The organism is Ligilactobacillus salivarius (assembly GCF_035231985.1).
Classification (GTDB): Bacteria; Bacillota; Bacilli; order Lactobacillales; family Lactobacillaceae; genus Ligilactobacillus; species Ligilactobacillus salivarius.
In genome coordinates this window covers 788,530-903,872 of record NZ_CP117983.1, presented here as the reverse complement: position 1 = coordinate 903,872, position 115,343 = coordinate 788,530, and the positions used below count along the sequence as shown (strand labels likewise).

Genomic DNA, 115,343 nt, shown 5'->3' with positions numbered 1-115,343 from the left:
GTTGTAGCTTGCTTAGCTTCATTCAAGGCTGTTTGCTTAGCTGAAAGTTCATTTGTAGCTTGTTTTAGCTGTTGTGTATAATTTTGTGTGCCAGTGTTAATGCTGGAAGTATATGCAAAAACGTCTGACTTAGAGTTCATTTCAGGGTAATCTATAGTTACAGGGCCACTAGGACTAGCAACTTGGTAATGATATTCATCAGTCACTGGAATGATTTCGTAGAAAACACCTAGATACTTTTGGGTGCTATTTTTATCAATAGCAACTCCTGTTCCCATATATAAAGTTTTAATTGGAATATGAACATCGTTGTTATTGATATCTTTTGTTTTTAAATCAATATTACTCATTAAAAAGTTAACAGCATGTCCGTAAGCATCGTAATCTTCTACATTATCAGTAAATAACATATAGGTAATATCTTCATAGATGTTATCTTTGATTACTGCCATATTAACATAATTTTCATTATCGTAATCAGTATAATAATCTTCGTTGCCTTTAGTGCTACCTAAAGAAGATGTTTTACCATAGTAATCACTTGATTTATTTTCAGCAAAACTATCTAAACCATATTTTTGAGCGACAGGATTTAAGATACTTTTTCTATCATGACCACCCATGATTCCATCTTTAGCTCCGTACATATCAGCGACTTCTTTACCGATTGCCATGCTGGATTCATTCAAAGTAATCTTAGATAAGCCTAATTGTTCACGCACTTGGTTGATTAAACCTACGGCGAACTTGTTGATTTCTAGTTGTTGTTCTGGAGTAATGTTCTTTAAATCAACAGTTTCAGCAATGTCTTTAGCATTTGCTTTATATTCATTGATTGTCATACCATTCTTACCAACAGTGTTGTAGAAGTTTTCAGAAAAGCTTGTGTCACCCTTCTTAGCGTTGGCATAAGCTTGCTTAACCTTATCTACAGTGTAACCACTAGGTACTACGATAGTATTTACGCTACCCATTTGAGATTTGATGTCGTTGATTTCTTTTTGCTTTGCATCAAGGTCAGCTTGCACACTTGCTTGATTGTTTTTAGCAGAAGTTAAGTTTGCTTGAGCATCTTGGTTAGTCTTAACCGCATTAGCTAAAGTATTTTGAGCATTAGTTAATTCAGCTTGCTTGTCAGAAACTTGCTTAGCATTGTTAGCATCGTTAGCTTTAGCTTGATCTAGTGCTTTTTGTGCATTTGAGATAGCTTGATTATCGTTTGTAACAGCACTATTAGCTTGATTTAACTTGTTACTTAAATCAGTGGCATTAGTCTTATCAACTTCACTTTGAGCATTAGCAACAGTTTGCTTTTGCTTGTCAACGCTTGTTTGAGCTTGTGCTTGATTTGACTTAGCTTGATCTAATGCTTTTTGTGCTGTATCTAAGCTTTGTTTATTATCATTTACAACCTTAGTTTGATCTGTAATTTGAGCTTGTGTTTTTGATAAAGCATCAGCATTTGCTTGATCGTTAGCTTTAGCTTGGTCTAATGCTTTTTGTGCATCTGAGATAGCTTGAGTATCTTCTTTAATTGTCTTGTTAGTAGCATCAAGTTCTTTTTGTAAAGCGTCTGGATTAGCATTATCTAAGTCAGCTTGAACTTTATCTACATTAGCATTAGCTTCATTTACGTCACTTTGAGCTTTGTCTACGTTAGCATTAGCTTCGTTTACAGCTTGAGTGTCGTTATTAACGATTTGTGTTTGATCATTTACCTTGCTTTGAGCATCGTTAACTGCATTTTGTGCATTGTCAACGTTTGTTTCAGCGTTAGCTAAATTGTCATCGTAATTTTCATTTTGTTTATTTAAATTATCTAAGTTTTGACTAGCTTGATTTTGTTTATCAGTAGCTTGGTTAACTGCATTTTGTGCATCATTAACTTGAGCTTGATTATTAGCTAGGTCATTGTTAGCTTTATCAGCTTGACTTTGTGCTTGTGCTTGAGTTTGATTAGCACTATCCAAAGCTTGTTTAGTTGTATCTACATTGTTTTGTAACTGTTGTTTAGGTGTTACAGTTGTTTGAACTTTATCATTATTTTCTGTAGTTGGATTGTTTGTTACACTATCGGCCTTAGCGTTAACTGTTAATGCTGTAGCAGAAACAACTGCTGTGGCTGTAGCAATAGTTTTGATTGTCTTTTTCATTTTCTCTCACCCTGAATTAAATTTTTATTACTAACTACAAATTAATTCTACCTCCCTCGCTATATTTCCGTCAATATTTTTTGATATTTAAAAATATTGATAGCAATGGGTTTTGAACAAATAAAAAACTACCAGAATTGGATCTGATAGTTTGAAAATAATAATTAAGATTTCAATATTGACTTCTAGACATTATCAGCCTTTTTCTCTTGTTCTTGAGTAACAAATTCAGCTAACGCTTCTTTAGCTTCCTTATTTTGAGTTATTTTCGTTTCATAATCAGCTTGTGTTTTGTCATAATCTTTTTGTGCATCTACTTGATTTTTTTGAGCTTGGGTCAATTTAGTTTGAGCCTCAGTTAATACTTTTTTAGTATCAGCTAGCTCCTCATCATCGCCCACATAATTTCCAAACTGATCTTGTAACTCCTTCAATTTAGCCTGTTTATCTTGCACTGTTGCCTGAATCTTAATCAATTCCTTATTAGCCTTATCTAAAACCTTTTTGGCATGCGCTTTAACCTTTTTCTGTTCCGCTAATTCAGTTTGTGCTTTCTTCAAAGCCTCTTGTTTTGTAGATATTTCTTGTTTTGCTTTATCGTAATCGGCCTGTTTAGTTTTAATATCTACCTCTAATTTCGCTATGTTTTCCTTAGCTTTTTGTTCATTCTTTTGATCTTTAGCTAATTTAGTTTGTACCTTATCTAAGTCTTCTTTTGCTTGTGCTACTTTTTCTTTAAGTGATGTTAGTTTCTTTTTAGAAGTTTTAAAAACTTTTTTGGCACTAGTTTGCTTCTCTTCAGCATTTGCTAGTTCCTTTTTTAACTTGCTTTTATCTTCCTTAGCGCTAGCTAGAATAGCTTTCTTTACCTGGTAATTAACTTTAGCATCATTCAAAGCTTTATCTGCTTTATCATAGTCGGCTTGCTTTGCTGTTAAATCAGTATTCAAGCTATCCAATTCTTTTTGTGCATTTTTAGCTACTTCTTGATTAACAGTTACCTTGATTTGAGTATTAGCCAAAGCTTTATTTGTTTTATCTAAGTTACGCTTTGCTGTACCTAGGTCTTTTTTCTTATCATCTAAGATTTTTTTAGCTTGTTGTTTGGTTGATTTAGTACTAACTAATATACTTTGCGTATCATTAGTAGCAGTAACTGTTTTAAGTGCCATTTGTTTAGGTTGTAAATCAACATATAAACTAGTTAATTGTACTCGTAAATTAGATGTATCATCTGATGTAGTTTCACTCTTATTTTCTTGAACTTCATTTACATCAGAAGTTTCCCCAGCACTTACCATGCTAGTTGAATCATGAGTCTGATTTTCTTTAGACATACTTATATTAGCTTGGGTAAGTTGCTTATTATTAGCTACTTTTGAAGTCTCAACTTCGGTTACATTGTTACTATCAGTTGAAAGCACCTCAGCTTGAACACTTTGACTCCTAGCACTTGTCAAAATAATTCCAGCTAATATTGCCGCTGCAAAAATTTCTTTTCTCAAATTTTCCACTCCATTAAATACTTTTTTACTGCTATTCACAAGCTAATTTTACCTTTTCCTTTACATTTACGTCAATATTTTTCCATATTTTAATTATTCTTTGACCAAATAAAAAATCCTCTTAGTTCTCTAACTAATAGGATTATTAACTATTCTTCTTTACTAATTTCATAATAGATTTTCTCTTTTTAGCTATAGCTTTTTCTACTTCATCTGCTGGCAGTTCCATCACCGGTTCAAATTCATATTTGACCACTAAGTTTCTCCCTTCAAAGTGATAGCCTAATATTGCTTTAATTTGAACCCAAATTCCAGTCTCTTGATCGTAGATATATTCACCAACAACTGATATTTTTCTAAATTCTTCTGGTTCATAGGTTATTTCAGCTTGTGTTGTTATATAATCAGCAGACAAATCAGGTGTCCGATATTGCTGCCCTAAACAATCACTCATCGTCATTAGTTCCCCATTTTCACGATTGATCATCACGCGAACAGCCAAAACATTCAAAATAATAAACATTGATCCACGATAGTTAACAACATCCCCAACCTTAACCACTTCGTTTTTCTTTTTTCTTAATCTAATTTTTTCAATCAATTTAACTCCACCTTTGTAGATGAAAAGCTCTGGTGATGTACCAACCAGAGCCTTTACGTAGTTGAGGTATATGGGATGATTTGGTGCACCAATTATCTTCCCAGTTTCTATTATATCACATAAAAAAAGAGCTGAGAACGAACATCTAGCTCTTTTATAAATTATTTTCAAATTTATTCGAATGATTGATTAGTATAAACCACTAATTTTTCCATTTTCATCAACATCCATGCCATCTGCAGCCGGAACTTTAGGTAAACCTGGCATAGTTAAGATATTTCCTGTTAATGCTACAAGGAATTGTGCGCCTAATTTTGGTACAAATTCACGTACATGAATCTTGAATCCTTTTGGAGCACCTAAAACTTTAGCATTGTCAGACAATGAATATTGTGTCTTAGCCATACATACAGGTAGGTGGTTCCAACCTAATTTTTCAAATTGTCTTAATTGACGCTTAGCTTTAGCACTGAATTCAACACCATCGCCACCGTAAATTTCAGTAACAATCTTGTTGATCTTTTCTTCAACAGAATCATCGCTATTGTAAAGTCTTGTAAATTCTTGATCATTATCACAAGATTCAATAACAGCTTTAGCTAATTCTGTAGCACCTTCTCCACCTTTAGCCCAAACATCAGCAACAATTGCTTTAGTATCATTTTGTTCACAAAGTTCAACAATCTTAGCTAATTCAGCATCAGTATCTTGAGTGAATTTATTAATTGCCACTACAACAGGAACATTGTAACGTTTCATACTTTGGATATGTTTTTTCAAGTTTGCAAAACCTTGTTCAACTGCAGCAACATTTTCTTCATCTAAATTATCCTTAGCTACTCCACCATTCATCTTCAAAGCACGAGCAGTTGCCACAATTACGATTGTATCAGGTGTTTTTCCTAACACTGGAGTTTTAATATCAAGGAATTTTTCAGCACCTAAGTCAGCACCGAATCCTGCTTCTGTAATTGTGTAATCAGCTAAATTCAAAGCTGTTTGAGTAGCAAGAACACTATTACATCCATGTGCAATATTAGCAAATGGTCCACCATGCACGATTGCAGGAGTATGTGCTAGTGTTTGAACCAAGTTTGGCTTGCAAGCATCCTTTAATAACAATGTAATAGCACCTGTAACCCCGAGTTGATCTACAGTTACTGGTTCTTTATCAAAATTATATCCTATAACAATTTGACCGATACGTTTCTTTAAATCAGAAATATCTTTAGAAAGACATAGAATAGCCATTAATTCTGAAGCTACAGTGATATCGAATCCATCTTCTCTTGGAATACCTTGAGTAGCTCCACCTAAGCCGATTACTACATGACGTAATGCACGATCATTAATATCTAATACACGTTTCCAAATAACACGTCTTTGATCGATATTTAATTTATTTCCTTGGTAAATATGATTGTCAATCAAAGCTGCTAAAGTATTATTAGCAGTTGTTAATGCATGCATATCCCCTGTAAAATGAAGGTTTATATCTTCCATTGGAACGACTTGAGAATATCCACCACCAGTAGCTCCACCTTTCATTCCCATAACAGGTCCTAATGATGGTTCACGTAAAGCAATCATTACCTTTTTGTTTAATAAACTAAATGCATCGCCCAAACCAACTGTTACAGTAGATTTACCTTCACCCGCTGGAGTAGGGTTAATTGCAGTAACTAAAACCAACTTTCTTTTTGTTTGTTCACGTGTAGAAAGAGGTAAGCTGATTTTTGCTTTATACTTACCGTATTGTTCTATTTCATCAGCAGTTAATCCCACCTTTTGAGCAACTTCAGTTATTGGTAACATTTCACTTTTTTGTGCTATTTCAATATCTTTCAATTTCTGATTCCTCCTTCAAATAATAATTAAAGTATATACTATAATTAAGATTTTGTCATTGGTTTTTGCTAAAATATATTTTTTAACAAATGAAAATAGGTATATAACGAATTATATACCTATTTAGTCATATTATTATACGCGTTTTCTGCAACCTCCTTTGAAACTATTAATCTGTAATCTCGATACTTGGTTTTGATAAACAAGCCATATTTTCTTATTTCAATCTCTTTAATATCTACTTTCTTTATTTTAAAGTTATTAAAAGGTATCACCGCCCTAAAGCTGAGCTCTGTATCACTTAATTCTACCTTTCGTAAAAGCACTTGTATTAACGCTACTAATACAAATATAATAAAAGTAATAACAGTCCAAATTTGAAAGACTGTAATTTCTAACCATAGTAATAAAGAAAATAACAAAATCATTAATGTAAATGACCAACAAGATATTGATACAGGAATATCTGGTTGATAAAAATATTTCTTATTCATAAAACACACCTCGAGGATTGATAATAATGTTAAAAATATATACAGACGCTGCTACAAACCAAAAGAATCATACTTTCGCTGCAGGAATCTTAATTGTTAAGAACCAGCAACAAACTCAATTAAAATATGAAATTTCTGCCACTGATAACCACGAAGCAGAATTTATTGCCGCTATTCATGGTTTTAACTATCTTATTGAAAATTTTCCAGATGAAGATCTAGTCTTTTTCTATTCTGACAGCAAGATTTTAATTGATAGTCTTGAAAAACAATATAGTAAAAGTTATTCTCAAACTCTAACAGATCTATTGGCACTTCAAGAAAATTTTCCAATTGTCATAAATAACTGGATTTCTGATAAAGAAAATGCTGGTGCTCATACACTTGCTATTCAAGCTTTACATGAGCATTAATTTCTTATCTTCTTTCCCCAATATTGGAAGAAATCTGTACGTAAGGAACCATTGTATAATTTTCTACGTTTAGTAGCTTTTGTTCCATAAAATTGTTCAAATTGTAAGTCACTTGTCAAAATGTACTTACTCCAAGATGTTAATGGTTGGTATAGCTTACCCATTTGTTGATATAGTTGGTGTACATGCTCTTTATCACTCAAACGCTCACCATATGGCGGATTAGCTACAATAACACCATTGATCTTATCTGTTTTGAAGTCTTTTACTGCCATTTGTTTGAAGTTAACTATATCTTGGACTCCAGCCTGAACAGCATTTTCTTTAGCAATTTCAATCATACTTCCATCAATATCATATCCAGATATATCTAAATCAATATCTTTCTTGATTGCTGCTTGTGCTTGTTCTCTTGCTTGTTTAATAATGTCTTTATCAACCCAATCCCAGTTTTCAAAGGCAAAATTACGTTTCAAACCAGGTGCAATATTGCATCCAATCAAAGCAGCTTCAATTGGAATTGTTCCAGAACCACATACTGGATCTACAAATGGCATTTCAGGATACCAGCGAGCTAATAGAACTAATGCAGCTGCCATATTTTCTTTTAGAGGGGCTCCACCTTTATTTACTCTGTATCCACGTTTAAATAAACTGCTACCGGTAGTATCCAATGTAATTAAGACCTTATCCTTATTAATAGCAACTTCAATTGGATACAATGCCCCTGTTTCAGGTAACTTAGTTCTTCTATGATAGACAGTATTCATTTTAGTAACAATTGCTTTTTTAGTTATTGCTTGAACACTTGGTACATTATGTAAAGTAGATTTTTGAGACTTACCAGCTACTGGAAATTCAGCATCTAAAGGTAGAAAATCTTCCCAGTTTAAACTTTCAACACCTTGGAATAGCTCTTCAAAAGTTTTAGCTGTAAATTCGCCAACTACAATCTTTATTCTATCTGCTGTTCTTAACCATAGATTTGTTTTAGCTATATCAGCTACATCGCCATCAAATCTAACTCGACCATTTTCAACATTCACTTTATAACCTAAATGCTTTAGTTCGTTACCAACGATACTTTCTATACCTGCAGCACATGTTGCAATTAATTTAAAGTTCATAATTTATTCCTTTCAATTTACATTTATCTAAAATAAAAAAGCTAGGATAGAAGTTACCTAATATCCTAGCCACCCTGATATGTAAATCTCTATAAGCCACGTTCTGTACGTCATCTAATTCAGGAAAATTAGAATCGGTGGTAATCATCTATCTCCGAGTTAAAAACTCGCCCCCATGATTAGTTCATTTCCGTCATGAAGCGCCCCTACCAAAGTTTGGGTTACCTGCTCGCAGGGTTTACCGCGTTCCACTAATACAGTTTCCTATATTACTTCGTCACTGTGGCACTTTTCAAGACTACTCAAGCATAGCCGAAACCTTAGCTCTTTTGTCTGCCGTCACTACTAAAAGCAGTGCCTTGCCTTATTTTTTCAGCAAGTACGATCACTACAGGCATCTCAGCCTGTGCAAGCTTGGACTTTCCTCAGCCTATATACATAGACCGCGATTACCAGAAATTTACATATATAAATTATTAATTAAAATCGATTTCCACGATTTACATCATCGTTAAGCTGTGCACCAAAAACATGTCGTTCCAAATTGGATAGGCGTTTAAGAATATCCATATTTGTAGATGCATTAGAAGCAGGTCTAGCAGTTGTTCCTGTTTTACCTACTGCAACTTGCTTAGTTAATTCGTCTACCTTTTTCAATAAACGATCATTTTCCATTTGTAAACGTTGATTTTCTTTTGCATAAGTTTCATAATCTTGAATAACATCATCCAAGAACTCATCAACTTCAATTGAATCGTACCCACGCATTTTTTGTTTAAAATGTTTATTAACAATGTCTTTAGGTGTAAGATTTACATTTTCCATTAAAATGCACCTCATCTACTTAGTAAACTCAACTCATAACAGTTTTTATCATACCATACATTAATAAAAATGCAACCACTTTTCAGTTGATTGCACTTTATTTTACATAAATTTTAGAATTAATAACCTTTTTCAAATGTTGTATTATTTGCAACTTGGTTAATTGAATCCTTATTACCTTGTTGTTGTGCCTTTTGCATTACATCGTTTGCATTAACACTGTCCCAAGGAGTATCACCAAAGCCACCAACTTTTAAGTTGTTTCCATCTGCACTATAAGCAAATAGCAACTTACCGTCAGTACCACTTACAGCGTTATAATTACCCATATTATGAACAGTTAATGAATTAGCATCATTACCCATATAGTAAGCAGCCAAAGCAGCAATTTGAGCAGGTGTTAGTTGTTCATTTACTTCTTGTACCTTTTGGCTAGATTCTGTTGCTACACTTGGAGCTACTGCATTTTCTGCAACATTAGTATTACCAGTAGCAACACTACTGCTTTCTTTTGCCACAGAACTATTTGCACTTGCAACTTGGCTAGTAGCAGTTTGAACATTTGAATTTGTATTTACGTTATTGTTATTATTGCTGTCTACAGAAGAACTTTCTGCTACTACACTACTTTCATCAACTGCTTTAGCAGTAATTTTCTTTTCTTTTTTGCTAGTAGAACTACTCTTAACTTCTGTTTTTACGTTACTTGAATGACTAGTTGTATTAGGAGCACTACTTGTATTACTACATCCCACTAATACCATTGCACTTAACATTGTGATACCTAAATAAATTACTTTTTTCATAGCTCATCCCTCGATTCTGTATATTACGATTGTTAATAATTGGATAAATTCTAATAAATATCTTACAAGTATATTGTAACTCATTTATCTACATAATGAAACCTTTTTGTAATATTTATTTTATAAAAGTAATGTAAACCCTTTAATATTACAGTAATTAAAAGATCGATTAGCGTTAATTATATTAATTACACTAATCGATCTTTATTTTACAAGTTAAATAGTTTCTGACTAAGTTCTAATTCTCCCTTAGTATTTCTGGAATTTTCAAACTTCACAGAACCCTTTTCTGTCTTATCACTTAGTAAGTTACTCTTTTCCAATAAATGCTTAGTTTCTCTAGCTGCACCTTCTCCACCATCAACAATAAATGTATCATCGCCCATAATCTTTTGAATTACCTTTTTGGCAAATGGAAAATGTGTGCAGCCAAGCACAATGGAATCTGAATCTTTATAAGGACTTAATAATTTTTGTAAATATGTTTCTAATTCAGGAGAATCCACATCACCTGATTCAATAAACTCTACTAAATCTGGTGCAGGAATTTTTCGAATATCTGCCTTTGTAACATATTTATTCATCAAGTCATTAAATTTCTTTTCTTTTAATGTTAGTGGTGTTGCCATAACACCTACTTTAGAATCTTTTTTATGTTCTACTGCTGGCTTTAGAGCTGGCTCTAGTCCAACGATAATTAAATCCGGATATGCTGCTCTCAATTCCTTAATTGCCGCACTCGTAGCAGTATTACATGCCACAACAATTGCTTTACAATTATATGATAGCAAATGCTCTACTTTCTCAAATGATAATTTTTGGACTTCTTCTACCGTCTTAATACCATAAGGTGCATTAGCAGAATCACCAAAGAATATATAATCTTCATTCGGCATTATTTTAACTAATTCACGTAATACCGAAATTCCTCCCATACCAGAGTCAAAAACTCCAATAGGGGCATCTTTTTTATTAGTCATTATTAACTACCTTCCTAGAAAAAAGTTCTAGTTAATTTTAGCACACTCTGGCTAAATTACATAGATGTATTACTTTCTAGATTTAACGTAATCTTTTATTCTTTTAACGGCTTCCACTAAATTTTCCATACTTGCAGCATAGCTCATTCTTACATATCCTTCTCCACCTGGTCCAAAAGATACACCTGGAATAAGTGCTACTTTAGCTTCTTTAGCCAAATCTCTAACAAAATCCCATGAGTTTTGAGGACAGTTAGCTGGAATTTTAGCAAAAATATAAAATGCTCCATCTGGGCTTGCAATTTCAAAGCCTACTTCTTGTAATTCTTCTATAATGAAATCTCTACGTTTCAAATATTCTTCCTTCATAGGCACTGCATCATCATAACCATTTGTAACAGCTTCTAATGCTGCATATTGTGCATTAGTAGTAGGTGCTGTTACCATATATTGATGAGATTTTACTACTTGATCAATAAAATCTTGAGGTCCCAAGATGAAACCAATTCTCCAGCCTGTCATCGCATGAGACTTGGATAATCCACTAATTAAAATTACATTATCAGGGATTATTTCAGCTAAAGAAACGTGTTTGCCTGTATATGTTAATTCAGCATAAATTTCATCGCTTAATACCCAAATATCATTTTCTTTAATTACTTCTGCTAGTTCTTCTAACTGTTCTCTATTGTATGTAACACCTGTTGGATTAGAAGGATAGTTCAAAACAAGGCATTTAATATTTTTGTCCTTATTATCTGCAATAACCTTGCGTAATTTATCGGCAGTCAAGACAAAATTATCTTCACTTGTATCCATTAAAATATAATTACCATGATTTAAATTACTAATTGGTAAATATAGTGGAAAAATAGGTGTTGGTACTAACACAGTATCATCTGGATTTAAAATAGCTTGTAAACTTGCATTAATAGCTTCAGTTGCGCCAACTGTAGTAACAACTTGTGTCCCACTGTAATTCAAATTATATTTTTCATTAAAATACTTAGCTGTTTCTTCTCTTAATTCCATAAAACCAGCATTAGGAGTATAGTGAGATTTATTATCCTCAATTGCCTTAATTGCAGCTTTTTTTACATGTTCAGGCGTATTAAAATCTGGTTCTCCTAATGTTAACTTAATAATTCCCGGAATTCCACTTACATCTGAATCAAATTGACGGATATCTGATACAGCAATTTTCTCAACTTCTCTATTAAAACTTCTTGACAATTAAATCACCTAACTTTATAGAATTATTAGAAAAATTATACCATAATTACAAACTATTTTTAATTAGCAACTATGATTTCTGTTTTATCTGTAAACATTGCTCTTTGTTCTGGAGTAAGAGCCTTATCTGTAATAAACATTGAAATCTTGTCTAGTGGGCAAATTCTGTAATAAGACTTATTTACAAATTTTTGATGTTCAGCAACTAAAATTACTTTTCTAGCTCTACTTACTGCCAAACCAACAATCTCTGCATCGCCTTGATCTAACAAATAAGCACCATTTTTATCAATACCAGATGCTGCAATAAATGCTGTATCAAATGCAATATCATGCAATTCTTGCATTGCAAGATTAGAATAGAAATATCTATTTTCGTGATTTAAAGTACCACTCAAAACCTTAACTGTTACCTTACTGTTCTCAGCCAATGCAATACAATTGTCTAAAGAGTGAGTTACAATGGCTACTGGCATATTAATACTTTGACATGTCCTTAATAAAATAGTAGATGAATCTACAAAGTATACATGATGTGGCTTAAAATATTTTCCTGCTTCCATTGCGATTTTTGTTTTAGATTTAGTAAAACGTGATAATCTACTTTGGTAATTAGGCACACTGCGTCCAAAATCTAGAGGTAAAATTCCCCCATGAGTTCGTTTAACTTCTCCCTTTTTAGTCAGTAACACTATATCTCGTCTAGCTGTATCTTGTGAAACCCCAAATTCGGTCATGATGTCTCTAGTTGAGAGTTCTTGTCTTTCTTCTAAAAGTTGTTTTATCAACTCTATTCTTTTTTCTTGGCTCAACTTCATCGCTCCATTCAATTTATTTCAATATAATTATAACTCTATATTTAAGTAATTTAAACCCTTACAATAAGGATATATCTTTATTTGCAATTAATTTATTTTAATAAAAAATACCTTATAGCTATTAGCTCTCTAACCAATAACTACAAGGTACTTTAAAAAATATATTTTATCTAATTTAATTAAAATGCAGCTTCCAATGGAGGAACAACTTGTTTCTTACGTGAAACTACGCCTGGTAAGTCCATCTTGTCGTCTTCCAACTTCTTATCGAATGCTTTTTCAACTACATCTTTAGGTTCACCTACTACTAATAAACGTGTATTTGAATCTAAAATATTTGTTACCATTAATAAGAATAAGTCGTAGCCTTCTTCTGCATTTTGCTTTTCAATTGCTGCACGCAAAGCAGCTTCTCTAGCAAATACTTCATCTAAGTCAACTGTGTTAACTTGGTCTACACGTACTGTCTTACCACCCATTTCAAATGACTTAGCATCTGCAGAAATTAATTCTTCTTCTGTTTTACTTGAAAGGTTTGTTCCAGCTTTTAACATTTCCAAACCATATTCTTCATAGTTTACACCTGCAATTTCAGCTAATTCTTTCACAGCAGCAACATCTTCATCAGTTGTTGTTGGTGATTTTAATAATAATGTATCAGAAATGATAGCTGATAACATTAAACCAGCTAATTTAGCAGGAACTTCTACATTATTTGCTTTGAATTCTTTGTAAATTACAGTACTTGAGCATCCCAATGGTTCTGCATGGTAGTACAATGGTGCAGCTGTTTCAAAGTTTGCAATACGGTGATGATCTATAACGTGTGTTACAGTTAATTCTTTAATATCATCAACACTTTGTTGTGCTTCGTTATGATCAACTAACATTACAGCTTCTACTTCATTTTTTGCTGTTGTAATTACACGTGGATATTCTTCCTTGAAGTAATCCAACACAAATTTTGTTTCTTCATTAGGTGTGCCTAAAGCAACTGCTTCAGTATCAGCACCTAATTTATTTTGTAAATATGAGTATGCTTTAGCTGCTACAATAGCATCTGTATCTGGATTCTTGTGTCCAAAAACTAATTCTTTCATGAATAAAGAACTCCTTGTTACTTAATTATTTTTTGTTAATCTTTGTTAACCTACTAATATAATCTTCTTCTCGTAGATAATTGTCAATCTCTTTTAAGAAATTAGAAATTCTTGGTATTTGATCTTTTCCTTTTCTAAAGACAAATGACAAATCAAATCTAATGCCTGGTTCCAATAATGCTTGCTTCATAATACCATCTTGATTATGTGCTACTACAAATGACATTGGCAAAGCAGTACATACACCAGTTTGAGCTGCAAAATTAAAAATTTGACCTGGTGTTGCAAAGTAAGAAACACTATTTGGTGCATCTAACATTGCATTTTTATAGGCTTCACTTATGCTTTCATTTAGATAATATTCAGGTGGATATGTAACCCATGGATGTTGTAACGTATCTTTTAGATTAATTTTCTTTTGTTTAATCTTATTATCGTTATGTAAAAAGATTAAATCTTCTTGGCAAATACGTTTAGATTCATAAGGTTTCCAATTTTTAATACTTTCATCAGGCAAATACATAACTGCCAAATCAATTGTATTATTTTCTAATCTTTCCCAAATTTCCTTACGTGTAAGCATATGTGTTGTTAACTTAATACCATTATGTTCACGATAATAAGCTGTAGCAAACTGACTAATAACACTGTCTTCAATTGAAGCTAAAATACCTATATTAATTTCGCCTTGTGTTGCACTTGTTGACATTTGTATCTCATCAGTAGCCTGGTTCAATGTTTCATAAATTTGATGTGTAGCATCCAACATTGTGTAACCCGCATCAGAGAGATGTAATTTCTTACCTACTGAGTAAAATAATGGTGCACCTACTGCTCTTTCTAACTTTTTAATTTGTTGAGTAAGTGCTGGTTGGGTAATCCCTAATATCTGAGCTGCTTGTGTGTAACTCATTGTCTCAGCAAGTTGCAAGAAATAACTCAATGTTTTAGAAGAAAAAATATTCTCTTGTTTTGTTTTCATATCATTATCCTTTCGCAAATCCATACGGGACTTATCAACATATAATTTAATACCTATCCTTATTATACATTAAAATATAAAAAAATATAGTCCATTATTTGCGAATTTGATAATTATTTTAACCAATTTTCAGGATCTTTTCTCCATGCATGCAAGATTTCTTTTTGTTTTTCTTCAATGTAGTCATTTTCTTCTGCAACTTCAATTAGTTCTGTATAATTTGTCAATGTAGCATATGATAAATTATATGCCTTAAAGTTATCATCTAATTTACCTAATTGATAACTGAAAATACCACATACTCCCAATACAGCTGCACCTTCGTTTTTAGCTGCATCAACTGCTTTTAACACACTTCCACCTGTTGATAATAAATCGTCAATTAACACTACTTTTTGACCTTCAGCTAAAACACCTTCTATTTGCTTCCCACGTCCATGATCCTTTGGCTTAGAACGTACATAAATCATAGGTAAATTTAATTCTTCAGCAATCCATGCAGCATGAGGAATACCAGCAGTTGCAGTTCCTGCAATAACTTCTGTTTCTGGATATTTTTCTCTAATAATATCAGCAATTCCTTTAGCAATTCTCTTTCTTACTTCTGGATAGCTAATCGTTAATCTGTTATCACAATAGATTGGAGATTTAATTCCACTTGCCCATGTAAAAGGTTCTTCTGGTGATAAAGTTACAGCCTTAATACTTAATAAATCTTTTGCTACTTGTTTCATTATTTTTCCCTCCATAATTTTGTAACTAATCTATAACTATCTAAAGGATTTTCAGCTTTAGTAATTGCACGTCCTACAACAATACCACTTGAATGATTACGTGCAGCAGCATCTGGTGTCATTACACGCTTTTGATCACCAACATCGCCACCTGCCAATCTAATTCCTGGAGTTATTCTCAAGAAATCATCGCCTGTTAACTTATAGATCATATCAGATTCTTCTGCTGAACAAACAACTCCATCTAGACCAGATTTTTGAGCAATCTTAGCATAGTTTTTTACACTTTCTTTAAGTGAGATTGATAATTTTTGTTCATTCTTTACCATTTCTTCATCAGTAGAAGTTAATTGTGTAATACCTAATATCTTAGTATTAGTATCACCGTTAGATCCATCTAACAATCCTTCTTTAGCAGCAATTAACATTTCACTACCACCAGAAATATGAACTGTTGTAAGTTTGACACCAAGTTTTCCGATAACTTTCATTGCTTGCTTAACAGTATTTGGAATATCATGTAATTTCAAATCCAAAAATACATCATGTCCTTCACTGATTAATTCTTTAACCATATCAGAACCTTCACTATAAAAAAGTTCCATCCCCACTTTTACAAATAACTTTTCGTCTTCAGGAAACTTTTTCAAAAATTCAAAAGTTTTCTCTTTATCCGGAAAATCCAAAGCTATTACTGGTCTATCGTATTTCATAATTTTCCTCCTGTATAATTCCATTCTGTTATTTTTATATTCAAATTGTTTAATTCAGATTTTAAATCCTCAGATAATTCTTCTGGTTTTTTCAGACATAGAGTTTCAGGATTACATTTTCTTGTAATTTCAGCTATAACTTCATATGATAACGGTTCAAAGAAAGTTGTAATTGGCAAAGATAGACTAAAAGCCAATGTATCTGGAGAATTTGAAATTAAACTTACGTCTAATCCAGAATTTGCTAATATCAATAGTTGCTGATTATTGGCAAAACTTCGATTGGATAAGCTTTCAATTCCATCAATTAGTAAAATATCTGCTTTACTTTTCTCCAACTCATCCTCTTCTTCGTATATTGCATAAAAGTATGACACATTAGCATCTAGCGTACCTGCGACTCCATCTATCTTCTTATATGTTGGTCTTATCGCCAAATCATTGCGTATTTGTTCTACTTTATCTACCTGAATATTCCATAATTTAGCTAACATTTTATCACTGATTCCAAGTTCCTTTGCTTGTCGAATGCTTTTCTCACTTGGTTCAACATTTTTTATATTTTCTATGAAATCAATTAATTTGTATATTGTATATAAGAACTGTGCATCAATCTTGGTTAACTCACTAATTTCATCAATTGTATATCCACGTCTAAAAGCTTCTGCAATTATGAATAAACGATTTGCTTGAGGGTGAACTAAGTTTTCTTCTAATTGAAAATCATCAATATTCAAAAACTGGGTTAGCATACTATCAATTTTTTCGTTAGTCATTGACTCAATAGCTTTCATTAGTGCACTTTCCAATGATCTACCGAAAGCAACTATTTGTCCCTTTGCCTGTCTTCTAGTCCCTAACCTCTTAGCTTGACCTTTGGACCAATTTGGAACCTTAACGGCTAAATAATCCATTATTGGTTCACTAGCAGCTGTAAGATTTGAAAATCCAGTTCTTCTAATTGCATCTAGGCGTATTCCAAGTGAAATTTTAGTAATAATATCAGCTAATGGATATGCTGTAATCGCAGAGATCAGAACCGAAGATCTATTAAAAGATGGATTCATTTCTAATATGTAATACGTATCTCTCAATGAATCAAACGCTATTCGAATATTGCAACTTCCAACTATATTAAACATTCTTGCTAATCGCAATGAAACAGTTCGAAGTTTCTGAAATTCCTGATCATCTAATGTTTGAATCGGTGCTACTACCATTGAGTCAGCTGAATGTATCCCAACAGCGTCAATATTTTCAAATGCCCCAACCAAAATACAGTTATCATAACTATCCCTGACAACCTCTAATTCTAATTCCTTATACCCAGTTACACTTGCTTCTATCAGACAATTACTTATTGGCGATTCTTCAAATGCTCGATTTACATTAACTATTAGTTCTCTTCTATTGTTACACAAATCTCCACCAGGTTTATTAGTCGTTGCTGAAGCTCTGACAATTACTGGATAATTATATTCACTAGCAAAGTCGATTGCTTCTTCTATATTTGTTATTTTCTTAGAGATTGGCGTTGGAATTCTTTCTTCATTAAGTAAGTTACTAAATTTTTCTCTATCAAACATACTACTTAATGATGCTAAATCTGTTCCCAAAATTTTTACATTTAGAGCGCTTAGTAAACCATCCTTTGCTAGCTTTATACATGCATTTATTCCTGTTTGCCCACCAAAAATCGGAATAATGGCATCTGGTCTAGTTTTAGTAACTATGTCTGCTAAATTATCAGCTGTCATTTTCATACTATAGAATTCATCTAATAGCTCTGACATCTGACTTTCATTAATTCTAGGAGCAACTAGAATTGGTTTATATCCTTGTTTGCTTAGTGTATAAATTGCACTTAAAGCCCCACTATTATATGAGCCTAAGACAATAATTTTTTTATTTTGACTCTCTAATAGCATTTATCTTATCCTTCCTTATGTCAATTAAATGCATAAAATCATAGAATACATCTGTTCCATCACTAGGACCTGGAGCTCCTTCTGGTTCAAATTGAACAGAAAAAGTTGGATATTTTCGATGCTTAATACCTTCAATCCACCCACTATTTAAATCTTTGTGAGTTACAATTAAGTTATCTTTAGGTAATGAACTTTCATCGACTATGTAACTATGATTTTGTGCAACTGTTATAATTCTGCCAGTTGCAATTTCAATAACCGGAAAATTCAATCCTCGATGTGCACGTGGTAATTCCTTTACTTTAGCTCCATTTGCAATAGCCAATAATTGATGTCCTAATCCTATTGCAAATGTCGGATAATTAGCCTGAATTTGTCTAATTGTTTCAAATGAATCTTCTAAAGTATATGGGTTTCCAGGTCCATTGGATAATAGCACACCATCCGGACAAAGATTTTTAATTTCTTGAAATGTCGCAGTGTATGGAACAATAATTGTATTGCAATTCATACGTGATAATTGACGCAATACACTATGTTTTACCCCATAATCAACTAAGACTATATTTCTTCCGGTATCAGGATTAGGATATGGTTTACTAGTAGAAACCATATCTACTAATTGGTCAGTTAATACAGTTGCATGTAATTGATCAAAAGCATGTTCTAGATCGTTTTCAGCGTCAATAATACTTCCTTTCATTATTCCATTATGTTTTGACAAAATTCTTACTAATTTTCGTGTATCAATACCATAAATTCCAGGAATATCTTGATTCTTTAAGTAATCTGAAAATGACTGCGGACTCGACACATTCATGCTATCAGTGTATGTATGACAAACGACACCTTTACAGACTGGTTGCAATGATTCTAAATCATCAATGTTTGTCCCATATGTTCCCAGTACAGGTGTCGTAAAAACAATTATTTGATTTGCATACGTTGGGGATGTGACAACCTTTTGATAACCAGTCATTGCAGTGGTTAATACCACCTCACCAGTTGAATTTATTTGTGAACCAAAACCTTCTCCTAAAAATGTACTACCATCTTCTAGAATAAGTAATCGTTTCAAAAGCCTCACTCCCAACATGATATTATTCACAACTATTATTATAGCGTATCGATAAAAAAGGTTAAATATCCATTCTTATCTTTTTCTCATGTTCAGCTTCACTAGCTGCTTTCTTTGGTAAAATTAAGTTTAAAACAATTCCAAAGATTGTTGATAAAGCAATACTTGTAAGTTGGAAATTACCTAACTTCAAATAAGTACCACCAATTCCGACAACCAAGATAACAGCTGTAATAATCAAATTTCTTTTTGCTTCAAAGTTTATTTTATTATCAACTAAAATTCGTAATCCATTTGCAGCAATCATACCGAATAATAGGAATGAAATACCACCAATTACAGGAGTTGGAATAGATTGAATCAAAGCAGCAATTTTACCACAGAAACTGAATAAAATAGCGAAGAAAGCAGCTCCTGCAAGCACCCAAACACTATGAATCTTTGTCATAGCTAACACACCAATGTTTTCGCCGTAAGATGTTGTTGGAGGACCACCAACAAAACCAGCAATTACACTAGATAAACCGTCACCTAACAATGTACGGTGTAATCCTGGATTCTTGAAGAAATTACGCTTAGTTAATTTATTCAAAACCATAACGTGTCCCATGTGCTCAGTCATAGTAACAAAGGCAATTGGTGCCATTCCAATGATTGCTCCTGGATACCACTTAAAGTCATAATTAACAAACATTACGTCAAATGCAGGTAGAGAGAACCATTTTGCTGCTGCCACACCAGATAAATCAACAATTCCCATGAAAACAGCGAAAATGTAACCTACAATTATACCTAAAAGTACCGGAATCATACTTGAAAATCCACGTAAGAACATGTTAAAGATAATTGTTGCAACTAAAGTGAAAATTGCTACTCCAAAGTATTTAAGATCATAATGGTTATTATTGAACATTGCATCGTTAGCTGCAGTTGTAGCTAATGATAATCCAATAACTATAACGATAGGACCTACAACAACTGGTGGTAAAACCTTGTCTACCCATTGTGAACCAAATTTTCCTATGATCAAGGAAACAATAACATAAACTAAACCTGCTGCAATTGCACCTTGACCTACTGCAGGATATCCTTCAGATTTCATCAAAGCCTGCATTGTCATAATAAAGGCAAAACTTGATCCTAAGTATGCCGGAATCTTAGCTCTTGTACAAAGAATATATACCAAAGTACCTACCCCTGAACTAAACAAAGCGATACTTGGATTCATACCAATTAATAAAGGTACTAAAACAGTTGAACCAAACATTGTAAATAAATGTTGGACTGATAGAAGTAACCACTGAGGAAAAGTTGGTTTATCTTGAACGTCAAGAATTGCCTCAGGGTTTCTGAATTTCTCGTTTTTCATGATTAAATTAGCCTCATATCTTTATTTTATAGTTTCTTTAATTCGATTCCATCTTTTCCATCAACTTCGTCTACATAAACTGCTACTTGTTCATCCATAGCAGTTGGAATATTCTTACCAACAAAATCTGCTCTAATTGGTAATTCACGATGTCCTCTATCTACTAATACAGCTAAATTGATCTTCTTAGGTCTACCAATATCCATTAAAGCATCTAAAGCAGCTCTAATTGTTCTTCCTGTAAATAACACATCATCGACCAAAATTACATGTTTATCTTTAATATCAAAACCTAAGTCTGCTTCATTTACTACTGGATCTTGTGCTAGTGATGCATCATGTCTGTCATCACGGTAAAGTGTAATATCTAATTGTCCAACAGGAACTTCAGCATTTTCCAATTGTTTCAATCTATCAGCTATTCTTTGTGCTAGATAAACACCTCTTGTCTTGATCCCTACTAGAACTAAATCATCAATTCCTTTATTTTTTTCAATGATTTCATAAGTCATTCTAGTTAGCGCACGCTTCATCGCCATTGAATCATAAATTTGTTTTGCCATTAAAATCATCCTCCTTAAATATTCGAGCCATTAACTATTGCTTAGCTGAAAAAATAAAAGGACTAGAACAAATTAGTCCTAGTCCGCGTATTAATTTCATTTTTATATTAATATACACTATAAGCTTAAATAAGCATTATACCTTTTCAGCCTCACGGGACTAGTTTAAAGGACTCTATTCTTCTTAAACTAAGATACTGTAAAAGCTACCGTTTGTCAAGCGATTCTAATAGCTTTTTGAAGTTTTCTGGTAGTGGTGCTGTGAATTCTAAGTATTCATTTGTTCTTGGATGAATAAAGCCTAGTTTCTCAGCATGTAAAAATTGGCCACTATTTCCTAATGTCTTTCTTGGACCATACAATTGATCTCCAACTAAAGGATGCCCTATATATTTCATATGAACTCTAATCTGATGTGTTCGTCCAGTTTCTAAGACACATTTAACTAAAGTATAATCTCCATAACGTTTCAAAACTTCAAAGTGGGTTACTGCATTTCTTCCATCCTTAACTACTGCTTGTTTCTTACGATCAACTTTACTTCTTCCTAACGGTGCATCAATAGTACCACTATCTTCTTTGATATTTCCGTGAACTAAAGCTACATACTCACGTGTATTAGTCTTATCTTTTAATTGCTTCGCTAAGCTTTGATGTGCCATATCATTTTTAGCGACCATCAATAATCCTGAAGTATCCTTATCTATTCTATGAACAATACCTGGACGATAAGTACCGTTAATAGTAGATAATGGTGAATGGTATAGTAATGCATTTACTAGAGTATGTTCAAAATGTCCAGGAGATGGATGCACAACCATTCCTTGAGGCTTATTTACAACAATTACATCATCATCTTCATAAACAATATCTAACGGAATATTTTCAGGTTCTAAAGATAATTTCTTTACTTCTGGCTTATCAAAAGTTATTTCATCGCCTAAATTGACTTTATAATTAGCTTTTTTCACATCTCCATTTACCTTGATATTTCCATCGTCAATCATCTTTTTTAATTGAGATCGAGTATAATCTGTAAAAATATTAGTAACAACTTTATCTAATCTACCAGTCTTATCTGCTAATACTTTATAATCACTCATCTTTTTCATCCTTTATTAACGCTATTATTACTATAATTACACCAAACGTTAGACACATATCTGCTACATTAAAAATTGGAAAATTCATAAATAATGTTTCAAACATATCAACAACGTAACCTAAACGAATTCTATCAATAAAATTGCCCAACGTACCAGCAATTAATAATGAAATTGCCAACATATATAAATTATCATTTTTCAATTTCCAGAAGAAATATCCCATCAAACCTAGAGCAACTATTGTAATGACTGTAAAGAACCATTGTTGTCCACTTAGAACACTCCAAGCAGCTCCATCATTTCTAACATTTGTTAAAGCTAAAACATTAGATAAAATTACTTGGCTGGTTCCTAATTTAATATTTGCAGAAATCCAGAACTTTAGACCCTGGTCTGCAATAATCAAAATAATAATCATCGGCATATATAACCACATTGTAGATTACACCTTTCCTATCAAAAATGAGTCATATAACCTCTAAGTAATATGACTCAAGTTAATTTACTTCAATATATCCGATAAACTGTATACCAATCTATCTGCATTATAATCTTGATGAAGTAGCTTATCCGGATCAAATAGAATTCCCGACATTCCAGCATTATGGCCTGCTGCGATATCAAGTTCTCTATCTCCAACCATCACTGATTCTTCAACTTTTAAATTATACTTACTAACCAAGTATAACAAAGATTCTGGATCTGGCTTACGAGCAAAATCATTATCTGCAGTTACAAAATCATCAAAATAAGACCAAAGATTATCTCTTTTTAAAATATTCAAGGCACTACTGTCACGATGTGTTAATAGAAAGTTTCTACCACCATTTTCTTTTATCTTACGACAAACATCTGCAGCACCATCAAAGAGACGCATTTTATCTTGATATTGTTCTTCAAAAGAATGATACATTTGACGTAGCTTTGGTATGTCTAGATTTTTGCCATATAACTTAAAAGCTTTTCTAACAGAAGCTTCGCGCATAATTTTATAGACTTCTTTACTATCTAACTCTATTTCTTGAGTTTTCAAAGTTTCTACAAATGCTCGAACCATACCAGGATAGCTGTTGTATAAAGTTCCATCAAAATCCCAAAAATAATTCTTATACTCCATACTCTTATTCCTCATCAGTATCATACATAATTGTTACAGGTCCATCATTAACTAATGATACCTGCATATCAGCTCCAAAAATTCCAGTTTCAACTTGTACGCCTGATTCGCGTAACTTTTCGTTAAACTTATCATAATTCTTGCTAGCTATATCTGGATTTTGGGCTCTTGTAAAGCTAGGTCGGTTTCCTTTACGAGTTTGTGCATATAAAGTAAATTGCGAAATAGACAAAATACTACCTGATACTTGCTGTAAGTTTAAATTCATCTTATCATCAGCATCACTAAATATTCTAGCGTTTAAAACTTTTCTTGCTAAATATTCAATTTCCTTATCGCCATCATTTTCAGTAAAACCTACTAATAACAATAATCCTTGTCCGATTTCACCATTTACGTTTCCATCTATTTCAACCGATGCTTGCTTTACTCTTTGCAATAATACTCTCATTTAAACAACACCCTCTAATGTATTGGACGTTTAACCATATAAACATCCGGAATATTCTTTATTCTATCAATAATTCTTTGGAGATGTTCCTTATCTTTAACACCAATCGTAGCAGAAATATTTGCCATCTTATTATGATCAATTCGTCCATTTACAGAATTCAGACTCTTAGTGTTATTGTTGATTGCTTGAAGTATATCATTTAACAAGCCATCTCTATTATATCCTTGAACTTCTAAATCAGCATTATAGTAAGCTCTATCGTCAGGTAAGATATTCCAAGAAACATCTATTAATCTAGTTCCTTGGCTTTCGGCCGCTTTCACATTAGGACATTCAACTCGATGAACAGAAACTCCACGACCCTTAGTAATATATCCAACAATATCATCACCTGGAACTGGATTACAACAATGACTTAATCTAACAAGTAAATTATCAATACCTTCAATTAAGATACCACTTTCTTGCTTAGGCTTCTTATTTTCCTTTGTATCATTATTAATTTCTTGATGATTTTCCAATAATGCCTTTTCTTCTTGGCGTTTTCTATCATCGTCGGCTTTCTTTCTAAGATCTGCTGTTAAAATATTAACAATTCCAACTGGTGCAGTATCACCAGAACCAATGGAAGCATACAAATCGTCGGCTTTCTTAAATTGCTTTTTCTCTAAGCATTTAGCCATATTATCATTTAAAACATCTTTAGCATTATATCCTGCATTGGTTAATTCTTGAATTAGTATTTCTCTACCTTTTTCAATATTTTCTTCACGATCGCGTTTCTTGAAAAAGTGTTTAATTTTATTTCTAGCCTTGCTTGTGTGTACTAAATCTAACCAGTCTTGACTAGGACCTGCAGAATTTTGTGAAGTTAAAATGTCTACAATATCCCCGTTCTTCAATTGATAGTCAAGAGGTCGAATCTTACCATTGACCTTTGCTCCAGTTGTATGAGCACCAATTTCAGTATGGATACTATATGCCATATCCAATGGGCCTGAGCCTTTTGGTAATTCAAACACATCACCTTTAGGAGTAAAGACATAAACTCGATCACTAAACAAGTCACCTTTAACACTTTCCATAAATTCAGAAGCATCGTTTGACTCTTTTTGTAATTCTAGAATTTCTTTAAACAAGTTCAATTTCGTTCCAGTAGTTGTTTGAGGAACTGCATCTTTACGTCCTTCTTTATATGCCCAATGTGCAGCAATACCATATTCAGCCACGCGATGCATTTCTTCAGTTCTTATTTGAACTTCAAAAGGTCTACCATTAGGGCCGATGACTGTTGTATGCAAAGATTGATACATATTAGCTTTAGGCATAGCAATATAGTCTTTAAAACGACCTGGCATTGGTTTCCAACGAGTATGGATAGCTCCTAAAACTGCATAACAATCTTTAATGCTCTTTACAATTACACGTACTGCAGAAAGATCATATATTTGACTGAATTGCTTATGTTGATCTCTCATCTTTCGGTAAATTGAATATATGTGCTTAGGTCTACCATATATATCATATTCAATATTCAATTCTGCGATTGCTTTCTTAATTTCAACAATCACTTCATCAATATAATGAACTCTTTCTTCACGTTTAGAGTTCATCAAATGTACAATACGATAATATTGTTGAGGATTTAGATAACGCAAAGACATATCTTGTAATTCCCATTTAATTGTACTAATACCTAATCTATCAGCTAATGGAGCATAAATTTCAAGGGTTTCATTTGCTATTCTTCTTTGCTTATCTGGTCTTAAATGACTCAAAGTTCGCATATTATGTAACCTGTCAGCTAGTTTGACAATAATTACACGTAAATCTTTAGACATCGCCAACAATAATTTACGATGATTTTCAGCTAACTGTTCTTGATGAGATTTATATCTTATTTTACTTAACTTTGTTACACCATCTACAATAACTTCTACATCTTTTCCAAATAATTCACCAATATCTCCTAGTGTAACCTTTGTGTCTTCAACAACATCGTGTAAGAAACCAGCACTAACAGTTTCTGGATCCATTTTTAAGTTTGCTAAAATTCCGGCAACTTGAATTGGATGGATTATATAAGGTTCACCAGATTTTCTAACTTGCTCACTATGAACATAAGTGGCAAATTCACACGCTTTTTCAACAAATTTAACATGATTTTCATTCATGTACCCTTTGCACATATCAATTACATCTTGAGCTGACCAAATTGTTTCTTTTTTCATAAATCTCACCTCAACACCCAATAATTTTTTCAACTAATCTCAACTTAACTCCAAAGCAAATGATAAACTTGCTAAAAAATATAATGGTGCAGTTTCTGCTCGCATAATTCTTGGACCTAAACCAGCTAAAATAAAACTATTTGCTTCTAAAAATTCTATCTCTTTTGGAGAAATTCCACCTTCAGGACCAAAAATAGCAATGATATTGCTAGGTTTCTTATTTAAAATCTTAAACAAGTTTCCACTTTCACCTTTTTTAGCTGATTCTTCATATGCAACAATTCTAGCATCATTTTTTTCAAAATCTATATCTTTCAACTTTTCTACAAAAGTTACTTCAGGAATTTTCGTCCTATGAGACTGTTCAGCTGCACTTCTTGCAATTTTTTGTAACCTTTGTACTTTCTTGCTACTTCTTTTTTTATCCCATTTTGCAACAGAATAATCACCTACAAAAAAGATAAATTTAGTAGCACCCATTTCAGTACCCTTTTGTACTATCCAATCAGCTTTATCATTTTTAGATATTCCACAAGCGATAGTAACATCTGCTGGAAGTTCTACATCTGACGGAATAACTTCGACTGAAGTCGCTTTTGCTTTTCCATCTTCAATTTTTGTAATTTCCATCTTATGAACAACTTCTACATCATCAACTAATTCAAAAATATCTCCAACTTTCATTCTCAAAACCTTAATTGCATGTTTATAAATTTCCGGTGTGAGTTGATATTCAGTTGTAATCTTAGAATCAGCAAAATATCGTTGCATTAAATATCCCCCTTAACTGGTTTATGTGCAATAATTGAGTACCAATCTTTTTTATTCAAAATTTCATCTACAACAAAACCATTTTGTTCTAATTCTGTTAAGATTAATTCTTTCTTATCATTTATAATACCAGATGTAATGAAGATACCACCATCTTTAAGATTTGACTTAGCTTGAGGAATTAATGGAACTATAATTTCTGCTAGAATATTAGCTACTATTAAATCTACATTCTTATGTACACCTTCTAATAAATTATTAGGTTTAACTTCAATATTATTGCTAATTGGATTTAGTGCAAAATTTTCTTTAGCAGCTGTGACAGCATTATCATCAATATCATAAGCATATACCTTATCAACACCAAAATGTCTTGCTGCTATACTTAAGACACCAGATCCTGTTCCTACATCAATCATACTCTCATTACCTCGTACAGATGTTTCCAATGCCTGTAAAGCCAGTTGAGTAGTAGGATGTGTACCTGTTCCAAATGCTCTACCTGGATCTAGCCTTATTAAGATCTCATCTTCTTGTTCTTTTTGATATTCTTCCCAGCTTGGTACAATTGTTAGATACTTAGTCAATCTAACCGGATGATAATATTTCTTCCATAAATCTATCCAAGCATCATCTTGTAAATTAGTCAATGACACTTTGGCTTCTCCTGGATTCAGACCAAAGTTATTTAATTTCTTTATCTTTTCTTCTAATTCTGGAATTAATTCAACTAAGCCTAATTTACTAGGAAAATAAGTAATTACCTTTACTTTTTCTAAACCTTCACTATCATCAATTTGAACGCCACCAGCACCATTTTCCATTAATATGTTAACTACTGCGTCAATTGCTTCATTAGTTGTAGTTACACTTAACTCGTTCCATTCCAACGTCAGCTCATCCTTTCTAAAACTTAGGGTATTTAATCCTATTATTTGGATTAGGTAAACTTAGCATATTTGAATCAATAATCTTTTTATACTCATCTTCAGACCAGACCAATTCAAAAATTTCTTTTTCATCATCTGTTAGGAAATCTAATAAATCTGACTCACCATTATCCAATACTATTTGTAAATATGATACAAAGGCTTTTGCTTCTGCTAAAGACCAACCATTCTTACCATCATAAGGCAAACATACCAAATAGTCATCTGCATCAAAATTTTTCTCACGATTTTTATCATAGATTAATATTTCATCTACAAAAGTAACTACTGGCTCAGTTGACTCCACACCTAAAGTATCAGTTAATAAAGCTGCCTCTTTATTTTCAGCATAAAAAGTTAGTTCTATTTCAAATTGTCTATCTTTCTTATTCCAATTAACGAATATATCACCGTCAAAATCTAGTGTTTTCACTGTTTCTTTTAAGAAAGAATTTAAATCCGCTGCTTCTACCAATTTTACTTCCCCCATACCCTATTTATATTTACTTTCTATAATACATTATAATATTATCATTATCCAACTTTTATTGTATTATTCGTATTTTACTAAGCTTTATCTCTATATTTTTCTTATTTTTACTATTAATTTTCGTTTTTAAATTTTAATTTCCCTTATTTTCCTTACAAAACCTGTAATTAAGCATAGTATTATGAAGTATAAAAATGATATAATATAACAATAAAACGAATATTAACATAATAAATATTTAAGGAGTCTTATTTATGGCTGAATATAAAATGATTTTAGATTTAGATACCGGTATTGATGATGCACTAGCAATCGCATATGCTTTAGCAACACCTGAAAGTGATTTAATTGGTATTGTTGGATCATACGGAAATATCTTAGTTGAACAAGGTGTACAAAATAGTTTAGATTTACTTGAAATGTTGGGACATACTGAAATTCCTGTTTATCAAGGACTATCTCATTCATCAACTACTGATCATTTCGATGTTATGCCAATTAGTGCTCAAATCCACGGTAAAAATGGTATTGGAGAAGTTGAAATTCCTACTGCTAAAAGAAAAGTTGAAACTATGAATGGTCCTAACTTCTTTATTGAAGCAGCTCACAAATATGGTAAAAAACTTTTAATTGTTCCAACTGGTCCATTAACTAATCTAGCAGCAGCTATCAAAAAGGATCCTGAAATTATTAATTTAGTTGGTCGCGTAACACTCATGGGTGGTGCTTTAACAGTTCCTGGTAATGTTAACCCTGTTACTGAAGCTAACATTAATCAAGATCCTGAAGCAGCAGATTTTGTATTTAGAAGTGGTATTCCTCTTACTATGGTTGGTTTAGACGTTACAACTCGTACCTTATTAACTACAAGAGAAACTCAAAAATGGCGTGACTTAGGTACATTTGCTGGTCAAAAATATGCTGATATCGTCGACTACTACATTGACGCATATAAAGTAACAAGTCCACACCTTGGTGGTTGTGCTCTTCATGATCCTTTAGCTGTAGGTGTAGCCGTCGAACCATCTTTAGTTACAACACTTGCTTTAGATATGAAGGTTGATACTGAAGGCCCTTATGCAGGAAGAACAATTGGGGATGAAACTAAAGTAAACAACCCAAATCCTATAAGTAAAGCCGCAATTGGCGTTAACAAAGATAAGTTTTTAGATGAATTCATGGAAAAATTAACTAAATTATTTGTAGAAGCTAATTAATAAACTTATTAAGGAGGGCTAGACTTGGTATTTCTCGGCTTAGCTTTATACATTTTTTGGCTCTTAATAACACTGCTAAAAATTAATAGTTTGGCTCAGACTCCTACATTTTCATATCAGGTAGCTTTTTTTGGAAGTTTGTCTTGGTATAAAAATGCTAGAAACATTATTTTATTAGTATCATTTTGTATATTAATTTATTTTGCTTCTTTACAATTTATTTATTTTTTATTTCTATTTTCTAGTTTATTCTTTTTAGTACTATTCATACATAACATTCAAAGAAGTATCGGTACTGTAAAAGAAAATTTAATTCTAATGTCACTTAGTATTTTGGTCAGTGTTATTTCTTGCTGGATACTTTCCTTACTATAAGAAAAGTGATAAAGCCCAAAGTGTATCAATTAAGATATACTTGGGCTTTATTTTTTCTATATAAGATAAAAATCATAGCCATCTATTCAAAATCGATAGAGGCTATGATTTTCATAATTCTTTACTTGTTATTATTTAACATCAATAATTTTTACTTGCATAGTTCCACCTGGTGTGTCGATGGATACTACATCGCCTAACTTGTGTCCAATTAAACCACTTGCAATTGGAGATTCGTTTGAAATTTTACCTTCAAATGGATCTGCTTCTGCAGCACCTACGATTTGATATGTTTCTGGTTCATCATCATCTTCTTGGAATGTAACTGTCTTACCTACTGCAACTTCATTTTCATCAATTGACTTATTGTCAATAATTTCTGCATGGTTTAGCATATTTTGAATTTCTTTAATTCTAGCTTCCATAAATGCTTGTTCATCTTTTGCAGATTCATATTCTGAGTTTTCAGATAAGTCACCGAATGAACGAGCTATCTTAATACGTTCAATAATTTCTGCACGTTTAGTAGTACGTAATTCTTCTAATTCTTGTTCTAATTTTTCTTTACCTTCTAAAGTCATAGGAAATGTTTTTTCTGCCATTTTATTCACCTCAAAATTATTTTTCTCGTTTTCTTAAAATATCTCTAACTTTAGTAACTAACAAGTCAATAGCAACTTGGTTTTCTCCACCTTCAGGGACAATAATATCAGCATAACGCTTAGTTGGTTCGATAAATTGATGGTACATTGGTTTTACAGTTGATTTATATTGATCAATAACTGATTGCAATGAGCGACCACGTTCTTCGATATCTCTTTGAATACGTCTGATAATACGGATATCGTCGTCAGTATCTACAAAAATTTTAATATCCATCAAGTCTCTCAAAGCCGGATCATTCAATACTAGAATACCTTCTAGAATGATTACTTCCTTAGGCTCAACCTTTTCAACCTCTGAACTTCTAGTATGCTCTGTATAATCATAAATAGGTTTTTCAATGGTTTTCCAATCTAATAAATCTTTTAATTGCTTAACCAACAACTCAGTATCAAATGCATTAGGATGATCGTAGTTTGTCTTTATGCGTTCTTCAAAAGGCATGTCACTTTGATCATTATAGTAAGAATCTTCTTGTAACATCAATAATGAGTGACCATGTAGTTGTTCAAAAATTGCTCGACTAACAGTTGTCTTACCAGAACCTGATCCACCTGTTACACCTATTATTACTGGTTTATTTTCCCTATTTGCCATTATTGTTCTCTCCCTCTACTAATTAATTTTCATATCCATTTGCTTTTTGCAACTTTTTAACATTCTTTTGATGTTCAGCATATGTCTTAGAGAAATATACTTTCTTTGTCTTAATATTCGCTACGAAATATAAATATCCTTTGTCTTTATCAACAGGGTTTAAAACAGCCTTTACAGAATCAATACTTGGATTATTAAATGGTCCTGGGCCTAATCCCTTATTTTTATAGAGATTATATGGAGAATCAACTTCTAAATCATCGTATGATACAGTTGATTTACTGTTATTTAAAGCATAATGGATAGCTACATCAGATTGTAACGGCATATCTTGTTCTAAACGATTTTCAAATACTCCGGCAATTTTACCTCTATCATCAGCACTACCATATTCTTTTTCTACTAGCGATGCCAATGTTAAAACTTGTTGAACTGAATATTTTGATTTTGAAATTTTATCAAAATATGGTTTCATTTCCATATTAGTCTTAGCTACCATTTGTTCAACTACTGCTTTCAAATTATCATGCTTTCCAACTGTATATGTTGCGGGATACAAATATCCTTCCAACTTATATTTTGTATCTTTAGCATCAACAGCAGAAGATAGCAATTGCGGATATTTGTTCTTTAACTCATTCAAAAAGTTTGCATTATTCATTAGCTTTAGAAAATCTTGCTTTTTAAACTTAGTATTCTTTTGAACTACATCAGCAACTTGATCTATGCTAGCACCTTCTTTAATTAGAATTGTACCATTAGAATGGGGATTACTTTGACCACCTTGTTGTAATTTCTTTGCAATTTCATCCAAAGTCATTGACGGACTTAATTGATAATATCCAGCTTTGAAATTACCTACTTTGTTAGTCTTTACATAATAATCAAAAACAATACCACTCTTAATAATATTATTTTTCTCTAAAATATCTCCAATTTGCTTATTGGAACTTCCTATTGGAATTTTCACTTCTACTTTTTTAGTACTATTAGCATTCAATGGTTGTAAAGAAGAATGAATATACTGATATCCCATCACTCCCATCAAAACTACTAATACCACTAAAATTCCAACAATCCATGAAATAATTTTACCAGCTATTCCACGTTGCTTTTTCAATTTTTCAGAACGGCTTGGATAATTCGTATTATCATTTTTCAAGGTTTTTCCTCCTTAGACTATACAGTCTTACTTAATGATTATACTAAAATTAATACGTTTTTTCATCTATATTTAGAATTTTGTCTTATTATTAAACTCTCAAAAAATGTCGTCAAATCTATTCTTGATTCAACGACACTCTGTACTTAATCTTAACGAATTACAGCTTTATAATTTTCTTGTAATTTATTAACTACTTTATCAAATGCTTTATTTACTTCATCATCCGTTAATGTACGTTCTTTATTTTCGAAAGTTAAAGTATAAGCTAAAGACTTGAATCCTAAGTCAATCTTTTCACCAGCATAAACATCAAAGATATTTACAGATGCTAAGTTAGCCCCGCCATTTTCTTTGATTGTTTTAATGATATCACTGTTTTGAATATCTTCAGCAACTAGTAAAGCAATATCACGCTTAATTGCAGGGAATTTAGATACTGGTTTATAAACTTCAGGATCTTTAGAAAGTTCCATAACTTTTTGTAAGTCTAATTCAAATACATAAACTCTATCTAAATTGTATTCTTTAGCTAAAGTTGGATGAACTTCACCAACAAATCCAATAAATTCACCATCAATATAAATATTTGCTGTACGTCCTGGATGCATTTCCTCATGTTCTGCCGTAGCTGTATAAACAACTCTAGAACCTACTCCTACTTTATCCAATAGATTTTGAACAATTCCTTTAATTACATAGAAGTCAACCGGACGTTTCTTATCATGCCAAGTTGCATCTTCAATTAATCCAGTCATAGCTGCAGCAACATGTTCCACTTCTCTTGGTCGTTCTGAATCTTCATCTCTGAAGAATACTCTTCCTTGTTCGTAGAGAGCTACATTTTCAACTTTTCTAGCCTTATTGTATGAAACATCATCTAATAATCCAGAAATTAGGTTCATTCGAACTGTTGTATGATCAGAACTCATTGGGAAATCTAATTCTGTTGACTTCATTGCTGGTTCAAAAGCAAATCTCTCAGCCTTAACTTTAGTTGTAAGCCCATAAGAAATAGCTTGTGTTAATCCAGAAGCCTCAAGAATTGCGCGTGTATTACGAATTACTTGTTGTTCGTAAGTATAGTGTCCTGGAGTAGTTGGACCTACTGGTAAAGTAGCTGGAATATTGTCATAACCATAAATACGTGCTACTTCTTCTATTAAATCTGCAGGAATGCTAATATCCCATCTAAATGGAGGCACATTTACAACAAATTCGCCAGCATTTTCTTCAACCTTAAATCCTAAACGTTCAAAAATATCTGTCACATCTGCAACTGATAAATCTGTTCCTAAGACATTATTTATTTTTTCTAATGAAATTTCTACCGTAGTATCTTGAACATCTATATCTTGTTCTTGCGCAATTCCAGTAGCTACCTTACCATCGCCTAATTCCGCAATCAAATTAGCAGCATAATCTAATGCTTCTTCGATTGTTCCACGATTAATCCCTCTTTCAAAACGCATTGATGCTTCGGAATGAAGATTTTCGCGACGAGAAGTTTTTCTGATGCTTGATGAATCAAACATTGCAGATTCAAGTACTACGGTTGTAGTATTGTCATCAACTTCTGTATTAGCTCCACCCATCACACCAGCTAAAGCAATTGGATCCTTACCGTTAGTAATAACAATATCTCCAGATTGTAATTCACGTTCTTGATCGTCTAGAGTTGTGATTTTTTCTCCTTGCTCAGCTAATCTTACTACTAATTCTTTTGAATTAATCTTGTTGTAATCAAAAGAATGAAGTGGTTGACCATAATCCATCAAAATGTAGTTAGTAACATCAACGACATTATTAATAGGTCTTACACCAGCATTCCATAAGCGTTTTTGTAACCACATAGGACTAGGTTTAACAGTAACATTATCAATAACTCGTAGTTTATAAGCTGGAGCTAATTCTTTATCTGCCTTTACTGACAAATAGTCTTCAATATGTAATCCATCATCTTCGTTAACAGTTCCCATTGGTAAAGTTAATTCTCTACCATAAACAGCAGCTACATCTCGTGCAACTCCACGCATACTTAACATATCACCACGATTAGGTGTTACGTCAACGTCAATTATATCTTCGTCCATTCCTAGATAATTATATACGGGTTCCCCAGGAACAGCAGATTCTGGTAATACGTAAATTCCGTCAGCATATTCTTTAGGAACAACACTTTCTGAAAAGCCAATTTCTTGTAAAGCACAAATCATACCATTAGATACTTGACCTCTCATTTTACCGCGCTTAATTTTAACATTCCCGGCAATTCTTGCACCTGAAAGTGCTACGATAACTTTTTGATTAGCAGTAATATTAGGAGCTCCACATATAATTTGAATTGGTTCATCTTCACCTACATCAACTTGACAAATATTTAAGTGATCGGAATCTGGATGCTTTACAACTTCTAAAGTTTTACCGACAACAATCTTTTTTAATCCTTCTTCAAGTCTGTATGTTTCATCCACTTCAACTGCTGTTCTTTCAATTTTTTCAGCTAATTCTTCAACAGCTAAATCATCTACTTTTACATAATCGTTTAACCATTTTGTAGAAACTTTCATTTTATACTATCCCTTCTGTGAAAATTGACTTAAGAAACGAACATCATTTAGATAGAACTCTCTGATATCGTCTACACCATATTTCAACATTGCAAATCTATCTGGTCCTAAACCGAATGCAAATCCGCCATAAACATTGGAATCTACTCCTGCCATTTCCAATACGTTAGGATGTACCATTCCAGCACCTAGAACTTCGATCCATCCAGTGTATTTACATACAGAACAACCTTTACCATTACACTTAAAACATGAAACATCAATTTCAGCAGATGGTTCTGTAAATGGGAAATAACTTGGACGCATTCTGATTTCTCTATCTTCACCGAAAATAGTACGTGCAATTAATTGCAAAGTACCCTTTAAATCAGCCATAGTAATATGCTTATCTATAACAAGTCCTTCTACTTGATGGAATTGATGAGAATGAGTTGCATCGTCAGTATCTCTACGGTAAACCTTACCTGGAGAAATCATTTTAAGTGGTCCCTTGCTAAAGTCATGTTTTTCCATTGTACGAGCTTGGACAGGAGATGTTTGAGTTCTCATTAAAATCTTTTCAGTAATATAGAAAGTATCTTGCATATCACGTGCTGGATGATCTTGAGGTAAGTTAAGCATTTCAAAGTTATAATGATCTTCTTCTACTTCAGGACCATCAACAACTTGAAATCCCATTCCCAAGAATAATTTTTCTATTTGATCAATTATTTGTGTAATAATATGTGTGTTACCTGTAGTTACTGGCACACCTGGTAAAGTTACATCAATTGTTTCTTTTTCCAGTTTTTTAGCCATTTTTATAACTTCAATTTCATCTTTCTTATCAGCCAATGCTTGAGTCAATTCATCTCTGATTGCATTGGCAAATTGTCCCACTTTTGGACGTTCCTCTGCACTCAAATCACGCATTCCACGTAAAACTTCAGTGATTGGACCTTTCTTACCTAACAAACTTACACGAATGTCATTAATTTTCTTTAAGTCTTTTGCTTCTTTTATTTCCGCTAATCCTTGTTCTTTTAGCTCAGCAAGCTTTTCTTTAAGATTCATTGCTATGTTCCTTTCTTTGACTTTTTCAAATAAAAAAGCCTCATCCCTACCAAAAGGGACGAGGCTCGCGGTACCACCCTTGTTTTGTTATACAAAATTGTACAACAACACTCTAATATGCCTTTAACGTAGCATCAACGTTCTATCTTTCAACTTAAATCGTATTCTGATAGCGATTCCGGAAGTGAACTTCAGATAAAAAATATTGAAATTATCTCACCAAAACTAATTTCTCTCTTAAAATATTACCTTATCTTACTCTTTTCCATCTACATCTTTAATATTATGCTTTTTAGTTTAAACTATATTACTGATTTTAGTCAAGGGCTTATCAATGAAATAAAATTAGCTATTAGCACAATCTTCGACAGAATACCATTTATCAGACCATTTATGAATATCAGACATAATTTCTTTCAAGTCTTCACCTTGAGAAGTCAATCTATATAAGACACGTGTACTACCTGGTTGTGCCATTCTTTCTACTAAACCTTCGTCTTCAAGTTCTTTTAGTCTTTCTACCATCACTCTGTCACTACATTTATCAACGCTATCAGCTAAATTTCTGAATCTTTGAGGGCCTTTTTCCAATAAAACTTCAATAATCAAACCGTTCCATTTTCTTCCCAAGATTCCAAAAGTCTTTGTAAATTTAGGACAAAGTGTGTATTTATTTTCAGTATCCACTGGCATAAAGTTCACTCCTTTCAAATATATTTTTGGATCAATACTTTACTAGTCAAATCTAATTTGTTACTAGAAGTAAATAAATCTAACAAAATAACCTTTGCATTATAGCAAAGGCCACTAATACTGCCCTAAGGACATTTTACACTATTTACTTACTTTTTCAAAGTCAAACGCTGTACTATTTTTTCTTCCTCTAAATAGTTTCTCAACTTTTTGTACTAAGTGCTCTGAATATTCCGTTGTAGCAGAATACTTATCTACAATAGTTACAATATAACCTTCTTTATACTTTGGAGGGCACAATGTAGCTCCCCACATGTGTTTAATAATAATATCTTTTTCTAAATCACTTAATTTTGTTAATTTTTCTGCATTTCTAACTGCTATTCTAGGATGAATCCAAGCATGTGTACCACGATCAAATTTTGTAGTTCTCCAATCATAATAGAACAAATCATGTAATAACCCTGCACGAGCTACAGCTTTAGCATTCCAACCTAATGTCTTAGCAATTCGATAACTTACATAAGAAACAGTTATCACATGCTCTAAACGAGTAGAAAAATGATGTTGGGTATAATTAGCAAGTTTTTGAACTTCTTTAGTTTCCAACAAGCTCCCGACATAACTCATATATTCTTCATCATTACGCCAAATATTATCTTTCATATAGTATCGTTACCTCACTAATTATCTATTCGTACTCTACTACTAGATAATAATACAGATTTTTTATGAAAAATCAATAATTCTTAGCACACCTTAACACTTTTTTATTTATTTCTTCAAAGCAAACATTAATATGCCTGCAGCCACCGCTACATTTAGTGATTCAGCATTAGTTATTGGAATATACAAATTAATTGAAGTCACCTCTAGAATTTCTTTACTTATTCCATTTCCTTCGTTTCCCATAACTAAAGCAAAATCAGTATGTTGTCCGACATTAGTATACTCTCTAGCATGTTCGTTAAGTTCACTTCCAAAAACAGGAACCTTCATATCTTTAAAATGTCTAATCCAACCAGAGAGATTATCATTAATAACTTTAATATGAAATTGACTCCCTTGCATTGCTCTTACGACTTTAGGATTATACAAATCTGCCGACCCTTCTCCTAAGATTACTCCAGAGAAACCAGCAGCATCTGCAGTACGTACCATTGTTCCAATATTTCCTGGATCCTGAACACTATCTAACATTAACCAAGCACCTACGTCCTTTTGAGGATATGTGATCTTTTCTTCTTCAATAGATACAATTCCAAAAATTCCTTGTGGCGTTTGAGTTTCTGAAATACTTTTCGAAACTTCCTCGGAAATCATAATCACCTTAGTTTCATCTGGGATTTCTATTTCATTTAGATGCTCAAATTTAGAAGTTATTAACAATTCTTCAACTTTCTTATTTGCTTTTAGTGCTTCTTTCACTAAATGTAAACCATCAAGAATATACTTATTCTGTTTTTTTCTTCCCTTTTTAGTATTTAATTTCTTCCATTCTTTTACTCTACTATTACTTGTTGATGTTATTTCCAATTATTTACACATCCTCTAATATATTTGTCTATTAGATTATAGAATGAATCAATATTGTCGACAAGGTTGTTAAGTTGAAATATTCTAAAAATTATCGTATCATTATCACAATTAATTAATACTAAGGAGTTTTGATGATGCAATTATACAGATTAGTTATTGATGGAGCTTTAGTATCTGACGAAAGCGACGAATACATTTATATAATTCATATTTCGTATCCATCATATGCATACTTACCTGATCAAAACATGCCTTCGATTCCTGCAAAGTCACCAGCTTTACAAACTATCATTAGTCCTGTCCAGTTTAAAATTGAAAATGGTGATTTTTCAGAATTTTTCGTTTACTTAAATATTATTCCTAATAGTTTAATACCTAGACCTCGTTTTAAATTAGACCTATTAAAAAATTCGGATAGTTATTCAATCACTAAACATGAAATGAAATTTTATAACAATCCTGATTTCGTTGAGAAGTACGGCCGTCCTCGTTATGATGTCAATCCAATTCCTATCAATTACGACGTTTCATTGGCAGAAATTTTACCTGAACTAGAACATGGCGACTTTTTAGGAAATTATATTAGTATTCGTTGGGAATTAGTTTCTCATAGAAATTAGCTTTTGGCCAGAGAGTATATTCCACCGATAGCTGCAATAAAAATAAGCCCAAGTAACCATATATGTGAAACTAGCCATACGAAAAGTGCAATACAGAATATCCAATAAAATAATTTCCCTGCAACTTTTAAAATCTTCCATGCTATCCATATACCAAATATTAAAAATAGAATTCCCATGTATAAACACCTCTTTGAGAAGATTATATCATTTTATTTTTGACTTTATTGATAATTTTTCTTAAATATTCACTTATCATTTTTTTGTATGTTTTATCATATACTAACTTCAGATAAATCAACTTATAAACAAAGCTATAAAATTTAGAACAACTGATTCTGTGTATCGTCAGTTGTTCTTTTTTATTACCTTAAATTTAACTTGGAAAATAAAAAACCTTTCTGTCAGAAGAACAGAAAGGAGAAATTTTACGGTGACTAGCCGTATTTTTTTTGAAGATAACTAATCTTCAATCGAGATGTATTACCTTGATTCCCTTAGTAGTAACGTTAGGATTGACTATCCTAATAAACATTATATCTGACATTATTTCAGATAAGATTAAGAACCGTCATAAGCGGAAGCATTAATCTTTGACGAATTGATCCAGATAGTAAAAGTAGATGTGGTAGCAAGCGACCCAACATCTGCTTTTTTTATTTTACTAAAATCACCTAACTAAATGGATAGGTGCTATCAAGACAGTCATCAATACTGCAAACATATTATACCACCCTATCATAAACTTTTTAAAGTGTAACGAATTGTAACAGATTGGGTCGACTCAACTATCTGTTATAACCTACTAAACTTTCATATTTTTACAATAACTTTGATTTTTAATTGATACCAACACGATAACGTGTTATCATACAAGTGTTGAGAAGTGGTAACAACAATACCTTACAGACCTCGACACAAAAAAGTTCCAAAGAAACATAGGTAACCACTTAGAAAGTAATTACAATGAAAAAGCTAAACAACTTTTTTAGATATTATTACTTTTGTTAATTTGGTAATTATATTTATTTTCAATTTATTAATGTAGTTAGGAGTGAAAACATGATTAATTTAAATAGCAAAGATATAATGACTGCTCAAGAAGCAGCTAAAATTTGGAATAAAAATGAAGCTTATGTTAGAACTGCCCTTAGACAAAACCCAGACAAATTTCCAGAAGGTTCAGTTAAAAGATTTGGAAAAGTGATATTAGTAACTACTCAAGGTATGGAAGCTGTAACAGGTATTAAGGATCCAAGAAAGGATGATTAGATGAATAAACAAGATAAATATTTTAAATGGATAATTTATGCAATATTTGCAACTATATTTTTAAAGTTAATTAATATACTATTCTTTGAATGATCGTCGTAAACAGTTAGGTTCTTAAATCTAGGGAGTTATTATTGTAGTTAGCATATTTAAAAAAGGTAAAGGATACATGATTAAGGGTATCTTGGTACGATGAACATAAATATGAAAATAAGACTGGTTTTAAAAGAACTAAGAAAATCAATAAACCTAGTTTCCACTTCCATAGTCTATGACATACTTATGTCGCTTACCTTTTATCAAAAAATATTGACTTGTATATTATATCTAAACGTTTAGGACATTCAGATATTTCTACAACATCTAGAGTATACTCTTATTTAATTGATGAATATAAAAATCGTGCTGATAATCAAATATCTAAATTTATCTCAAGTTTATATAATAATTCTAATGAATTTTACACTGATAATAAGAAAAATTATCTTTAAAATATGAATAATTTTGTTAATAACAAATAATATATTGTTCAAAATGGAAGTGCACCAAAAGTACTCCAAAGAATTAAAAACATACTAAAACATATGAAAACTCAGAAACAAAAAATCACCTATAAACGTTGATATAATAACGTTTATAGGTGATTTTAAAATTATTTAAACTATAACATATTGTTTATAAAAAGGAGAGTACAGGATTTGAACCTGCGCACCAATATAAATCGGCTCGCCGGATTTCGAGTCCGGTGCATTACCACTCTGCCAACTCTCCGTAACAGAGTTAGTATAACAAAAAATAGTTATATAAGCAATACTTACCCGATTATTTAGTGTTATAAGTAATGATATAAATACTAAAAATAATTTATTCCATAAAATCATAAGGTGTTATATCATCCATACCTATCATTGCATCAACTTTGTTATTAACAATAATATCCATGGTCAATATACCATCATTATAAATAAACGGTTCATCCTGTTCTTCAACAATGGAATCTTGTTCTTTGTCATTATTCACGGCAACTTCTTCATTATCAGTTTTTTCTACTGGTTTTTCTTCTACTCCGAATTCCATTCTTATACGTTTCAATAATCCAGTCTTTCTGTTAAGAGAGATAATCTCTGCACTTTGTCTAAATGAAGAAATATTTCCTAAAAGAACTAATTTTTGCTTAGCTCTAGTTATTCCTGTATATAACAAGTTTCTAGCAAACATTCTTTGATATTGTGGCAACATTGCTAATACTACAATTGGAAACTCACTACCTTGGGATTTATGGATGGACATACAGTAAGCTAACGTCAAATTAATCCAATCCTTTTTATCAAAAGTTACTTCATTTCCATCGAAATCTGCTATTATCTGTTCACCCTTTTTATCTTTTTTAGTTTTAGGTATATTTATTCCCATAATCTTTCCAATATCACCATTGAAGACATTATTTTCAGGATCATTTACCAAATGAAGAACTCTATCTCCAATTCTAAATATTTGCTCATTGAAAGTAACTTCTTTTTGTCGAGGTTTAGCTGGATTCAATAATTCTTGTAAAATAGTATTTAACCTATTAATTCCTGCATTACCACGATACATTGGAGCTAATACTTGAATATCATCTTTACTATTTCCCTTATTCAAGGCAGCTTTTACCACTTGCTCAACAGCAGAAGTTAATTGGCTAGCTTCACATGGAATAAATGCTCTGTCAGATTGTGCTTTAGTGAAGTCTACCGGCAGTTCTCCATTTTTTATTGAATGTGCCAAATTAATTATTGAGGAACCTTCACCTTGTCTATAGATTTTCGTTAACTCTTTTTTAGGTAAGGTATCACTAACTAATAAATCAGAAAATACTTGTCCTGGTTGTACTGACGGAAGCTGATTTCTATCTCCCACAAAAATAACTTGCATATGACTAGGAATACTATTTAACAATAAATCCATGATAAGTGTATCTACCATGGATGTTTCATCGACAATTAACAATGCACCTTCAAGTTCTTGAATATCTTCAGGCAACTTATCATCATGCGCATTTATTCCCAACATTCTATGAATTGTAGAAGCTGGTAATCCCGTCGATTCTGCCATTCTTTTAGCAGCTCGTCCTGTTGGTGCAGCTAACAATATTGGAAATGGATTATCTTTATCGTACTTACCAATATCTAAATCTATGTCGTTTAATAAAGCATATACTGCAACAATTCCATTAATAATTGTTGTCTTACCAGTACCTGGACCACCTGTTAACAGAAAAACTGGTGATTTAATTGCATCTTTTATCGCCCTTTTTTGTTCACTATCATAATCTATTCCCAATTGATCCTCAGCTTTTATTAAGAGTTTATCTAATAACGCATCATTATTTGGTAAATCACTGTTGCCCGATCTCAATAGTCGATATAAATTCTCTGCTATATTCCACTCAGCATTGAAAAAGGTCCTACTGTATACTTTATTATCATCAGACTTAATTTTATCTTCTTCAGCAAGCTTTATTAACTGATCTGCAACTAATTGTGGATCGATTGCTTCATTGCGATTACTTTCAAGAAGCTTTAATGTTTCAGTTACTAAGGGTTTTAACTCAACATAAGTATCTCCTGTAGCATAAGTTAAATCATACAATGATTGGAAAATAGCTCCTCGAATTCTACCAGGAGAATCACTAGCAAAGCCAAATTGTTGTGCAATTTGATCTGCTTTAGTAAAGCTAATTCCGTCAATATCTACGGATAACCTGTATGGATCTTCATGGATTATTTCCAAGGTACTATTTGTATAGTTATTATAAATCCTTCCAGCCATTGTACTAGTAAAACCTAAACTATTAAGTTCAATTATGATTTTATCAATTCCATAATTTTCCTTTAAAACTTTTTTTATACTATCCTTTTGCTTTTCAGATAATCCAAGTTCTTCTAATTTATCCATATCATTGTTTAAAACGTCAATAGCATCTACACCTAATTTTTTTACTATTTTTTCAGCTGTCTTTTTACCTATACCAACAAACTCATCACTCGAAAGATATGCAATTACACCATCTTTTGTAGAAGGTAATTCTATTTGGTAACTTTCAGCTTGGAATTGTTTTCCATAACGTTGATGCTCTACAACATTTCCCTCAAATCGATATAAAGAATCTGTTTGAATATTAGCAAAACTTCCAGTCACAGTTATTCTCTGATCATCCCAGTCGAAATTAGTTTCTTTAATCAAGACTTGTAGAACTTTATAAAAACTATCGGAAGCCTCGAAGTAGACAGCATTTACTGTTCCTATAAGATACTTACCATTATCTTCTTGGTCAAAAAGATCTAATTCCTCACTCATCAGACTTTCCTTTCTTTTGCGTCATTAAGAAACGTTGAACATCTGCCAAACGTTGTTGCATTTTTTTGTAATATTCATTATCCAAATTCTTAACTCGATCAAAATACTTACCTGCTTCTCCTGACAAGCTAAGTTCTATTACTCCTAATTGGAATAATACTTCTACATTATCTTTGTCATATTCTAAAGCTTTTAAATAGTATTTTTTTGCATTAGTCAAATCACCTGTAGCCATAAAACATGATGCTAATAAAGAAATCGCATCTACATTATGTTTTGTATTTTCAGAAACTGTTAATGCATACATCATAGCTTGAGGATAATTTTCTTGGGCATAATATGCCTGTGCCATCATTAACATTGAATCTTGTTTTAACTTTTCAGATTGAACTTTCTTAAACTCCACTATAGCTTTATCATACATCGAATTAGTATAGTATACATTTCCCAATCCATAATGCATAAGTGAAGATTTTTCTTTGCCATTAGCAAATATATTCAATGCTTTCTTAAATAGTTCTTCTGCTTGTTCAGCAGAATGAGCATCATTAAGAGCCACCCCTAAATTATAATATGCCTGTGCATCATAAGGATTATTATCTATTTTCTGTATAAGATCTTTAATTAATTCTTCAGCCTTATTTTTAATGTTTTTATCCACTATTTCACCACCACTTTATACTACATCAGTTGCATCTAAGTCTCTCTTTAGATAATCAGTTTTATTCCATACTAAGCATTTGAATTTTTGGTTGTCATCTACAGTTTGTAAAATCGTTGTACTTGTATTAGCCAATCCACCTTTTGCACGAATCTTTTCTAATGGTATTCCCTGGAGATAACGAATTTCAGCACATAAAGCCGCACCATGACTAACAATCAAAATATCATCATTAGGATATCTTTTAACTATATCTCTAATTTTCGGAGTCATTCTTGCAAATAATTCAGGAAACGATTCACCCTCTATTGTTGTTGGATCATACTTATCAGGATGATTTCTAAAAGCATCTAATTCAGCTGGATATTTTTCTGCTACTTCAGTAAATTTCATACCTTCCATTTTACCTAAATTAAACTCAGAAAATGCAGCATCTGCTTCTAAACGTACGTTATAAGGTAGGTTTTCTTTTATTTTTTGAGCAGTTACTAATGCTCTTTTTATTGGACTAGAGTATATTTTTGCAAAACGATATGTCTTTAAATACTCTGATAATTGTTTTATTTCTTCTAAACTTTGAGGTAATAATGGCGAATCTCCATGTGCCCCTTGGTATCTACCTTCTAAATTCCATTCTGTTTTTCCATGGCGTACAAAAAAAAGTCTTGTCATACTAACCTCACCTTTATTTTTAATAATTAAAATAACTTCAAAATAATAATAAAAACTAATTCAAGTTTACTCGTATTCTCCATAATCTACAAGTAAGTTATTGATTTTAATATATAAAAAACAGTTGAAGCAAATCCAACTGTTCTGTAGTTAACTATCTACACTATTTCCTTTCGAGTATACAAAATTCCTCCTAATAGCATCGCCAATATCCCTATACCAGTTAAAATAGCAAATGACATCAAATCAAATTTTTCCATTGGCATTTTAGCAAGTACGTTGAATAACGAAGTATGCGTCATCCACTTAGGCAAATCAAGTAGTACAGCAAAGTATATTATACAAAAACTATACCCTAATAATCCATAAACTAACCAACCAACAAATATAGGCAAACTCAAGCTTAGTAACATTAGTCCAACAAATAAACAAACTAATGGCCATTGATTTAATGATGCTTTAATACAATAATAAATTTTCCATTATTAGCCTGCATTGATGAAGTAGCTGCTATCCCTAAACAAAATCCATTTATTAGTATAGCTAAAGTCCCGAAAAATAAAGCTAAAATCAAACTAGAATGGTAAACTTTCAACCTACTTACTCGCTGCACTAAAAGATAACCTAACCGTTCTTTATTTGTCTCAAACTGCACTTTATGAACAACTACTAGTGGCATCACTAAACCAATTGCTGTCGTTACCACCATAATTAAAGAAGTAAATGAATTAATCAATGTTGTAGAATTATTAGCAAACATTTGACTAATTAATTTATTACTGCTGACAAATGTATCAATATCTCCATAAATTGAACCATACATTATTGCAATTACACCATCAGCTAGTAACCAAGAAATAATAGTAGATCTATTTAAGTAAAAGAAAAATCTTAGTGGTGTAGCTAGCCATTTACTAGCTTTAGTTTTACCCTTTTTTGGAGCAATTGTACTAGATCCTAAATCTCGTGAACTTTCAAGCACCAAACCAATACTAAATACAACTAAAGTTAATAAGAATAATCCTATCAAGTAATACCAATTATTTTGATAAAAAGGATGACCTAAATAAGTCCAAGCTAGTGGATTAAACTTAGATAATGTCAAATTACTAACATCAGTACCTGCTCTAAGTACATATAATATTCCCACTATACTAAAGAAAATTCCACGTGCTTGTGAGCTTGTAGCAAAGATTTGAGCACAAAGATAAGCTATTGATGCACCTAACAAACTAGCTGATCTTAATGAACATGCAAAATACAAACTACCTTTAAGATCTATAGAACTAACATTGTAAGATACTAAAATTCCACTAACTAAAATAATTGTTAAAACTGTATGTAAAAGTACCAATAAATTTATTGCCATACTAGAGGCTTGCGAACCAATATGCAACGAATTCAATATTTCTAATTGCCCGTTTTCTTCCATATACTCAAACGATGGTTAACGGCTTTTCCCAACCTGAAATATATCAACAAGCCCTCCCTTTTACTAAAGAATGGACTGAAGTACTGTTAAAAGGCATCGCTCCAAATCCTAATATAATTATGAAAGATAAATAAAAATTACCCAGGCTTTAAAAATCTGAGTAATTTTTATTTATATTAATTTATATTTTTCTCTGACATTTTTCTTAGATAGCTCCATATCTGACTTCTATATCTTCTAAGTAAAAATAATAATACGAGATAAGTTACTAAGCATAACCCTATCCAAAATGGATTTTGTGAAATAAATGCCGCAAATACCACTGCATTTAATGGTCTGGCCATTAAATTAAAACTTGTAATCAAAACTACACCAGTTGGAATTGTAGCACCATAATTTGATACTGCTTCTGTATAAACTGAACCTAACCAACTTGATGCATATAATCCTAAACTAAACCAAATAATTCCATTTGCAATTATTTTTAAGATATTACCTCTAGTTATTGCAACTATTGACTCAACCATGAAAGGTAAAGCTATTAAATCTACTACTGGTAATGTCCTATTACCTGGTAATACAAATGCTAGTAGTACCATAATTGGAATCAATATCATCCCAGATATTATAGTAGCTGGTTCTCCATAACCTACACCATCATCAATACCTAAGAACCATCTCTTAGGGTGTGTTTTCTCTTTCATTTCCTCTTTTTGTCTACTATCAATCGCATCAGCCAAAGGAATAAATGCTTTAGCGAAAACGTCTGTAATTAATGGAAAGATTGTCATAACGGCAGCAAGTTGAATTGCAAACTTTAATATCTCTCCCCAAGCATCTATATCCGTTAAATTGTTTAAATTACCTAAAATTCCTATAATTATTCCTAATATTACCCCTAAACTCGTTGGCTCCCCAAACACTCCTAATCTATCCTTGAAAACTTTCGGAGTTAACTTCACCTTATTAAATCCCAACAAGTTCCATAAAGGATCCAGCAAAATTGCAGGAATAGTCTGTTCTATGTTATGCAATGAAGCTACTGTTGCATTCTTTATTTCAAAATATTCCGACCATCTATCAGCTTGAATTTCTGCAATTACCAAAGTATACAGTAACATGAAAAAAGATAGGATTAATGATAACCAAAAATTGTGAGTTACATAGTAAGCTAAAGTTCCCCAAATCATAAATCCAAAATTATTCCATAAATTAGATGCCATAAAAACCTTAGTGATGCCCAACGCAAAAATAATTAATTCAAAAATTAAGCCAAATACAAAGAAAGTTATTCCTACAGATGAGCCAAAACTTGCTAAAGAGCCAGCTTGCCACCCTATATCGACTACTGGTAACTTAATTCCAGTATTATTGACCATTTGCCTTACAATCTTGGTTACAATTGGTGTGAATTCAGCAATAACCCAGTTGAACCCTGTTAAGCCAACACCTGCATAAAAAGCACTCATTATAGCTTTGGAAAATTTAACATGTAAAAATAGAGCAATAATGAAAATTATTATTGGTACTATGATGCTGGCACCAAAAATAGTGAAAAAATTATTCAATGTTTCTAACATTTGCTTTTGTCACCCTCTTTTTATTAAATAAATTACAGTAACCAAATTCTTTTATATTATATATGATATTAATACAATAAAAAAGCCATTAGACTTATCATCTAATAGCTTAATAAATTAATCGAAATTTAAATTTTTAAATTTCTTGATCCTATCAATGGCTCTCTCCGAAATTTTCAAATTACGTTCTTGTTTATTTCTAATTCTCTCTTGTAATTTTGGTACAATTCCAAAGTTTGCATTAATAGGTTGGAAATTCTTCACAGAGGCATGTGTAATATAGTGAGCCATTGCTCCCATCATCGTTTCTTCAGGAAAAATAACTGGATCTTTTCCTTGAGCAATTCTAGCAGCATTCAAGCCTGCATATAATCCACTAGCAGCACTTTCAACATAACCTTCTACACCTGTCATTTGACCAGCGAAGAACAAATCTGAGCGTTTCTTTGTTTGATATGTTGCTTGCATAACTTCTGGAGAACATAAGAATGTGTTGCGATGCATTACACCATATCTTACAAAACGTGCATTTTCTAAACCTGGAATCATAGAAAATACCCTCTTTTGTTCGCCCCATTTCAAATGAGTTTGGAAACCAACAATATTGTATAGATCTCCAGCAGCGTTATCTTGACGCAATTGAACTACTGCAAAAGGTTCTTTTCCTGTTCGTGGATCTTCTAATCCAACTGGCTTTAAAGGACCATACAACATCGTTTGTGCACCACGAGAAGCAATTTCTTCAATTGGCATACATCCTTCAAAGAATTTATCGTCTTCGAAGTCATGTAATTCTGCTGTTTCTGCTTTAATTAACTCATTGTAAAAATTATAAAATTCATCCTTAGTCATAGGTGCATTTAGATAAGCAGCTTCGCCCTTATCATAACGAGACTTCAAATAAACTTTATCCATATCTAAAGAAGATTTTTCTAAAATAGGAGCAGCAGCATCGAAGAAGAACAATCCATCGCTACCAGTAAATTTAGTAATATCCTTAGCTAAAGCATCAGATGTAAGTGGACCTGTAGCAATTACAGTTAATCCCTCTGGTATTTCATCAATTTCTTCATTTATAATCTCAACATTTGGATGATTGTGTAACTTTTCTGTTACTTCTTTCGAAAAAGTTTCACGGTCAACAGCAAGCGCACCACCAGCTGGTACAGAATGCTTGTCTGCAGACTCCATAATAATAGAATTGAAAGTTCGCATTTCTTCTTTAAGCAAACCAGCAGCATTGGTTAAACGATTTGCTCTTAAAGAATTGGTACATACTAATTCTGCGAAATTTTCAGTATGATGTGCTGGAGTTAATTTTTGTGGTCTCATTTCATATAATCTTACCTTAACTCCTTGATTTGCAATTTGCCATGCAGCTTCACTTCCTGCAAGACCAGCACCGATAACATTTACACTTGCTGTCATATTTTCATCTCCTTAATGCCTTTTAATTATTTTGAATTGCTTCTTCATAATCACAATTACTACATTTAACTTGCATACCCTTCTTAGTTTTCTTTTCTACTAAGTAATGCCTGCATTTTGGACAATCACGTCCAATTGGTTTATCCCAAGAAACAAAGTCACAATCTGGGTACAATGAGCAACCATAGAAGACTCTATTTTTCTTAGATTTGCGTTCGATAATTTGACCTTTATGACATTTAGGGCAAACTACACCTATTTCCTTAACTATCGCCTTAGTATTTCGACAATCTGGGAAACGACTGCAGGCATAGAATTTACCATAACGACCTAATTTAATGACCATTGGAGCCCCACAGATTTCACAATCAATTCCTGCTGGCTCATCTTTGATCTTAATCTTATCCATCTTTACTTGAGCATTGTCAACTTCCTTAGAGAAAGGTTGATAGAATTCGTCTATAATTCTAACCCATTCTTCTTTTCCTTCTTCAACATCATCTAATTGATCTTCCAAGTGAGCTGTAAAATCAACATTTAAAATATCAGGGAAACATTCTTCAATCATGGAATTAACAATTTCACCTAGTTCAGTTGGTTCAAACTTACGTGAGACTAACTTCACGTAATAACGCTTTTGAATTGTACTTAAAGTAGGTGCATAAGTAGATGGTCGACCTACACCATTTTCTTCTAAAGTACGAATTAAAGTAGCTTCAGAATAGCGAGCTGGTGGTAAAGTAAAATGTTGATTTGGTTGATTTTGAACCATGTCAACCTCATCGCCAACCTTCAATTCTGGCAATAAGTTATCTTTACTTGTTGCTGCTTTATATACCTTAATAAATCCAGGAAATTTCATCTTAGAACCATTTGCACGATATTGAACTCCATTTTGTTCTATATCTACACGCATAGTATCAAAAACAGCCGGTGTCATCTGACTTGCCACGAATCTTGACCAAATTAATGTATATAATTTCAATTGATCCTTATCTAAATATTTAGCCATCTTTTCAGGTGTACGTTCAACTGATGATGGTCGAATAGCTTCGTGAGCATCCTGTGCATTTTCAGATAATTTACCTTGACGTGGTTTAGAAGCAGCATATTCTTCACCATAATTTTCATGTAAAAAGACAGCTGCTTCATGCTTAGCAACACTCGAAATTCGAGTAGAGTCAGTACGCATGTAAGTAATTAAACCTACAGCTCCACCTCGTCCAATATTAATACCTTCATATAATTGTTGTGCAACCATCATTGTTTTTTGAGTTCTAAACTTCAAATTATTGTTAGCAGTTTGTTGCATTGTTGAAGTTGTAAAAGGTAATGGTGGCATTCTTTTACGTTCTTTTTGTTCAATATTGATAACGTTGAAAGGTTTATCTTTATCAATCTTTCCAATGACCTCTTTAACATCTTTTTCGTTAGATAACTTTTTCTTCTTGTTATCTACACCCCAGAAGTCAGCTTCAAATTTAGTTCTACCTTTTTTAAACTTAGCATCAATTGTCCAATATTCTTCAGGTTTAAAGTCTCGAATTTCTTTTTCACGTTGGATAATTAAGTTTAATGCTATTGATTGTACACGTCCAGCAGAAAGACCCTTCTTTATCTTTGACCATAATAATGGTGAGATCGAGTAACCTACAAGCCTATCTAACACACGTCTAGCTTGTTGTGCATCTACCAAATTCATATCAATTGAACGTGGTGATTTAAATGCATTCTTTACAGCATCCTTGGTTATTTCATTAAACACAACGCGATTTTTATCTTCTGGGTTCAATCCTAAAAGATATGATAAATGCCAAGCAATAGCTTCTCCTTCACGGTCCGGATCGGCTGCTAGATAAACATGGCTTGCTTTTTTTGCTTCTTTTCTAAGTTCTTTTATAACATCGCCTTTACCACGAATAGAGATATAATGTGGTTCATATCCATTCTCAACATCAATCCCCATCTTACTTTTAGGTAAATCTCGAATATGACCTAAACTAGCCATAACTTTATAATTTGACCCTAAATACTTTTCAATTGTTTTCGCTTTGGAAGGCGATTCTACTATTACTAAATTTTTCTTTCGTGTTCTTTTCGTTGTCTTTTTCTTTGGTTTCTGAGTAGTAGGCATTAACCCAGCTCCTTTGTCATTAATTAACTTATTCAAAATTTTTTAACCAAGATAACTTTAACATTACTAAGCTAAAATGTCATCTTTAAAATTAAGCTCATACTTCCTCTGCTTAAAAATTCAAATATTATCCTATACTAGATATTCAAATTATGCAAGCGGAATTATTTCAGAAACCATATCCTAGCTATATTTTAAATTCCTCTAAAATATCCTTTGCTTCTAAAATTGGTTTGGCTCCTTCCGAAATTAATTCATTACATCCTTTTGATAATATTGAGTTAATATTTCCCGGAACTGCTAAGACATTTCGATTTTCTTGTAATGCCATATTAGCAGTTATTAAGCTGCCACTTTGTCTTCTAGCTTCAACAACTAGTAATGATTGGCATAACCCTGAAATTATCCTATTTCGAGCTGGAAAATGAAAACGTAAAGGCTTTTGTCCCAATGCATATTCACTTAAAACTATCCCTTCCTTTTCCATATTGGCTTGTAGCTCAAAATTTTCGCGTGGATATGTCCTATCTAGCCCTGTTCCTATGACACCTATCGTTTTTCCTTTCTCTGATAATGTTATCTTATGTGCCAGACTATCTATTCCCTTCGCTAAACCACTAACTGTTGCAATACCTTCACCTAAAACATCTGGTAGTAACTTTTTTAATACTTCTTTCGCATATGGTGAATGCTTTCTTGCTCCAACAATCGCTAATGTAGGAGCATTCAAAAGTGAAAAATTTCCATTATAAAAAAATACTAGCGGTGGATTATATATTTCTTTTAATAAAACTGGGTAATCTTCATCAAAAATTGTACATATTCCACCATAATTTTTATTTTCTTCTACTTCTTTAGTTAAACCATCACTAAGAAAATAAGCCATATACTTTCCAATTTTCTTTTCACTAAGTTTCAATAGTTTGATAAATTCTTCTTCTGTAGGTAATTTTTGTATTTCATTCATAAAATATGCTACGTTTTTTACCGAACCACCATAGTATTGACTACAAATATGTGCTCTTATTAAAAAATCTCTTAATTCCATAAAAAAACCTCATTTCTGCTACAATCTATCTAATAAGATACGTAGAAATAAGGTTTTCTTTGTATTATTTTAATAAGATTTTTTTGACTGGTTCAAAACTTTGTCTGTGAATTGGAGTAACTCCTTTATTTTCAAGGCCCTCCAAATGTTGTTTAGTTCCATAACCATCATTCTTTTCAAAACCATATCCTGGATAAATACGTGCGTAAAATTGCATCAAATGATCTCTGGTAACTTTAGCAACAATGCTTGCGGCAGCAACAGATGCACTTTTAGCATCGCCCTTTATTAACCGTAATTGAGGAATTTTTGTATCAATTGTCATTGCATCAACAATTATTTTTTGTGGTGTAATGTTTAAACTTTCTATCGCTTGTTTCATTGCTAAACGTGTAGCTTCATAGATATTTACTTCATCAATTAAATTATTATCAGATAAGCCTACACTTACAGCAACTGCTTTTTCTAATATTTTTTTATATAATTCTTCTCGCTTTTTTTCACTTAATTGCTTTGAATCGTTAACTTCAAAAACATCAAAATCATGTGGTAAAATAACCGCTGCAGTTACAACGGGACCTGCTAACGGACCTCGACCAACTTCATCCACACCAGCGATATATTCGATACCCTTATCCCATAAATCACGCTCAATTTTCAATCTATTTTGAAATTCTAATTTTTCATTTTCAATTTTCTTTAATCTTTTTTCATAAGATTTAATTGCTAATTGAACGCCTTTACGCTCATCTAACTTCAATTCTGCTAATTGCTCACTCGAAATTTCTTCAGTTAGCATCTTTTTTATTTGAGCTATTGTTAACTTTTCCATTTACTTCCTCTAATTTTCCGGACTAGCATCTACTGGCGTCTTATCCAAAGTATATCTGCCCAATTTACCCTTACGAATTTCAAAAATTAATCTTTCGCTAGCTCTATCATAGTCTTCTTTAAATCCCATGTTTCTTGTAATAGCTAATAAAGTTTCAACAGTTGTATCTTCTATTTCTGATTGTGTTAATCTATATCTTTGAGCAAGCGCATCTGGATTTGTATGGATAAAATGTTCTACCGCATATAAAGCAACATCATCTTTTGCATATAATGTATCTTTTATGGCACCAGTTAATGCTAATTTTTTCCCTACTAAAGGATCCTCAAATTTAGGCCATAATATTCCTGGTGTATCTAATAATTGTAAATCTTTTCCAGCTTTAAGCCATTGTTGAGCCTTAGTAACCCCTGGACGATTACCAGTTTGTGCAACATTCTTTTTTACTAGGTGATTTAATAAAGTTGACTTGCCAACATTAGGAATCCCAATACACATCGCACGTAATTTTTGGTTTTGAATTCCCTTTTCTTTTCTGCTTTGAAGCTTATCTGCAAGAATTTCCTTAATCTTCTTTTCAATTATCTTCAAATTACCACTGTTACTATTAACAGCTATTGCAGGTTGTCCCATACTTTCATAATAGTTAATCCATTTTTTTGTTTCAGCAGGATCAGCTAAATCCATTTTAGTTAATACAATAATACTAGGTTTATCTTGTAAAACTTCAGCTAATTGTGGATTACGCGATGATTCTGGTAGTCGTGCATCTACCAATTCAAGTACGATATCTACAGATTTTAAGTTTTCTTTTACCTGACGTAAAGCTTTCGCCATATGTCCAGGAAACCATTGTATAATCGCCATTATATATCATGTCCTTTCATTAAAATACTAGTCTAATTCATATTAACATACTTTTTCTCTAACTCATAAATTCTTCATACTTAATCCAAGCATTATCAAAAATTACCATACTTGGTAAATATGTTCCATTCAATTCCAAATATTGCGATAATAAATCATAGTCATCTGCTTGTTTTGGAAAGCTTTGATCATAAAATGCATTATTAGCAAATTGTGCAATTTCATCTGTACTATCTGGATTTCTTTCAGTCATTAGAAATTGATAAAAACTTTGTCTCTTACTCATAAAAATACCTCTCATTTCAACGGAACTTTTACATTAAATTTAAATTCATCATTCACCAAGTCCAACTTAGTACCCTTAACTAAAATATCTTGTTTCTTAGTTAATTGATTTAAATCTAAAGTTATAGTTTTTGCTTTTGGATCAATAATCGCCACTTTCCCTAAGTCGTAATTATTTTTCACATATTTCAATATAAATCCAGCTGGAGCGTTTAATGAACCAATGGCCACTGATTTAACTTTTAATAAAATATTTCCATTCTTATCTAAGGTAGGTTTTGTATATAATGTAAATGACACATTTTTCCCTAAAATCTTAGTTGTTCCCATCATGATTGCAGATTTATCTACCAAAAAACGATATTTGATCTTACCTTTTTTCTGATTTTTTCGTAGATAATAATTGATTGTTGCATTAGCTTGTTTCTTATCCAATGTAACATCAACACTTGTATACTTTTGCTTAGAATTCTTATCTGAAACTTTAGCTATATTAGTTTGCTCTTTTGTTTGTGAAGTTACTTTTGTTGCAAGATAACAACCACTTATAAATAAAATTCCCACTAATACAAAAAAAGCCCATTTCCAATAATTTACTTTTTTCTCTTCCATTCTATTATTTCACCAACCATGTATTTTTATGTCTATTCATTTCATCAAATAACTTATTTGTCATATACTTATATCCTTTTAAATTAGGATGAAAATGATCATCTTCAGATAAATAGTCATTCTTTTCTTTTGTATTTGATAAAATATTTTCTAATTGTTTACCTGATTTTTTATCTAAATCTGTTTCTGATTTTTTCACCAAATCTTCTTTAGGTAAATTTACATATTGCCCCATTGAAAGTTGTCTATTTATATCAATAAAATATACTTTGTTTTCTTCCAATGTAACTTGTCTAGCAATTTTGTTCCATTTATTAGTATAATCTTGCATCTGCGTAATATTAGGAAAATATACGTAAAATGGATTATATACACTAAACAAAAATATTGGTGCTTTCTTGTTTAAACTTCTAACTTTTCCTATTAAATTTTGTAAATTACTTTGATAATTCTTTGCCGATTTTTCTACAACTGGTTGCATCTTATCATCTGCCATTGAAGAAAAATTTTTCTCCATAACTTGCATTAGATCATTACCACCAACTGTCATTGTAATCACATTAGCATTCTTGATATCTTTTTGAATATTCTTCTTGGTTAAAAGTCTCGCTAATATTTGATCACTTCTATCCCCAGTCTTACCATAATTTTTGGTAATCACGTCTATAGATTCTTTCTTTTCTATTTTTTCTTTAATAAGATGTATATATCCACCTTTATTTGTTTGGTCACCAACTCCGTACGTTAAAGAATCACCTAATCCCACAAGCTTAATTTTAGAAACTTTCACAGCTTTAACATTTTCTCTAGTACTCTTTATCTGAACTTTATTACTTTTGCTTATATTTTTCTTGCTATTAATGGTAGTTAAAGTAATAACTCCGATTAAAATTGCAACCAATGACCCTAACAATACTATTTTTTTATAATTCATTTTTATTACCTCTAGAAACTAAAATATCTATGTTACAATGAAAGATACATACATCGTAAATTATAACAAAATTTTATAGGTGATACTAATGCAAAATTTTAATAATAAACATCCTTTAATTACTATAATTAGCAGCTCTGTTCTTTTAGGTCTTTCTTTAATTTCTTCGATAATATTGTTGATTATCGATTTGATTAAGTTCTCTAAAACTACTAATTATGCAATGATTACAGCTTTATCACTCATACTAGCTTCACTTTTTATTTACTCATCACTTGAAATTATTAGTATATCTCTTAAATTAACCAGAGTTACTAAAGTTATGGATATAATTTCATCATGTTTACTCTATTTGTACGTAACTACTGTCTACATAGCCACATTTATCGGTTTCCACTTATCTACTCTTGGTTGGATCGGATTTGGATTAAGCCTAGCCCTACTAATATTCAATGTTCTATTTACTTGTTTATGTTATCATCAACAAAAAATACTTTTTTCAGTTACTAATATATTATTTTTTATATATAGTTTACTTTCCTTACTTAATCTGAAAATTAGTACTTTATCAACTATACTATCCATAATAGTTCTAATTTTATTCACTTTAATTATCATTATACGCCAATTTGAATATACCAAACTTTTAGAAACAGTCTTGTTCACTATCGCTACTACCTTGTATCTATTGAGTTTATTAATCTTTTAATTGCAAAAACGTCAATAAAACTTGAAATTAACTAAAAATCGAGGTCTGAATTTAAAAAACAAAAAAAGATGAGTACTAAAAATTGTTATACTCATCTTTCTTTATTTCTATTAGAAATTATTTTCTTTCGTATTCCAAAAATATATAAGGATATATGTTCTTTTCGTCTGCCTTGCCGATTTTTTGGGAAATAAGTTTAAACTCATCATAATTAATAGTAGGCATAACCGTATCACCATCAAACTCACTTAGTATTTCGGTTTTATATAATTTATCTACTTTATTAAGAAGTAGTTTAAATAACATCGCTCCACCAATAACACTGACTTCTTGGGATTGATTTTCATCTAACCAAGAAGTTAATTCATCAATTGAATTCAAAATTTTTACTTGAGAATTATCTTTATACTTTTCTTTTAAAGTAGTATCATGTGTTAATACTACATGTTTACGCCCCGGTAATAGACCAGGAAAACTATCAAATGTTTTTTTCCCCATTACCATCGGATGACCCATTGTAACCTTTTTAAAATGTGCTAAATCGGCTGGCAGTCTCCAAGGTAGATGTCCTTTATACCCTATCTGATGTTTTTGATCTTCTGCCCATACAAATGAAATCATAGTTGACACCTCATAACTTTAAACAGCAACTGGCGCTTTAATCGCCGAATGTGAACGATAATTCTTTACTTTAATATCTTTCATTTCAAAATCCATAATATTTTTCTTTTCTGGATTTAACCACAATTTTGGTGCATCATAAGGGCTTCTTTCCAACTGTTCATTAACCTGATCTAAATGATTTAAATAAATATGTGCGTCACCAAGAGTATGCACAAATTCTCCCACTTCAAGTCCAGTTTCTCTAGCAATCATATGTGTTAATAATGCATAGCTTGCTATATTAAAAGGTACACCTAAAAATACATCAGCAGATCGTTGATATAATTGACAGCTTAATTTTCCGTCATTCACGTAAAATTGGAACAATGTATGACAAGGTGGTAAAGCACTTAATGGGACATCTTCTGGATTCCATGCTGTTACAATCATGCGACGTGAGTCTGGATTATTTTTAATAGTCTCAATAACATCTTTTATTTGATCTATAGTTTCACCATTTCTTGTTTGCCAATGACGCCATTGTGCACCGTATACATCTCCCAAATTGCCAAATTTATTAGCAAATTCTTGATCTTCAACAATTTTCTGACAGAACTTTTTCTTTTCATCTTGATAAACCTTATTAAAGTTATCATCCTCTTGGGCTCTTAAACCAAAATTAGTCATATCTGGTCCATGATATTCATCACTTTGAACCCAATTCTTAAATGCCCATTCATCCCAAATATGATTATTATGTTCCAATAAGAATCTAATGTTAGTATCTCCTCTTAAAAACCATAACAATTCACTCTTTATTAAGCCGAATGGAACTTTTTTAGTCGTTAATAATGGGAAACCTTCTGCTAAATTAAATCTCATTTGATAACCAAAGAGACTCTTTGTCCCTGTTCCAGTTCTATCGCTCTTTTTATGCCCTTTTTCTAAAATATCACGAATTAACTGTAAATACGGTTCTTCTACTATAGACATCGGTGTTCTCCTTCCTATTAATCAACATACTGACTAAGTTCGTCCCAACGTTGAACTTTTTCCATAATGTCTTCATCTAATTCATCAATTTGTTGCTGTAAACTTGCTAATTTAGTATAATCAGCTCCATCAACATGTTGCATTTCTTCTTCTAAACTTGTTTTATCATTTTCAAGCTTGTCGATTTCTGATTCTAATTTTTCATATTCCATCTTTTCAGCGTAAGTTAACTTAGTTTTCTTCTTAACTTTGTCTTCTGCACTATCTGTCTTTTCTATTTTTGTTGCAGATACTTGTTTTTTAGTCTTAACTGCCTCATTCTCGGCATTTTTCAGATAATCTGTAAACATTCCGACATAATGCTTGATTTTTGCATTTCCTTCAAAGATATATAATGAATCAGCTACTTTATCAAGAAAATATCTGTCATGTGATACGGTGATAACAGTTCCGTTAAAGTTATCTAAATAATCTTCCAAAACTGTTAATGTTCCTATATCTAAATCGTTAGTTGGTTCATCCAATAATAAAACATTAGGTTGAGACATCAGTAATTTCAAAAGATATAAGCGTCTCTTTTCACCGCCAGAAAGTTTTCGAATCAACGTTCCGTGCATAAATCTTGGAAATAGAAATTGTTCTAATAATTGAGTTGTGCTAATTCGCTCACCATCTTTATTTACAATATTTTGACCAACTTCGTTTAAATAACTAATAATTCTTTTATCTTCAGGGATCTCTTCTGTCTGTTGTCGATAATAAGCCATCTTTACAGTTTCACCGATTGTCAAAATACCTGAATCTAATGGCAATTCACCTGATAAAGCATTTAAAAAACTAGATTTCCCGGCACCATTAACGCCTGTAATACCGATTCTGTCTCCAGCTTGGATTAACAAATTGAAATCTTCAATTATTTTATGATTTCCAATTGTTAAACTTGCATCTTTTAATTCTAATACTTTCTTTCCCAGTCTTTGTTGTCCTAAATTAATATCAACATTTTCGTCAACTTGGACTTTATTTAAATTGCTTTTTAATTCATTAAATTTATTAATTCTAGCTTGTTGCTTAGTAGTACGTGCTTTAGCACCTGTTCTCATCCAAGCTAATTCTTTTTTATATAATTGTTGTTGTTTATGTTCTTGAACAAGTTCTCTTTCAACTCGTTCAGCTTTTTGTCTAACAAAATCTTGATAGTTTCCAGTATATGAATATAAACTACCAAATGACAATTCCATTATTTCAGTAGCTATCTGATCTAAGAAATATCTATCATGTGTAACTACTAATAATGCTCCTTTATAGTTAGCAAGATATTGTTCTAACCATTCAATAGAATCAAAATCCAAATGATTAGTTGGTTCGTCTAGTATCAACAAATCAGGCGCTTGAATCAATACTTGAGCTAATCCTACACGCTTCCTTTGTCCACCAGATAACTCTTCTATTTTTTGCGTTAAATCCTCTATGTGTAATTGAGTTAGAATTGTCTTAACATCACTATCAGCTGTCCATGCATCTTCTTGATTCATTTTTTCTTCAGCTTTAATGTAACGTTGTTCAGCTTTTTTATCATCTGGATGTGCTCCATATTCAGTTAGAGCTTCTTCATAATCTCTAATTGTTTGAAATACAGGAGCTGCTCCAGTAAAAATAGCTTCCATAATTGTACTGTTTTGTGGAAATTCAGGTGCTTGTTTTAAGTAACTTATGCGATAATCATTTGGTTTTATTAAATTTCCAGAATCTGCTGAATCAATTCCAGTTAATACATTCAATAGTGTTGTTTTTCCAGAACCATTTGTTCCAATTAAGCCAATTCTATCATGTTCATTTATTAAAAAGTTTAAATCCTTGAATAGCGTTTTTTCGCCATATGTCTTGGTTAAACTTTCTACACGTAAAGTTTGCAAACTACTCACACTTTCTCTTCTAATAGTTTCTTTGCATTTTCTATTAATATCTCTTTGTCATTAATAATATTTCCAAAAACTATTTCTTTTTCAAGTTTATTTAAAATTTCACCCATTATTTTTCCAGGTTTGATCCCTGCCTCTTGCACAAGATCCTTACCATTAACTTTCATTTCTTTTCTAGATTTAATCGGTAATTTGTCATAATTAATTTTGAGCTCACTATCATCCATGCCGAATCCTCGTATCTTTGCAATTTGGTTAGCTGTTAAAAGGATTTCTAATCCATTTTGATAATATGTCTCAATATCTAACTTATTATCTCTTATTTTTTGGACACATAAACTAGCCGCAATAACATATTTAATAATGTTATTGGAGCTCTTCCAAGAACGTAATAAGTTGCTTATATCAGTATCTTTTAACTTAAAAGCATCAGATAATAATGTCCAACATTCTTCCTCTGTATTTAATTTAAAGTCTGAAAATTCTAATATAGACTTTAATTCAGCATATTTATCTGCAAATAATGGACAATATTTATATAACTCTGTATCTAAAAATTCTTGTAGTCCTTGTTTAGGATTCTTACCTAAGAGAAGTTTAACCCATTCTACATGAATTCTTTCAATTGCAATTTTTTCAAGTAAATGGGAATTTTTCTTAATAGCATTGAAGGTATCTAGTTCTACTTTGAAATCTAATTGACTACCAAATCTGACAGCACGCATCATACGTAATGCATCTTCATGGAATCGTTCTTCTGGATTTCCAACGGCTCTTATAATGCCATTTTTCAAATCTTTTAATCCATCGAATAAATCTATGATTTTACCCTTATCATCCATCGCAAGAGCATTGATTGTTAAATCTCTTCGTTTTAAATCTTCTTCTAAAGAGCGCACAAACTCAACCTTATCAGGTCTTCGATAGTCTTGATAAGTTGATTCTGTTCGAAAAGTAGTAATTTCATATCCAGTACCGTGGTCTAAAACCATCACCGTACCATGTTCTACACCTGTATCAACAGTCTTACTAAATATTTGTTTAATCTCCTCAGGATAGGCACTTGAAGCAATATCAACATCATGAATTGGTAGACCAAGTAAAGTATCACGAACACTACCACCAACAAAGTATGCTTCAAATCCAGCTTCTCTAATTTTCTCTAAAATAGGTAATGCTTTTTTAAACTCATCTGGTATATTTTCTACAATCATAATAAGTTCTCCAAACCTACCATCAATTCATTATAATCACCAATTTTTTCTACAGCTAAAGCTACACCTGTCATAAATGATTCTCTATCAAATGAATCTTGTCTAATTGTTAAAGCTTCTCCCTTGCTACCAAAGAGAACTTGTTCATGAGCTACATATCCAGGTAATCTAACAGAATGAATATGCATTCCTTCATAATTAGCACCTCTAGCTCCATCTAAACTTTCAGTTTCTTCTGGATTACCTTGTTGATGTTCTTCACGAACTTCAGCAATTAATTTTGCAGTATTAATAGCAGTACCACTTGGTGCATCCAACTTATTATCATGGTGCATTTCAATAATTTCTACATCAGGCATATATTTTGCAGCTTGTTTTGCAAATTGCATTAATAAAACCGCTGAAATACCAAAGTTAGGTGCAATCAATCCACCAATACCGTTCTTTGCAGCAATTTCTTTTAATTCAACAATTTGTTCATCCTTAAGTCCAGTTGTACCCACAACAACTGAAATTTTATTTTCTAGTGCGAACTTAACATTTTGATAAACAGCACTTGGAATTGTAAAATCTATCCATACATCAATATCATTAACTGGGATTTGTTCATAATCTGTATATACAGGCACATCCAAGTCTGCAAATTCAGCAACTTCATTAACATTCTTTTCAGTAACTATGGGATTATAAACACCTGCAAGCTTAAATTTATCATTGTTTGCTACCATATGGATTGTTTTATTTCCCATACTTCCTTTGAATCCAGCAACTAAAACATTTATCATAAAAAAGTCCTCCCATGCATTATATTAATATCAATTATACAATACTCATCGTATTTATTAAAATACTGACTATCTAATAGTTATAAATAATATTATATCTTTGAAATTCATGATAGTATAGAACTATAAATACTATCTATAAAAAAGTGAACTTATATAAGGGGTGAATAATTAATGACTTATCAAAATGAAAAAATTAGTCTTAAAGATTTAATTTTTATTACTATCGGTTGTTCTTTATACGCTTTTGGCTTAGTTACTGTAAATATTGCCAATAACCTTGCCGAAGGTGGAGCAACAGGTATTACCTTAATTATTAGATATTGGCTACATATCGATCCTGCATATTCAATTATTTTACTTAACATTCCTTTAATTTGGATTGGTTATCGTTATCTAGGAAAGAAAGCTTTAATATATACTATCTACGGAACTACCATGTTATCAATTTGGACTTGGCTTTGGCAAAGGATTCCTATTAATATCAATATTCATCACGACTTGTTCCTTGCTGGTGTTTTAGCTGGTTTAATTGGTGGTACTGGTTCTGGATTGGTTTATCGTTTTGGAGGAACTACTGGTGGTACCGATATAGTTGCACGTATTTTTGAAAAGAAACGTGGCATTGTTATGGGGAAAACATTACTTGCCTTAGATGTTATCGTTTTAACTTGTTCTTTAAGTTATCTAGACTTACGCCAAATGATGTACACTTTACTTGGTTCATATGTTTTTGCCCAAGTTGTTAACTTCATTCAAGAAGGTGCCTATGCTGCACGAGGGGTTATTATTATAACTAATCATCCAACAGAGATTGCTAATGATATAATTCAGAAAATGGAACGTGGTGTCAGCTATCTTAAAATTGAAGGTGCTTTTTCTGGACAAGAACGAAAAGCATTATACTGTGTCGTTAGTCCTAATGAACTAAATACATTAAAAGGATACATCAATCATCATGATAGTGAGGCATTTGTCTCTATTTTTGAAGTTTCTGAGGCAATGGGCGACGGATTTAGTTTTAATACCCCAAGTCGTTCACTATTGAAGTACATTAAAAAGGGAGGATAAATTTTTGAGTTTTCCTTATGAAAAGAGATTTATCTTGTATTTGCGTAATGAACGTTTTCTAGAAGAAAATACCATTGCTGATTTAACTCGTGATATCACACGTTTCTTTAATTATCTTAGACAAAATAATCCAAATTACCGTGATTCACTAAAAGTTTCATCAATTTCTAGCAATGATATTAAAGAGTATTTAAACACCTTATCAATAACTAATAATATTAAAAATACTACTTATAATAAGATGCTTACCCATATTAATACCTACTTTAAATTTTTATTTATTAATAATTTATCACCTGTTTTGCCTACTCTATCTATTAAAGGAAGAAAACGTACTGTAAATAAAGCTACTGATCTAGCTTGGACTGAAAAGTTAGCTGAATATTTAGTTGATGATAATCTGAGCCTTTATACTCGTATGACTCTCTTATTGATATCACATTTCTATACAATAAAAGAGATTTTACAAAGAGACTTTTATCAGGAACTAAATCAGATAGAATTTACAGATTTTGAGTATGAATTTATCAATTTATTTAATGAGGAGATTATAAACCTTCAGCAACGACAACATACTCACGATATCTTTTTGAAAAAGAGATTGGATATTGTTTCACCCCAATTAACTTTACCTGGATTACACAAATATTTAAAGAAGGACCAAAAGAGTATCGATATCAAGTTATCTCCTCGTGAACTATATCAAAATGCCGTATGTTATTTTATTCTAAATAATCAAAATTTAAGCGATACACAACTTATTCAGCAATTAAGATTAGAAGATCTTACATCATTAAATTATTATCGCCAAAAATCTTATAGTACAACCGAATAACTAAAAATGACAAGATTTTTCAAATTAAATCTTGTCATTTTTATATGCATGTATAATTCAATTAATGATCTACAAAATATTTTATTTTCTATCAGAATCAGCTTTAAAATATTTACCTATACCAACTATAACATTATTAATTCCTATTAAAATTAAACAAACTGCCCATAATTTTTTAACCCTTACTCTATGAGCATATAATTTATTTTTTATGTATTTTTTCATTGTAAACAGTCCTCCCCTTTATATATCGCTTTCATTATATCATATTATAAAAACATAAAAAAACTACCACAAATAATAATGTGGTAGTAAATCGAGTAATTATTAATTTAATAATTCTTTTACGGTTGCATTGACTAACTTTCCGTCAGCCTTTCCTTTGAGTTTTGGCATTACTGCTCCCATGACTTTACCAAAATCAGCTTTGGACGTTGCTCCAACTTGGTCAATCGTTTCTTGAACAATGGTCTTCACTTCATCTTCACTAAGTTGCTCTGGTAAATAGCTTTCAACAACCTTTATTTCATTCTTAAGATTTTGAACAGCTTCATCACGGCCAGCATTCTTAAATTCTTCAAGAGAATCCTTACGTTGCTTTAACTCTCGAGATAACACAGCTATTTCTTCATCTGAAGATAAGTCATGTCCAACCTCAATTTGCTCGTTCACAACTGCAGCTTTTAACATACGGATAGTGCCAAGTTTGACCTTATCTTTTGCTTTCATAGCTGCAATCATATCTTTTTGCAATGACTCTAATAAGCTCACTACATCAAGCCTCCTAAATTAGAAACGACGCTTGTTTTTACGTTTACGAGCTGCTTCGGATTTCTTCTTACGCTTTACACTTGGCTTCTCGTAGAATTCGCGTTTCCGATATTCTTGCAAAGTACCTGTTTTTGAAACGGAACGTTTGAAGCGACGAAGAGCGTCATCAAGAGATTCGTTTTTACGAACGACTGTTTTTGACATGTGTGTTTCCCTCCCTCCGAGCTTAAATGTAACCGTCTTAAATAGCAAAAGTACATATTTCAACAGTTCTTTTCTATTGTAACTAATGCTTTATCTAGTGTCAATAATATATCAATAAATAATTTGTAATTTCTTGACATATTATTCTTTACTTAGCTAATAATACATTAATTCTTCATTCCATATGGAAATAATATCTATTTAAATGTATAATTAATTACATGTAAAACGCTTTTATAGGAGTGATAATATGTCTGATTCTATTACTAATATTTTTGTTATCTCTGATTCAGTTGGCGAAACTGGTCTTAGTTTAATTACTGCAGGTACCGTTCAATTTCCTAATAGTAAATTTAACATTCGCCGTTTTCCACTAACAAAAACTATTTCCTTACTTCAAGGTATTTTGAATAAGGCAAAAAGAGAAAATGCCATTATTTTACATACTTTTGTTAATCCTGAATTATCTGACTATGTTAATAATTTTGGTAAAGAAAATAACTTGCATGTTATTGATGCTCTAACTGGTGTGGTCCAAACTTTAGCCGAGATAACTGGAGAAAAGCCTTTAAATGCAGCTGGATTAAAGCACAAACTCAATCCAGACTATTTCAAGCGTATTGAAGCTCTTGAATTTGCAGTTACCTATGATGATGGTAAAGATCCATCTGGTTTCCTTAAAGCAGATATTGTACTTTTAGGTGTTTCCAGAACATCTAAAACACCTTTATCACTATATCTTGCTAACCAAGGATATAAGGTTGCCAATCTTCCATTAGTTCCTAAAACTCAAATTCCTAAAGAAATTTATCAAGTTGATAAAAAACGTATCTTCGGTTTGACTAATAATCCTGAAGTTTTAAACAATATTAGACGTCAACGCATGATTTCTTATGGTCTAGATCCAGATACTGTTTATTCAAATATGGATAATATTAATCAAGAATTAGAATTTGCAACTAATCTATATAAAGAATTAGGATGCTTACAAATTAATGTAGCAACTAAGTCTATTGAAGAAACAGCAACCCTTATTATTGAAAGTCTTGATAGTGAAGATTAAGCAATCTAAAGCATAATTCCGATGTATTATCGATATTATGCTTTTTTTGTATATCAAAAAGAACCTTGTAATTTTTGATTTCCAATAATTACAAGGTTCCTTCTTACTTATCTTTCTTATTCACTCTTACTGTCATAACCGCATTAAACATATCTACCACACCAATAATAAGAATCAAAATCGTTAGTAAAAGATATTTTCTTTCAAAAATAAAAAGATTGAAAAATGATAAAATAAAACAAAAAATAGATACCCAAAAGTTAAATTGTTTAATTAAATCTTTAAACATCGCTACCTCCTATTTCTTCTTCTATTTTTTAAAATTGCATAATTCAACGTAAAAATTCCAAAAACTGCCCAAAATATTGCTGTTATAAAAGCTTCAAAAACTCCTACAAATAAACAGAAAAAGGCACATACGAACGAAATTATTGCAACCCAAAATGTTCCTTCTTCAAATAGACTCTTTCTATTCATAAATTAACATCCCTTCTAATATAAATAGAATAACTTATATGTTATTGAATTTACCATTTTTAAATATAGATTTTGTTTACTTCTTTCACTGAGATATTTATTTCTTTTCCAATTTGGAAAATTTGTATCAATATAACTTTTTATTTCAGATAATAATTCTCTTTTTAATTTCCTATCTTTTTGCTTTAAAACTTTTCTAATCAATACATTTCCCAGTAAATTCCTAGTGAATCTATATTCCATCTCATCTTTATAACATGTTACTTTATGTACCCGATAATATTTAATTATATCATTGTATATCCAAAAAATATCTCTAATTCTTGTAGATTCATTATAAGAAATCGAATTACTTCTTTGTACATAATGAACTCCTATATGATCATCTACAGCTATTTCCTCTATATTTTGTAAATTAGCAACCATCTTGAAAAAGAAGTCCTGATCCTCATATAATCGTCCAACTGGAAATTTAAAATCCAATGTATCTAGCCATGACTTTTTATAAATTTTATTCCAAGCCACTACTCTACCTTTTACTAAGTATTCATTTAATGAATTATATTTTTTCACTACATCTTTTACTTTTTTATCTGGGAATTCCCAAAGAAAATTACTTTCAATAATTTTCTTTCGACCATTTTCCGATAAATTATACATTCTCTCAAACATTTGACTTTCAACGTAATCATCGGAGTCAATAAAAGCAATATACTCTCCTGATGCATACTGTAAACCAAAGTTTCTTGCATCAGACAACCCACCATTTTCTTTAGTAACTAATAATACATTAGAATAATTTTCTTCATAATCTTCAGCAATTTTATGAGAATTATCAGTACTTCCATCATTTACTAAAATAATTTCTATATCTTCTAGTGTTTGATTCACTAAGCTATCTAAGGATCTTTTTAAATATTTTTCTACATTATAAATTGGCACAATTATACTAATTTTCGTCATTTTTTCTCCTTATAACTTTTTTAATTCTTCTAGAAATCGCCCAAAATATTCTGAACACTAAATTTACATATCTCCCTAATTTTTCACCAAATATAGCATTATTCTTCCTAATTATTTCAATATGTTTTAAATTAGTTTTAGACTGCCATGATGCACTATAATGGTGGATGCTATGCGTATTATCAGTTGTAGCTATCTTTCCTGTCAAAAAATTCATTGGTGAAAAATATTCCATTGGATAAATTGAAATACCGTTATCCAATTTTTGAAATTCATTTTTCTTCTTGAACCCTTTTTTTAAAAAATAGTTTGTCGCATATATTGGAATAGAAATCAAATTAAGACTCCCATCCTCATTAATAAACTTTATTTTATCGTATTCATGAAGTAGGTTACCGATATCATTATTATTTTTTTCAGCTCCAAATGCTAAACCTGGATTGATAAAATATCCATTCTCATTACTTTCAATACCCATAAATATTTTATTTTCCAATAAATCGTCAAAGTTCTTAATAACTTCCACATCTGTATCTAAATATATTCCACCATATTTGTATACTACATCATATCCGACATAATCAGACACAAACCCCCACTTACCTTTTTCGAAAGCTTGTTTCATATACTCATTTTTTGTATAATCATAATTACTTTCATTCCAACATTTTATTTCGTAATCAGGACATTTTTCTTTCCATGTATCAATATAATCTTGAAGTTCTTTGGGCAGAGGATTTCCGCCAAACCAACAATAGTGAATAACTTTAGGTATCATTGATCTATCACCCCTAATTCTGTAATAGCTTTCTTTATATAGAATCCCGATCGAAGTTTATGAGCTATCTTTATAGTATTGGATTTAATCTCTTGATATTCTTCTCTAGTCATTTTATCTAAAATTGGTTTAATTTGTGATAAATTATCAACTACTATACCCAATTTATTTCTATCAACAAATTCAGCTAATGCTGCCTCTCGCCATATAATGATAGGCATACCTGAACTTAAATATAAAGAAGTTTTATGTGGATTATTATATTTAAGATATTCACCATATACACCACTACATTCTTTACTGCTGTCTCCATCCCATATCAAGCCAAAACTTTGAGTTAGCAATTCTTTAGCTAATTCATCAGGTGGTAATGATCCTCTATATTCAATATGTTTACTTATTAAAGCTGGAGAAAAGTTAGGCCCAAATAATGTCAATTTAAAATCTGGCTCATATTCTTTTAGAAATGCAGCTTTATTCAAATTACCTGCATAACAAACACTTTTATCAAAAATATTATTTTCTTGTAGAGGAATATTATTATCATAATCAAAAATTTCTAAATCAACAATTGGTACCTCTACTCCATTATTTCTTAGCCAATCAATCATTTTTTTGTTATGAGCAATTACACCATCAGACATATTTAACAAATCCAGCTCAAAATTATTTCCACCATTTTTAAATCGTAATGACTCTAAATCATGGATTAAGATGTATACCTTTTGAGAATTTTTCTTTAAATTCCTCATTATCGCCTTATTAGTACGCTCATTAAGTGCTGGATACTGAAAAATAGCATTCTCATATCTTCCTTTTAATATAAAGGGTATATCAAATAAACTCTGTCTATAACTAACTAACTCTGCACGTCTTCCACCATAAAAATAGAAGTCTTGTATCTTAAAATCATAAATTTTTAAAAAATTTTCAACGTCTATCTTTGCCTTGGGGCCAGCTTCGTTTTGACTCTTATTATACATAGAAACAATTATGTTATTCATACATAACCTACCTCAATCTTAATATCTACTAAAAAGAGTAGGAAATGGAAACCATCCCTACTCCTCTTTTTTACATACTTGGTTCATAAAATCTTCCTAATATATGTACATTTTCAGCAATGCTGACAAATGCCTTAGGATCTGACTCACGCATGGCTTCTTTTAAGTCAAACATTTCATAACGAGAAATTACAGTTAATAATACTGTCTTTCTATCATGCTGATATGCCCCCTCAGCATCATGAATAATTGTAATTCCTCTTCTCATATGATGTTGAATAGTCTTAACTACAAGATCTGGTTTATTAGTAACTATCATCACTTGCATTTTTTGTTGACGAGTATAAACCATATCCATTACTTGAGCATTAATAAAAATTCCCAAAGCTGAATAAAAGGCATGTGGCCAACCAAAAACGAAACCAGCAGCTATAATTATAAACATATTAAAAACCAAGTTTACTGTACCAACTGATTTTCCAGTACGTTTACGCACAGTTAAACTAATAATATCTAATCCACCAGTTGAAATACCATTTTTTAATGCTAATCCTGTTCCAAAGCCATTAATAGCAGCACCAAAAATTGCACAAATAATGGGATCATTGGTCAAAGTAACTGGCTGAATAACTTTCATCATAATACTAGAAAAAACAACTGCCAAAATTGTAAAAATTGTAAATTTATGGCTAATTTGGAACCATGCTAATATAAACAAAGGTAAGTTCAACACAAATAACATTAGAGCTGTCGACAAATGAATTCCACTTGAAGCAGTTAATGTAGAAATCAACTGAGCTAACCCCGTAATACCTGAAGAATAAATCTTACCAGGATCCCAAAAGAAATTTAATGCAATTGATACCAAAATACCATAAATAAAAGCCATTGATGCTTTTGCAAAATACTGGTGTCTCTTCCACACCTTTTGCAACTCATCCATAATCTATAATTCCTCTCTTTTTATTAATTCCAATGCTGATTACGAAATTGTTCCCTACCGCCCATTTCTTCTAAAGCATATCTTTCCGGATTTTTCTTGTAGAAATCCTGATGATATTCTTCTGCCTCATAGAAGGGTTTAGCATTTTCAATTTGTGTTACGATTGGCTTATCAAATTCTCCACTTTCAGCTAAGGCTTTCTTTGATTCTTCAGCAATTTTACGTTGCTCTTCATCATGAACAAAAATTACAGGGCGATAACTATCCCCTCTATCTTGAAATTGCCCCATTGCATCAGTCGGATCTGTTTGGCGCCAATAGATATTCACTAATTCTGCATAGGAAATGATTTCAGGATCAAAAACTATTTTTACAGCTTCTGTATGACCTGTTGTATGAGAACATACTTGCTCATAAGTTGGATTTTCAACAAAGCCCCCTGTATATCCTGAACGAACACTAATAATCCCCGGCATCTTATCAAACGGCTCTACCATACACCAGAAACATCCACCTGCAAAAATAGCAGTATCTTTACTCATATAAGTCACCTCGTTCATTAAACTCATTAGATTGATTATATCATGTTTTCTAATATTATTTTATCCTTTTTTGCCCTTCTTGACAGATTTCCAATAATGGACAAGTTTCACATTTAGGGGCTCTCGCCATACATTGATAGCGTCCCCAGAAAATCATTCGATGATGAGATTTTATCCAATCTTCTTTAGGAACCTTTGACATTAATATTCTTTCAGTCTCCCTAACTGTAGCATCTTCTGGAACTATTGCTAAACGCTTAGAAATTCTATGTACATGTGTGTCAACTGCAAAAGCAGGAACACCAAATCTCTCAGCTAATACAACATCCGCCGTCTTTCTTCCAACACCAGATAAGGACATCAACTCCTTATGTGTTTTAGGCACAACAGAATTAAAATTCTCCACTAGCATTTTCGAGCATTCTACTAAATATTTGGCTTTATTTTTATAAAGACCGATAGTCTTAATATATTTAGCAACTTCTTTTGGATCAGCCTTAGCCATATCTATCGGATATTTGTACCTATCAAACAATGCTGGGGTGATTTTGTTTACCGCTTTATCTGTGGTTTGTGCACTCAAGATAACAGCTAATAAAAAATGATAATCACTATCAGCTATTAATGAAGTTGTCGCATTTGGAAACATTTTTCCCATTTCTTGTAGCGCATATTGTGTTTCTTTACTATCTAACATATAATCTCCCCCACTTAATCCAACCACTTTGTCAATGGTATTTTAGGTTTGTTCTCTTTATTTTTATTATTGTCGCTTATTGTATTAATGTTTTCTTTCCTTTTTTCTCTAGCTTTCTTTAAATTTTCTACATCTACCTTAGATCTAATTCCTTGTTTTTCCCAACTGAGTAAAATCCTGTCAATATATTTTAAATTATATGCCTGACTTAAAACAGCTTCCCTCAAAGCAAGTAATATTAGGTCTGTTTTATATTTATCTTCTTCTATCCAATCATTTATCATTTCTAATTCTATTGGAGATAAATCCCTACCAAATTCTACTTGGAAAGCATTAAATATTTTTTGTCTATCTTTTTCTGCCGATACATTTAATAGTTCTTTTTTTTCTTCATCTATCAATGAATCTAGTTTTTGGTATAAGAAATCAAAACTATAACTGTCAGTTTTTTGTCCTTGTTGATTTACAATTGTTTCAATCTTCAGTATTTTTTTCTCTATTAAATTGTGTAATTGTGTATATACATCATTAACAGATATTTGCAAACTTTTAGCTATATTTTCTAGTTCAGGAAATGTTTCCCCTTTTTGAAGATAACTATTAAGTTGTAAGTACAAAATAAATTCCGTATCAGTCATTCCTAATTTCTTATAGTTTTTCAATACAAGGTTTGAAATTACCGTATTTCCTTGACGTAGAAACTCTCTTAATGTACTGTCCAATTTTTTATCACCCGTTTCTTAATTCACTACCTTGATTTAAACATATATTACTATTAAAAAGCAATTTAAAAAGGCCGATGAAAATTCATCAGACCTCTTCAAAATAAATTATGGATAAATCCTATTCAATAATCTTGGGAATGGAATTGCTTCACGAATATGATCTTCACCTGTAATCCAAGTTACAGCACGTTCTAATCCTAAACCAAAACCAGAATGTGGAACACTACCATATCTACGCAAGTCTAAATACCATTCATAATCCTTTACATCTAGGCCAGCTTTAATAATTTGTTCTTCTAAATACTTTGGATCTGTAGCACGTTCAGATCCACCAATGATTTCACCGTATCCTTCAGGTGCTAACATATCAGCACAAATTACTACATCATCACGAGTTGGATGTGGTTTCATGTAGAATGGCTTAATGGCTTTTGGATAGTTCATAACAAAAACTGGTTTACTAAAATGTTCAGCTAAATATGTTTCTTCAGGAGAACCGAAATCTTCTCCCCATTTTACATCTGGGAATTTACCAGATTGTTGCAATAATTCAATTGCTTCATCATAAGAAATACGTGGGTATGGTAATTCCGTATATCTCTTAAGAACTTCTGTATCTCTACCTAAGATTTGTAGAGGATATTGACAGTTATCTAAAACGCTTTGTACTAAATATGCAACATAACGTTCTTGAATTTCTAGACTTTCCTCTTGATGCATGAATGCCATTTCAGGTTCAATCATCCAAAATTCAATCAAATGGCGACGTGTCTTAGATTTTTCAGCACGGAAAGTAGGACCAAATGAAAATACTTTTCCATAAGCCATTGCTCCAGCTTCTTCATATAACTGTCCAGATTGTGATAGATATGCATCTCTGTCAAAATATTCTGTATGGAACAATTCAGTTGTTCCCTCTGGTGCACTACCAGTCAAAATAGGTGCATCTAATTTAATGAAACCTTCTTTGTTGAAGAATTCATAAGTTGCACGAATCATTTCATTACGAATTTGCATAATAGCAAATTGTTTCTTAGAACGTAGCCATAAATGGCGATGGTCCATCAAAAAGTCTGTACCATGTTCTTTGGGTGTAATAGGATATTCATTACTTTCACCAACAACTTCTATTTCTTCAATTTCGATTTCATATCCGAAATGTGAACGTTTATCTTCATGAATGACACCTGTAACATACAAACTAGTCTCTTGCTTTACTTCCTTAGCAAGAGCAAATGTTTCCTCACTAACAGCATTTTTCACAACTACTCCTTGGAAATATGCTGATCCATCACGTAATTGTAAAAAAGCAATTTTCCCACTGGAACGTTTATTAGTAAGCCATACACCTATTTTTACTTTTTCGTTAACATGGTGTTTAGCATCAATAATACTAATCGTCTTCACTAATATAACCTCCTATTTTCTTTCTTCAACAAACATTTTAATGCGCTTTACCGCTTCTTCAAGATCATCTAAACTTGCAGCATAACTTATTCTAATGTAATCAGACATTCCAAATGCAACTCCTGGAACCACAGCAACATGTACCTTCTCTAATAAAAATTCTGCAAATTCAGAGACATTACTACAACCTACAAACTCTGCCGCTTTAGCAACATTAGGAAATAGATAGAAAGCTCCTTGAGGTTTTGAATCAAACACAAATCCCGGAATTCCTTTAAGTTCTTCATAGATCTTATTTAATCTTTCTTCATAAGCCTCTCGCATAGTTGACACACTACTTTGATCACCATTTAAAGCCTCTAAAGCTGCATATTGGCTAACTGCTGTCAAATTACTTGTAGAGTGTCCAGCTACTGCAGCAATCTTTTTAATAAACTCTGCATCAGCTACCGCATACCCAACTCTCCAGCCTGTCATCGCATAAGATTTAGATAATCCACTTACTAAAATTGTCTGTTTTCTAATATCATCGCTTAAATCCATTAATGATACGAACCGAGTACTATTATAAACCAACTTTCCATACATGTCATCACAAATTATAACTATGTCATTCTTTACAGCCCAATTTCCAATTTCTTCCAATTCTTCTTTTGTATATACTAAACCGGATGGATTTTGTGGTGAATTTAAGATCATCGCTACTGTTTTGTCTGTTCTAGCACTTTCTAAATCTGATGCTGTTACTTTTAGTCCCTTACTTGGTTTAACAAATACAGGTTTTCCATCCGATAATTTAATTTGCTCACCATAACTTACCCAGTATGGGAGTGGAATAATCACTTCATCTCCCTGATTTAGCAAGCATTGTGCTATAGCATATAAAGCAAATTTCCCACCAGTTGTAACAGCAACATTATCACTCGTAAAGTTAGTATTGTAATCTTTGTTAGTAACCTCTGCTACTTTTTCTCTCAATTCCTTAATACCTAATACAGGAGTATATGAATCTGCTTTCCCATTATTAATTGCAGCAATAGCAGCATCTCTTATATTCTTAGGTGTTTGGAAATCAGGTTCTCCTACCGTTAAATTAATTACATCAATTCCTTCAGCACGCATTGCATTAGCTCTAGTTGATAGTGCAAGCGTTGCAGATGGTTGTATATTTTTAGCTCTTTGTGAAATTTGCATAGATAACTGCCTCCAAATTATATGTTTTGAATGGATTTTATGATCTTTCCAGTTTTAAAACTTATCAAATCATAACAAATATTATTTTGATTATTCAAATATGTTACTTCCCAAACAGGTTTGTTATTTACCAATCCTAAGGAAGTTTTTACTATCTTTTTAGGATTTCTTTCTACCTTAACGATATTCTTAGCTTTATTTACAGAAATCCCCTTATCTTGTGCATATATATTTACTTTTTTGCCATTTTGAGAAGTAATAACATATACCTCTTGACCACGCTTATTTGTACCATAAATAGTGTAATAAGTCTGTTTTCTATTAAACACATAAAAGTCTTCAACTTTTCTTACGTTACCATATTTCTTAGCCACCAAATAAGCTTCTTTTTTTGCTTGAGCTTGCGGGCTTTGAGCTTTTGCGTAACCTAAAATTATTAAAAGAACAATAATAATAATTGTGCTCCAAAAATAAAATTTCTTATTTATCTTTGAATCATGTTTTCTTCTCAATTTTCTCACCAAAATTTCTATTTGATTCTATACTATTAAATCATTAGTATCTGAGCAATATTATACAATAAAAAAAGCAAACTTTAAAATTCAAAATTAATAAAATATGTGTAAAAAGCTCATATTTCCCCCTTATTCACCAAAAAATGAAGTAATTTCTTTTAGTAAATCATCAATTTTTAAACTTTTAAGAGTAACTCCATCTGGAAACGAACTAATAAATTTTTCCCCATAGTTTTTATTGGCAATTCTTGAATCAAGTAATACAAATATTCCTTTATCTTTAGGCGTTCTTATTAATCTTCCCCACCCTTGTTGCAATCTTAAAATTGCCTCTGGTAAAGCTAAATTATAAAATGAATTAATCCCTTTCTTCTCTAATTTTCTATACCTAGCTTTATTAAGGACAGTATCTGGAGACTGGAACGGCAATCGTGTGACTATTACCATCTCTAAATTATTTTCAGGTAAATCAATACCTTCCCAAAAAGCGCCTGCTCCTAATAAAATTTTTCCTTCTCCTAGCATAAATCTCTTTTTAATTTTTTCTACACTACCAGTTATACCTTGCGCTAAAATCTCACGTTTACTTCCAATTTTCTTAACTAACTTAGGATAAACTGATTCAATTATTTCTAATGAATTAAATAATATCATTGTCTGTCTATTATTATTCAGCAATATTTTCTCTAAATCACGAGATAAATACTCTATGTATTCTTTTTTTGAAATCGACGTTATATCCGGAGTATCTTTTAAAATGTAGGCTCTAGTTTGTTTGCTATAATCAAAAATATTATCGTATTTCTTAATCTTAACCTGACCATTAAGATCTAATTGTCTAAACATGTAACCCCTAGTTTCTTTCATAGCTAGATTTGCACCTACCAGCAAAACTGTAGAAAATTTTTGATATACCTTATTATTTAAGAAGTTCTCACCATCTAACATGATAAAATTCAAACGTAAATGTCCATTTTCTTGTTTATATGGATATGTCAACCAGATAAACTCTGTTTCCAATTCATCTTCCAATCTATTTAAATCTAGATATGACCAACTTTTCATTTCGTTTAATAAAAGATTAAGTAACTTTTGATAATCATTTATTAACTGAATTTCATCCAATCCTAATCTCCCAGTAACAATGGCCATGCTATACTTTTGAGAAAATTTATTTTGAAGCCTTTTTAAATTTCTTAAAGCTTTCTCAATTTTTTTGAATATAAATAAATTTGCCTTAATCATTCCTCTAAGATTCAAAGGTTTTATTGGAACTTCAACATATACATCTGATGCTTTGTTCATATTTGAATTAAGATAAGTCATAAAAATTTCTCTTAGATTCATTATTTCATAGTCTATAGTTTGAATTGGTCTTATTAACTCAGTATATTGTGCTTTAGTAATAAAATTTATCTCTACCAAGTCTCTAAATGAAAAAGATAATTGTGATTCCATTTTTACTAGTAATGAATCAGAAATTATTTTTATTTGATCAAAATCTATTATTTTTCTGTTTTCTTTAAGCAAATTATCATTCAGGTGCTGTGCTTCATCAACTATTAATACTGTGTCATTTCCACCTAATTTATCAACATGACTTAATAAATAAGCATGATTTGTAATAATTATATTCGCATGTCTTCTCAAAATTTCTTGCCGCTTTAAAAAGTCTACTGAATAAAATGCACTTTTTTTATTCAGTCCTCTTATCCCATGATGCTCTATTTGTGCAAAAATTGTATCTTGCATACTCAATAAGTTAAGTTCTTCCATATCGCCAGTTGAAGTTTCCATAAGCCAAACTAATAAAGTCATCTGTATTTGAGTAGCCTTTTTTGACTGAGGAATAGATAAACTTTGGTAGAATTTATCTATATCAATATAATGCTGGCTTCCCTTTAAATTCACAATATTCAAATTAAAAGGAATAACTTCTTTTAACATTGATATATCCTTATCTATTAACTGATTTTGTAAAGTTGTAGTAGCAGTACTTATTACAACTTTTTCTTCAGTAGCTTTATATGCAATAGGCATTAGATAGCCTAATGTTTTGCCAATCCCAGTTGCAGCATCATATACATATTTTTTTGATCTTTTTTCATTCAAGTCATTATTAATATCATCCATCATTTTTATTTGACTAGAACGCCATTCCAAGACTTCAGAAAAAAGATTTTGCTTTTCATCCTTTGTCTCAGGATATTCTTGTTTTGATATTTTTTCGTCTATGAGTTTAGGCCTTTTTAAGACAATATCTTCTACAACCATTAAATCATTAGGTAACTTCTCTTCTCTATCCTTTTTATTAAGGTATACTTCATTAAAAAATTTACCTGTTTGAGCAATTAAAGAATCTCCCATTTTCGCTAATCTTTGCAATAGAATTAAGGGAAAAGTTTCAATTCTCTTTTTTAAATTAATTAATAATTCAGCTGTTGCTTTAGTATCACTATCCGCTTTATGAGGATGTATATGAGAAAGTTGTAGATACTTACTAATATCTATTAACCTATATGAGACTAATGTTGGATAAATTATTTGTGTCAGTTGAACTGTATCCATCATTGGTAATTCCAATTCTGGGTACCCAGCTCTTTCCAATTCAGAACTCAAAAAACTATAATCAAAGTTCACGTTATGCGCTACAAAAGTTGTATTCTGCAACATCGCATAAATTGTTCCTGCAACTTCATCGAAATATGGCGCGTACCGTACATCTTTATCTTTTATTCCTGTAAGTTTCTTTACTTCAACTGGAATAGGCATTCCTGGATTTATTAAGGTAGAAAAATGATTTACAATTTTATTTGATTGTACAAAATCACAGCTAAATTGAATTATTTTATCGCTACCATCTTGTTTAGGACCTGTAGTTTCTAAATCAACCACTGCATATATTCTTTCTTTTATCATTAATCTCACCTTCATTGCTAAAAATTCTCAATCAACTTAATCTTAGCATAATTTCCTATTACCAGTATACATACTTTACTGTTCCAAGTACTTTTTACAGATACCTACTCCCTATTTCTTTATCTAAATTTAAAAATATTCTTTTAAAAATCCCTAGCTATATTATTGTTTATATCATTAATAACATGTATAATTACACTGTTTGTACTACTTATAGAGGTATATAAAAATTCGAAGGGAGAAGAGTGATTTGCATATATTTCATGATGCTAAGGGTTCTAGTCATGCAAAAATTATTTTAATTGGTGAACATGCTGTCGTATATGGTCATCCAGCAATCGCTCTGCCATTAAAAACCGTAACCGCAACTGCAAGTATTAAAGTTATACCATCATCAAGTGAACAAACTATTACAAGTTCTTACTATGATGGTTCAGTTGATGATATGCCTAAAAATATGCTCGGTATTAAGAAACTAATTTTAAAATTAGTTTCTGACTTACGTATAGAAAATGGATTTGAGTTACATTTATCCAGTCAATTACCCGCAGAAAGAGGTATGGGATCCTCAGCTGCCGTTGCGATTTCTATTATTCGTTGTTTTTACAACGCTACCGATACTAGAATTAATCATAAAAAACTATTATCATACGCTGATATTGCTGAAAAAGTTACTCATAACAATCCTAGCGGTTTAGATGCTACAACTAGTGCTAGCGATAATCCTATCTGGTTAATTCGTAATAAAGAAATTACACCTATTCCAATTAACCTGGATGCTTATCTACTAATTAGTGATAGTGGTATTAAAGGTCAAACAAGTGAAGCAATAAAAATTGTTAAAGATCAACTTAATACAGACGAAATATCAACTTCATCAAAGTTAGCTGCATTAGATAGATTAGCACAAACCACTAGAGATCAACTGGCTAATAATGATATAGTAGGACTCGGAAAAACATTTACTTTAGCCCAAAAAGATTTGATTTCTTTAGGTGTCAGCACTCCTAAATTAGATAATCTTATTAATATAGCACTTAAAAACGGTTCACTAGGCAGTAAACTTACTGGTGGTGGTCGTGGTGGATGTTTTATCAGTTTATTGAAGACAAAAAAAGAGGCAGAAGTACTTGCTAAAATTTTAAATCAACACGGGGTTACTAAAAATTGGATAGAGCCCCTATCGAATCTTTAGGAGGAATTTATCGTGTCCAATCATTCCACTGCACGAGCACACACAAATATTGCATTAATTAAATATTGGGGAAAAAAAGATACAGAGTTTATTCTACCTATGAATAATTCTTTATCACTAACTTTGGATCATTTCTATACTGATACTTCAGTTACTTTTGATTCAAGTTATACTAAAGATACTTTTATTCTGAATGGAAAAGAAATTCCTAACGAAAATGTGCATAAATTTTTGAATATCGTTCGAGAAAAAGCTGGTATTTCAGAATTCGCCAAGGTTAACTCAACTAATCATGTTCCTACAACTGCTGGATTAGCATCTTCCGCTTCTGCTTTTGCTGCATTAGCTGCTGCTGCAAGTAAAGCTAGTGGTATGAATTTATCTCGTCGCGATTTATCTCGTTTAGCTAGACGTGGATCGGGATCAGCTACTCGCTCTATTTATGGTGGTTTTGTTGAATGGCAAGCAGGTGATAATGATCTAAATTCTTATGCTGTTCCATTTATTGAAAATGTGTCTTGGGACATAAAAATGATTGCAGTTGTTATAAATAGTAAACCAAAAAAAATAACTTCGCGTGCTGGTATGCAAACTGTTGTTAATACTTCTCCTTATTATAATTCTTGGATAAAAGAGGCTAACCGCTCTATTCCATTGATGAAAGAAGCTATTAGCAAACAAGATTTTACCACTATGGGTGAATTAGCCGAAGAAAATGCTATGAAGATGCATGCTTTAAATTTAAGCGCTCATCCACATTTTAGTTATTTTTCTCCTGAAAGTATTCAAGTTATGAATCTTGTAGAAGAATTACGTTCAATGGGAGTTGAATGTTATTACACCATGGATGCTGGTCCAAATGTTAAAATTATTTGTCTAGGAAAAGATACTGCTAGTATCACTTCCTTTTTACAAAAAAATCTTCCTAACACTGAAGTTTTAGTTTCTTCAGCGGGACCAGGTGTACAATATCTTGATTAATTTACAAAGAAAGGTTATGATGTTTTGATTTCTGTCAAAGCTCCAGGAAAATTATACATTGCTGGTGAATATGCTGTTGTTGAAACTGGACAACCAGCTATTCTAGTGGCTTTAGATCAATTTGTATATGTAAATTTAGAAAAGAGTAATGATTTAGGGTCAATCATTTCTAAACAATATAAAGAAAACTCTTTATATTGGAAACGAGAAGGTAATCAAATTATTTTTGATAATCGAGACAATCCATTTCATTATATTTTATCTGCTATTAATTTAGTCGAAGAATATGCCCAAAGTCTAGGTAAAAAAATGGAATTCTATCATCTAAAAATTGATAGTGAATTAGATAGTCCTGATGGAAAGAAATATGGACTTGGTTCTTCTGCTGCGGTCACTGTAGCAACTATTAAAGCTCTATCTGAATTTTATGAACTAAATTTATCAAAAGAGCATCTTTTCAAACTAGCTTCCATTGCTCATTTAAATGTTCAAGGAAACGGTTCTTTAGGGGATATCGCTGCTAGTGTCTACGGTGGTTGGATAGCTTATCATTCTTTCGATAAAGAATGGCTTAAAGTCGCTCAAAGATCCTACACAATTTCCGAACTTTTAGATTTAAATTGGCCTAATTTGAAAGTTACTCAATTGACTCCACCTGATAACTTAAATCTTCTAATAGGTTGGACTGGATCTCCTGCATCAACTTCACATCTAGTAGATGCAGTTGCTCTTCATAAGGCTAATAATCAAAATAAATACAATCATTTTTTAGAAAATAGTTGGAAATGTATCGATACAATGATTACTGGTTTTAAGGAAAATTCTCTATCCAAAATTCAAGAATCATTAATATATAATCGTGAATTACTCCGAAATTTAGCTAGTTTGAGTTCTGTAGAAATCGAAACTCCCCTACTAACTAAACTTATCACTTCTGCAGAAAAATTTGGTGGAGCAGCAAAAACTTCTGGTGCTGGTGGAGGAGATTGTGGTATTGTTCTAATTGATAAATCTATGAATGTTGAGCCATTATTTACTTATTGGAAAGAAAATGGAATAGTCCCATTATCATTGCACGTTTATCAAGATTAATTACAGGAGATTATTATGAAAATTCATCAACATCGCAAAAATGAACATCTTTCTTTAGCTGAAAAATTTTTTAAAACTCAATCATCTAATCAGTTAGATGAAGTTCAATTAATTTATAGTAACTTACCTGAGTTAAATTTATCAGATATAGATATAAGAAGTACGCTAGTTGGTAAAGATATTCCTGTCCCCTTTTTTATTAACGCAATTACTGGAGGAAGTCCACAAACTGATGATATAAACTATAAATTAGCAACTGTTGCTGCTAAAGCAAATATACCTATGGCCTGTGGCTCTCAAAGTATTGCTTTAAAATATCCTAGTTTATCACCAAATTTCAGTAAAATAAGGCAACTAAATCCAAATGGCTTTTTGTTAGGTAACCTTGGAGCCGGCCATTCTTACTCAAACTTCAATGTTGCTCAACAAATGATTGATGCTAATGCAATGGAACTGCATCTTAATGTTTCTCAAGAATTAGTCATGCCTGAAGGCGATACTGAATTTATGTGGAAAGATAATATTCGTGAAATAGTTAATAATTCATCATTTCCTTTACTTGTTAAGGGTGTTGGACAAGGATTAACTCCTATAACTATTAAAGAATTAGCTGATATTGGTGTTAAGTATATCGATCTTTCTGGCAAGGGTGGTACTAATTTTATAGAAATTGAAAATCGTCGCCGTAAACAAAAAGAATTAGCATTTTTGCAAGATATTGGTATGACTACTGCTCAATCCTTAGTAGCTGCTAAACTTGTAGATGAAGACATTTCTTTCACTGCCTCTGGCGGAATTAGAAATTCTCTTGATATAGTAAAATGTTTAGTTTTAGGAGCTGACAATGTTGGTATTTCTGGCCTATTTTTACATATTTTATTACGTCAAGGAACTGAGAGTTTAATTGAATATATAACTAATTTAAAAGTTGAAATTAAAAAAATTATGTTGATGCTAGGTTGTAAAACTATTGACGACTTACATAAATTACCAGTAATTTTAAGCTCTGAGTTATTAGTTTTTAAAAAGCAAATGACTGAGTTATTAAAAAATAAAGGTTGGGATTAAAAATCTCAACCTTTATTTTTTATACGCATATTTTGTCAAAAATAATTGAAACAACAATTCTGGATTCTGACTACTTGTTTTTAACTTTTCTTCTATTTCGGCCAAACCTAAGTAAGCAGATTTCAAACTATTATTGCTAAATTTACGAGCATTCTGCATAGCTAATTTCACTCTAAAGGGATGAACTTTTAAAGTTGAGGCAATACTTCCTTGATCATAACTATGCTTCTGTAATATTTTAACTTGTAAAAGTAATCTAAATTGTCCAATTAAGATCGCATTTATTTTTATTGGCTCTTCTTTTTGTTCTAAAAGTTCATGATATAATTCAAATGCTTCTTTTATCTTTTTATCACGAACAAAATCTACCAAGTCAAAAACATTTTGTTCCAGCGATTTTGTAACTAATCCATCTACCTCACTAATTGTAATCTTTTTAGTATTAACAGTTGCTATTATTAGTTTAGAAAGTTCATTCATTATTTTAGAGAAATTAGCATTGGTTAATTGAATTAATCTGTCTATTGCTCTTTTTTCAATTATAACTTTTTTCTCATCACAATATTTTATAAGATATTGTCTTATCTCAGATTCATTCAATGAGGAAGTATTCACTATTTCAGCTTTTGACTTTAACTCTTTAACTACTTTCTTACGTGAATCTAACTTCTCATAACTTGCTAATACTACTAACAAAGTATCTGGAGAAGGATTTTGCAAATATCCTATCAATTCATTTACATCTTGTTCGATAGAATGCTTCTTTGTATCCCCTGTTAAAAAATATGGATGAGTAATAATCACCAATCTTTTTTCACTAAAAAAAGGAGCAGAAATTGCATCTGCTATTGCGGTTGCAATCGAAGTAGTTTCCATATCATAAATTGCGGCATTAAATTCCCTATCACTTTCAGGAATATAGTTCCAAAATAATTCTTTAACTTTATTATTAAGATATGTATCTTCCCCTAAAACTAAATAAACATTTTTTAGACTATTATTTTCTATTTCTTTGCGCAACTCATCTACTTTCACTTTTCTATCTCACTTTCTAATTAATATTTTTCCATATTTAGTACTCATAAAAAATTTGTCTTTAGACACATTTACTACTTTTATCATTCCCTTATCGGAAGTCATTAAATACGGAATACCATTTGCATTTAATGTCCTCAATGTTTCAATATTAGGATGTCCATACCTATTATTAAGACCTACCGAAATAATAGCATATTGAGGTTTTAAAATTTTTACAAATTGATCTGCAGTTGATGTTTTACTCCCGTGGTGTCCTACTTTTAAAATATCACACCGTAAATCAGGGTACTTTTCTATTACTTTTATTTCATTTTCTTGATCTAAATCACCCGTAATTAAAAAAATTAGCCTGCCCATAGTATATTTTAGAACTATAGAATCTTCATTTTTCCCTTTTCCTTCAACAAATGGATGTAAAATATCTATTCTTTCTTTAGAAAGATCACTAGTATCAGTAATAGGCTCTACCACTTTATCATTACAGATATTCGATTCATTCAATCTTTTATTAAAACTTGATAATTTCTCCATTCCTAAAGGAACCAAAATTTTTTTGATCTTTATTTTTTGACTAATACTTGGAAAATTACCAACATGATCTGCATCTTGATGTGTTAAATAAAGCTTATCTATCGAATTAATTCCTTTACTTAACAGATAATTGACTATAACCCTTTCGCCACTAGTCTGGCTTACCCTACTTCTCCATTTTTCATGCTTAAAACTAACTTTCCCACCTGTATCTACTAAAATTACTTGATTATTATTTTTTTCTCTGATTAGAGTAGCATCACCTTGCCCGATGTCAAAGTAAACTAATTCGTCTTTATTTCGATGTATTTGACTATATGAAAAAATATATACCAATACTTGTAGATAAATAATTACATTTTTTCTCCTGCTAACTTCTAAACAGATCATAAGTGATAGCAATAGTATAACTACCGTTAGATACGGTTTCCCAAAAGTTATCATAGGTGAACTATCTGCTAATTTCTCAAAGAAGATCGAAATTAAAAACAAAATAGTATTACTAATTTTTGAGAAGACATTTAATAGTACTCCTATTATTGTAAATGGTAGAATTATATATTCAAAAATTGGAATAATGCATATAGATAGAAAAGTAGTTAGTACATTCCATTGATATGTATGCCATAACATTAATGGTATACTATATCCACTCATCTTTATACCAATCTTTATGCTATTTTCTTCCTCATTTAGAATTAAAACTAACGTCAACAAATAGCTTAACTGCATCCCCATAGTAAATAATATCATTGGTGAATATAATAGGTTTATAATTATCGTCAATGACCATGAAGTTAATTTATCTATCTTTATTGATAAAAAATATCTACTAAATATAGGTATCCATACCATAAATACTGCACGTATAATACTTGATGAAGAACCTGCTAAAATCATATATATGGGAAGACAAATGATCAACCACATATCTACCGTCTCTGCTGTTATCCGTAGTATTTGTGCTAATTTTTGCAGAATTCTCACTAAATAAAAAACATGCATTCCTGATAAACTAAAAAGATATAACAAGCCTAATTCTTTGATACTACTATTTACATCATCAAATCTATCATCCCTATACCCTACTATTAAGGCTGTTGAATATCCTCGTAAATACTTAGGAAATAATTGTAGATAACATATTATACTTTTTCTTAAATCATGTAATTTACATAAAAGTTTATATTTAGAGGGAACTTTATTATTTTCTAAACTTATATGTTTAACAGTTAACCCATTATATATCTTTTTACTTTGACAAAATTTTTTATAATCAAATTCATTTTCATTAGTAGGAGGAGAAATTCCTTTAATTTTTCCTGTTACAGTATATACATCACTATTTATTTGTTTTTTTAAATAATTTTGCTCTGCTTTAGATTTTAAATAATAATAAGTACATATCTGTTGTTTTCCTTCTAACCATCTTCCTGTTAATGTCAGTAAATCTCCGTTAACTTTTATATTATCTGCATATACCAAAATATGCTGGTTTTTAACACTTAATTCTTGTTTTATTTCTCTACTTTTACTACATTGATAGTAATTAAAAATATATGTTATACATCCTAGGCACCATATTAAACAAATGTTTACTATACAAATACTTTTAGTACATAAAATCCTCAAACAAATTAAACATAGTACCACTATAAAAATATAATTGAATTCAAAAAATAGTAATTCAATAACCACTAAAAGAATTGCACAGAAAAAAATAACAATCCTGTACAATAATTTTTATTCCTAATTTTCTGCAATATTTATTGAAACTGTATTTAAATACTTAGGTTCAACTTTAACTTGTTCAACTGCTACTTTTTTTCGTTTCAATAATCTTATCGCATAATCGTCATTATGATAATTACGCATATAATATATTTTCTTTATACCTGCTTGTAACAATGATTTAGTACATTGTAAACAAGGAAAATCTGTAACATAAATTTCTGCCCCATCTGTTGGAATTCCAAATTTTGAACATTGTAATACTGCATTCATTTCTGCGTGAATTGTTCGTAAACAGTGTCCATCAACAACGTAACAACCTACGTCAATGCAATGATCATCACCAGAAACAGCTCCGTTGTATCCTCCAGCAATTACACGCTTATCCCTAACTAAAATTGCTCCAACTGATAATCTTTCGCATGTTGATCTTAATGAAAGCAATACTGCTTGTAACATAAAATACTGATTCCAAGGTATTCTTTTATCGGTCATAAAATTCACCATCCAAATATGTTTTTATTTAGTATAACATAGTTTAAACTGTTAATTTATCTGAGATTGCAGCAAATGTTTTATCTCCTATACCGGAAACATTCTTTAGTTCATCAATTGTTTTAAATTTGCCGTGCTCATCGCGATATGAAATAATCAGCTCAGCTTTCTTGTCTCCTATTCCATTCAATTGTGTTAACTGTTCTTTAGTAGCAGTATTAAGATTTATTTTATTGTTATCTTCGGTTTCCTCGGTTGTATTGCTATTACTTGTATCACTACTCATAGTGTTTTCCGATTGCAATTCTATAATTACATCACCAGTATAGTTTTCTCCTTGCTTGGGCACATAAATCATCATTTGATCACTTAATTTATGTGCATAATTAAGCTTACTAACATCCGCATTATTTTCTAATCCTCCAGCTTGTTGAATAATATAAGCTAGTCTTTGATTTGGTTTTGCTTTATACAGACCTGGATGTTTAACAGCTCCTTTAATATCTACAAATATTTCCTTCCTAGCTACACTAGATTTAACTTGCGGCACAGATGTAGAAACTTTACTTATTTGAGATGTACTGCTACTAGATATTTCAAAAGTATCACTATCTGAGTGTCTAGTAGGTAAAACAAAAATTAGTGTTACAATTATTGCTATTACAATGGTTACTATTTGCCATTTATTATTTTCTAGAAACTCTTGAAGTTTTTCTTTTATCTCTTCTTTCATCACTTATTCCTTTCTTAAGTTCCCTCTAAGATTAATAAATACGCAAAAAAAAATTTTTTTCAAAAAAATACAAAAAAACAAGCCTCCATCGAGACTTGTTTAAAATATAAATTACATTTCATTAGGAGCTTTTACACCTAATAAACGTAAGGATTCTTTTAATGTAGTAGCAACACTTTGTACTAATGCTAATCTTGCATTCTTTTCAGCATCATCATTCAAAATTCTAGAATGTGCATAGTATTTATTAAATGCTTTCGCTAAATGAATTGCATATTTTGCAACAACAGAAGGTTCATATTCACTAACAGCTTTCTTTACTGTTTCAGGGAAAGCAGCTAATAAACGTAATGTTTGCCATGCTTCTGGATCACTAATTTCTAAGTTATCAGAATCTAACTCTAAATTGCCTGCTTTACGTAATATACTCATGGCACGAGCATGTGAGTATTGTACGTATGGTCCAGTTTCTCCTTCAAAACGAACAACTTCATCTAAGTTAAAGTCGAAACTGTTAATTCTTTCATTCTTCAAATCATGGAAGACAACAGCACCTACACCTACTGCTTCTGCCACTTCTTCCTTGTCAGCAAGGTTTGGATTCTTTTCTTCGATTTGCTTATTAGCTAATTTAACAGCATCATCTAAAACTTCTTCTAATAAAATTACACGTCCAGAACGAGTAGATAACTTCTTACCACCGGATGTAATCAATCCAAATGGAATATGATGAATATCATCTGACCAATCGTATCCCATTTCTTTTAAAACAGCTTTCAATTGCTTAAAATGGTTAGTTTGTTCTTGACCTACTACGTATAATGATTGTACGAAATCATATGTACGGTAACGATATAATGCAGCAGCTAAATCACGAGTAATATATAGTGTTGCTCCGTCTGTTTTTCTAATTAAAGCAGGGTTTAAATCGTATTTTTCTAAATCTACAATTTCTGCCCCTTGACTTTCTTTTAATAATCCCTTTTCTTGAAGCAAGTCTGTAATTTCATCCATTTTATCATTATAGAATGCTTCACCATTATATGAATCAAAAGTAATATTTAAGCGATCATATACTTCAGTAAATTTCTTTAGAGATTCTTCACGGAACCATTTCCAAAGTTTAAGTGCTTCTTCATCACCATCTTCTAACTTTTTAAACCATTCACGTGCTTCTTCATCCAATTCAGGATTATTAACATCTTCTTCATGGAAACGAACATAATACTTCAATAAATTATTGATTGGGTCAGCTTTAACTTCTTCTTCACTTCCCCATAGTTTATATGCAACAATTAATTTACCAAATTGTGTTCCCCAGTCACCTAGATGATCTATTTTTATTGGCTTATAATTTACTTTTTCAAGTAATAATGCTAAAGAATTACCGATAACTGTAGAACGTAGATGTCCCATTGACATTGGCTTTGCAATATTAGGTGAAGACATATCAATAGGAACATTTCCACCATGACCTAAATCTTGGTTACCATAAGCAGAACCTTCAGATAAAACTTCAGATAATATATCTTTACTGAATTCTTTTTTATCTAAAAAGAAATTTACATATGGTCCTACTGCTTCTACCTTTTCAAATCCTGTTTGATCAATCTTTTCAACCAATTCACTAGCTATCATTTGTGGTGCTTTACGTAATACTTTTGATAATACAAAAGCAGGAAATGCATAATCCCCTAAATTAAGTGTCTTAGGTTTTTCTATCTTAGCTAAAATATCTTCTTGTGATAATTTTCCATCAACAGCTTGTTCAATAACTTGAGCAACTTTAACTTTATAATCCATGTTGTCCTCCCATATAAAAATAAAAAAACTCCTGCATAATAATATGCAAGAGACGAGAAATTCCCGCGGTACCACTCTACTTGATTAGTAATCCACTCAAAAAATATTAAATTGTTATTCTAAGAAACGCGATTCATTTACTTCCATTATCCAACTCACACCAACTTGGACTCGCTTAGAACTTTCATAAACTACTAATTTCTATCATAGAATAGTCAAAACCACAGGGAAAACTCATTCTCTGTTATAAATCATAATAAACTACTGAAGACATGATAACAAAACTTAATCTATAGGTCAATCTATCTATGATTTTTTTATTTATTTCTTGAAATTTACTGAAGTTTAATTTAATATGTAAGAAAATTTTCTATTTTTGGAGGTTCCACATGAGCTACTCGATCCTATTATTTGATATTGATGATACCTTATTGGATTTTCATGCTACTGAAAATCGAGCTCTAGAATTACTTTTTGAAAAGCATGGAATTAAATTAACTGATACTGTAAAAGATAATTATGTAAAATTTAATCAAAGTCTATGGAAAAAATTAGAATTGGGAGAAATTAGTAGACAAGAACTCATGACTAATCGTTTTACTACTTTCTTTAAAAAGGAATTTAATCTTAATATCGATGGACTTAGTTTGAATAGAGAATACTTAGAGTTCTTATCAACTGGTACTGATACTATTCCTGGAGCAAAAGATTTACTTTCTACTTTAAAAAAATCTGGGCATAAATTATACGTCGTTACAAACGGTATAGATTTTGTTCAAGAACGTCGTTTACGCAACACCGGATTCAATTCGTTTTTTGATGATATCTTTATTTCTCAAAAAATTGGCTATCAAAAACCAGATGCTAGATTTTTTAAGAACGTATTTAATGAGCTATCTGAATTCAATCCTGATGATACGCTTATTATTGGTGACTCACTTACATCTGACATTCAAGGTGGGCACAATGCTAACATAGACTCTATTTGGTACAATCCTAAATCATCTCCTATTGATAAGAAAATTACCCCTACTTATCAAGTAAATAAATTACAGGATATTTTACAAATTGTTGGTTAATTGTCTTGCATATTCAAATAAAATTTGCTAATATTCTTAGGATAATTAGTAATATAAGGAGATTTTTATGGAAACTAAGTTTGAAATTGGCGATCGCGTTAAATGTAAAAAATTTGCTTCTTTAACTCATGACTTTATCGGTACAATTGAAAAAATTTATGAAAATTCTGCAATGGTTACAATTGTAGAACATGATAAAGCAGACTCTGTTGTAGTAACTGATTTTCATAATCGTGCTGTAGTTCGCCTTTCTGATATGAAAAAAGTAGCAGCTTAATATATACTGACATTGATAAATTTTTATGTTATACTTATCAATGTCTTGCGGGTATAGTTTAGTGGTAAAACTTCAGCTTCCCAAGCTGGTGTCGCGAGTTCGATTCTCGTTACCCGCTTATTGATTTATCAAGTCTTTGACGCATTACTAGTAATAAGTATTGTACATTAGGGTCCGAAAGGGTGTCCGAAAAAATTTTATATAACTTTGATTTTTCTTTTCTATAATCATTTTACATTAGGTAAAAATAATAAATTTAATAAGTACAAAAATAAGCTCATCCAATCCTTTTAAGGACTAGATGAGCTTTATTATTTATTCAAATTTCCCCCAGCTACTTGTACGTTTGCCACCAGAACTTTCTCCAGTTGGCAAGTAACCGTATTGTCCATTTCCACGAGGTTGTCTGATCCATACATATCCACCGGAATGGCAGAAAGCATCATACTTAACAACTGAACCTTTTGGAAGAACACCAATTTTAGCAGACTTAGTTGTGGCTCCCCAGCGTAAAACTATCCCTTCGGTAACAGTGATGGTAAATTTTCCATCTTCTTTGTACCAAACATCACCTAGATTGTCAGTCCAAGAATCATAAGTAACTGCTTGTGGCTTTGGTTTAGGTGTATTTACAACTGATTCAGAATTTGTCGTAACATGACGCTCTGTATAGAATCCAGAGAAATCATAAGACATATCAACTTTAACTCCATTAACTGTCCAACTAGAACTAAATTGCCATGTACCAACGTTATTAACTCCTGGTTGAGATACACCATAGTTGGCCACCCATTTATTCTTGGCCAAGATTATATCAGGATTTAATGTTCCATTCCAAAACCAAGATGCCATACTATAGTAATCAACATTAGGATAGCCACAATCTTTTACATATTGTAAGAATGCATTAGTTTTAGCATTCAAATTTGGTGTGATTTCACTGGCTTCTAAATCAACCGCCATAACACTATCTGTACCAATTCCCATACGTTTAGCAGTTGTAACAAAGAAATCAGCTTCATTTTTAGCGTCTTGAATGCTTGTATAACGTGCAAAGTGATATGCATTTACTAATAATCCCGCTTTACGTGCGTTAATGATTTGGTTTTGAGCTTTTGGATTGATATAGGCTGTTCCATCTGCACTACCTTCTGTTAATTTAACGATCACTGCTTTAACTCCTTGAGATGCTAAAGCTTTAAAGAAACCTAAATCTTCTGGTTGAAAACTAGCAACATCTGCAACTAAATTTACCATGTTATTTGTCCTCCTTATGTCCTTTATACTTTCCTGTGAGCTTATCAAAATCAGCAGGATTATAATCATCTTGAGCTTTGGCCAAGTATCTTTTAGCCACACTATCAACGATACGACGTATCCACACTACATTAATATGCATAGCTTGTAGATTTTCTAAAATAGAAACTAAATACTGATATCCCCAAGCAATAGTTATCAACTGTGCAAAATAGTTTAAATCGATTGAAATAAAAAAAGGATAGATTGATAATACCAAGTACACTGTCAAAATGTGCTTGGCAATACCATACCATCCTTTTGTGCTATTAGTCATATCTGGTGTATGTTTTGCTTTTTGGCCTTTAATAATACCGGTCAAAATATCTGTTAGTACTAGCCATACAAAAGCAACAATAATTGGATTATCAATCATCTCTATTGTATGGCTATATAGTTGTTCGTGAAATAAAATCTCTATCATCTCCTTTGAATATGTGAAAATAATCGTTGTATCACGACTAACTCCACGCTTTATTTCCCAGCTTTCGCCTTTTCCCATTCGCGTTTATAATAATCTTGTGATACAAGCATTATATTTTTTTGAACCGTTGTATCATATAATATGTTATCAAATCTACTTTTATCTTTTATATTATTCCATATAGTTACTATAGATGACACCCATCTACCACAATCTTCTATACAATTTACAAATTGACTATTATCGTCATTAGAACTTAATTGTAATAATAACTTATTAATTATTAATTGTATTTCCTGATTTAATTTTGACAATTCATCTTCCTTAAAAGAAATCTCTTTTTCCTTTCCATTTTCTTTTAAATATACCAACTCTTTTAATTTAAACAAACATTTATCACAATCTAGTATCAACTTTGCTATATTATTTCTATGTTCTTTTATCCACTCTATCCTAGCCTTGGAAACTGTATTATAATAGTTATTTTTATGAGTTGAATATATATTATAGATAAAAGTTCCTAAACCTACTATTGCAGTTATAGATACCCATTGAAAACCTTTATCAGTGACAAATAATATTTTAAAAAAAGAAATAATAGGTCTTATGAATATAACTATATTTATTAAAATAATACTCCAAATTATACCTACACAATATACATGCTTTTGCAAATATCTAATTATTGTAGGAATTCTATAATTTGGATAATTTTTATAATTACTTTCTTTTATTTCTTCTACTGTATATAATTTAAACTCATTATTCATCCAATTCTCTCCTCCAAAAATAGAATTAACTCAAAAATTATACTCTATTTTCAGAAGAAATTCTACCTCCCACCCACCGCTAAATTAAAGTAATTCTTTTATGAAATCTGAAATCATTGGTGCTATCCTTTTGTGACCATTAGTATTAAGATGTGTTCTGTCTGTTGAGCTAGTACCATGGTAGAATTCAGAAATAAAATTGTTATCCCACGGTCTTAATGTTGAATTATGATATAAATCTAGTACTGGCACTGAAGTGCCTTACAATTGTTAGACAAAGTCTAGTGATTGTGAGGTGCTTTTTTCGTATGACTAAATATACTCAAAAATTCAAATTAGATCTTATTCAGGAATACCTAGATACTGGCTGTTCACAACGATGGATAGAAAATAAGTATTCTTTACCAAAGGATACCTTAAAAAAATGGTGGACTGTATACAATTTAAAAGGACCCGAAGGGTTGAAATTACGACATTTCAAACGTAAATTTACTGTTGATTTTAAACTTCGTGTGATAAACTACTACCTAAATAATGATGTTTCAATGTCCAAAGTGGCAGCTTCCCATAATCTTTTGTGTTCACAGATATCTATCTGGTTGAAGTTGTTTATGGAAGGTGGATCTGAGGCCTTGAAACCCAAGAAGAAAGGTAGGCCAAGTAAGATGTCAAAAATGACAAAGAAGGATGCACGCAAAATCTTAAAAAAGGAAAGTGATGAAATTGCGGCACTAAAGAGTGAATTACGTCAAGTCAAAATGGAGCGTGATATCTTAAAAAAATCGTTGACCCTGTTCGGACCCTCAAAGCCAAGGAGAAAACAATAATTGTGGATCAGATCAGGGTGGACCAACAAAACTTGCCCAAAAAGGAACGATATGGGATTGGTGAGCTTCTAAAAACGATTGACTTGAAGCGACCAACCTATTACGATGAACGCAAACGTATCATCAATAAAAATGATAAGTATGCTGATGTTAAGGTGGTAATCAAGGAAATAGCGGAAAAAGGTAAGTGGAGAGGTTCTTACACATACGGCTATCGCCGTATAATGCCACTTCTTGAAAAAGCTGGATATCACATGGCTGAAGCCACTTTACGTCGCCTAATGAACGAATTAGGTGTACAACCAGCTATGTATAATCGTCGTAAAAATAATCACTATTCTTCTTATAAAGGTACAGTTGGTAAGGTAGCTGATAACTTGTTAAACCAAACATTTGATGCTACATCTCCTTTTACCGTTCTTCATACGGATGTTTCACAGGTACGTCTAGGTGATTCGACCTGGGCTTACATGTCAGTCATTTTAGATCAAGCTACCAAGGAAGTTTTAGCCGCTTCTGTTAGCCAAAGTCCAAATAAATTGTTGATTATGGATACATTAAACCAGCTTGAGGATAACCTCCCTAATAACTTTAGTCCAATTATCCATTCTGACCAAGGATGGCACTACCAATTAGAATATTACCGTGAAAAGATTGATTCGTTAGGTTTAATTCAAAGTATGTCCCGCAAGGGAAACTGCCTAGATAATGCCCCAATGGAAAGCTTTTTCCATCTTTTTAAAGTTGAATCACAGCTTGAAATAAAGAAATGTAAGAGTATTTCTCAGTTCACACATTTCTTTAACAAGTATGTCAATTGGTACAATAATGACCGAATTTCCAATAAAACAAAAAACATGAGTCCGGTTGATTACCGAACCCATGTCTTAGCTGCTTAAAAATATTTTATTTTTGTCTAACTTTTTTGTTGCACTTCACACTCCGTATAGCATACCGACTTCTTTTAGAACATTAACATAGTTTTCACCAAATTCTTTTGCATTATCAAAATTGCCTACTGGGCTAGTATTCATAGCATTAACTTGTCCCCATGGAGCTGGAACAATGATTCCAATTTTAGCATTCCTATTAATACTAATGATATGATCAAGCGTTGCTTTGACTGCTCCATACAATGTATTAACATCACCAGTATCTACAGTTCCAAAATCCGAGAAAGCCCATGCGTCGTTAAAAGATCCATATATTGTATATAAATCAGCATCTGAACTATATTGACGTGTTCTAAAATTAGTTGTGGATCCGTTATTGTTAGCTATATATCCTGTTCCTCCGATTCCACTATTTACAACATTGGTTAATTTTAAATCGTCTTTAACATAATCAACATAATTTTTAGCACCTTTTAAAGTAGATGGATCTGTTAGAGAGTCACCAATTGCCTCCCATTTTCTATTGATATATTCATCAATTTTTCCAGTCCATTTTTCTAAAACTGTTTTCTCGCCATAGCCTGAGCATGTAATAAAACTAGCTCCGTTTGGTATTGTAAGAATAACATCTTGGTACCTAACCCCGTCATTTTGTGGGAATTCTCCAATTCTCCTACCAAATTCATCTAAAATTAAATAGAGTTTTCCATTGTAGAAATTTTTACCAGAAACTTTGTAAATTTCTCCCGCTTTCACTGGTAATGGTGTTTTCATAGAAATCGCACGATTATCTTTGGAAAAACCTTGATATATATAGCTTGACCAAAAATATCCATTAACAGTCTCGTAATCTACATTTTCGAAAATATATGTTGAATTAATATCTCTGTTAGGGATATCTTTTTTAGGCTCGTAACTTTCCAATTTAGTTACAAATGGTGTAGTTTTTGCGTCACAATTTACGTACATTCCCACTGCATTTTCTGGAATTGTAACGGTTAATGTGTAATCATTATTATCGCTCGAACTAGGATATACTGAAATAGATTTATTTTGCTCATCTATCAGAACTACACAACGCCCATCCCAAAAGTTCTTGCTGTAAACAAAATAAGTTTCCCCAGGTTTTACTGAAATTTTAGGACTATGATTTGCCCTCTCGTCATATTTTTGAGTAATATCGCTATTATCAATAACTGAAATATACGAATTTCTAATCAAATCAAAATTCATATACGAAACTTTACGATTTAAATATTGATTCAAATTATTGCTGAAAGCTTTAAATTCAATCGCATTTTCATTGAAAGCTTCAACCGCTTGTGCCATAGACTCTCTTACATCCTTACCATATTTCTTAGTGCGAATAGCATTTGCCAATTCAGTAGGTGTATGAGAATCACCAGTAAATGGTGTCTCATCTCTATATTCAACTGTCATTTTAGATTTTCCTTTCTATTTATTATCTACCTCCTTATAAATGTGGTTATGTTTTCATAATTAAATCTTATATGGTTTTATGTGAGCCCCAATTCTAGCACTTAAATATGAACCTAGAACTTTATATCCATCTCTAGTTGGATGCAAGTTATCCACTAATAGAGAATTTAGCGAGAAAACATTAAATGGTGATTGTCTATTATCTAGACAGATAACTCCATACTTTCTCGCAACTTCAATTTCGGCATCTACAACGTCAGATAATGTATATCCTTTATCATTGATCGCACCGTATCCAAAACCACCAGCTTTAGTTCCGTGATCAGAACGATTGATAGGTGTTGATAGAATTAATGTTATCTTTGGATTGCTACTGTAGATTTTATTTATTACATAATCTATAGCACCATACAGAGTTTGGTTCGTTGGATAATTATCGCCTAATTTGCCCAAAGTTATATTATTGCCATAATCATTAGTGCCAAAAGCTAAAATAGCTATGTCATATTTTGTAAAATCTGTTGAGTCAACTATAGTTATAGCTGATTTACCAGCATTAACAAATAAATAACCTGATCCATTGTTAGCACCTCTAGTAACATTAAGATTTAAATGCTTACCAACTTGATTAGCCCATGCAATATTTGTTTCACTTTCATAAGGGTGTCCAGCTGTTATAGAGTCACCAGCGATAAAAACTCTATTCTTTTCAAAGCCAATATCATTATTTAGCAATGGCAACCATTGCCTAATTGTTTGATTTGATCCATCAATAGTTCCGTCGGACTTTACAACTAAGTATCTTAGATAAATTCCCTTACCTTTGTCAGAAACATATGTTGTTGCTATTTGAAACATAAATTTCATTTTTTGATCCTCATAAAACGGAATATTAATAACAGCATAATAACCCCATTCTGAATTTTCTGGAGCGTTTTTCAAAACTGCATCTGAACCATTATCAACAGAAACCCAATAGCCACCAGGATTTATCGCATCATCAAAGTTAGTGATCTTGTTTTGTCGAATTTCAAGATAATTTTGGCTTTTGTCAACTAAACCATATAGTAAGCTTGATAATTCCGTATATACAACTTCAACAACTGGTGTGAATACACTGTCTGTTTTCCAAATTGGTGTATATATATCTCCAGTATTTAAATCACTTGGGAATGTTGTTGAGTATCGTATGCTATTTTTTAAATTTGTTGTATATTTAAAAGATGGTGCTTTAATTGCCAAATAAAAATCATCTTTAATCATCTCATTGATAGGAATTTCAACAGTTCCATTACCTGTAATTTGTTGAGTAGATAGCACTTTACCAGCTCTATTGATTAAAGCTACTTTTACTGACACGTCGCTTGATGTAGTCAATGTAATTTTAATTTTCTTGATAAAACCTTTAGTATAGTACTTTTCGAAAGCCCACCAATTTGAATTGCCACTGTTATAAGAATATCCTGGATCCTTTTCTATACTATTTAACTTTTTCTCGTTATATGGTGAATTTTGATTAATCAAGTTCATCATATCTCCGATAGGTGCAGAATATACTTTTGCCAAAGCATAGGCAATGGCTCCTCTAACGTCTTTTCCGTACTTTTTCTCTAAAATAAATTGTCGTAATTCATCTACTGTCCAATCTTTACTAGAGTCAAACTCTGTTTCGTCTCTATAAACCAATTTTATTCCTCCTTATTTATGGAGGCATGAAAACATAACCACAATTCTATGACTATGAGCTATCACAACCTCCGTTTACTTGCTTAAATCTAGGTTGTTTAGCTACCCCCCCCACTCAAAAATGAGGGTTGGATTATCTAATTTAATCATGTTTTTTCTCCTTTCTAAGCTGGTATCTTATCGAAACGTTTAGAACCATTTGGCCCCCAACCATGCAAGCTAATATCACTTGACCATGTTGAGTTGTTAAAGAATGCTAACAGTTGGTCAAAGCCACTCTTAATATTCCTGTGGCCATCAACTGCATATGCATTGAATGTGCTAGGAACATATTGCAATAGCCCTTGAGCTGGTGTTCCTGCTGCCATATTCTGATCCCAAACTTGTTGCGTTACTGTTTGATTTCCACCAGATTCATTAGCAATCAGTGCTTTAATTCGATTTACATCATCGTCGCTTATATTGACTTTCATCTTAGCAGCAGCATTTCGAATAACTGGCCCCCAGTCGCCATTGACTGGTTGTGTTGTTCCCATGTTGTTTTTTAATCCATCTTCAATCAACTTTTTAGGATCTAGCCAAGTTCCATTGTTGCTGAATGATGAACCCAAAGCAGCATTAAAATCATGTTTAGTGACACCAACGTGCAAATGGTCAGTTGTTCTAATTCCTACAACGTCCCCAACTTTTACATGATCGCCAATGTTAACTCTAATATCACTTGCTGAACCAAAAGCTTCTTGATACACGATATTAAAACCGTCGCCATTAGTGACAAAATAGTTCCCTAATCCATCCATAGCACCTTTTAGAGTTACTGTTCCATCATGAATAGCTTTAACTTCTGATCCTGGCCAGTTTACTGAACCAAAGTCCAAACCATCGTGAAAGCCATTAGGTCTAAACTCACCACCTGGATTGACACCAAATAATTGAGCACCGTCAAAACGAATTGTAGCTGGTGGTTTAAATGGCCAGTTCCAAGCTGACCCACTACTGTCGTTAGATTCTTGTTTTGACAAAATGTCATTCCAAAGTTTAATAATTGTTTGCTTGAGTTGATTATTTTCATCAATCAGCATATTATTTTGATGTTTTAAAATCTGTTGCTCTGCTGCCAAGCGTTTTAAATTACGTTCAGTTTGGATGTTATCCATACTGTAATCAACTAATCTTTTGACTTGATCACCAACAGTCAGCGTTGACTCTGATGGTTTGTTCAAATTAATTGTTACACCGACTAAACGTAACCATTCATCCACATTGATTACTGGATTGATTACATGATAATAGTTACCACATTCGAACGAATCAGCAGCTAATCCCAATGGTTGTAAGTCCACTGTATCCAACTCATAAGCTATACGATAGTTTCGCATAGTCTTAAGATACTCTTGGGCTTTGGCCAGAAGATTTTTAGGTTCTTTGATGTTTTCCCAAGTCTTTGTATTCGATACTCTACCAATCACTTTAATCAATTCAGGGTCTTCAATGTAATTCTTACCATTGTTGACGCTAGATATATTAATTCGTGGTGTTGAAACTTCATTAGTCTTCTCATCATTCTTTTGATCAACTGGAACTTCCTTAGTAGCACCAAATGGATACAATACCGAGCAAATTTTGGAAATGTCTGGCTTGGCAGATAAGGTCTTCAAATTCTTGGCCAACTTTATTACTTGCTGACCTTTAGCCTTTTTATCTCTAGTCCAGGATATATAATTCCCATCTTCTCGATAATCAATTGAAAGTTCCCCACCTAAATCTTCATTTTGCAGAAGATCATTCTTCATTTCTTCCAGAATGCTAATTCCATCTTCAACGTAACAATACAAGTTATTGGTATTGTTAGTAACTGAATTCTCAGCAATCTTAAATTGTTTCTCAGCATCAACTACTTGCTTGTTATGTTCGTTAATCAATTCAACAAAAAAGTCAGCTGGTTTCTTATCTACCTTTTCCCAACTCAAAATAGAGTCGTTTAGATAAGCCATAGCTGACTCGCATGTTATTTCTTTGTAAAAAGTTCCATCTTCGTTGTGTTTAGGATCCACTGCGATTACTCGTCCACGAAAAATGTATTTACCTGATTGAGTAACATCGATATAAGTCGTCCATTCTCTCAACTTAAAATATCCAGTGTTATTTGGATAAATTATAAACGTAAAAGATGATGCAGCACTAACTGTCATAGATACCTTAGCATCGCCCAAAGTATTATTTTTAGTCCCATGAATGACGATAGTTTCATCGCCATTCCTAATCTTTACTAGATACACTTACAACACTTCCTTATGAAACGAAAACTTGATTGTACCATTGCCAGATAACTTAATATCATTCCAACCAACATTTAACTTGATTTCGGTTTCTGTGTAGGTTCCAGCATTTAGAGTGACCTTTTCACCATGTGCTTCAACCGTTACATTACCAGTCACAATCAATTTAGGTGATACAGCAGTTGAACTAGCATTATATATCCTTTCGGTTGTTTCCTTATTGATTTCAAACTCTAAGAATTGAGCTACATCGTTGTTAAAGTCAAATGAGTCCCACAAATCATCACCCATATCATCTACTGAAATTTTGTAAGGGTAGCAATTGATTTTGACTTTTAGTGTGCCATAGCCATTATCTTGTGACCACTCTGGAGCTGAACTGATTTCGCCAATAAAGTAATAAAATGGAATAGCAGTATCTTCAATTCTATGCTCAACACCTGGTGTTAACCAATTAATAACTTGTGACTTGATATATTCCATATCTTCTTCTGATAAAGCATTTGGCATCATTACCAAGAAATCATATTCTAAAGTACGCTCTTCATACAAATCACCAAATACTTTCTCATAATCATAGTAGATATTAGAGTTTGGAATTCTAATTCTAGTTTTGGTTTTGTCTGGATAACCAATCATCGCATTTGAAATAGCTAACTTATAAGCTTCGTTAGAATCTACTCCATCTATCTTTACAGATCTAAGTTCCACTATAAACACCCCGTTCTTCTAGAGATATACTCTTAGATTGATAATTATCTACAAATTTACCAATGCTTTGGCCATTCAAGCTTACCGACTGTTCCTTAGATAGAATTGCAGTTAATAATCCTATCATTTGGTTCATCTGTTTTTCTAAAACGCTGGTATCTGTAGAGTTAGCAACAATGATATTAGATGCATTATCTTGAACGCTTGTACTTGCTTGGAATACTTGCATGTTTGAGTTCAATGTAGGTTTTGCAATAGTACCTTTTGCATATTGCTTTAAACCTGGAAATTTCTTAGCAGTTTCAGATGCTCTTAAAACTTTAGTCCCACGTGGAGCATCAAACATAACATTTCGCCCTTGTGGAATAAATGACTCACCAGTTGGCAACTGAACTAATTCCCTAAATGTTCTACCTTTCTGGTCATTAACCATCATCATTCCACCAGGGTGATAGTTAGTACCTTTTTCATTGTGGAAAACCTTGGATATTTTTTCCCTAATAGTCCGTATATAAGTAGTTAATGTAACTGTATGATCTTTCTGACTAGAGAAATTCCTAACACTACTTGTAGCCGCATTAGCAGGGCCACTAGCCCTATCAATAGCTCTAGCGGTTTTAGCACCACCAGCTGATGTTCCTTTCCATGTTCTAGTTCCTGCAGTAGCTCGGTTAAAGGCTCCACTAGCTTGGTCATAACCCATCGCATTCTTTGGAGCACCTGGGCTAGTCTTTCGATAATTATCAACACTACCCTTAGCACTATCAAAGGCTTGTGATGCATAGTTAACACCTAATGCTGTCTTAGCTCCACCAGTTCCAGTAATACGATATCTATCAACACTAGCCTTGGCAGTATTCATTTGCAATGATGCAAGATCTAATGCTTTGGCTTGTTTTGCTTCTCCTGGATTAGCTCTTGACCATGCTTCTACCGCTTCTCTTGCTAGTTTCAAGTTTCCACTAGCTTTATCTTCAGCAATGATTTCCTTTAAAGATGAGATAGGTAACCCAGCCCATAAATTATAGTCTGTCATTACTTGTTGCAATTGGTCATTACCTTTAGCGTTAACTATTGCTTCTTTAACTTCAACTGGTTGTGAATTCCATTTCCCCATATCCAATAATGTGGTATACAGTTCTTGGCCACCTTTAGAAACAATCTGTGCTAATTTTTCCTGCATTGATAAAGAGTCCCATTGATTAGCTTTAAATAAAGCATCGTTTAAATCTTCCTTACCTTTTACACCGAAAATAGCTTCTAATTGCTTAAGACTTAAACTATTCCAAAGATTTGCACTTTGTAACGATTGAATCAATTCTTGATTACCATGAGCATTCACAATAGCTTCTTTTTGTTCAATGGTAAGATTGTTCCATTCTTTTGTATCGTGGAATAATTTGTAAAACTCTTTAGCACCCTTATCCTCAATGTATGCTAGTTGTTGTTTGAGAGTTAAGGCATTCCATTGACCAAGTCTCATCAATAGGTCAACAATTACTTTATTATCTCCATTTACAACTGCTTCTTGAGTCTTCATATCAAGATTATTCCATTCATGTATTTTCTCTAAAAGTTTCATCGCTTTTTTAGATGCTTTATCATGAATAATCATATCTTGCTCTTTTGGTGTGAGCTTATTCCAATAATTCATTTGGAAAATTGCATCTACAATATCTTTCTTACCATCAGCATGAATAATTGCATTTTTAACATCTAAACTTAAGTCAGTCCATTCACCAGATTCTTCAAGTAACTTAACGAAATCTTGAGTTCCTTCTGTCTTAATTAAAGCCTTTTGTTCTTTCCAAGTTAAACTATCCCATTTCTTAGCATAGATTAAAGCTGTGGCCACTTCAGACTTAGCATTAGTGCTTAACTTACCTTCTTTTAAAAGCAGTTTAATCTGATTCCACTTTTTAGATGACTTAACAGCTTTGTTAATCTCTTCTTGAGCATTCGTGCGAACTTCTCCAGTTTTGCTATCAAAGACTAAGTTATTCCACATCTTAGCAGCACTCTTCATAGATTTGGACATATTATTTGTTTCTTTAACAACAACACCTGTGTTTTCACTAGCTGATTTAGCTTGTCTACGTAACTCAGCCATACCATTCTTATATGATAATCCAGCCTCAAGCATATCTTGCTTAATGCTTTGAGTACTTTCATGATTAGCTTTGGCCACTTTAATATATGCTGCAGCTGTTTTAGCACTAGATTCATCCAAGTTCTTACTTAGTGTTTTATATCCAGCTTTATATTCTGCAGAGTTTGCACCATAAGCTTTCTTAAGTTGCTTAGCTTGGTCATAAAAATGTTTAACTTCTTTACGTTGATAATCAATTAATTCGTTCTCTGCATTTTGTCTTTGAGCAGTTGTCATGTTCTTAACATCATTATTCAATGCAGCCATGATTGTTTTACGCTTAGATCCTGTAATCTTCAAAGCATTTAACTCATCTTCTTGCATTTGCAAATTATAGTTTTGCAACATCGCACGTTGTTCAGCTGTTAATTGAGATACTTTATTGCCATGATTCTTTAAGATGTTTTGAGCTTGTTCTTCGTTCTTTTGAGCATCTTGTAAGTTCTTATTCAACCTATCTTGCTCTTTTTGAGCAGCTGATAGAACAGACTTCTGAACATCTTCATCTAGTCCTTTTAATCCATCTTCAATCTCTTTCTTTCGAGTTTGAACTGTTTTAGAGATAGTGCCTAACTCTCTTGAAAAGTTTGCAGACATATTAGCAGTGCTTGTCCTAGATGCTTCTTCCATACTTGATAATGAATCAGAAATTTGTTGAGTAGAGTTCTGCATACTACTTAAAGCTTTATCAGCAGTAGCACCAACATCTGACCCCCAGCGAGCAGTTCTCTCAGATGATTGAATTAACTTTTTCCCAAATAGTTCATATGCTGCTACACCTAAGCCAATTGCTGCAACAGTACCTAAAACATATGGATTTAATAGTGAAAAAGCACCACTAGCACCACTTACTGCAGTTCCTAAACCTGTAGCACTTACAGCACCTGCATCCATAGCAGCATTTACCGCTGAAGTTGCTGCAGCTCCAGCTTTCCATGCTCTAAAGAAACCAGTTATTTTAACTGTTCCAGTAGCTATACTACCTATTGACTTTAACAATGTTCCTAAAGTTAAAGCCAAAGGCCCTACTGCTGCAGTCGCTAAAGCTGAATAAATGATGAACTTCTGCATTCCATCGCCCATATTAGAGAAACTTTCAATCCATTCAGATGCTTTATCGATAACTGGAGTTAAGGCAGGTAATAGCTTTTGACCAATTTCAATAGATAATACATGAACAGACTCTTTAAATCTAGCCATTTTATTAGCATCAGTATTGTTTAATTGATCTGCAATCTTAGATGTAGTACCTGATGCGTTTTGTGCTTCTTTAGTATACTTTCTAAGTTCACCGCTACCAGCTGAGATTAAAGCATTCATACCAGCTTGAGCTTCAGTACCAAAAGCCGTTGCAATTGCTGCTGAACGTTTCTCTTCTGTCCAATCTTTTGTATTTTTCTTGATTTTATCAATAATACCTGGCAAGGTCAGAGTACCTTTCTTGAAATCAGCAATATTAATTCCCAGCTCTTTAAATCCTTGAGCATTTTGTTTAGATGGTTTAATCATACGTGTTAATGCACTACGTAAAGCAGTACCAGCAACTGAACCTTCAATACCACGATTGGCCATGATACCTAATACTGCAGCAGTCTGTTCTAAAGACATATTAGTAGCGTGAGCTGTTGGCCCTACATAAGTCATCGCTTCCCCTAAATCTGCAAAACCTGCAGCAGTTTTATTTGCAATAAAAGTAAGGGTATCAGTAACACGATTGGTATTCTTCAGCATTCCAGCAGTTGACTTAGATTGTAATCCAAATTGTTCCAATACAGATGTCGATGTATGCATAACTGTATTAAAATCGTCACCAGATGCTTTAGCAGCATTTAGAACACTAGGCATTGCACCTAATGTTTGTTCAGCACTATAACCTCTACGAACCATTTCGGCCATACCTTCATTTATAGAACTTGTAGAAATTCCATATTGTTTTGACCAATCCATTGATGCTTGTGACATTTGCTGAAGTTCAGCTCTATATTTACTTGTAACAGCTTTACCATTCGTAAGTAATGGCCCAATTGCTTGAATTTGAGAATTGAAGTCTACTGCTGACTTTGTAGCATAGACAAAGCCTGCAGCTAACGGAGCTGTTATTTTAGCAGTAGCACTTTTACCAAATGATGTGAGTTTTTCGCCTGCTGAACTTGCAGCTTTCCCCATTGAATTTAATTTACCAGTAAATCCAGTTGTTTCAGTTCTAGCTATTGCCATCGCTTTAGCATTCTGAATAAGTTGCTGATTTAATGCAGCAACCTTACCACGTGCATCATTATATTGTTGTGCATATCTAGCTGTTGCTCTAGTCCATTCACCAGACTTAGTAATTGATCCTTGATACTGTTTCTGCAAAGCTTTCATATGATTAGTTTGAGCTTCTAAAACACGATTTAGTCCTCTTTGCTTAGCAGCTAAAGCGTCATATTTACTTCCAGCTGCATTCATAACTGCCATATTTGACCGCATTTCAGACATTGTATTTTTAATAGCTTGCTTGGTACCAGATAATTGGCTCTTGAATTTAGAATCTTTTAAGTCCATCTCAATCGCAACTTTACCTAATACTTCTTCATCTGCCATTTAATCTCCTCCTTTCTCGATAAATTCAAATAGCGAATGCACCTTTTTCTTTTGCTTAGGTTTAGATACAACCTTAACCAAAGCATTGAAATCAGTATCTAGTACATCATTTATAGAAAATTTATAGGATTGTACTAGGCTTCTGATAAAATCCCAAATGTATTCTTTAGCTTGTAGCGGAGTTAGTTCATCTCCGCTAAGGTTTCCGGGTCAGTAATACCCATGATTTGGTTATTGAAACTTTGCACAAAAAGGTCATATCCTGGGCCACTTACTCCATCTAAAATTTCATCTGAAGTAATTCCCATAGTTTTAGCTATAATCTCAGCTGTTGCTCTAACGTATTCAGCTTGTGTCTTGTATTTCTTACCTAATACATCTAAGTAATCAAGCATAGTACGAGTAGATACCCAGTTTTGTGTTATCACCTTATCTTTGCCTTGAGCGTCTTTGATTTTTAACTCAATCATCTTTTTTTCCTCCTAAAAAAATAAAGAGATTAGCGAATGTTATCTCCGTCTAATCTCTTTAACAAATTTCTATACACCTTCACTAACTAAAAGAACTTTTTGATTAATTTCTTTAATTGCAGCTTCTTCAGCACCTGCATATTTAGCCATGTATTGGCCACCAAATGTTTCATCACTTAAAGGATTAGCACTAGCTGTAAAAGTATATTTTTCATTTTCAGGTTCAAAGTCAGAACCAACTTCAAGAGTCTTCATTGTGTCTCCATCTTTGGAAAATACACCGTAAAAGAATCCAACTAAAGCAGTATTTCCTTTTGCATCGCTAGATTCAAGAGTAATTGCACAATATGGTGCTTCAGTATCTTTACCTGTTAATTGAACACCATTAGTTGTTTCCTTACGTCCTAAAATAACTGTTTCCACTTTTTGTGGAACATCTAATAATTCAAATTCAACCTTAGGTGCATCTACACCCTTACGACTGATATAGTAAGCAACGTTAGATGCTGATGTTACTTTAGCTTCTTTGGAAATTCCAGAAATTTCAGCTTGAACAACACCACCAGCGTCAGCTTTACCTTCAATAACAAGTTGGTCGCCTTTTGCTGTCATCTTTGTTCCATCAAAATTAAGTGGTTGAATTCGTACACGTTCAAAACCTACGTACATAATTAATACCCCGTTTCATATAATTTAGTTTTTAATTTATATCTTCGTGCGTCTACATAATGTTTAGTCTCATCAAAATACTCATCTAATCCTTGCCCGTTAATGCGAGTATATCCAAGTGGTTTGAGTACTTCTTCTACCTTTGATTGCAATTCTTTACACATCATGCGAACAGTAGACTGAACATCAATTTGCACTGTTATTTCTTGCTGAGCTGATTTATCAGACATGCTAATTGAACTCTCAGGCGGTTTATAAGGTCTGATAAGGATGAATGTCTGTGGCAAAGCACCATCTGGCTCCTGATAGTAATAGATATGATGTTTCTTACCATCTAGCGTTGCCTTTTCGATAACTGTTTCTTTTAAAAACGAAGAGTAAATCTCAGACAAAGCGTCTTTCATAAATCCACCATCCTTTTCAGATATTCAACTTGAGTATCCTTAATTTCATCTTTCATACCTGAAAATGCTTTTTGAACAACACCAAGTCCTCTAGGTGAATAGGTTCTACCATTACGTGTATATCCCCACTCATTAAGATGGACTAATCGCCAACGAGATTTTCCACCTTCCCATCCAACTTTTACGCTTAGATGTCCAGCTTTTTTTCTTGGTTTACCAGCAGTTACTTCTCGAACTGTTGCACCAGTATCTCTATATGATTCAACTGCATACTTAAGTTGATATTTGGCATAGGTTGCTCCCATTTTTAAAGCTTGTCGTTCAATTTGGTCTAACTTACGACTAGAGAATTTGTTTTCTAGCTTGCTTATTACTTCATCAACACCAGTGATAGTAAAGCCTCCATTCATTGAACCGCCCCCAATACAATCGTTACAAAGCGATCATCATCAAAGTCTGGGCGAACTTCTAATACATTCCATTCAATCCCACGATAACGATAATCGCTAATAGTTACTGTCATAGAAACATCTGGAATAAATTGTCCCCTGGTATCAGGCATAACAATTGTTACCCCTTGCTTTACTCCTGCAGAATTTAGAACAGTATAGTCCTTAGCAGATGGTGAATAAGCAAAACATAAAGCTGAATAGACTTCAGTTTGTCCTGTTGCATTTGGCTCTGGACTATCAATTTCACTAGCACCAAAGAAAGTTACTGGTATTCTAAAATCGCCAAAGCTATACTTCTGTTTCATTGCTCTCACCTTCATCATCTGCCAATAGTTGAGTAGACAAGCCTAACAGAACAGATTGATAGCGTTCTTCGAATTCATCTAAGCTATCGTTGTAAGCATATCGAACTCGATTAAGTACCAGTTCATCGTACTCATCGCCAGTATCAATTCCTGTCATACGTGTAATTGCAGCTTGAGATTGCTTTAACAATTTTGTTAAATAATCATCTTCTACACTATGGAAAATGTGCAGATGTGCTTTTACATCATCTAGAGTTGCTGTCATTTAATCACCTACTGATTATCCTTTTGGGCCTTCACTTGTTGCTGCAGTAGTTACTTTTAAGTCATACACTTTAGCAGCATTGTCATCTTGTGCCTTACCATAAACAAAACGCTTAGCTGTGTATAATGTCCCATCTTCTAAAGCTAGAGTTTGGTCAAATTGTTTAATGACAATATCTCCAGCTGTGTATGCATCATAACGTTCTGGGATAAATGCAATTACTTTATTTTCTGGAACATATTCAGATTCAACAGTTGTAATACCGTAAGGCAAAGCATATACGTATTGTCCATTGACATTTTGCATTGTGTTAGCAGCTTCAATATCAATTGATGCACCAGGTTGAACAGCTAATACAACTTTTCCACGAGCTACAAAAACTTCGCCATTTTCTTTTTTAGATAAATCTTTTACAACTTTAGCAAGTTCTTTAATACCAGTTTTATTATCAGCAAAAGTCAACGTACCAGAAGATGTTTTTTCAGGATATACACCACCAGAAACAGAAACGTCTTTTTGAACTTGGCGGTTTAATCCAATAGGTTTATTGTTGCCATCGCCTGTTAAGAATGCAGATTCTAAAGCTGCAGCAAATGCTTCTTGAATTTGTGTAGTAACAAATGTCTTAATCCATGCAGCACCATATTCCAATACATCATTAGGAACAGCAATAAATGCTGTTAGCTTAGATTGCTTTGCATCTTCATCGCTGAATGTTGCTGTAAGTTGCCCTTGAATATTTCCTGAAATCTTACCCCATTGAGCAGCACCTTTTGCGTCTGATTTCAAGAATTTAAGGCGTAAACCTGTATTTTGTAATCCAATTAAATTTAAGAAAGCATGATCTTTCTTTAAATCTTCAAAGATTTTATCGATTGTAGTTTCTGGGAAAACCACTTCCTCAGATTCTTTATGTGATAAATTACCTGCTGCTAATTCATTGAAGAATTTACGTTCAGTTTCATTCATGTCATCAGCTTTGGCAGCATCTAAGCCTTTCATACGTTCATTAACTGCATTATCAATGTAGTTCACAGCGTCTGTTGAGAATGCATTCATCATATTTTCAAATGCTTTTTCTTGATCTTCAGTAGGAACACCGTCACTAACTGCCTTCGCATATAGTTTTTGTTGTTCTTTAAAATTTGATAATTGATTTAAATTAATAGGCATTAACTTTTCCTCCTAAAATAAAAAAGCTCTAAAACTGAAGTGCAACAAAAAAGTTAGACAAAAATAAAATATTTTTAAGCAGCTAAGACATGGGTTCGGTAATCAACCGGACTCATGTTTTTTGTTTTATTGGAAATTCGGTCATTATTGTACCAATTGACATACTTGTTAAAGAAATGTGTGAACTGAGAAATACTCTTACATTTCTTTATTTCAAGCTGTGATTCAACTTTAAAAAGATGGAAAAAGCTTTCCATTGGGGCATTATCTAGGCAGTTTCCCTTGCGGGACATACTTTGAATTAAACCTAACGAATCAATCTTTTCACGGTAATATTCTAATTGGTAGTGCCATCCTTGGTCAGAATGGATAATTGGACTAAAGTTATTAGGGAGGTTATCCTCAAGCTGGTTTAATGTATCCATAATCAACAATTTATTTGGACTTTGGCTAACAGAAGCGGCTAAAACTTCCTTGGTAGCTTGATCTAAAATGACTGACATGTAAGCCCAGGTCGAATCACCTAGACGTACCTGTGAAACATCCGTATGAAGAACGGTAAAAGGAGATGTAGCATCAAATGTTTGGTTTAACAAGTTATCAGCTACCTTACCAACTGTACCTTTATAAGAAGAATAGTGATTATTTTTACGACGATTATACATAGCTGGTTGTACACCTAATTCGTTCATTAGGCGACGTAAAGTGGCTTCAGCCATGTGATATCCAGCTTTTTCAAGAAGTGGCATTATACGGCGATAGCCGTATGTGTAAGAACCTCTCCACTTACCTTTTTCCGCTATTTCCTTGATTACCACCTTAACATCAGCATACTTATCATTTTTATTGATGATACGTTTGCGTTCATCGTAATAGGTTGGTCGCTTCAAGTCAATCGTTTTTAGAAGCTCACCAATCCCATATCGTTCCTTTTTGGGCAAGTTTTGTTGGTCCACCCTGATCTGATCCACAATTATTGTTTTCTCCTTGGCTTTGAGGGTCCGAACAGGGTCAACGATTTTTTTAAGATATCACGCTCCATTTTGACTTGACGTAATTCACTCTTTAGTGCCGCAATTTCATCACTTTCCTTTTTTAAGATTTTGCGTGCATCCTTCTTTGTCATTTTTGACATCTTACTTGGCCTACCTTTCTTCTTGGGTTTCAAGGCCTCAGATCCACCTTCCATAAACAACTTCAACCAGATAGATATCTGTGAACACAAAAGATTATGGGAAGCTGCCACTTTGGACATTGAAACATCATTATTTAGGTAGTAGTTTATCACACGAAGTTTAAAATCAACAGTAAATTTACGTTTGAAATGTCGTAATTTCAACCCTTCGGGTCCTTTTAAATTGTATACAGTCCACCATTTTTTTAAGGTATCCTTTGGTAAAGAATACTTATTTTCTATCCATCGTTGTGAACAGCCAGTATCTAGGTATTCCTGAATAAGATCTAATTTGAATTTTTGAGTATATTTAGTCATACGAAAAAAGCACCTCACAATCACTAGACTTTGTCTAACAATTGTAAGGCACTTCAAACCTTGATTTTTAGGTTCAGAACTTTCTTGATATTTTTTAATTGCGTCATCTAAAGCATTTCTAAGCATTGTTTCATCAAAATTGAATTTGACTACACTTGCATGCTTTTTTAATTCTTCATTTTCATCCATTAAATCTTTGAACTTAGCAATAACAGCTTTAGGTAATGGCGAACCCAAGCTTGCTACTAATTCAGGTTCTTGATTTTTACCGCTCATTATAGAGTCAGCAAATCCTAATTCAACTGCTCTATCAGCTGTAAGCCAGGTTTCTTTATCCATCATATCTAGAATTTCATCTCTAGATATTCCTGTTTTACCTTCATAAGCGTTCGCTAAAGATTCATTGGCAGTCTTTAAGATTTCTGATATTTTATCCATATCATGATAATCGCCAACTCCACCACTGGTAGTATTATGAATCATAATTCTACCAACTGGACTAATATTTACTTGGTCGCCAGCCATCGCTATAACCGATGCGGAACTTGCAGCTAAACCAGTAATATTAATTGTCACTTTACCTTTATACGCTCTAAGCTTTGTGTAGATATCAGATCCTGCGTTTACAGATCCACCATTTGAATTAATGTCAATTTCTAAGTCTTCGCCACTTTCAATAGCATTATCGAAGTCTACTGGAGCAATGCAATCCATTCCAAAAATTTTATAGATCCATTTATCGCTATTATCAACAACTAATCCTCGTGCATTAATTTTCATCTGTTTCACCTCCTTTCGAGTAGTTCTTAGTAATGTAAAACTCATCTAAATCAGGGTCATCAGATTTTTCTAACCCTAATAATTCACGAATTTCATTTCTTGTAACTGCACCACTTGCAACTAATTTGTCAATTGGTTCAGCTAGACTAAAGATGTCTTTTTTATTTTTACCAACAATCTGATATTCTTCGTTAGCATAATTACTTACTAGCTTTGAATTAATTTCATCTAAAATCAATTGATAAAAGAATTGTAGTGTTCCATTGTTAAATGAATCTTCTAATCCACCAATTTCTGTTGGTGTTTCAAATAATAGGTTTTCTGGAATTCCTAAAATATCAGCAACAGTAGCAATAGCATCTTTTCTAAGTTGCTTAATTTGTTCAAACTGTTGTTGAGTATTAGACTTAGTTCCACCAATTTCTTGATATTCAAAACCGTTAGTTAATGGAACTACCGCTACATCTCTGTTTTTAAATGAATTAAAAATCTTATCAAGGTAGTTTTGTAATTCCTTCTGACGTTTATCTTGAGTACCAGAAGTTAAGTTAGATTTCAAAATTCCCCTAATTTGATTGTTTCTCATCTGAATGTCTACCATACGTCCAAGCATAGTACCGTAATCAGAGAATAAACTGTTAGTATAATTCTCTAACCTTGTATTTTGATAATTCAGATAAATTACATCAGACATATTGTAGGTACGTTCAAACCTATATCCACGTACATAAACACCATTGAAAGTATCATCTAAATTAGCGTATTTATTATGAACAAATGACTCAGCCACTAATAAATCTTTAGTATCATTAACGATAATTAAACACTCGCCTTCATAGATTAATCTATGAATAACATGTTCCCAAAATTGTGTAGCTGTTTCATTTCGATTAGGTCTAGTATTCAACTTGTATAAAGAGTCATCATTTACAAATTTGCCATTTTTTAAATGCTTAAATTTAGCTTGAGCAAATCTTCGTGCAATAAAATTGACCCCAGCGTCTAAAGCAACTCGCTTAAGATAAGCTCGTGTGCTTGCGTCTTGAAAGTCCCAATCAACATCTAATGCATATGTTGGCTCAGTTGTTGCACCAAATAAATTACTAAAAATTCCCAAGAAACCACCTCCTTATTAGAAATCTAATCCATCTAAAAGAATTAACTCTTCATCCATATCTGCATCGCTAATCTCATCTGCTCTATATAACGAATACAAAAAAGCCATAAAACCATCAGTTTTACGGCGGTGTTGTTCTTTCTTTTCATAAGACTTATTACCAGTCTTATCAATCTTTACTTCAACATTATTCGTATACCATCGCATCATTGGGTCATCTTCCCAAATAAAACGATTGTTAGCAAAACCATCTTCAATTCTAGGTGCTAATAATGCTGAAATTGCTCTAGGATTTTTAATAACTTCAACTTCAAACCCAGCATCTTCAAAATATTTCCTAAGTAGCTCAGCTCTAAAATTATCCATGATAACTTTTTTAATATTGTACTTCTGACGCTGTTGGATAAACCACATTACTACTGTACTTGGTTCAATAGTATTAGTATTAATAACATCTACTAGTCCACGCTTTTCCCAATCAGCAATCGGAGCCACTACTTTTTTAGAAAACTCATCTTGCTTTCTGCCATAGCTATACATCTTTTGAACAAATTCTTTACGTGCAAATGAGTGGTGTTTGAATAGATAATCTTCCCCGTTTCTGAACAATAAACCACATGCAGTAAAATCTCGAATTGATGCAAAGTCAACAGCAGCTATACACTCACGTCCATCAAGCTTAACTGGATATTTTCTATTAGTTGCTTTTATCTCATCATACGGAGCAACAGAACGTTCCAAAGCTAAAGCTGGCATATTCATTCGTTTAGTCATAAACTCGTCTGTTTTAGATGGTTCATAAACCAATGTCTCATATTCACTTTTAACCTTAGCAAATAATCTTTGACCATATTCAGATAATGGTTTGCTAAACATAGGATTAGCCTTTTCCCAATTTTTAGAATCGTTGACGTCCTCTCTTTTATCAAGCTTACAAATGAAAGGAAACATCATGTCAGCGGGTGCTTCACGATTTAAAACATGATTAGCAATTTCCTTTTGCTTATCTAGATATCCATCTCTAACATAGCCATCTGAACCAATCTTAAACTCCCTAGCGTCTTTTACCTTACCAAGCCCTGATTCATGAACCTTAACATTAGCATTATCTGCATATTGATGAACTTCATCAAAAATAACTGCACCATCACGTAAACCGTCTTTAGTGTTACCGTTAGATGTACGATAAGCAAATTTAGACTTTGTGGCATATGAAATTATTTCTGTTTTGTTATTTTTAAAAGCCTTTTGAAGTTTTGGATTCATTTCAATCGCATCATGTACTTCAGTTACAGATGTCATAGCCTGTTCTTCAGAGTTGGCCACAACAGAAACATTATATCCAGGTATTCCATTCAATTCAGAAATTAAAAAGTTGGCTACCCCTGATATTAATCCATTTTTACCAGCTCCACGTCCCATGAGTAATAGGAAATTGTCATAAAATAAAAGGCCATTGCTACGTCTTAAAAAAATAAATGCAATAATGAACTTCTGGAATGGTTTTAATTCAAAGTACCATTTTTCAATAAATCTGATACATTTCTCAATTCTCTCTTCATCAAAATAAACATCTTGAGTCAAGACATCATTTTCGATTAAATCTAGTAATTTAATTCGTTCTTCGTTAAGAACAAGTTGGCCACTTTTATAAAGTTCGATATATTCTTCAACATATCTCATATTAGGTCACTTTCTTTATAGCCTGCTTCAGCAAGTGCTTTAACTCCAGGTGGTGGAGCTGAAAGCCCCATGTCTTTAGATAGGTTTATCATTTGTGCATTAATCTTGGCCATCTCACTTACAGCTGGGTTAGTTTTAATGTACTTCTGCGAACCATTCTTTATTTCAGTTAAAATATTTTTAGAATTAACTTTCTTCTCTAAAGAGTAATAGACGTTAGCTAAAGTACAGTAGCGTTCAACTTTCTCAACTTGAACTGGGTTGCTAACGTCTATTTGTTCCATAAGATATTTCTTAACTAAAGCAGTAATTTTTTTATCTTTCAATTATCCCCACCCCCCTTACGTGAAAAAATCGGCTTTTTTTGTGGAAATTAACCCCATCCCACCGGTCGCCCATTTGTCGGAATTGACCAAACTTTTTGACCCGGGGGGATTAATCCCATCGTTCATCGTCCCATTTTGGTGGTTTTCTATGTTTTTTTCTACTATATTTCATTCGATTATGTCTTTGATTATGATGATCCTTACATAGTGTTCTAAGATTATCTAAGTCCAAAGCATACTCTGGATAGTGTTCCAAGTCCTTGATATGATCCACTTCAAGCACACCTGATGATACTCTACCTTCATTCTTACACCATTGGCATTCATAGTTATCACGAGCCAATGCTTGTTGTCTTAAGTCTGCCCATTCTTTAGAGTGATAGAACTCTACTCGTTCAGCCTTATCCAAATGCATCGCCACCTTTAATAACATATCTATTCATCTAACTTAAATGCTCTATTATGTACATGACTATAAGCATCAAAGTAAAGTTCGTTCTTATCACCGTTGTATGTTACTTCATAATACATACCATTGCTAACTGTAGTTGATAGCAATGCTTTACAGTTCTGCAACGTTCTGTTTAACCAAACTACATACACGCTATCTTTACTGATATAGCTTGGTGTATTATGCATATCACCAATCACGTACTCAGCTACTTTCTCTTTACACAATTCTATAAACTTATCATTATCCATTAGATACACCACCTTTCTAAACAAACATGTTACTTAACATGTTATTCTTTAAATCTTTAAGTGCATTGACTGTATCTCTTTCAACTGCCATCTCATGTTCTAATTGTCTAAACATCGCTACGATTGCTTTCTGTGTT

General features: G+C 32.2%; 114 protein-coding genes, 2 tRNA genes, 1 other RNA gene, 2 pseudogenes and 1 other annotated feature (2 of these 120 only partly in view). Of the genes and pseudogenes, 18 read left to right on the top strand and 101 right to left on the bottom strand.

Annotation, left to right across the window (positions count from 1 at the left end; all coding sequences use genetic code 11):
* The 5 genes from PTA89_RS04565 to PTA89_RS04545 form a co-directional block, all read right to left on the bottom strand.
* Window positions 1-2,153: the 5' portion of an SEC10/PgrA surface exclusion domain-containing protein gene (locus PTA89_RS04565; protein ID WP_324176998.1), read on the bottom strand. The gene continues 1,300 nt to the left of window position 1, outside the view; the window shows 2,153 of its 3,453 coding nt (coding positions 1-2,153); its start codon is at window positions 2,151-2,153; its stop codon lies off the left edge, out of view.
* A 185-nt stretch (window positions 2,154-2,338) separates the two neighbouring features.
* On the bottom strand, window positions 2,339-3,667 hold the full coding sequence (locus PTA89_RS04560; protein ID WP_324177460.1) for a hypothetical protein: 1,329 nt from the start codon (window positions 3,665-3,667) through the stop codon (window positions 2,339-2,341).
* A 136-nt stretch (window positions 3,668-3,803) separates the two neighbouring features.
* Window positions 3,804-4,259, bottom strand: a complete 456-nt coding sequence (locus PTA89_RS04555) for a hypothetical protein (protein ID WP_069469303.1) — start codon at window positions 4,257-4,259, stop codon at window positions 3,804-3,806.
* Between the two features lie 189 nt (window positions 4,260-4,448).
* Entirely contained in the window at window positions 4,449-6,107 is a 1,659-nt protein-coding gene (locus PTA89_RS04550) for a formate--tetrahydrofolate ligase (protein WP_324177452.1), read from the bottom strand.
* Window positions 6,108-6,226: 119 nt separating this feature from the next.
* A complete protein-coding gene (locus PTA89_RS04545; protein WP_034982496.1) occupies window positions 6,227-6,601 on the bottom strand; it encodes an EbsA family protein in 375 nt (124 codons plus the stop codon).
* A 26-nt stretch (window positions 6,602-6,627) separates the two neighbouring features.
* On the opposite strand from PTA89_RS04545, the gene PTA89_RS04540 reads away from it, so the two are divergent.
* The gene (locus PTA89_RS04540; RefSeq protein ID WP_034982495.1) at window positions 6,628-7,014 is read left to right on the top strand and encodes an RNase H family protein; all 387 of its coding nucleotides are present in this window, start codon (window positions 6,628-6,630) and stop codon (window positions 7,012-7,014) included.
* Here PTA89_RS04540 and PTA89_RS04535 read toward each other — a convergent pair.
* The 23 genes from PTA89_RS04535 to PTA89_RS04425 form a co-directional block, all read right to left on the bottom strand.
* A complete protein-coding gene (locus PTA89_RS04535) occupies window positions 7,011-8,141 on the bottom strand; it encodes a THUMP domain-containing class I SAM-dependent RNA methyltransferase (RefSeq protein ID WP_324177451.1) in 1,131 nt (376 codons plus the stop codon). The genes PTA89_RS04540 and PTA89_RS04535 overlap by 4 nt on opposite strands.
* An 87-nt stretch (window positions 8,142-8,228) precedes the next feature.
* Window positions 8,229-8,602, bottom strand: an RNA gene (gene rnpB, locus PTA89_RS04530) — RNase P RNA component class B.
* A gap of 19 nt (window positions 8,603-8,621) precedes the next feature.
* A complete protein-coding gene (gpsB, locus tag PTA89_RS04525) occupies window positions 8,622-8,966 on the bottom strand; it encodes a cell division regulator GpsB (RefSeq protein WP_003700172.1) in 345 nt (114 codons plus the stop codon).
* 119 nt (window positions 8,967-9,085) lie between these two features.
* Window positions 9,086-9,772: a hypothetical protein gene (locus PTA89_RS04520; protein WP_014568385.1), complete on the bottom strand. Its 687-nt coding sequence runs from the start codon at window positions 9,770-9,772 to the stop codon at window positions 9,086-9,088.
* A 209-nt stretch (window positions 9,773-9,981) separates the two neighbouring features.
* Entirely contained in the window at window positions 9,982-10,752 is a 771-nt protein-coding gene (murI, locus tag PTA89_RS04515; protein WP_003700169.1) for a glutamate racemase, read from the bottom strand.
* 69 nt (window positions 10,753-10,821) lie between these two features.
* On the bottom strand, window positions 10,822-11,985 hold the full coding sequence (locus PTA89_RS04510) for a pyridoxal phosphate-dependent aminotransferase (RefSeq protein WP_324177450.1): 1,164 nt from the start codon (window positions 11,983-11,985) through the stop codon (window positions 10,822-10,824).
* A gap of 59 nt (window positions 11,986-12,044) precedes the next feature.
* On the bottom strand, window positions 12,045-12,797 hold the full coding sequence (locus PTA89_RS04505; protein ID WP_081536879.1) for a DeoR/GlpR family DNA-binding transcription regulator: 753 nt from the start codon (window positions 12,795-12,797) through the stop codon (window positions 12,045-12,047).
* Window positions 12,798-12,982: 185 nt separating this feature from the next.
* Complete coding sequence (locus tag PTA89_RS04500; RefSeq protein WP_047035607.1) at window positions 12,983-13,903, bottom strand: manganese-dependent inorganic pyrophosphatase; 921 nt, start codon at window positions 13,901-13,903, stop codon at window positions 12,983-12,985.
* 25 nt (window positions 13,904-13,928) lie between these two features.
* Window positions 13,929-14,885, bottom strand: coding sequence for a LysR family transcriptional regulator (locus tag PTA89_RS04495; protein ID WP_324177449.1), 957 nt, complete (start codon window positions 14,883-14,885; stop codon window positions 13,929-13,931).
* Between the two features lie 113 nt (window positions 14,886-14,998).
* Window positions 14,999-15,619 (bottom strand): orotate phosphoribosyltransferase, encoded by a 621-nt coding sequence (gene pyrE / locus PTA89_RS04490; RefSeq protein ID WP_003706228.1) that lies wholly within the window; start codon window positions 15,617-15,619, stop codon window positions 14,999-15,001.
* Window positions 15,619-16,332: an orotidine-5'-phosphate decarboxylase gene (pyrF, locus tag PTA89_RS04485; protein ID WP_324177448.1), complete on the bottom strand. Its 714-nt coding sequence runs from the start codon at window positions 16,330-16,332 to the stop codon at window positions 15,619-15,621. Before pyrF ends, pyrE begins: the two co-directional genes overlap by 1 nt.
* Window positions 16,329-18,260 (bottom strand): ATP-binding protein, encoded by a 1,932-nt coding sequence (locus PTA89_RS04480; protein ID WP_324177447.1) that lies wholly within the window; start codon window positions 18,258-18,260, stop codon window positions 16,329-16,331. Before PTA89_RS04480 ends, pyrF begins: the two co-directional genes overlap by 4 nt.
* Window positions 18,238-19,338, bottom strand: coding sequence for a carbamoyl phosphate synthase small subunit (locus tag PTA89_RS04475; RefSeq protein WP_003704386.1), 1,101 nt, complete (start codon window positions 19,336-19,338; stop codon window positions 18,238-18,240). Before PTA89_RS04475 ends, PTA89_RS04480 begins: the two co-directional genes overlap by 23 nt.
* 61 nt (window positions 19,339-19,399) lie before the next feature.
* The gene (locus PTA89_RS04470; protein ID WP_003700158.1) at window positions 19,400-20,707 is read right to left on the bottom strand and encodes a uracil-xanthine permease family protein; all 1,308 of its coding nucleotides are present in this window, start codon (window positions 20,705-20,707) and stop codon (window positions 19,400-19,402) included.
* Window positions 20,708-20,733: 26 nt separating this feature from the next.
* Window positions 20,734-21,270: a bifunctional pyr operon transcriptional regulator/uracil phosphoribosyltransferase PyrR gene (gene pyrR, locus PTA89_RS04465; protein ID WP_003704375.1), complete on the bottom strand. Its 537-nt coding sequence runs from the start codon at window positions 21,268-21,270 to the stop codon at window positions 20,734-20,736.
* Window positions 21,271-21,476: 206 nt separating this feature from the next.
* Window positions 21,477-22,373 carry an RluA family pseudouridine synthase gene (locus tag PTA89_RS04460; RefSeq protein ID WP_003710062.1) on the bottom strand — a complete coding sequence of 299 codons (897 nt, stop codon included), beginning with the start codon at window positions 22,371-22,373 and terminating at the stop codon, window positions 21,477-21,479.
* A complete protein-coding gene (gene lspA / locus PTA89_RS04455; protein WP_324177446.1) occupies window positions 22,366-22,812 on the bottom strand; it encodes a signal peptidase II in 447 nt (148 codons plus the stop codon). The genes PTA89_RS04460 and lspA overlap by 8 nt, the downstream gene beginning before the upstream one ends.
* Window positions 22,813-22,878: 66 nt before the next feature.
* Window positions 22,879-23,493 (bottom strand): HAD family hydrolase, encoded by a 615-nt coding sequence (locus PTA89_RS04450; protein WP_081530415.1) that lies wholly within the window; start codon window positions 23,491-23,493, stop codon window positions 22,879-22,881.
* A gap of 4 nt (window positions 23,494-23,497) precedes the next feature.
* On the bottom strand, window positions 23,498-23,944 hold the full coding sequence (gene dtd, locus PTA89_RS04445) for a D-aminoacyl-tRNA deacylase (RefSeq protein ID WP_003700152.1): 447 nt from the start codon (window positions 23,942-23,944) through the stop codon (window positions 23,498-23,500).
* Window positions 23,945-23,958: 14 nt separating this feature from the next.
* Complete coding sequence (locus PTA89_RS04440; protein WP_081512040.1) at window positions 23,959-26,178, bottom strand: RelA/SpoT family protein; 2,220 nt, start codon at window positions 26,176-26,178, stop codon at window positions 23,959-23,961.
* 39 nt (window positions 26,179-26,217) lie between these two features.
* Complete coding sequence (locus tag PTA89_RS04435) at window positions 26,218-26,949, bottom strand: RsmE family RNA methyltransferase (RefSeq protein WP_003700150.1); 732 nt, start codon at window positions 26,947-26,949, stop codon at window positions 26,218-26,220.
* Window positions 26,949-27,839, bottom strand: a complete 891-nt coding sequence (prmA, locus tag PTA89_RS04430; protein ID WP_087250581.1) for a 50S ribosomal protein L11 methyltransferase — start codon at window positions 27,837-27,839, stop codon at window positions 26,949-26,951. Before prmA ends, PTA89_RS04435 begins: the two co-directional genes overlap by 1 nt.
* A gap of 16 nt (window positions 27,840-27,855) precedes the next feature.
* Window positions 27,856-28,368 (bottom strand): DUF3013 family protein, encoded by a 513-nt coding sequence (locus tag PTA89_RS04425; RefSeq protein WP_003700147.1) that lies wholly within the window; start codon window positions 28,366-28,368, stop codon window positions 27,856-27,858.
* Between the two features lie 254 nt (window positions 28,369-28,622).
* Here PTA89_RS04425 and PTA89_RS04420 point away from each other — a divergent pair, with 254 nt between their 5' ends.
* A complete protein-coding gene (locus PTA89_RS04420) occupies window positions 28,623-29,585 on the top strand; it encodes a nucleoside hydrolase (protein WP_324177445.1) in 963 nt (320 codons plus the stop codon).
* 506 nt (window positions 29,586-30,091) lie between these two features.
* On the opposite strand, the gene greA is transcribed toward PTA89_RS04420, so the two are convergent.
* From greA to PTA89_RS04380, 8 genes are all read right to left on the bottom strand, one after another.
* Window positions 30,092-30,562, bottom strand: a complete 471-nt coding sequence (gene greA, locus PTA89_RS04415; RefSeq protein WP_003700144.1) for a transcription elongation factor GreA — start codon at window positions 30,560-30,562, stop codon at window positions 30,092-30,094.
* Window positions 30,563-30,578: 16 nt separating this feature from the next.
* Window positions 30,579-31,220 (bottom strand): uridine kinase, encoded by a 642-nt coding sequence (gene udk, locus PTA89_RS04410; RefSeq protein WP_003700143.1) that lies wholly within the window; start codon window positions 31,218-31,220, stop codon window positions 30,579-30,581.
* A gap of 22 nt (window positions 31,221-31,242) precedes the next feature.
* On the bottom strand, window positions 31,243-32,382 hold the full coding sequence (gene mltG / locus PTA89_RS04405) for an endolytic transglycosylase MltG (RefSeq protein WP_201897313.1): 1,140 nt from the start codon (window positions 32,380-32,382) through the stop codon (window positions 31,243-31,245).
* Window positions 32,383-32,534: 152 nt separating this feature from the next.
* Entirely contained in the window at window positions 32,535-34,952 is a 2,418-nt protein-coding gene (pheT, locus tag PTA89_RS04400; RefSeq protein WP_324177444.1) for a phenylalanine--tRNA ligase subunit beta, read from the bottom strand.
* 6 nt (window positions 34,953-34,958) lie between these two features.
* Window positions 34,959-36,005, bottom strand: coding sequence for a phenylalanine--tRNA ligase subunit alpha (pheS, locus tag PTA89_RS04395; RefSeq protein WP_003700137.1), 1,047 nt, complete (start codon window positions 36,003-36,005; stop codon window positions 34,959-34,961).
* A gap of 51 nt (window positions 36,006-36,056) precedes the next feature.
* Window positions 36,057-36,286: a binding site (T-box leader), on the bottom strand.
* A gap of 64 nt (window positions 36,287-36,350) precedes the next feature.
* Window positions 36,351-36,698 carry a winged helix-turn-helix transcriptional regulator gene (locus PTA89_RS04390; protein WP_081537972.1) on the bottom strand — a complete coding sequence of 116 codons (348 nt, stop codon included), beginning with the start codon at window positions 36,696-36,698 and terminating at the stop codon, window positions 36,351-36,353.
* 141 nt (window positions 36,699-36,839) lie between these two features.
* The gene (locus PTA89_RS04385) at window positions 36,840-37,364 is read right to left on the bottom strand and encodes an HD domain-containing protein (RefSeq protein WP_251920347.1); all 525 of its coding nucleotides are present in this window, start codon (window positions 37,362-37,364) and stop codon (window positions 36,840-36,842) included.
* Window positions 37,365-37,472: 108 nt separating this feature from the next.
* On the bottom strand, window positions 37,473-38,234 hold the full coding sequence (locus PTA89_RS04380) for a TrmH family RNA methyltransferase (protein ID WP_324177443.1): 762 nt from the start codon (window positions 38,232-38,234) through the stop codon (window positions 37,473-37,475).
* A gap of 137 nt (window positions 38,235-38,371) precedes the next feature.
* Between PTA89_RS04380 and PTA89_RS04375 the strand changes: the two genes are divergently transcribed.
* The 3 genes and pseudogenes from PTA89_RS04375 to PTA89_RS04365 all read left to right on the top strand — a co-directional run.
* Window positions 38,372-38,857: a hypothetical protein gene (locus tag PTA89_RS04375; RefSeq protein ID WP_289526288.1), complete on the top strand. Its 486-nt coding sequence runs from the start codon at window positions 38,372-38,374 to the stop codon at window positions 38,855-38,857.
* 1,062 nt (window positions 38,858-39,919) lie between these two features.
* Window positions 39,920-40,129 carry a helix-turn-helix domain-containing protein gene (locus tag PTA89_RS04370; RefSeq protein WP_003710043.1) on the top strand — a complete coding sequence of 70 codons (210 nt, stop codon included), beginning with the start codon at window positions 39,920-39,922 and terminating at the stop codon, window positions 40,127-40,129.
* A gap of 239 nt (window positions 40,130-40,368) precedes the next feature.
* Window positions 40,369-40,620 (top strand): annotated as a pseudogene (locus tag PTA89_RS04365) (tyrosine-type recombinase/integrase); the annotation flags it as partial.
* 192 nt (window positions 40,621-40,812) lie between these two features.
* Here the strand turns inward: PTA89_RS04365 and PTA89_RS04360 are convergent.
* The 6 genes from PTA89_RS04360 to PTA89_RS04335 form a co-directional block, all read right to left on the bottom strand.
* Window positions 40,813-40,900, bottom strand: a tRNA-Ser gene (locus PTA89_RS04360).
* A 93-nt stretch (window positions 40,901-40,993) separates the two neighbouring features.
* Entirely contained in the window at window positions 40,994-43,468 is a 2,475-nt protein-coding gene (recD2, locus tag PTA89_RS04355; protein WP_191355484.1) for an SF1B family DNA helicase RecD2, read from the bottom strand.
* Window positions 43,461-44,129 (bottom strand): tetratricopeptide repeat protein, encoded by a 669-nt coding sequence (locus tag PTA89_RS04350; protein ID WP_324177442.1) that lies wholly within the window; start codon window positions 44,127-44,129, stop codon window positions 43,461-43,463. The genes recD2 and PTA89_RS04350 overlap by 8 nt, the downstream gene beginning before the upstream one ends.
* A 15-nt stretch (window positions 44,130-44,144) precedes the next feature.
* Window positions 44,145-44,801, bottom strand: coding sequence for a histidine phosphatase family protein (locus PTA89_RS04345; RefSeq protein ID WP_003700129.1), 657 nt, complete (start codon window positions 44,799-44,801; stop codon window positions 44,145-44,147).
* Window positions 44,802-44,959: 158 nt separating this feature from the next.
* The gene (locus tag PTA89_RS04340) at window positions 44,960-45,214 is read right to left on the bottom strand and encodes a hypothetical protein (RefSeq protein ID WP_324177441.1); all 255 of its coding nucleotides are present in this window, start codon (window positions 45,212-45,214) and stop codon (window positions 44,960-44,962) included.
* 35 nt (window positions 45,215-45,249) lie between these two features.
* Window positions 45,250-46,233: a hypothetical protein gene (locus PTA89_RS04335; protein ID WP_324177440.1), complete on the bottom strand. Its 984-nt coding sequence runs from the start codon at window positions 46,231-46,233 to the stop codon at window positions 45,250-45,252.
* Between PTA89_RS04335 and PTA89_RS04330 the strand changes: the two are divergent.
* Window positions 46,233-46,367: pseudogene (locus tag PTA89_RS04330) on the top strand (TetR/AcrR family transcriptional regulator); the annotation flags it as partial. The gene PTA89_RS04335 and the pseudogene PTA89_RS04330 overlap by 1 nt on opposite strands.
* 42 nt (window positions 46,368-46,409) lie before the next feature.
* Here the strand turns inward: PTA89_RS04330 and PTA89_RS04325 are convergent.
* The 14 genes from PTA89_RS04325 to dapB form a co-directional block, all read right to left on the bottom strand.
* Window positions 46,410-47,813, bottom strand: coding sequence for a PTS transporter subunit IIC (locus tag PTA89_RS04325; RefSeq protein WP_324177439.1), 1,404 nt, complete (start codon window positions 47,811-47,813; stop codon window positions 46,410-46,412).
* A 117-nt stretch (window positions 47,814-47,930) separates the two neighbouring features.
* A complete protein-coding gene (gene trmFO / locus PTA89_RS04320; protein ID WP_081537965.1) occupies window positions 47,931-49,241 on the bottom strand; it encodes an FADH(2)-oxidizing methylenetetrahydrofolate--tRNA-(uracil(54)-C(5))-methyltransferase TrmFO in 1,311 nt (436 codons plus the stop codon).
* 22 nt (window positions 49,242-49,263) lie between these two features.
* Entirely contained in the window at window positions 49,264-51,375 is a 2,112-nt protein-coding gene (topA, locus tag PTA89_RS04315; RefSeq protein WP_034998089.1) for a type I DNA topoisomerase, read from the bottom strand.
* 187 nt (window positions 51,376-51,562) lie between these two features.
* Window positions 51,563-52,423, bottom strand: coding sequence for a DNA-processing protein DprA (dprA, locus tag PTA89_RS04310; RefSeq protein WP_003707883.1), 861 nt, complete (start codon window positions 52,421-52,423; stop codon window positions 51,563-51,565).
* A 64-nt stretch (window positions 52,424-52,487) separates the two neighbouring features.
* Window positions 52,488-53,255 carry a ribonuclease HII gene (locus PTA89_RS04305; RefSeq protein WP_003707884.1) on the bottom strand — a complete coding sequence of 256 codons (768 nt, stop codon included), beginning with the start codon at window positions 53,253-53,255 and terminating at the stop codon, window positions 52,488-52,490.
* A 9-nt stretch (window positions 53,256-53,264) separates the two neighbouring features.
* The gene (gene ylqF, locus PTA89_RS04300) at window positions 53,265-54,122 is read right to left on the bottom strand and encodes a ribosome biogenesis GTPase YlqF (protein WP_003706169.1); all 858 of its coding nucleotides are present in this window, start codon (window positions 54,120-54,122) and stop codon (window positions 53,265-53,267) included.
* 58 nt (window positions 54,123-54,180) lie between these two features.
* On the bottom strand, window positions 54,181-54,408 hold the full coding sequence (locus PTA89_RS04295) for a YozE family protein (protein WP_003710029.1): 228 nt from the start codon (window positions 54,406-54,408) through the stop codon (window positions 54,181-54,183).
* An 11-nt stretch (window positions 54,409-54,419) separates the two neighbouring features.
* Entirely contained in the window at window positions 54,420-55,019 is a 600-nt protein-coding gene (locus tag PTA89_RS04290) for a YpmS family protein (RefSeq protein WP_003706167.1), read from the bottom strand.
* A 4-nt stretch (window positions 55,020-55,023) separates the two neighbouring features.
* Complete coding sequence (locus PTA89_RS04285) at window positions 55,024-55,953, bottom strand: SGNH/GDSL hydrolase family protein (protein ID WP_324177438.1); 930 nt, start codon at window positions 55,951-55,953, stop codon at window positions 55,024-55,026.
* 826 nt (window positions 55,954-56,779) lie between these two features.
* On the bottom strand, window positions 56,780-57,283 hold the full coding sequence (locus PTA89_RS04280) for a dihydrofolate reductase (protein ID WP_324177437.1): 504 nt from the start codon (window positions 57,281-57,283) through the stop codon (window positions 56,780-56,782).
* An 18-nt stretch (window positions 57,284-57,301) separates the two neighbouring features.
* On the bottom strand, window positions 57,302-58,258 hold the full coding sequence (locus PTA89_RS04275) for a thymidylate synthase (RefSeq protein ID WP_081537960.1): 957 nt from the start codon (window positions 58,256-58,258) through the stop codon (window positions 57,302-57,304).
* A gap of 17 nt (window positions 58,259-58,275) precedes the next feature.
* Complete coding sequence (locus PTA89_RS04270; protein ID WP_162852850.1) at window positions 58,276-60,174, bottom strand: ABC-F family ATP-binding cassette domain-containing protein; 1,899 nt, start codon at window positions 60,172-60,174, stop codon at window positions 58,276-58,278.
* 5 nt (window positions 60,175-60,179) lie between these two features.
* A complete protein-coding gene (locus tag PTA89_RS04265) occupies window positions 60,180-61,394 on the bottom strand; it encodes a CCA tRNA nucleotidyltransferase (protein WP_003706158.1) in 1,215 nt (404 codons plus the stop codon).
* On the bottom strand, window positions 61,391-62,179 hold the full coding sequence (gene dapB, locus PTA89_RS04260; protein ID WP_099459890.1) for a 4-hydroxy-tetrahydrodipicolinate reductase: 789 nt from the start codon (window positions 62,177-62,179) through the stop codon (window positions 61,391-61,393). Before dapB ends, PTA89_RS04265 begins: the two co-directional genes overlap by 4 nt.
* Window positions 62,180-62,353: 174 nt before the next feature.
* On the opposite strand from dapB, the gene PTA89_RS04255 reads away from it, so the two are divergent.
* Window positions 62,354-63,250: a YitT family protein gene (locus PTA89_RS04255; protein ID WP_003706156.1), complete on the top strand. Its 897-nt coding sequence runs from the start codon at window positions 62,354-62,356 to the stop codon at window positions 63,248-63,250.
* Between the two features lie 4 nt (window positions 63,251-63,254).
* A complete protein-coding gene (locus PTA89_RS04250) occupies window positions 63,255-64,085 on the top strand; it encodes a site-specific integrase (protein WP_003700091.1) in 831 nt (276 codons plus the stop codon).
* An 81-nt stretch (window positions 64,086-64,166) separates the two neighbouring features.
* On the opposite strand, the gene PTA89_RS04245 is transcribed toward PTA89_RS04250, so the two are convergent.
* The 3 genes from PTA89_RS04245 to rpsU all read right to left on the bottom strand — a co-directional run bounded on the left by PTA89_RS04245 (window position 64,167) and on the right by rpsU (window position 65,060).
* Window positions 64,167-64,310 (bottom strand): hypothetical protein, encoded by a 144-nt coding sequence (locus tag PTA89_RS04245; RefSeq protein WP_003706155.1) that lies wholly within the window; start codon window positions 64,308-64,310, stop codon window positions 64,167-64,169.
* Window positions 64,311-64,412: 102 nt separating this feature from the next.
* Window positions 64,413-64,856, bottom strand: a complete 444-nt coding sequence (locus PTA89_RS04240) for a GatB/YqeY domain-containing protein (protein WP_003706153.1) — start codon at window positions 64,854-64,856, stop codon at window positions 64,413-64,415.
* Between the two features lie 18 nt (window positions 64,857-64,874).
* Window positions 64,875-65,060, bottom strand: a complete 186-nt coding sequence (rpsU, locus tag PTA89_RS04235) for a 30S ribosomal protein S21 (RefSeq protein ID WP_003694124.1) — start codon at window positions 65,058-65,060, stop codon at window positions 64,875-64,877.
* A 250-nt stretch (window positions 65,061-65,310) separates the two neighbouring features.
* On the opposite strand from rpsU, the gene PTA89_RS04230 reads away from it, so the two are divergent.
* On the top strand, window positions 65,311-66,123 hold the full coding sequence (locus tag PTA89_RS04230) for a pyruvate, water dikinase regulatory protein (RefSeq protein ID WP_268857583.1): 813 nt from the start codon (window positions 65,311-65,313) through the stop codon (window positions 66,121-66,123).
* A gap of 103 nt (window positions 66,124-66,226) precedes the next feature.
* Here the strand turns inward: PTA89_RS04230 and PTA89_RS04225 are convergent, their stop codons facing one another.
* The 13 genes from PTA89_RS04225 to PTA89_RS04165 all read right to left on the bottom strand — a co-directional run bounded on the left by PTA89_RS04225 (window position 66,227) and on the right by PTA89_RS04165 (window position 78,287).
* Complete coding sequence (locus PTA89_RS04225; protein WP_003703786.1) at window positions 66,227-66,412, bottom strand: hypothetical protein; 186 nt, start codon at window positions 66,410-66,412, stop codon at window positions 66,227-66,229.
* A gap of 2 nt (window positions 66,413-66,414) precedes the next feature.
* Complete coding sequence (locus PTA89_RS04220) at window positions 66,415-66,600, bottom strand: hypothetical protein (protein WP_003700086.1); 186 nt, start codon at window positions 66,598-66,600, stop codon at window positions 66,415-66,417.
* A 15-nt stretch (window positions 66,601-66,615) separates the two neighbouring features.
* The gene (locus tag PTA89_RS04215) at window positions 66,616-67,563 is read right to left on the bottom strand and encodes a glycosyltransferase family 2 protein (protein ID WP_324177436.1); all 948 of its coding nucleotides are present in this window, start codon (window positions 67,561-67,563) and stop codon (window positions 66,616-66,618) included.
* The gene (locus PTA89_RS04210) at window positions 67,550-68,341 is read right to left on the bottom strand and encodes a glycosyltransferase family 32 protein (RefSeq protein WP_003700084.1); all 792 of its coding nucleotides are present in this window, start codon (window positions 68,339-68,341) and stop codon (window positions 67,550-67,552) included. The genes PTA89_RS04215 and PTA89_RS04210 overlap by 14 nt, the downstream gene beginning before the upstream one ends.
* Window positions 68,338-69,345 carry a sugar transferase gene (locus tag PTA89_RS04205; RefSeq protein WP_324177435.1) on the bottom strand — a complete coding sequence of 336 codons (1,008 nt, stop codon included), beginning with the start codon at window positions 69,343-69,345 and terminating at the stop codon, window positions 68,338-68,340. Before PTA89_RS04205 ends, PTA89_RS04210 begins: the two co-directional genes overlap by 4 nt.
* 70 nt (window positions 69,346-69,415) lie before the next feature.
* Window positions 69,416-70,288 carry a YitT family protein gene (locus tag PTA89_RS04200; protein ID WP_003710005.1) on the bottom strand — a complete coding sequence of 291 codons (873 nt, stop codon included), beginning with the start codon at window positions 70,286-70,288 and terminating at the stop codon, window positions 69,416-69,418.
* Between the two features lie 23 nt (window positions 70,289-70,311).
* Complete coding sequence (gene msrA / locus PTA89_RS04195) at window positions 70,312-70,830, bottom strand: peptide-methionine (S)-S-oxide reductase MsrA (RefSeq protein ID WP_003703770.1); 519 nt, start codon at window positions 70,828-70,830, stop codon at window positions 70,312-70,314.
* A 55-nt stretch (window positions 70,831-70,885) separates the two neighbouring features.
* Entirely contained in the window at window positions 70,886-71,527 is a 642-nt protein-coding gene (nth, locus tag PTA89_RS04190; protein ID WP_003703792.1) for an endonuclease III, read from the bottom strand.
* Window positions 71,528-71,541: 14 nt separating this feature from the next.
* Complete coding sequence (locus PTA89_RS04185) at window positions 71,542-72,249, bottom strand: DnaD domain protein (protein ID WP_003710003.1); 708 nt, start codon at window positions 72,247-72,249, stop codon at window positions 71,542-71,544.
* 108 nt (window positions 72,250-72,357) lie between these two features.
* Window positions 72,358-73,659, bottom strand: coding sequence for an asparagine--tRNA ligase (asnS, locus tag PTA89_RS04180; RefSeq protein ID WP_003700078.1), 1,302 nt, complete (start codon window positions 73,657-73,659; stop codon window positions 72,358-72,360).
* A gap of 12 nt (window positions 73,660-73,671) precedes the next feature.
* Window positions 73,672-74,853, bottom strand: a complete 1,182-nt coding sequence (locus tag PTA89_RS04175) for a pyridoxal phosphate-dependent aminotransferase (RefSeq protein ID WP_268857585.1) — start codon at window positions 74,851-74,853, stop codon at window positions 73,672-73,674.
* A 17-nt stretch (window positions 74,854-74,870) separates the two neighbouring features.
* The gene (locus tag PTA89_RS04170; RefSeq protein WP_268857586.1) at window positions 74,871-75,374 is read right to left on the bottom strand and encodes a cell wall elongation regulator TseB-like domain-containing protein; all 504 of its coding nucleotides are present in this window, start codon (window positions 75,372-75,374) and stop codon (window positions 74,871-74,873) included.
* 123 nt (window positions 75,375-75,497) lie between these two features.
* Window positions 75,498-78,287: a helicase C-terminal domain-containing protein gene (locus tag PTA89_RS04165; RefSeq protein ID WP_268857587.1), complete on the bottom strand. Its 2,790-nt coding sequence runs from the start codon at window positions 78,285-78,287 to the stop codon at window positions 75,498-75,500.
* A gap of 250 nt (window positions 78,288-78,537) precedes the next feature.
* Here PTA89_RS04165 and mvk point away from each other — a divergent pair, with 250 nt between their 5' ends.
* Genes mvk through fni form a run of 4 tightly spaced genes read left to right on the top strand, consistent with a single transcriptional unit; the run spans window position 78,538 to window position 82,623 of the window.
* A complete protein-coding gene (mvk, locus tag PTA89_RS04160; RefSeq protein WP_268857588.1) occupies window positions 78,538-79,482 on the top strand; it encodes a mevalonate kinase in 945 nt (314 codons plus the stop codon).
* A gap of 12 nt (window positions 79,483-79,494) precedes the next feature.
* Window positions 79,495-80,463, top strand: a complete 969-nt coding sequence (gene mvaD / locus PTA89_RS04155; protein WP_081534105.1) for a diphosphomevalonate decarboxylase — start codon at window positions 79,495-79,497, stop codon at window positions 80,461-80,463.
* Window positions 80,464-80,487: 24 nt separating this feature from the next.
* Window positions 80,488-81,555 (top strand): phosphomevalonate kinase, encoded by a 1,068-nt coding sequence (locus PTA89_RS04150; RefSeq protein ID WP_069469408.1) that lies wholly within the window; start codon window positions 80,488-80,490, stop codon window positions 81,553-81,555.
* Window positions 81,556-81,570: 15 nt separating this feature from the next.
* Window positions 81,571-82,623: a type 2 isopentenyl-diphosphate Delta-isomerase gene (gene fni, locus PTA89_RS04145; RefSeq protein WP_069469409.1), complete on the top strand. Its 1,053-nt coding sequence runs from the start codon at window positions 81,571-81,573 to the stop codon at window positions 82,621-82,623.
* Window positions 82,624-82,635: 12 nt separating this feature from the next.
* Here the strand turns inward: fni and holA are convergent, their stop codons facing one another.
* The 5 genes from holA to argS all read right to left on the bottom strand — a co-directional run bounded on the left by holA (window position 82,636) and on the right by argS (window position 88,954).
* Window positions 82,636-83,658, bottom strand: a complete 1,023-nt coding sequence (holA, locus tag PTA89_RS04140; protein WP_081537946.1) for a DNA polymerase III subunit delta — start codon at window positions 83,656-83,658, stop codon at window positions 82,636-82,638.
* 9 nt (window positions 83,659-83,667) lie between these two features.
* The gene (locus PTA89_RS04135; RefSeq protein WP_324177459.1) at window positions 83,668-85,845 is read right to left on the bottom strand and encodes a DNA internalization-related competence protein ComEC/Rec2; all 2,178 of its coding nucleotides are present in this window, start codon (window positions 85,843-85,845) and stop codon (window positions 83,668-83,670) included.
* A 96-nt stretch (window positions 85,846-85,941) separates the two neighbouring features.
* Window positions 85,942-86,418, bottom strand: coding sequence for a ComE operon protein 2 (locus PTA89_RS04130; RefSeq protein WP_003706127.1), 477 nt, complete (start codon window positions 86,416-86,418; stop codon window positions 85,942-85,944).
* A gap of 43 nt (window positions 86,419-86,461) precedes the next feature.
* A complete protein-coding gene (locus tag PTA89_RS04125) occupies window positions 86,462-87,151 on the bottom strand; it encodes a helix-hairpin-helix domain-containing protein (protein ID WP_087366223.1) in 690 nt (229 codons plus the stop codon).
* A 111-nt stretch (window positions 87,152-87,262) separates the two neighbouring features.
* Window positions 87,263-88,954, bottom strand: coding sequence for an arginine--tRNA ligase (gene argS / locus PTA89_RS04120; RefSeq protein WP_003706123.1), 1,692 nt, complete (start codon window positions 88,952-88,954; stop codon window positions 87,263-87,265).
* Between the two features lie 389 nt (window positions 88,955-89,343).
* Here argS and PTA89_RS04115 point away from each other — a divergent pair, with 389 nt between their 5' ends.
* From PTA89_RS04115 to PTA89_RS04105, 3 genes are all read left to right on the top strand, one after another.
* On the top strand, window positions 89,344-90,033 hold the full coding sequence (locus PTA89_RS04115; protein WP_003709981.1) for a YjjG family noncanonical pyrimidine nucleotidase: 690 nt from the start codon (window positions 89,344-89,346) through the stop codon (window positions 90,031-90,033).
* Between the two features lie 67 nt (window positions 90,034-90,100).
* Entirely contained in the window at window positions 90,101-90,310 is a 210-nt protein-coding gene (locus tag PTA89_RS04110; protein WP_003700056.1) for a hypothetical protein, read from the top strand.
* Between the two features lie 47 nt (window positions 90,311-90,357).
* Window positions 90,358-90,428 (top strand) — tRNA-Gly (locus PTA89_RS04105).
* Between the two features lie 197 nt (window positions 90,429-90,625).
* Here PTA89_RS04105 and PTA89_RS04100 read toward each other — a convergent pair.
* The 4 genes from PTA89_RS04100 to PTA89_RS04085 all read right to left on the bottom strand — a co-directional run bounded on the left by PTA89_RS04100 (window position 90,626) and on the right by PTA89_RS04085 (window position 93,052).
* Window positions 90,626-91,567: a GH25 family lysozyme gene (locus PTA89_RS04100; RefSeq protein WP_324177434.1), complete on the bottom strand. Its 942-nt coding sequence runs from the start codon at window positions 91,565-91,567 to the stop codon at window positions 90,626-90,628.
* A 1-nt stretch (window position 91,568) separates the two neighbouring features.
* Window positions 91,569-92,108 (bottom strand): phage holin family protein, encoded by a 540-nt coding sequence (locus tag PTA89_RS04095; RefSeq protein ID WP_324177433.1) that lies wholly within the window; start codon window positions 92,106-92,108, stop codon window positions 91,569-91,571.
* Entirely contained in the window at window positions 92,081-92,800 is a 720-nt protein-coding gene (locus PTA89_RS04090; RefSeq protein ID WP_324177432.1) for a hypothetical protein, read from the bottom strand. Before PTA89_RS04090 ends, PTA89_RS04095 begins: the two co-directional genes overlap by 28 nt.
* An 84-nt stretch (window positions 92,801-92,884) precedes the next feature.
* Entirely contained in the window at window positions 92,885-93,052 is a 168-nt protein-coding gene (locus tag PTA89_RS04085) for a hypothetical protein (RefSeq protein WP_324177431.1), read from the bottom strand.
* A gap of 56 nt (window positions 93,053-93,108) precedes the next feature.
* Between PTA89_RS04085 and PTA89_RS04080 the strand changes: the two genes are divergently transcribed.
* Entirely contained in the window at window positions 93,109-93,627 is a 519-nt protein-coding gene (locus PTA89_RS04080; RefSeq protein ID WP_047036129.1) for a helix-turn-helix domain-containing protein, read from the top strand.
* A 2-nt stretch (window positions 93,628-93,629) separates the two neighbouring features.
* The gene (locus PTA89_RS04075; RefSeq protein ID WP_081538457.1) at window positions 93,630-94,526 is read left to right on the top strand and encodes an IS3 family transposase; all 897 of its coding nucleotides are present in this window, start codon (window positions 93,630-93,632) and stop codon (window positions 94,524-94,526) included.
* Between the two features lie 36 nt (window positions 94,527-94,562).
* Here the strand turns inward: PTA89_RS04075 and PTA89_RS04070 are convergent, their stop codons facing one another.
* The 20 genes from PTA89_RS04070 to PTA89_RS03975 form a co-directional block, all read right to left on the bottom strand.
* Complete coding sequence (locus PTA89_RS04070; protein WP_324177430.1) at window positions 94,563-95,960, bottom strand: SGNH/GDSL hydrolase family protein; 1,398 nt, start codon at window positions 95,958-95,960, stop codon at window positions 94,563-94,565.
* A 60-nt stretch (window positions 95,961-96,020) separates the two neighbouring features.
* Window positions 96,021-97,646 (bottom strand): SGNH/GDSL hydrolase family protein, encoded by a 1,626-nt coding sequence (locus PTA89_RS04065; protein ID WP_324177429.1) that lies wholly within the window; start codon window positions 97,644-97,646, stop codon window positions 96,021-96,023.
* A 164-nt stretch (window positions 97,647-97,810) separates the two neighbouring features.
* Complete coding sequence (locus PTA89_RS04060) at window positions 97,811-99,925, bottom strand: phage tail protein (protein WP_324177428.1); 2,115 nt, start codon at window positions 99,923-99,925, stop codon at window positions 97,811-97,813.
* Window positions 99,926-100,636, bottom strand: a complete 711-nt coding sequence (locus PTA89_RS04055; protein WP_324177427.1) for a phage tail family protein — start codon at window positions 100,634-100,636, stop codon at window positions 99,926-99,928.
* Window positions 100,626-105,368, bottom strand: a complete 4,743-nt coding sequence (locus PTA89_RS04050) for a phage tail tape measure protein (protein WP_324177426.1) — start codon at window positions 105,366-105,368, stop codon at window positions 100,626-100,628. Before PTA89_RS04050 ends, PTA89_RS04055 begins: the two co-directional genes overlap by 11 nt.
* A 182-nt stretch (window positions 105,369-105,550) precedes the next feature.
* Window positions 105,551-105,838 carry a phage tail assembly chaperone G gene (gpG, locus tag PTA89_RS04045; protein ID WP_161022417.1) on the bottom strand — a complete coding sequence of 96 codons (288 nt, stop codon included), beginning with the start codon at window positions 105,836-105,838 and terminating at the stop codon, window positions 105,551-105,553.
* Between the two features lie 69 nt (window positions 105,839-105,907).
* The gene (locus PTA89_RS04040) at window positions 105,908-106,507 is read right to left on the bottom strand and encodes a major tail protein (RefSeq protein WP_161022416.1); all 600 of its coding nucleotides are present in this window, start codon (window positions 106,505-106,507) and stop codon (window positions 105,908-105,910) included.
* A 2-nt stretch (window positions 106,508-106,509) separates the two neighbouring features.
* Window positions 106,510-106,911 carry a hypothetical protein gene (locus PTA89_RS04035; RefSeq protein ID WP_161022415.1) on the bottom strand — a complete coding sequence of 134 codons (402 nt, stop codon included), beginning with the start codon at window positions 106,909-106,911 and terminating at the stop codon, window positions 106,510-106,512.
* Complete coding sequence (locus tag PTA89_RS04030; protein WP_255906382.1) at window positions 106,908-107,321, bottom strand: HK97-gp10 family putative phage morphogenesis protein; 414 nt, start codon at window positions 107,319-107,321, stop codon at window positions 106,908-106,910. Before PTA89_RS04030 ends, PTA89_RS04035 begins: the two co-directional genes overlap by 4 nt.
* A complete protein-coding gene (locus PTA89_RS04025) occupies window positions 107,318-107,668 on the bottom strand; it encodes a hypothetical protein (protein ID WP_241690394.1) in 351 nt (116 codons plus the stop codon). Before PTA89_RS04025 ends, PTA89_RS04030 begins: the two co-directional genes overlap by 4 nt.
* Window positions 107,652-107,933: a head-tail connector protein gene (locus PTA89_RS04020; RefSeq protein ID WP_324177425.1), complete on the bottom strand. Its 282-nt coding sequence runs from the start codon at window positions 107,931-107,933 to the stop codon at window positions 107,652-107,654. The genes PTA89_RS04025 and PTA89_RS04020 overlap by 17 nt, the downstream gene beginning before the upstream one ends.
* A 15-nt stretch (window positions 107,934-107,948) precedes the next feature.
* A complete protein-coding gene (locus PTA89_RS04015; RefSeq protein WP_324177424.1) occupies window positions 107,949-109,106 on the bottom strand; it encodes a phage major capsid protein in 1,158 nt (385 codons plus the stop codon).
* A 74-nt stretch (window positions 109,107-109,180) separates the two neighbouring features.
* On the bottom strand, window positions 109,181-110,077 hold the full coding sequence (locus tag PTA89_RS04010) for an IS3 family transposase (RefSeq protein ID WP_081538457.1): 897 nt from the start codon (window positions 110,075-110,077) through the stop codon (window positions 109,181-109,183).
* A 2-nt stretch (window positions 110,078-110,079) separates the two neighbouring features.
* Window positions 110,080-111,378, bottom strand: a complete 1,299-nt coding sequence (locus tag PTA89_RS04005) for a head maturation protease, ClpP-related (RefSeq protein WP_324177423.1) — start codon at window positions 111,376-111,378, stop codon at window positions 110,080-110,082.
* Window positions 111,368-112,495 (bottom strand): phage portal protein, encoded by a 1,128-nt coding sequence (locus PTA89_RS04000; RefSeq protein WP_255906378.1) that lies wholly within the window; start codon window positions 112,493-112,495, stop codon window positions 111,368-111,370. Before PTA89_RS04000 ends, PTA89_RS04005 begins: the two co-directional genes overlap by 11 nt.
* A gap of 15 nt (window positions 112,496-112,510) precedes the next feature.
* Entirely contained in the window at window positions 112,511-114,178 is a 1,668-nt protein-coding gene (locus tag PTA89_RS03995; protein ID WP_255906377.1) for a terminase TerL endonuclease subunit, read from the bottom strand.
* Complete coding sequence (locus tag PTA89_RS03990; protein ID WP_225438794.1) at window positions 114,175-114,504, bottom strand: P27 family phage terminase small subunit; 330 nt, start codon at window positions 114,502-114,504, stop codon at window positions 114,175-114,177. The genes PTA89_RS03995 and PTA89_RS03990 overlap by 4 nt, the downstream gene beginning before the upstream one ends.
* Before the next feature lie 109 nt (window positions 114,505-114,613).
* Window positions 114,614-114,919, bottom strand: a complete 306-nt coding sequence (locus tag PTA89_RS03985; RefSeq protein WP_324177458.1) for an HNH endonuclease — start codon at window positions 114,917-114,919, stop codon at window positions 114,614-114,616.
* 20 nt (window positions 114,920-114,939) lie between these two features.
* On the bottom strand, window positions 114,940-115,206 hold the full coding sequence (locus tag PTA89_RS03980) for a DUF6275 family protein (protein WP_324177422.1): 267 nt from the start codon (window positions 115,204-115,206) through the stop codon (window positions 114,940-114,942).
* 16 nt (window positions 115,207-115,222) lie between these two features.
* A protein-coding gene (locus tag PTA89_RS03975) for a restriction endonuclease subunit S domain-containing protein (protein WP_324177421.1) crosses the window boundary here: on the bottom strand, window positions 115,223-115,343 show its 3' portion. Its footprint extends 101 nt past the window's final position; the window shows 121 of its 222 coding nt (coding positions 102-222); the start codon falls outside the window, past its right edge; its stop codon occupies window positions 115,223-115,225.

What these genes read in the sequence shown, in the direction of transcription:
- PTA89_RS04545 (WP_034982496.1), bottom strand. Translation starts at nt 6,601, where the DNA reads ATGAATAAGAAATATTTTTATCAACCAGATATTCCTGTATCAATATCT.
- PTA89_RS04540 (WP_034982495.1), top strand. Translation starts at nt 6,628, where the DNA reads ATGTTAAAAATATATACAGACGCTGCTACAAACCAAAAGAATCATACT.
- PTA89_RS04535 (WP_324177451.1), bottom strand. Translation starts at nt 8,141, where the DNA reads ATGAACTTTAAATTAATTGCAACATGTGCTGCAGGTATAGAAAGTATC.
- gpsB (WP_003700172.1), bottom strand. Translation starts at nt 8,966, where the DNA reads ATGGAAAATGTAAATCTTACACCTAAAGACATTGTTAATAAACATTTT.
- PTA89_RS04520 (WP_014568385.1), bottom strand. Translation starts at nt 9,772, where the DNA reads ATGAAAAAAGTAATTTATTTAGGTATCACAATGTTAAGTGCAATGGTA.
- murI (WP_003700169.1), bottom strand. Translation starts at nt 10,752, where the DNA reads ATGACTAATAAAAAAGATGCCCCTATTGGAGTTTTTGACTCTGGTATG.
- PTA89_RS04500 (WP_047035607.1), bottom strand. Translation starts at nt 13,903, where the DNA reads ATGAAAGAATTAGTTTTTGGACACAAGAATCCAGATACAGATGCTATT.
- PTA89_RS04495 (WP_324177449.1), bottom strand. Translation starts at nt 14,885, where the DNA reads ATGAAAACAAAACAAGAGAATATTTTTTCTTCTAAAACATTGAGTTAT.
- pyrE (WP_003706228.1), bottom strand. Translation starts at nt 15,619, where the DNA reads ATGAAACAAGTAGCAAAAGATTTATTAAGTATTAAGGCTGTAACTTTA.
- pyrF (WP_324177448.1), bottom strand. Translation starts at nt 16,332, where the DNA reads ATGAAATACGATAGACCAGTAATAGCTTTGGATTTTCCGGATAAAGAG.
- PTA89_RS04480 (WP_324177447.1), bottom strand. Translation starts at nt 18,260, where the DNA reads ATGCTATTAGAGAGTCAAAATAAAAAAATTATTGTCTTAGGCTCATAT.
- PTA89_RS04470 (WP_003700158.1), bottom strand. Translation starts at nt 20,707, where the DNA reads ATGAAAAACGAGAAATTCAGAAACCCTGAGGCAATTCTTGACGTTCAA.
- pyrR (WP_003704375.1), bottom strand. Translation starts at nt 21,270, where the DNA reads ATGGCAAAACAAATTTATGATTCAATGGCGATGAAGCGTGCGCTAACT.
- PTA89_RS04460 (WP_003710062.1), bottom strand. Translation starts at nt 22,373, where the DNA reads ATGAGTGATTATAAAGTATTAGCAGATAAGACTGGTAGATTAGATAAA.
- lspA (WP_324177446.1), bottom strand. Translation starts at nt 22,812, where the DNA reads ATGTGGTTATATATGCCGATGATTATTATTTTGATTATTGCAGACCAG.
- PTA89_RS04450 (WP_081530415.1), bottom strand. Translation starts at nt 23,493, where the DNA reads ATGGAGTATAAGAATTATTTTTGGGATTTTGATGGAACTTTATACAAC.
- dtd (WP_003700152.1), bottom strand. Translation starts at nt 23,944, where the DNA reads ATGAGAGTATTATTGCAAAGAGTAAAGCAAGCATCGGTTGAAATAGAT.
- PTA89_RS04440 (WP_081512040.1), bottom strand. Translation starts at nt 26,178, where the DNA reads ATGAAAAAAGAAACAATTTGGTCAGCTCAAGATGTAATTGATATGTGC.
- PTA89_RS04435 (WP_003700150.1), bottom strand. Translation starts at nt 26,949, where the DNA reads ATGCAACGATATTTTGCTGATTCTAAGATTACAACTGAATATCAACTC.
- PTA89_RS04425 (WP_003700147.1), bottom strand. Translation starts at nt 28,368, where the DNA reads ATGGGGGAAGTAAAATTGGTAGAAGCAGCGGATTTAAATTCTTTCTTA.
- PTA89_RS04420 (WP_324177445.1), top strand. Translation starts at nt 28,623, where the DNA reads ATGGCTGAATATAAAATGATTTTAGATTTAGATACCGGTATTGATGAT.
- greA (WP_003700144.1), bottom strand. Translation starts at nt 30,562, where the DNA reads ATGGCAGAAAAAACATTTCCTATGACTTTAGAAGGTAAAGAAAAATTA.
- udk (WP_003700143.1), bottom strand. Translation starts at nt 31,220, where the DNA reads ATGGCAAATAGGGAAAATAAACCAGTAATAATAGGTGTAACAGGTGGA.
- pheT (WP_324177444.1), bottom strand. Translation starts at nt 34,952, where the DNA reads ATGAAAGTTTCTACAAAATGGTTAAACGATTATGTAAAAGTAGATGAT.
- pheS (WP_003700137.1), bottom strand. Translation starts at nt 36,005, where the DNA reads ATGAATCTTAAAGAAAAGCTTGCTGAGCTAAAAGAACAAGGATTAGCG.
- PTA89_RS04390 (WP_081537972.1), bottom strand. Translation starts at nt 36,698, where the DNA reads ATGCCAGTGGATACTGAAAATAAATACACACTTTGTCCTAAATTTACA.
- PTA89_RS04385 (WP_251920347.1), bottom strand. Translation starts at nt 37,364, where the DNA reads ATGAAAGATAATATTTGGCGTAATGATGAAGAATATATGAGTTATGTC.
- PTA89_RS04375 (WP_289526288.1), top strand. Translation starts at nt 38,372, where the DNA reads ATGCAATTATACAGATTAGTTATTGATGGAGCTTTAGTATCTGACGAA.
- PTA89_RS04370 (WP_003710043.1), top strand. Translation starts at nt 39,920, where the DNA reads ATGATTAATTTAAATAGCAAAGATATAATGACTGCTCAAGAAGCAGCT.
- recD2 (WP_191355484.1), bottom strand. Translation starts at nt 43,468, where the DNA reads ATGAGTGAGGAATTAGATCTTTTTGACCAAGAAGATAATGGTAAGTAT.
- PTA89_RS04345 (WP_003700129.1), bottom strand. Translation starts at nt 44,801, where the DNA reads ATGACAAGACTTTTTTTTGTACGCCATGGAAAAACAGAATGGAATTTA.
- PTA89_RS04340 (WP_324177441.1), bottom strand. Translation starts at nt 45,214, where the DNA reads ATGTTACTAAGCTTGAGTTTGCCTATATTTGTTGGTTGGTTAGTTTAT.
- PTA89_RS04335 (WP_324177440.1), bottom strand. Translation starts at nt 46,233, where the DNA reads ATGGAAGAAAACGGGCAATTAGAAATATTGAATTCGTTGCATATTGGT.
- PTA89_RS04325 (WP_324177439.1), bottom strand. Translation starts at nt 47,813, where the DNA reads ATGTTAGAAACATTGAATAATTTTTTCACTATTTTTGGTGCCAGCATC.
- trmFO (WP_081537965.1), bottom strand. Translation starts at nt 49,241, where the DNA reads ATGACAGCAAGTGTAAATGTTATCGGTGCTGGTCTTGCAGGAAGTGAA.
- topA (WP_034998089.1), bottom strand. Translation starts at nt 51,375, where the DNA reads ATGCCTACTACTCAGAAACCAAAGAAAAAGACAACGAAAAGAACACGA.
- dprA (WP_003707883.1), bottom strand. Translation starts at nt 52,423, where the DNA reads ATGGAATTAAGAGATTTTTTAATAAGAGCACATATTTGTAGTCAATAC.
- PTA89_RS04305 (WP_003707884.1), bottom strand. Translation starts at nt 53,255, where the DNA reads ATGGAAAAGTTAACAATAGCTCAAATAAAAAAGATGCTAACTGAAGAA.
- ylqF (WP_003706169.1), bottom strand. Translation starts at nt 54,122, where the DNA reads ATGGCGATTATACAATGGTTTCCTGGACATATGGCGAAAGCTTTACGT.
- PTA89_RS04295 (WP_003710029.1), bottom strand. Translation starts at nt 54,408, where the DNA reads ATGAGTAAGAGACAAAGTTTTTATCAATTTCTAATGACTGAAAGAAAT.
- PTA89_RS04290 (WP_003706167.1), bottom strand. Translation starts at nt 55,019, where the DNA reads ATGGAAGAGAAAAAAGTAAATTATTGGAAATGGGCTTTTTTTGTATTA.
- PTA89_RS04285 (WP_324177438.1), bottom strand. Translation starts at nt 55,953, where the DNA reads ATGAATTATAAAAAAATAGTATTGTTAGGGTCATTGGTTGCAATTTTA.
- PTA89_RS04280 (WP_324177437.1), bottom strand. Translation starts at nt 57,283, where the DNA reads ATGATTTCATTTGTATGGGCAGAAGATCAAAAACATCAGATAGGGTAT.
- PTA89_RS04275 (WP_081537960.1), bottom strand. Translation starts at nt 58,258, where the DNA reads ATGTCTATAGTAGAAGAACCGTATTTACAGTTAATTCGTGATATTTTA.
- PTA89_RS04265 (WP_003706158.1), bottom strand. Translation starts at nt 61,394, where the DNA reads ATGATTGTAGAAAATATACCAGATGAGTTTAAAAAAGCATTACCTATT.
- dapB (WP_099459890.1), bottom strand. Translation starts at nt 62,179, where the DNA reads ATGATAAATGTTTTAGTTGCTGGATTCAAAGGAAGTATGGGAAATAAA.
- PTA89_RS04255 (WP_003706156.1), top strand. Translation starts at nt 62,354, where the DNA reads ATGACTTATCAAAATGAAAAAATTAGTCTTAAAGATTTAATTTTTATT.
- PTA89_RS04245 (WP_003706155.1), bottom strand. Translation starts at nt 64,310, where the DNA reads ATGAAAAAATACATAAAAAATAAATTATATGCTCATAGAGTAAGGGTT.
- rpsU (WP_003694124.1), bottom strand. Translation starts at nt 65,060, where the DNA reads ATGTCAAAAACAGTCGTTCGTAAAAACGAATCTCTTGATGACGCTCTT.
- PTA89_RS04230 (WP_268857583.1), top strand. Translation starts at nt 65,311, where the DNA reads ATGTCTGATTCTATTACTAATATTTTTGTTATCTCTGATTCAGTTGGC.
- PTA89_RS04225 (WP_003703786.1), bottom strand. Translation starts at nt 66,412, where the DNA reads ATGTTTAAAGATTTAATTAAACAATTTAACTTTTGGGTATCTATTTTT.
- PTA89_RS04220 (WP_003700086.1), bottom strand. Translation starts at nt 66,600, where the DNA reads ATGAATAGAAAGAGTCTATTTGAAGAAGGAACATTTTGGGTTGCAATA.
- PTA89_RS04215 (WP_324177436.1), bottom strand. Translation starts at nt 67,563, where the DNA reads ATGACGAAAATTAGTATAATTGTGCCAATTTATAATGTAGAAAAATAT.
- PTA89_RS04210 (WP_003700084.1), bottom strand. Translation starts at nt 68,341, where the DNA reads ATGATACCTAAAGTTATTCACTATTGTTGGTTTGGCGGAAATCCTCTG.
- PTA89_RS04205 (WP_324177435.1), bottom strand. Translation starts at nt 69,345, where the DNA reads ATGAATAACATAATTGTTTCTATGTATAATAAGAGTCAAAACGAAGCT.
- PTA89_RS04200 (WP_003710005.1), bottom strand. Translation starts at nt 70,288, where the DNA reads ATGGATGAGTTGCAAAAGGTGTGGAAGAGACACCAGTATTTTGCAAAA.
- msrA (WP_003703770.1), bottom strand. Translation starts at nt 70,830, where the DNA reads ATGAGTAAAGATACTGCTATTTTTGCAGGTGGATGTTTCTGGTGTATG.
- nth (WP_003703792.1), bottom strand. Translation starts at nt 71,527, where the DNA reads ATGTTAGATAGTAAAGAAACACAATATGCGCTACAAGAAATGGGAAAA.
- PTA89_RS04175 (WP_268857585.1), bottom strand. Translation starts at nt 74,853, where the DNA reads ATGCAAATTTCACAAAGAGCTAAAAATATACAACCATCTGCAACGCTT.
- PTA89_RS04165 (WP_268857587.1), bottom strand. Translation starts at nt 78,287, where the DNA reads ATGATAAAAGAAAGAATATATGCAGTGGTTGATTTAGAAACTACAGGT.
- fni (WP_069469409.1), top strand. Translation starts at nt 81,571, where the DNA reads ATGAAAATTCATCAACATCGCAAAAATGAACATCTTTCTTTAGCTGAA.
- PTA89_RS04130 (WP_003706127.1), bottom strand. Translation starts at nt 86,418, where the DNA reads ATGACCGATAAAAGAATACCTTGGAATCAGTATTTTATGTTACAAGCA.
- PTA89_RS04125 (WP_087366223.1), bottom strand. Translation starts at nt 87,151, where the DNA reads ATGAAAGAAGAGATAAAAGAAAAACTTCAAGAGTTTCTAGAAAATAAT.
- argS (WP_003706123.1), bottom strand. Translation starts at nt 88,954, where the DNA reads ATGGATTATAAAGTTAAAGTTGCTCAAGTTATTGAACAAGCTGTTGAT.
- PTA89_RS04115 (WP_003709981.1), top strand. Translation starts at nt 89,344, where the DNA reads ATGAGCTACTCGATCCTATTATTTGATATTGATGATACCTTATTGGAT.
- PTA89_RS04110 (WP_003700056.1), top strand. Translation starts at nt 90,101, where the DNA reads ATGGAAACTAAGTTTGAAATTGGCGATCGCGTTAAATGTAAAAAATTT.
- PTA89_RS04100 (WP_324177434.1), bottom strand. Translation starts at nt 91,567, where the DNA reads ATGGTAAATTTAGTTGCAGATGTTGCTAGTTTTCAACCAGAAGATTTA.
- PTA89_RS04095 (WP_324177433.1), bottom strand. Translation starts at nt 92,108, where the DNA reads ATGGGAAAAGGCGAAAGCTGGGAAATAAAGCGTGGAGTTAGTCGTGAT.
- PTA89_RS04090 (WP_324177432.1), bottom strand. Translation starts at nt 92,800, where the DNA reads ATGAATAATGAGTTTAAATTATATACAGTAGAAGAAATAAAAGAAAGT.
- PTA89_RS04080 (WP_047036129.1), top strand. Translation starts at nt 93,109, where the DNA reads ATGACTAAATATACTCAAAAATTCAAATTAGATCTTATTCAGGAATAC.
- PTA89_RS04070 (WP_324177430.1), bottom strand. Translation starts at nt 95,960, where the DNA reads ATGACAGTTGAATATAGAGATGAGACACCATTTACTGGTGATTCTCAT.
- PTA89_RS04050 (WP_324177426.1), bottom strand. Translation starts at nt 105,368, where the DNA reads ATGGCAGATGAAGAAGTATTAGGTAAAGTTGCGATTGAGATGGACTTA.
- gpG (WP_161022417.1), bottom strand. Translation starts at nt 105,838, where the DNA reads ATGATTGAGTTAAAAATCAAAGACGCTCAAGGCAAAGATAAGGTGATA.
- PTA89_RS04040 (WP_161022416.1), bottom strand. Translation starts at nt 106,507, where the DNA reads ATGTACGTAGGTTTTGAACGTGTACGAATTCAACCACTTAATTTTGAT.
- PTA89_RS04035 (WP_161022415.1), bottom strand. Translation starts at nt 106,911, where the DNA reads ATGAAAGACGCTTTGTCTGAGATTTACTCTTCGTTTTTAAAAGAAACA.
- PTA89_RS04030 (WP_255906382.1), bottom strand. Translation starts at nt 107,321, where the DNA reads ATGAATGGAGGCTTTACTATCACTGGTGTTGATGAAGTAATAAGCAAG.
- PTA89_RS04025 (WP_241690394.1), bottom strand. Translation starts at nt 107,668, where the DNA reads ATGAAACAGAAGTATAGCTTTGGCGATTTTAGAATACCAGTAACTTTC.
- PTA89_RS04020 (WP_324177425.1), bottom strand. Translation starts at nt 107,933, where the DNA reads ATGACAGCAACTCTAGATGATGTAAAAGCACATCTGCACATTTTCCAT.
- PTA89_RS04015 (WP_324177424.1), bottom strand. Translation starts at nt 109,106, where the DNA reads ATGCCTATTAATTTAAATCAATTATCAAATTTTAAAGAACAACAAAAA.
- PTA89_RS04005 (WP_324177423.1), bottom strand. Translation starts at nt 111,378, where the DNA reads ATGAAAATTAATGCACGAGGATTAGTTGTTGATAATAGCGATAAATGG.
- PTA89_RS03995 (WP_255906377.1), bottom strand. Translation starts at nt 114,178, where the DNA reads ATGAGATATGTTGAAGAATATATCGAACTTTATAAAAGTGGCCAACTT.
- PTA89_RS03985 (WP_324177458.1), bottom strand. Translation starts at nt 114,919, where the DNA reads ATGCATTTGGATAAGGCTGAACGAGTAGAGTTCTATCACTCTAAAGAA.
- PTA89_RS03980 (WP_324177422.1), bottom strand. Translation starts at nt 115,206, where the DNA reads ATGGATAATGATAAGTTTATAGAATTGTGTAAAGAGAAAGTAGCTGAG.